This window comes from Georgenia satyanarayanai, assembly GCF_023715365.1.
GTDB lineage: Bacteria > Actinomycetota > Actinomycetes > Actinomycetales > Actinomycetaceae > Oceanitalea > Oceanitalea satyanarayanai_B.
On record NZ_JAMBNZ010000002.1, the window covers coordinates 56,035 to 168,278 of the forward strand.

Below are 112,244 nucleotides of genomic sequence, written 5' to 3' on the forward strand. Positions count from 1 at the left end.
GCGGAGATCTCCACGGGGCTCAAGGCGGGGTGGACGGTGCGCAGGATCGCCGAGTACCTCGACCGTTCCCCGTCGGTGGTCTCGCGTGAGATCCGGCGTAACTCGACGAAGACGCGCGGGTACAAGATGGTCACCGCGGACTGCCGGGCCCAGCGACGCCGGTCGCGTCCCCAGAAGGGGAAGGTCGAGGCCGATCCGGTGCTGCGCGCCCGGGTGCTGGCCGATCTGAAGCACTCACGTACTCCGCGTCAGGTCGCCGGACGCTTGCACCTGGAGGGCCGGGACGAGAGCGTGGGCCTGATGAAGGGTTCGGTGCCGGCCGGTGGCAGGACGGTCAGCCACGAGGCGATCTACCGGTTCATCTACGCCCTGCCCAAGGGTGAGCTCGCGGCGCACGGGGTGATGCTGCGCTCCAAGCGCACCCGGCGCCGCGCACCCAGGCCGCTGGGCCAGCGCGGGGCGCCGATCGTGGGGATGGTCAGCATCGATGACCGCGAGGACCTGGCCCAGCGGCGCGTGCCGGGCCACTGGGAGGGCGATCTGGTGATCGGCGCCCACGGCCGCTCTGCGGCCGCGACGCTGGTTGAGCGCACGACGAGGTTCACCACGATCTTGGCGCTGCCGGCGGGCAAGGACAGTGAGCACCTCGCCGACGCGTTGATCGACAACGCCGACGAGCTGCCCGCGATGATGCGCAAGTCGCTGACCTGGGACCAGGGCTCTGAGATGGCCAAGCACGCCGCCCTGACCCTGGCGACGCAGATGCCGGTCTACTTCGCTCACCCGCACTCCCCGTGGGAGCGCGGCACCAACGAGAACACCAACGGCCTCATCCGCGAGTACCTGCCCAAGGGCACCGCGATCCCGGCACACCAGCCCTACCTGACCTCGATCGCTGAAGAGCTCAACGAACGCCCCCGCGCCATCCTCGGCTACCTCACTCCACGCGAAGCCTTCGAACGCCTTCTCACCGACAGCGTTGCTACGACGCCTTGACACCGCCCTCCCCCGTCGCGGGGACCCGGCGCCGCCCGCGGACTGCACCGACCGTGAGCTGGCCGGCGAGCAGCGCGGCGAGTGCGAGGGCGAAGCCGGACAGCTGGACCGGCGTCAAGGTCTCCCCGAGGACGACGGCCCCGACGAGTGCCGCGACGAGTGGGGAGAGGAGGCCCAGGAGGGCGGTGGCCGTGACCGGGAGGTGGCGCAGCCCGCGGTACCAGAGGGTGTAGGCGATGAGCCCGCCCACCAGCCCCAGCCACAGGTAGCCGGTGACGCCGCGGGCGTCGACCGCTGCCGGTACTCCCTCGACCGCCAGCGCGAGCGGGAGCAGCGCGAGGCCCCCTGCGGTGAGCAGCCAGCCCGTGAGGGTGAGCGGTCCCACACCGGGCGGCAGGCCCCATCGCTTGGTGAGGACCAGCCCGAGGGCCATTGACAGGGTCCCGGCGAGCCCGGCGATGATGCCCGCCCCGTCGAGCGCCGCGCCCGGACCGAGAACGACCAGACCCACCCCTGCGACGCCCGCGACTCCCCAGCCGAGCCGCCACCAGGACGTCCTCTCGTGCAGGATCCCCACCGCGAGGACGGCGACCACGATGGGCTGCGCGGCACCCAGCGTGGCGGCCACACCGCCGGGCAGCCGCTCGGCCGCGAAGAAGAGCAGGGGGAAGAAGGCTCCGATGTTGAGGACGCCGAGGACGGCGGCCTTCCACCACCAGGTTCCCGTCGGCAGAATGCGCGTGAGGGCGAGAGCGACGAGCCCTGCCGGTAGCGCCCGCACGAGTGCGGCGAAGAGCGGATGCTCGGGCGGGAGCAGCTCCGTCGTCACGGCATAGGTCGTGCCCCAGGTCGCGGGCGCCACCGCGGTCAGAGCGATCCACGCGTTGCGGTGGTCCCACCACCGTCGGGCGATGTCGGGGTCAGGGCGGTGCGTGGTCGTCGTGGTCACGCTCTCGAGTCTCCTTACCGGCGATCGATGAGTCCAACACATGTTTGTCATCCCAGCGATCTATGAGCACGATGGGCGCATGGACCTCCAGCAGCTGCGGTACGTCGTCGCCGTGGCCGAGTCCCGCAGCTTCACGCGCGCGGCCGAACGCTGCTTCGTCGTGCAGTCCGCGCTGAGCCACCAGGTCGCCAAGCTCGAGCGCGAGCTCGGCTTCCGCCTCTTCGCGCGGACCAGCCGGCGCGTGGAGCTCACGCAGGCGGGCGAGGCGTTCCTGCCGGCCGCCCGGGAGTCCCTCGCGGCTGCCGCCCGCGCGGTCACCGAGGCGGCGGCGGCCGTCGGTGAGGTGCGTGGCCAGCTGTCGGTGGGCGTCATCCCGACGGTTGCGGCGGTCGACATCCCCGACCTCCTGGAGCGGTTCCGGCGGGCCCATCCCGGCGTGCGGGTGGCCATGACGGTCGGGAGCAGCTGGGAGATGACCGAGCGCGTCGCGGGCGGCGCGCTCGACGTCGCCTTCCTCGGGCTCCCCGAGGGGGACGAGCCGCAGGGGGTGGAGGCGCGCGAGCTCGCCCGTGACGACCTCGTCGCCGTCCTGCCGGCCGACCACCGCCTCGCGACCCGTGGTCGGATCACGCTGGCGGACATCGCCACGGAGGTCTTCGTGGACTTCCCGCACACCTCTCCGGGCCGCGCCCAGAGCGACCGCGCCTTCGCCGACGCCGGCCTCGCCCGCGACGTCGCCTTCGAGGTTCCCGTCCCCGAGCTCATGATCGGCCTGGTCCGACGGCGACTGGCCGTGGCCTTTCTCGCCCCGACCTTCGTGGGGACCGACCACCCCGGCGTGGTCACGGTGCCGGTCTCCGACGGGCCGCGCCGGGTCGAGTACCTCGTGTGGAGCGCCTTCAACCCGACGCCGGCGGTCCGCGCCTTCCTCGACGTGGTGGCGCAGGACCGATCATGACGGCGAGTCGTGCTCCGGTCCGTGGCCGTGGACCGCTCCGGTCAGATGGCGCCGGTCAGCGCCATGACGCCGAGCGCGCTCAGGGTGACGAGCACCCAGAGCATCCCGCCGAACAGCAACGGCCGCAGGCCGGCGGCCCTCAGCGCCGGCACGTCGGTCGACAGGCCGATCGCCGTCAGCGCCACGGTGATGAGGAAGGTGGCCGCCGTCGCGAGCGGGTCGTGCCACGTCTTGGGGACGAGTCCGATGCTGTTGAGCGTCGCCAGCAGCAGGAAGCCGACGAGGAACCACGGCACGAGACGCCACACCGCCGGCCGGTCTCCGGCGTCGTCCCCCGCCGTCCGCCGGTCGCGGCGGGCGACGAGGAGCGCGAGGCCGATGACGATCGGGATGATGAGCAGCGTCCGCACGAGCTTGACGACCACCGCATGGTCGGCCGCCACGGAGCCGAAGGTCGTCGCCGCAGCGACGACGGAGGAGGTGTCGTTGACCGCCGTGCCCGCGAAGAGCCCAAAGGCCTCCTCGCTCATCCCGAGCAGCTGCCCGAGCGGCGGGAAGAGAAGGACGGCGGCAATGTTGAAGGCGAACACGGTGGACAGGGCGTAGGCGACGCTGCTGCCGGAGGCCCGGACCACCGGGGTGACGGCCGCGATGGCCGAGGCGCCGCAGATCGCCGTGCCGGTCCCGATGAGCACACGCAGCTCGCTGTCGATGCCGAGCAGCCGGCCCAGGGCGGCGGCCCCGACGAGGCAGACGACCACCGTGCCGAGCATGACCGGCAGCGAGTCGACGCCCACCTGCGCGACCTGCGCCAGCGACAGCCGCGCCCCGAGCAGGACGACGGCGATCTGCAGGACGAGCTTGCTCGCCAGCTTGAGCCCGGGGGACAGGGCCGCCACGGACGAGGCGCGCGCCCGCCGTCGGACAAGGACCCCGACGAGGACCCCGAGGACGACGCCGCTCACCGGGCTGCCGATCACGGGCACCGCGGTGCCGATCGCCGTCGCCACGAGGGCGATCACGACGGACACCGCGAGCCCGGGTGCCTTGGCGCGCCACGTGGCGGTGGCGGGGACGGCGGGCGCGCTGCGGTCGGTCGACATGGCCTCCATCCTCGCCCCGGCCGCCCCGCCGCGCCGAATGGTGCCGTCGTCTAGGGTCGAGGCGACTCCTACAGGAAGGCGATCCGCGATGCAGTCCTCCGTCCCGCTGACAGGCCCCATCACCACCGTCGTGTTCGACCTCGGGCAGGTGCTCGTGAGGTGGGACCCGTACGAGGCCTTCGCCGAGCGCTGGACCCGCGAGGAGTTCGACGCCTTCCACGCGGAGATCGACTTCCCCAGCTTCAACCACGAGCAGGACGCCGGACGCACCTTCGCCGACGCGCGCGCCGCCCTCGAGCGCACCCACCCCCACCGCGCCGATGACTTCGACCACTACGTGACGAACTTCGCCCGGTCGCTCGGCGGCCCGGTGCCCGGCACGACTGAGATCGTCGAGGAGCTCATCGCCGCCGACATCCGGGTGCTGGGCCTGACGAACTGGTCGGCCGAGAACTTCCACGAGGCGGCCCGCTCCGTGCCGGTCATCGACCAGCTCGAGGCCGTCCTCGTCTCCGGCGAGGTGGGCGTGGCCAAGCCGGACCCGGCGATCTACGACCTCCTCATCCAGCGCTTCAAGCTCGACCCGCCGCTCACTGTCTTTACCGACGACTCCCTGCGCAACGTCGACGCCGCCTCTGGCGCGGGCCTCGTAGCGCGCCACTTCACCGGGGCCGAGCAGCTGCGCGCAGACCTGCGCGAGCTCGGCCTGCCGGTCTGACGCTCCCGCCGGGCGCCTAGACTGCTGGACCATGCGCCTCCTCTTCGCCGGCACCCCCGAGGTCGCCCTCCCGTCACTGCGTGCCCTCGCGGACTCCGCGCACGAGGTGGTCGCCGTCCTCACCCGGCCCGACGCCCGCCGTGGGCGCGGCCGCACCCTCCACCCGAGCCCCGTGGCGGCGTGGGCGCGCGAGCACGGCATGCCCGTCCTCACGCCGCGCACCCTGCGCGACCCCGAGGTCCAGGAGGAGATCGCGGCGCTCGGCGTCGACGCCGCTCCCGTCGTCGCCTACGGCGCGCTCATCCCGCCGGCCCTGCTCGACGTCCCGCGCCACGGCTGGGTCAACCTCCACTTCTCGCTGCTGCCCGCGTGGCGCGGCGCTGCACCGGTCCAGCACGCCGTCATCGCCGGTGACGACGTCACCGGCGCCACGACTTTCCGCATCGAGGAGGGCCTGGACACCGGTCCGGTGCTCGGCACCCTCACCGAGACGGTCCGCCCGGGCGACACCTCCGGTGACCTCCTCGCCCGCCTCGCCGAGTCCGGCGCCCCGCTCCTCCTCGCCACCCTCGACGCCCTCGCGTCCGGCAGCGCCGTACCCGTCCCGCAACCCGCCGACGGCGTGAGCCACGCCCCGCGGCTGGAGGTAGCCGACGCGCGGGTCGACTGGACCGCGCCCGCCGTCGCCGTGGACCGTCTCGTCCGCGGCACCACCCCCGCCCCTGGACCCTGGACGACGGCGCCCGACGGCTCCCGGCTCAAGCTCGGCACCGTCACGGTGCGTGCCGACGTCGACGACCTGGCCCCCGGCGCGCTGTGTGCCGGAAAGACGGAGGTGCTCGTCGGCACCGGGAGCGGTGCCGTCGAGCTCGGGCAGGTCGCCCCCGCAGGCCGTTCGTGGATGGCCGCGGCCGACTGGGCGCGCGGCGCCCGGCTGGCCGGGGACGCAGGTCTCGGCAGGGAGGCGGCATGAACGAGCAGCGCCCGGGCTCCCGTGGTCCCCGCCGCGGCGGGGGACGTCCGACCGGCCCGCGCCGGCGGGAGGCGGCTGACGAGGCCCGCACCGCGGCCGCCGACACCCTCGAGGCGGTCGCGACGAGCGACGCCTACGCCAACCTCGCACTGCCCAAGATGCTGCGTGAGCGTGGGCTGACCGGCCGCGACGCCGCCTTCGCCACCGAGCTCGTCTACGGCACGCTGCGCCTGCGCGGTCGCTATGACGCGATCCTCGCGCGCTGCACCAACGGCCGGCCCCTCGACCAGCTCGACCCGCCCGTCCTCGACCTCCTGCGGATGGGCGCCCACCAGATCCTCGGCATGCGCGTGCCCTCGCACGCCGCCGTCTCCCAGACGGTCAACCTCGTGCGGGCTCGCGTCGGCACCGGCGCGAGCGGCTTCGCCAACGCGGTGCTCCGCGCCGTCGGGCGCCAGGACCTCGACACCTGGCTCGCCCAGCTCCGCGAGGAGATCCCCGACGACGGCGCGTACCTCGCGGCCGTCGAGTCCCACCCCGCGTGGGTGGTGCGCGCTCTGCGCTCCTCGCTGCGCGCCGCCGACCGGCCTGCCGAGGAGCTCGCCGAGCTGCTCCGGGCCGACAACGCCCCGCCCGCGGTGACGCTCGTGGCGCGCCCCGGGCTCGTCTCCCCGGAGGAGCTCGCCGAGCAGGTGACGCGGACGCTGGGGGAGCGGGGCACGCCGGGCCGCTGGGCGCCCACCGCGTTGCGCCTCGCCGGGGGTGACCCCGCCTCGCTGCCCGCCGTGCGCGACGCGCTTGCCGGAGTTCAGGACGAGGGCAGCCAGCTCGTCGCCCTCGCCCTCGCCGCGGCGGAGGTGCTCCCCGGGCCGGACGGCGAGCAGGAGAGCCGCTGGCTCGACCTCTGCGCCGGACCGGGCGGCAAGTCGGCCCTCCTCGGCGCGATCGCCGCTGAGCGTGAGGTCCACCTGCTCGCCAACGAGGTCGCCCCCCACCGTGCCCGTCTGGTCCGCCAGTCCACGGCCGCGCTGCGTGAGAGCGTCGACGTCCGCACCGGCGACGGCCGGGAGATGGGCGAGGCCGAGCCGGGCGTGTACGACCGGGTGCTCGTCGACGCGCCGTGCACGGGCCTGGGTGCGCTGCGCCGCCGTCCCGAGTCGCGCTGGCGCCGGCAGCCGAGCGACCTGCCCGCCCTCACGTCGCTGCAGCGCGAGCTGCTCGGCTCGGCGCTCGAGGCGGTGCGGCCCGGGGGAGTGGTCGCCTACGTCACCTGCTCCCCGCACCTGGCAGAGACGAGTGCCGTGGTCGAGGACGTCCTGCGCGGCCGCGAGGACATCACCCGCCTCGACGCCCGCACGGCACTGACCACGGCGACAGGTACCGACGTCCCCGACCTCGGCGAGGGTCCCGACGTCCAGCTGTGGCCCCACCTGCACGGCACCGACGCGATGTTCCTCTCGCTGCTCCGCAAGAACGCCTGACCCGCCCGCACCGAGCCACCGGGCCGAGCGCACGCGAAACTGACGACCGCGGGCGGAACGACACCCACGGTCGTCACTCTCACCTGCGGTCGCGAACTGTGGCCTGGCGCGGCAGGAGCGGGAGCGACCGGTCCGGCCTCGCATGGGTAGGCTCGGACCGTGGCCGTACGCATCACTCCCAGCATCCTCAACGCCGACTTCGCCGACCTCACGGGGGAGCTCGGGCGCATCTCGGGCGCGGACCTCGTGCACGTGGACGTCATGGACAACCACTTCGTCCCCAACCTCACGGTGGGGCTGCCGGTGGTCGAGCGGATCGTCGCGGCGAGTCCCGTCCCGGTCGACGCGCACCTGATGATCGAGGACGCGGACCGCTGGGCCCGCGGCTACGCCGAGGCCGGTTGCGCGTCAGTCACCTTCCACGCCGAGGCCTCGGTGGCCCCGATCCGGCTCGCCCGCGAGATCCGCGCCGCCGGCGCCCGCGCGGCCATCGCCGTCCGACCGACCACCGACATCGCGCCGTACCTCGACTACCTCGAGGAGCTCGACATGCTCCTCGTCATGACCGTCGAGCCCGGTTTCGGTGGCCAGCGTTTCCTCGAGTCGACCCTCAGCAAGATCGCCGCCGCCCGGGAGGCGATCGACGCCTCCGGCCGGGACATCTGGCTCCAGGTCGACGGCGGCATCTCGCGCGACACCATCGCCACCGCCGCCCGCGCCGGCGCGGACACCTTCGTCGCAGGCTCCGCCGTCTACGGTGCCGAGGACCCGAACGCCGAGGTCACGGCCCTGCGCGAGCTCGCAGCAGCCGCCCGCTGAGTGGCGGGTAGCCGCTGCCGCGGCTGGTAGCCGCCGTTCGAGTCGGCGACGCTAGCGCACGGTTTGCCCCCGGCTGCGGTGAGTGGCCGCCCGGTCCGGCGACGCCCGCCGCGACCCGCCCGTCCACCCCCGGCCCTCCGGCGGCTGCCCGGCCCCGGCCACGGCGGCTGCCCGGCCCCGGCCACGGCCCCGGCCCGGCCCCGGCCCCGGCCCTGGCCCTGGCCCTGCAGCGTGTGCCACAACCGACTCCGCGACCGGCCTCCCACCGGCGTGTCGCCCGCGTGTCGCACCGCCGTGCGCCCCGCTTGTGGCACACGCCCCGACGCATGCCAGGGAACAAATTGGCCTGTGGCATGCTTGATGCTGCAAGAACGTGCTCCGGGGTCGGTGAGATTCCGAACCGGCGGTGACAGTCCGCGACCCACCTTCCGAGGTGGTTGACCTGGTGGAACTCCAGGACCGACGGTGAAAGTCCGGATGGGAGGATGCACGGCCGCCTTCGCCGACCCGTCGGCAGGGCGCCGCGGACGCTCGCGCGTTCGTCGACCCCGGATCACACCGTCAGTGAACCGGGAAGGACGACATGGAGCAGGCACCGCTCGCGCGCACGCTCGCCTCCCACCGTCGCGCCCGCCGCGTCGTGTGGCTCACGCCGCTCGTCCTCGGCGTCCTCGTCCTCCTCGTGTGGGAGGCGGTCACCCGCACCGGCGCGGCCTCCCCGTTCTTCCTCCCCGCGCCCAGCGCCGTCGCCGCGCGGCTGTGGACCGAGCTCACCGCTGGACACCTCCTCGCCTACACGTGGATCACCTTCGTGGAGGCGCTGCTCGGCAGCGTCCTCGGCGCCGCCGTCGCCTTCCCGCTCGGCTACCTCATCGCCCGCAACCGGTGGGCCGCCGCCGGCCTGCAGCCCTACGTCGCGGCCTCCCAGGCGCTGCCCGCGGTCGCGCTCGCCCCGCTCCTCGTCATCTGGGTCGGGTACGGGCTGCTGCCGATCGTCCTGCTGTGCGCCCTGCTCGTCTTCTTCCCGATCCTCCTCGCCACCATCCTCGGCCTGCGCACCCTCGACCCCGAGGTCGTCGACGCCGCACGCCTCGACGGCGCCCACGGCTGGTCGATGCTCCGTCACATGGAGGTGCCGATGTCCCTGCCCAGCCTCCTCACCGGCCTGCGCAACGGCTTCACCCTCTCGGTGACCGGCGCCGTCGTCGGGGAGTTCGTCATGGGCGGCCGCGGCCTGGGGATGGTCCTGTCGGTCCAGTCCAACTCCGCCGACACGACCGGCCTCTTCGCGACCCTCGCCGTCCTCGCCCTCCTCGCCGTCCTCATGTACGCCGCCCTGCGCGTCGTCGAGCGCCTCGCCGTCGACGACCGCCCCACCGTCCGCACCCGCTTCGGCGCCCGCCGCGCCGTCCGTCCCGCCCTCAGGAGCACCCCGTGACCCGCCGCCGCACTGCCCTCGCCCTCGCCGCCGCGACCCTGGCCCTCGCCGCCTGCGCCGAGCCGCAGACGCCCGAGGCCCCCACCACCGGCGCCGACGAGCTCGTCATCGGCCTCACTTACACGCCCGACGTCCAGTTCGCGCCCTTCTACGTCGCCGAGGAGCGCGGCTACTACGAGGACGCTGGCGTCGACGTCACCCTGCGCCACCACGGTGCTTCCGAGTCCCTTCTCGGCGCGCTCGAGGCGGGGGAGGAGGACCTCGTCGTCGCCGGCGGGGACGAGATGCTCCAGGCGCGCTCGGCCGGCGTCCCGGTGGTCACCGTCGCGACGCTCTACGAGGAGTACCCCGTCGTCCTCATCGTTCCCGCCGACTCCGACATCACCACCGCCGCGGACCTCGCCGGCCACTCCGTCGGCATCCCCGGCCCCTTCGGGGAGACGTACTTCGGGCTCCTCGCCCTCCTCGGCAACGCCGGGCTGAGCGAGGAGGACGTCACCGTCGAATCCATCGGCTACACCCAGCAGGCCGCGCTCAGCGCCGGCCACGTCGACGCCGTCATGGGCTTCGCCAACAACGACGCCGTCCGGTTCGCGCAGGCGGGCGTCGACGTGCGCACGATCCCGCTCGGTGACGTCCCGCTCGTCGGGATCGGCATCGGCGCCCACGAGGACATTGCCGACGACGGCGCAACCGCCGCCGTCGTCGAGGCCACCATGCGCGGGGTCCGGGACGTCGTCGAGGATCCCGCCGCCGCCGTCGAGATCGCCGCCGAGCACGTCCCCGGCCTGGCCGACCCCGCCGCGCGGGAGGCCGCGATGGCCACCGTCGAGGCGACGGTCCCGCTGTACGGCAGCGCCACCGGCACGAACGACCCCGCGCTCTGGGAGGCGATGGCCACCTTCATGGCCGAGCAGGGCCTGCTCGAGGGCGAGGTCGCCGCAGCCGACGCCGTCCGGGCGCTCGGCTGAGCGTGGACGCCGCCTCGGGCGCGCCGCGGCGGGGGCCTATCCTGAGGGGCGTGAAGACCTTCGACGACCTGTATGCCGAGCTCAAGCACAAGGCGGACACCCGGCCCGAGAACTCCGGGACCGTCGCCCAGCTGGACGCCGGCGTCCATGCGATCGGCAAGAAGATCGTCGAGGAGGCGGCCGAGGTGTGGATGGCCGCCGAGTACGAGGGCGAGGACGCCACGGCCCTGGAGATCTCCCAGCTGCTCTACCACGTCCAGGTCATGATGGTCGCTCGCGGCATCAGCCTCGAGGACGTCTACCGCAAGCTCTGACCGACCCGACCCGGAGACATATCCCCGTGCTGCGCATCGCCGTCCCGAACAAGGGCTCGCTGTCCGAGCCCGCCACCCAGATGCTCGCCGAGGCCGGCTACCGCCGCCGCCGCGACCGCGAGCTCGTCCTGCCCGACCCCGCCAACGGCGTCGAGTTCTTCTTCCTGCGTCCCCGTGACATCGCCGTCTACGTCGGCACCGGCACCGTGGACGTCGGCATCACCGGCCGTGACCTCCTCCTCGACTCCGGCACCTCCGCCGTCGAGCACCGGCCGCTCGGCTTCGCCCGGTCCACCTTCCGTTTCGCGGCGCCCGCCGGCACCATCCGCTCCGTCGCGGACCTCGCCGGCGCGCGGGTGGCGACGAGCTACGACGTCCTCGTGGGCAACTACCTCGCCGAGCGCGGCATCGAGGCGAGCGTCGTCCACCTCGACGGCGCCGTGGAGTCCTCGGTGCAGCTCGGCATCGCCGACGCCGTCGCGGACGTCGTCGAGACCGGTTCCACGCTGCGCGCGGCCGGGCTCGAGGTCTTCGGCGACCCGATCCTCCAGTCCGAGGCGGTGCTCATCCGCCCCGCGAGCCGTCCCGCCGACGCCGCGGTGGCCGTCCTCGACCGCCGCCTGCAGGGCGTGCTCGTCGCGCGCCGCTACGTCCTCATGGACTACGACGTGCCGGTCGAGCACGTGGAGAAGGCCGTCGCGCTCACCCCGGGCCTCGAGTCGCCCACCGTCTCCCCGCTGCACGACGGCAACTGGCGCGCGGTGCGGGCCATGGTCCTGCGCGAGGACGCCAACCACGTCATGGACGAGCTGTACGAGGTAGGGGCGCGGGCCATCATCGTCACCACCATCCACGCCTCGCGGCTGTGAACCTCTCGGCCGAGCTCCTGCGCCCGTTCCGCCCCCGTGCGGCGCGGTGGGTGGCCTCGGTCCTGCTCGTCCTCACCGTCCTCGGGCCGCCGGTCCTCTTCATGGTCATGGCCGCCAACGATCTGGACATGTCGGGCGCCGACGTCATCGGGATGCTCGCGACCGCCGTCGTGCTCGCGTGGCTGTGCTTCCGGCAGGCGGCCGTCCGCGCCGTGCCCGACGACGACGGCCTCACCGTCCGGAACTTCATCAAGGTCCGCCGCCTGGAGTGGGAGCAGGTCGTGGAGGTGCGCTTCGGGGCGAACAGCGCCTGGGCACAGCTCGACCTCTCCGACGGCACGACGCTGCCGGTCATGGCGATCCAGTCGGCCGACGGCGGGTACGCCCGCCGCGAGGTCGGCCGCCTCGCGGCCCTCGTCCAGCTCCACGAGTCCGACCAGCCCGGCTGACCCGACCCGCGGAGACCCGGCTGGGTGTCCCGGCCGCACCGGTCAGGCGGTGAGCGTCGCGGCGTGGGCACCGGCCGCCGCCGAGGCGATGAAGGCGGCCTCGTCCTCGTCGAGCCCGCGGCCCATCGTCGACAGCCGGACGGGAGAGTCCTCGAGCGCTCCTCGCAGCCCCGCCACCGGCACCTCGACGAGCCGGTGGAGACCGACCGGCTCGCACAGGGTGGCCGCCTGCTCGCGCACCCGCGACCAGAGCGGGCCGTCGGCGACGGGCACGACGACGTCGGCCGGGCGCAGCGCGACTCGCCCGTAGGCGGTGGTCGAGTGGTGGGACACGCCGCGGTGCCGGTCACGCGGGTCAGCCTCGGAGACGCGCAGCGCCGCCACCGGGTGCCCGCCCAGGACCGCCGCCGCGTTGACGGCCTCACCGGCCGCGACGCCGGAGAAGCCCCACCGCGTCCCGGTCCCGAGGTTGCCCGGCCCCTGCGTGACGACGACGACGTCGGCGCCCACGACGTGGCGCGCCGCGAGCAGGGCGGTGTGGACGTTGACGGCCTCGTGGTCCCCGCCAAAGGCCTGTCCCGCCGTGATCGTCGCCGCCAGCCAGCCCGCCTCGCGCAGCTGCGCGACGGAGCGGGAGAAGGCCAGCGGCAGCGCCCCGCCGTCGGTCATGACGTAGGCGACCCTGCGCCCGCCCCCGGCGGCCCGCACTCCCGCGAGGACGGCGGGCAGGGCGGAGTGGAGGTCGGCGACGACGACGGCGAGGGCGCCGAGGTCGTCGGCCTCGCGCATCTGCTCGTGCCAGGGCGACTCCTGCTCGTCCACGCCGAGGAGCATCGGCTGCAGCGGCGTGTAGCGGGCCTTGACGACGTGTCCGGGACCGGGCCGCGGGTCGGCGGGCAGGCGGTCGGGCAGGGCGACGACCATCGCGTAGCCGCCGGTGCCGAGCCCGCGGACGAGCGCGGAGACGGTGAGCGTCACGCGGTCCCCGACCTCCGGCTCACCGACCAGGCCGGTGTAGGCGAGGGCCCGCACGGAGGTGCGGTCCCCGGCCGGCCGGTCGAGGCCCACCTCGAGCTCGACGGCGCCGGCCCACGAGCCGCGCACCGCCCTCACCACACCGTCACGCCAGGAGATCACCCCGTGCACGCTACCGTCGCCGGCCCACGGACGCTGAGACCGCTGAGGAACAGCTCAGCGCCCGGCGACAAGGGGGAGGGGGCGCGCGGGGCGGCGTGGCGGGGGAAGCGGTGCGGCAGCAAGTACGGTGGGCACCGTGACTCGCGTGGACCCGGCCGAGCGGCTGCTCGACCTCCTCATCGCGCTCCGGCACGCCCCGGGCCGGCTGACCAAGGCCGACATCCGCGCGTCCGTCAACGGCTACCTCGACGCGACGAACGACGTCGCCTTCGAGCGGATGTTCGAGCGCGACAAGGACCTCCTGCGTCACCTCGGTGTCCCGATCGTCACGGACGTCGACCCCGTCCACGAGGACGCCGTCGGCTACCGCCTCGACACCGCCGGCTACTCGCTGCCGGAGGTCACCTTCACCGCCGCGGAGATCGGCGTGCTGTCCCTCGCCGCGACCGTCTGGCAGGACGCCCACCTCCACGGCTCCGCCCACCGCGGCCTCACCAAGCTGCGCGCCGTCGCCGCCGGCGCGGACCCGGACTCCCACATCGGCGTCGCGCTGCGCGTGCAGCCGGCCGAGACGGCCCTCGGCCCGCTCCTCGACGCGATCGGCGCTCGGCAGGCCGTCTCCTTCGCCTACCGCGCCGCCTCGACCGGCGAGGAGACCACCCGCCGCGTCCAGCCGTGGCGCCTGGTGAGCCGCGACCGCGGCTGGTACCTCATCGGCCACGACGTCGACCGCGGCGCCCCGCGCGTCTTCCGCCTCTCTCGCGTCGTCGGCGCCGTGAGGGCCACCGGACCGGCGGGCGCCTTCGAGGTCCCCGAGCACGACGCCCAGGCGATCCTCGCCGGCAGCGGCGGTGCGCGCGCCGTTCTCGCGGTCCTGCCCGAGCGCGGCGCGGCCCTGCGAGCCCGCGCCGTCGAGGAGCGTGGTGAGCGCGACGGACGTGACGTCGTCGTCGTGGAGACCGACGACGACTTCTCCCTCGCCGCCGAGATCGCCGCCTACGGGCCCGCCGTCCTCGTCCTCGAGCCACCCGCCCTGCGCGAGGCGGTCGTCGCGCGCCTGCGTGCTGTCGCCGCACTGGGGGAGGCCGTCCGTGGCTGAGACCACCGGGGAGCGCCTCACGCGGCTGCTCGCCCTCATCGCCTACCTCGGGGAGAACCCCGGGGTGCCGGTGGCGGAGGTCGCCGCGCACTTCGCGGTGAGCGAGCGCCAGGTCCTCGCCGACGTCAACCTCCTGTGGGTGACCGGCACGCCCGGCTACCTGCCCGACGACCTCATCGACTTCGCCGCCGACGAGTACGACCGCCAGGTTCTCACGCTCACCAACCCGCGCGGCATGGACCGCCCGCTGCGCCTCGGTGCCCACGAGGCGCTGGCCCTGCTCGTCGCGCTCAAGCCCCTGGAGGCGCTGAGCGCCGACGGCGGCGTCGACGACGACGTCCTGCGCAGCACCACCGCCAAGCTCACCGCCGCCGCGGGGGAGGCCGCCCGCGCGGCCCAGGCCGTCGACGTCCACGTGAGCGACGCGACCGCCGCCCTGGCCCCGGTCCGCCAGTCCCTCGCCGCCGGCCGCCGGCTCCACCTGCGCTACGTCTCGGCATCCGACGTCGTCACCGAGCGCGACGTCGACCCCCTCGAGCTCGTCTGGGACGGCAGCCGCTGGTACCTGCGCGCCTGGTGCCACCGCGTCGACGGGCTGCGGCACTTCCGCCTCGACCGTGTGCTCGCGGCGGAGGTCCTGGAGACCCCCGCCGTCCACGCCCCCGAGGCCACCGGCCGCAGCACCGAGCCCGAGCTCGACGACGACGACCTCCTCGCCGAGCTCGAGCTCGCGCCCCGCGCGCGCTGGCTGGCCGAGCGGGTGCCCGTCGTCGACCACGAGGACCTGCCCGACGGCGGGATGCGGGTGCGCCTGCGGGTGGCGGACCCGGCGTGGCTGGCGAACGTCGTCCTCGGGCTCGGTGCCGAGGTGCGCGCCGTCGCCCCTCCCGAGCTGGCCGCGGCGGTGGCGCGCCAGGCCGCGGACGCCCTGGCCGCCTACGACGACATATCCTCGGGCTCATGACCTGGTGGCTCTGGCTCGTCCTCGTGCTCGCTGCGCTGGCCCTGTACGCCGTCGTCGGCCTGGGCCTGTGGCGCCGTGCCAAGGTGCTCCTCGGTGAGCTGCGCGTGCTCTCCGAGCTCAGCGAGCGGCTCGCCGCGGTGACCGGCACCGAGCCACCGGCCGCCGTCGTCCCGGCCTACCTCGCGCCGCCCGCGGAGGTCGCCGAGGCCGGCCACCGCCGGCAGGCCAACCTGCGCGCCCGCCGCGAGCGGCGTGCCGACCGCGCAGCGCAGGCCATGACCCGGTGGCGCCGGGTCGGGCTGCGCTGAGGCCGCGGCGTAGACTCGACATCCCCGGACCCGACGCGAAGGCACGTCATGCGACCCCCCTCCCTGTGGCAGATCCTCATCATCGTCCTCATCATCGTCATCCTGTTCGGAGCGAAGCGGCTCCCGGACGTGGCGAGCAGCATCGGCAAGTCTTTGAAGATCTTCAAGAAGGAGGTCACCGAGCTGCGTGAGGACGACTCCACGCCGCCGCCCTCCGGCCCCGCGCCCGGTGGCCCCACCTCGCCGAGCACCACGCCCAACCCGACGACGGCGCCGCCCTCCGCGGACGACCCCGGCACCACACCACCGGGTGGGACGGGCCGCTAGCACCCGCCGCAGGACGAGGACTCCGTGGCGTTGAGGAAGGGACGCACGCGCGACCCCGAGGGCCGGATGCGGCTGGTCGAGCACCTGCGCGAGCTGCGTCGCCGCGTGCTGCTCGCCCTGGCCGGGATCGCTGTCATGACCGTCGTGGGCTGGTTCCTCTACGAACCCGTCTTCGACGCGATCCAGGCCCCCGTCCTCGCCGTCGACGACGCCGGGCTCAACGCGGCGCTCACCTTCACCACCCCGGCCGCCGCCTTCGACATGAAGGTCCGGGTCTCGCTGTGGGTGGCGACCTTCCTCTCCAGCCCCTGGTGGCTCTACCAGGTGTGGGCCTACATCGCCCCCGGCCTCACCCGCAGCGAGAAGCGCCGCAGCCTCCTGTTCGTCGTCGCCGGGGTGCCGCTCTTCCTCGGCGGCGCCGCCCTCGCGTGGCTCGTGCTGCCCAACGCGATCAAGGTCCTCACCCAGTTCACCCCCGAGGGCGCGCTCAACTACATGCCCGCGACGGACTACGTCCGCTTCGTCATGCGGGTGGTCCTCGCCTTCGCGATCGCCTTCCTCATCCCGCTCGTCATGGTGCTCCTCAACGCGATCGGGCTGGTCTCGGCGCGCGCGCTCCTCGGCGGGTGGCGCTGGGCGGTGCTCCTCGTCTTCGTCTTCGCCGGCATCGCCAGCCCCACCCCGGACCCGTGGACGATGATCGCGCTGGCCGTGCCCATGTGCGCCCTGTACTTCGGCGCCGTCGGCATCGCCGCGCTCCACGACCGCCGCGCCGCGCGCCGGCAGGCAGCGCACGAGGCCGAGCTCCTCGAGCCGGACTCGTGAGCCGGCGCGTCGGCGTCGTCACCAACCCCACGGCAGGGCGCGGCCGGGCCGCCCGGTCGCGGGAGGAGGTCCTCACCGGGCTGGCCGAGGCCGGCCACGAGACCCTCGACCTCACCGGCCGTGACTACGCCGACGCCCTCTCCCGTGCCCGCGCCGCCCTCGCCGACGGGCTGGACGCCGTCGTCGTCGTCGGCGGGGACGGCATGGTCAACCTCGGTGCGAACGTGCTCGCCGGGACGGGCGTACCGCTCGGGATCGTCGCCGTCGGCAGCGGCAACGACATCGCCGGGGCGCTCGACCTGCCGGTCCACGACGTGCCCGCCGCCCTCGCCGTCCTGCGCCACGCCCTCACCGCCGACGACGCCGTGAGGCAGGTCGACGCCGTCGCCGTCAGCACCCCCGGGCAGCCGACGAACCGCTGGTACGTGAGCTCGCTGTGCGCGGGCCTGGACGCCGCGGTGGGCCACCACGCCTCACGCCTGCGCTGGCCCGGCAACGGTGGACGCTACGTCCGGGCGGTCTTCGCCGAGCTCTCCGCCTTCCGCCCCTACGGCTTCCGGATCACCGCCGACGGCGACACCTGGGAGCAGGAGGCCACGCTCGTCACGGTCTCCAACACCCCGCTCTTCGGCGGCGGGATGAGGGTGGCGCCCGGAGCGGTGCCCGACGACGGCCTGCTCGACCTCGTCACCGCCCGCGGGCTCTCGCGTGCCGCCGTCGTGCGTCTGTTCCCGCTCCTGTTCTCGGGGCGGCACGTCGACCACCCCGCGGTGAGCGTGCGGCGGGCGCGCAGCGTGCGCATCGAGCCCTTCACCGCGCTGGGCGCCAACCCGCCGGTGGCGATCGTCGACGGCGAGCCGCTCACCGCGCTGCCCCTCCAGTGCGACGTCCACCCGCGTGCACTGTCGGTGCTGGCGCCTAGAGTCGAGGCGTGAGCCCACGACGCAAGCGCCGCCCCGAGACTGCGGTCGAGGGGACGGACACCTCCACCGACCCGAGCCCCGCCGAGCGCTACGCCGCCGCACGTCGCAGGGCCCGCGCGGAGCGCAGCGAGCTCGCCGCCTTCGCCGCCGGGATCGGCTTCCAGCTCGACGAGTTCCAGCGCGAGGCCTGCGAGCAGCTCGAGGAGGGGCGCAGCGTCCTCGTCGCCGCGCCGACGGGTGCGGGCAAGACCGTCGTGGGGGAGTTCGCCGTCCACCTCGGGCTGCGGACCGGGCGCAAGACCTTCTACACCACGCCCATCAAGGCGCTGAGCAACCAGAAGTACCTCGACCTCGTCGCCGCGCACGGCGAGAGCAGGGTCGGTCTCCTCACCGGTGACACGACGATCAACGGCGAGGCGGACGTCGTTGTCATGACCACCGAGGTGCTGCGCAACATGCTCTACGCGGGCTCACCGACCCTCGTGGACCTCGGCTACGTCGTCATGGACGAGGTCCACTACCTCGCCGACCGCTTCCGCGGGCCGGTGTGGGAGGAGGTCATCCTCCACCTCGCCGACGACGTCCTTCTCGTCTCCCTCTCGGCCACGGTCTCCAACGCCGAGGAGTTCGGCGACTGGCTCAGCATGGTCCGCGGGGACACCGCCGTCGTCGTCTCCGAGCACCGGCCGGTCCCGCTGTGGCAGCACGTCATGGTCCGCGACCGCGTGCTCGACCTCTACAGCGCCCGGGTGGACCCCACCGATCCCGGGCCCAACCCGCCCATCAACCCCGACCTCGCCGAGGCGGTGCGGCGTGCCGCGCGCACGGGCTCCGCGCCGCCCGGGCGCCGCCGGGACCCGCGGGGTGGCCGGTCCCGCCCGCCCGCGCGGATCGGACACGTGCGCCCCGCGCCCCGGCCGGTCGTCGTCGAGCGCCTCGACGAGGCGGGGCTGCTGCCCGCCATCGTCTTCGTCTTCTCCCGGGCGGGCTGCGAGGCCGCCGTCGAGCAGACGCTGCGCTCACGCGTGCGCCTGACGAACGCCGCCGAGGCGCGCGCCATCGCCCAGGTCATCGAGGAGCGCTGCGCGGCGCTGCCGCCGGAGGACCTCGCCGTCGTCGGCTACCACGCGTGGTCCCAGGCCCTGCAGCGCGGGGTCGCCGCCCACCACGCCGGCCTCCTGCCGGTGTTCAAGGAGACCGTCGAGGCGCTCTTCACCGCGGGGCTGGTCAAGGTCGTCTACGCGACCGAGACGCTGGCGCTCGGGATCAACATGCCGGCGCGCTCCGTCGTCCTCGAGCGGCTCGACAAGTGGAACGGCACCGCCCACGCCGCACTCACGCCGGGGGAGTACACCCAGCTGACCGGCCGCGCCGGGCGGCGCGGCATCGACGTCGAGGGGCACGCGATCGTGCTCTACGGCGAGGACGTCGATCCCGCCGCGCTGGCGGGCCTCGCCTCGCGCCGCACCTACCCGCTGCGCTCGAGCTTCCACCCGACGTACAACATGGCCGTCAACCTCCTTGGGACCCTCGCCTACCCGCAGGCCCGCGAGACCCTCGAGAGCTCCTTCGCCCAGTTCCAGGCCGACCGCGGCGTCGTCGGGCTGGCTCGCCAGGCGCGGCGCAACGAGGAGGCGCTGGCCGGGTACGCCACCGCGATGACGTGCCACCTCGGCGACTTCACCGAGTACGCCCGCCTGCGTCAGCGGGTCAGCGAGCTCGAGAAGGACCGGTCGCGGGAGCGCTCACGCGCCGCACAGCGCGCCGTCCACGCCTCCCTGGCGGCGGTCCGGCGCGGCGACGTCCTCGAGTACCGCCGCGGGCGCCGCACCCTGTGGGCGCTCGTCCTGGACGTCGACGCCGACCGCCTCGACTCCCCGGTGCTGCAGGTCCTCACCCCCGAGCCGCGCGTACGCACCCTCACGAGCACCGAGCTGCCCCACGGCGCCACGACCGTCGCCACCGTGCCCGTCCCCAAGCACGCGAACCTGCGGGACGCCGGCCAGCGCCGCGACCTCGCCGCGCGGCTGCGCAGCGCCGTCCAGTCGGCGCCGCCCGCCGAGGTCACCTCCCGCGCCGGCCAGGCAGGCGCCGACATCGGTGAGCAGATCGACGAGCTGCGCCGCCAGCTGCGCGCCCACCCGTGCCACGGGTGCAGCGACCGCGAGGAGCACGCCCGCTGGGCCAACCGGTGGGTGGCCCTCGACGCCGAGCACCAGCGCCTGCTCCAGCGCATCGAGACCCGCACGTCCTCCATCGCCCGCGACTTCGACAAGGTCTGCGCGCTCCTCACCGAGCTCGGCTACCTCGAGCCCGACGGCGACGGCGGCATGGTCGTCACCGACAACGGCCGCTGGCTCGCGCGTCTGTACGCGGAGAAGGACCTCGTCCTCGCCGAGTGCCTGCGCCGCGGCCTGTGGGCCGGCCTGGACGCCGCCCAGCTCGCCGCCGTCGTGTCCACCGTCGTCTACAGCGCCCGCAACGACGCCCTCAGTGCCCCCACGGGCGCCGGCAGCGGTGCGCTGGGGGAGGCCGTGCGCCAGACGGTGCGGGTCTCCGACGAGCTCGCCGAGCGCGAGTCCCAGCACGGCGTGCCGTCCTCCGAGCCGGTCGACGCCGGGATCGTCTCCATCGTCCACGCGTGGGCCAAGGGGGCGCCGCTCGACTCCGTCCTGGACGGGACGGAGATCGGGGCCGGGGACTTCGTGCGGTGGTGCAAGCAGATCCTCGACGTCCTCGACCAGCTCGCAACCGCCGCACCCGACGCCGAGGGCCGCCGGACCGCCCGGCGCGCCATCGAGCTCGTCCGCCGCGGGGTCGTCGCCTGGTCCAGCGTCTGAGACGGCGAGCATGTTGGCCGGCGCGGGCCCGTGAGACATCCCACGACACGCCGCGACACGCCGGTCACGGGGAGATCACGACGCCCGGAGAGCACCGGTGCTGACCTGCGTGCATGCCGTTGACCTGCAGGTACACGGGCTTGATGCGGTGCGCGCAGGACGCTAGTTTCGTCTCTCGTACCGCCCGCCCCTACCGGTGGCCTCCGCGCCGACCGGGAAGAGCGCCGCGGCGGACAGTGGCCAGGCCCGCGTGTTCACTAGATAACGACAGCTGCCCCCGCAGCGTCGGTCCGAAGGACACGCGGGTCGGTCACGTCCGTCCCGCCGTGGCCCGCCGGCGGGGTCAGGACGGGCCTCGCGGACACCTATCCTTGTCTGGTGCCCCTGCCTTCCCGTCGCGTCGCCGTGCTCCTCAGCGTCCTCGGGGCCCTGGTGACCGAGGCCGCCTTCCCCGGGCGTTCCTGGTGGCCTCTCGCCGCGGTCGGCATCGCCCTGCTCCTCCTCGCGCTGCGCGGCGCCACCGTGTCGCGCGCGCTCTGCTACGGCTGGGTCTGGGGAGCGGTGTTCTTTCTCATCCACCTGTGGTGGGCCGAGGAGGCCGCCGGTGCGGTGCCGTGGCTGCTGCTCGGCGTGGCCGAGGCGCTCTTCGTCGCCGTCTTTGCCGCCGGGTGGGTGCTGGCGGCCCGCTGGGGACCGGTCGCCCGCCACCCCGCCCTCGGCGTCGTCGTCGTCGCGTGCCTGTGGGTCGCGACCGAGGCCGCCCGTGGGCTCGTGCCCTTCGGTGGCATGCCGTGGGGCAAGCTCGCCTTCTCCCAGACGGACGGGCCGCTGCTGCGCCTGGCGTCCCTTGGCGGGGAACCTCTCGTCTCCGGCGCCGTCGTCGCCATCGGGGCACTGCTCGCCGTCGCCCTGAGCCACCTGCGCCGCGCGCGGGTCGGACGGGCCAGCGGGGCGCTCGTCGTGGGCGCCGCGATCGTCGCCGTCGGCCTCGTCGTGCCGGTCGACACGCGCGCCGAGGCCGGCACGCTGCGCGTCGGTGCGGTCCAGGGCAACGTGCCCGGCCCGGGCCTGGACGCGTTCGCGGTGCGCCGCGACGTCCTCGAGCGCCACGTCACCGGCACCGAGGCGCTCCTGGAGGACGTCGAGCCCGGCGAGCTGGACGTCGTCCTGTGGCCGGAGAACTCCACCGACATCGACCCGCGCCAGGACGCCGAGGCGGGCCGCCTCGTGGACCGCGCGGCCGACGCCGTCGACGCGCCGATCCTCGTGGGCGGGCAGCGCTACGGGGAGGACTACCGGTACAACGAGGCGATCCTCTGGGAGCCGGGCGGGGGCCAGGCGGACGTCTACGCCAAGCAGCACCCCGCCCCGTTCGCGGAGTACATCCCGCTGCGCGACCTCGCGCGGAAGGTGACCGACGCCGTCGACCTCGTGTCCATCGACATGCTCCCCGGCGAGGAGGTCGGGATCATCGAGCTGGACAGCCCGCGGCTCGAGCGGGTGGTCGACCTCGCCGTCGGGATCTGCTTCGAGGTCGCCTACGGCGGCCTCATGCGGGACGCGGTCCTGGCCGGCGGCGAGGTCATCGTCGTGCCCACCAACAACGCCTCCTTCGGCTACACCCAGGAGTCCACCCAGCAGCTGGCGATGTCGGTCTTCCGCGCCGTGGAGCACGGCCGCTCGACCGTACAGATCTCCACCGTGGGGGTCAGCGGCATCATCTCGCCCAACGGGGTCGTCACCCAGTCCTCGGGGCTGTTCACCGCCGACCGCTTCGTCGCCGACCTGCCGCTGCGCACCTCGCTGACGGTCGCCGATCGCCTGGGCGTGTGGCCCACGCTCGTGGCCGCCGCCGTCGCGGCCGTCGCCGCCGCCGCGGGACTGGTCACCACCGTTCGACAGCGGTCCCCACGGCCGAGGAGGACCGCGTGAGGACTCTCGTCATCATCCCGACCTACAACGAGCGCGAGTCGCTGCCCGCCGCGCTGGAGCGCACCCGGCAGGCTGTCCCGGAGGCCGACATCCTCGTCGCCGACGACAACAGCCCCGACGGCACCGGCGCGGTCGCCGACGCCGCAGCGGCCCGTGACGACCGCGTCCACGTCCTGCACCGCCCGGGCAAGCAGGGACTGGGACGCGCCTACGTGGCCGGCTTCCAGTGGGCGCTCGAGCGCGGCTACGAGCTCGTCGTCGAGATGGACGCCGACGGCTCGCACCGGCCCGAGCAGCTGCCAGATCTCCTCGCCCGCGCGCAGCGTCCTGACGTGCCCGAGCTCGTCATCGGCTCGCGGTGGGTGCCCGGGGGAGAGGTCGTCAACTGGCCCCGTCACCGCGAGCTCCTCTCGCGGGGCGCCAACACCTACGTCCGGCTCGCGCTGGGCCTGCCGGTGCGCGACGCGACCGCCGGCTTCCGGGTCTTCCGGGCGGACGCCCTCGCGGCGCTCCCGCTGGCGGAGATCGAGTCCCAGGGCTACTGCTTCCAGGTCGACATGACGTGGCGGGTGCACCGCGCGGGCGGGCGGGTGGCCGAGGTGCCGATCAGCTTCGTCGAGCGGGCGGAGGGCGTGTCGAAGATGAGCCGCTCGATCATCACCGAGGCGCTGGTCCGCACGACAGTGTGGGGGCTGTCGCACCGCAGCCGCCAGCTGCTCGCGCTCGTCCGGCGCCGCTGAGCCTCTCCGGACGTGCGAGAAGGCCCGCAGGCTGTGCCTGCGGGCCTTCGTCGTCGTGTGGTGCGCCGTGAGTCAGGCGCTGCGCCGACGCAGCTGACCGCTGCGCAGCAGCTCCAGGCGCTCGGTGAGCAGCTCCTCGAGCTCGGGGATGGTGCGACGCTCAAGCAGCATGTCCCAGTGGGTTCGCGGCTTCTTGACCGGCTTGGTGGGCTCGGGGCGGGTGGCGTCACGCAGGAGTGCCTCCTCGCCGCAGCGGCACTCCCACAGGGCCGGCATCTCGGCCTCCGCCGCGAAGGGCAGGACGATGGTGTGGCCGTTGGGGCACTCGTAGTGGGCCTCGATGCGCTCGGCGTACTGGACGCCGACCTCGGTCTCCAGGCTCTTCGCGCCGATCCCGACTCCGCGCAGTGATCGATCTGCCATGACGCGTCTCCTCTCGGGCGCGTGCCAGACGCGCCGGTGTGAAAGCTTCTACTGGGCCCAACGAACGATGGTGTCGAGTTGTTCCACGGCCGTAGTGAACGTCCTGTGAAGGTCCCGCAGACCTTCGCCAGGTAGGGTCCCGGTGTGACCGAGATGACGTATCGCCAGCTGGGTTCCAGCGGCCTCGTGGTGTCCGCTGTCGGCCTGGGGTGCAACAGTTTTGGAGCGACCCTACCGCCGGACGAGGTCCCGCGCGTGGTGAGCGCAGCCATTGAGGCCGGTATCACCCTGTTCGACACCGCCGACGTCTACGGCGGTGAGCCGGGCCAGGGCGAGGAGCTCCTCGGCGCTGCCCTGGAGGGCCGTCGCGACGACGTGGTCGTCGCGACGAAGTTCGGGATGGACACCCGGGGCCTCAACGGTGACGACTACGGCGTGCGCGGCTCGCGCCGCTACATCCGCCGGGCCGTCGAGGGCTCGCTGCGCCGCCTGCGCACCGACCACATCGACCTCTACCAGGTTCACCGTCTCGATCCCGTCACGCCGCTGGAGGAGACCCTCGGCGCGCTGGACGAACTCGTGCGCGAGGGCAAGGTCCTGTACACGGGCTGCTCGAACGTCACCGGGTGGGAGCTCGTCGACGCCGACTGGACGGCGCGCACGGGCGGTCTGGCCCCCTTCATCTCCGTGCAGAACGCGTACTCGCTGCTGTCCCGTGAGGTCGAGGCCGAGGTGGTCCCGGCGGCCGCGCACGTGGGCGCCGGCATCCTGCCGTACTGGCCGCTCGCCTCCGGCCTCCTCACCGGCAAGTACCGGCGCGGCGAGCCGGCCCCCGCGGGGAGCCGTCTCGAGCAACGGCCCGAGCGTCTCGCGAGCGCCGACTTCGACCGTATCGAGGCGCTGGCGGCCGTCGCGCAGCAGGCCGGCGTCCCGCTCCTCACCCTCGCCATGGGCGGCCTCTCGGCCCAGCCAGGTGTCGCGAGCGTCATTGCCGGTGCGCGCTCCCCCGAGCAGGTGGAGCAGAACGTCACCGCCGGCCTGTGGGAGCCCGACGCGGACACGCTCCTCGCGATCGACGAGGCGGCCCCCGGACCCGCGACGGCCTGAGCCGGCCGGTTCCCGGCCCGGGGCTCATCTCGGGACCGCCGAGTGCAGCAGCCGGGCCCGGTGCGCCCCGACGGCCACGACGGCACGCACGGGCAGCATGCCGGAGCGGGCGGCGTCGGCAACGGCGCCGCCCCAGCGGACCTCGCGCGTGCCCCGGTCCCCGCCGCCGGGGGAGGCGAGGGCGACGACGAGTGAACCGAGTGCGGTCACCTGCTCGATCGCGCGGCTCATCCGCGTGAGCACGGTGACCACCTCGCCCGGTGGGGGAGCGTCGGGGAGCTCGGCGAGCTCGACGACCAGGCCGGTGGACCGGCCGTCCTCGTCGAGGGCGATGAGCCACATCGACAGCCCGTCGCCGTTCGCTGCCGCGCGGACCGCGCCTGCCGCGCAGGCGACGGCGTCGTCGTCGCTGAGGACGAGCCCGCCGGCGTGCATCCATGGCTCGTCCTCCGTCCCGATGCTGTTCTGGGTGCAGTCCCACATGTCCGGTGCCAGTGTGTCGTCGGTGGTCATGGGGCAGACGTTCCAGGTGGCGGTGGCCTGCGGCCGGGTGCGCCGGCGGAGCTGGGGACCGGCCGGACATGTGGCCGCCCTGTGGAGCAAGCGCGAGCGCTCCACGGGTGCCGATACGCGGTGCTCGTCCACCGGTGACCGTGACGAGGGACGGGAGTGTCGCGCCGTCGTCCCATGCTGGGGGCGGAGAGGAGCACACGATGACCAGTGACCAGGTGGGGCACAACGCCGTCAGCCTCGTCGGCCGGGTGAGCGGGGAGGCCGTCGAGCGGGAGCTGCCCAGCGGTGACCACCTCACGACCTTTCGTCTCGTCGTCCCGCGCCAGGACGGCCCGGAGGGGCGGGCCCGCGTCGACACGATCGACGTCGCCTGCTGGAGCGGTCGCACCCGCCGGGTGGCCGGACGGGTGGGGGAGGGGACCGTTGTCGCCGTCGAGGGCGCGCTGCGTCGCCGCTTCTTCGCCACGGGCGCCGGACGAGGCTCGCGCTACGAGGTGGAGGCCCAGCGTCTGCGTCGCCTCCCCGCGTCCTGACGGCGCCCGCGGTGGGCGCTCGGAGGGGGCGGACCCTCGTGTCGGTCCACCCCCTCGGCCACCTCAGCTCCGGCGACCGACGAGGTGTCCCCGCCGGTGCGCGAGCACGAGCAACACCGCGGTGACCGCGGAGCACAGGAGGACGGCGACGACGCTTGCCTCAGGGCCGAAGTCCCCACCGGTGAGCCAGGTCGGGCCCGAGGTGCCGGCGGTGACCAGGGCACCCTGTGCCTCTGCGCCGGACGTGACGGTCCCGAAGACCGCGACGATGGTGACGTTCCAGCCCAGGTGGAGCCCGATCGGCAGCCAGAGCGAGCGCGTGGCGACGTAGGCGGCGCCGAGCATGAGCCCTGCTTCGACTGCGACCGCGGTCGCGCCCCAGAGGGAGGCGCTGGGGTTGACCAGGTGCACGAGACCGAAGAGGGCACCGGATCCGCCGAGGGCCAGCCACGTGCCCCACCGCTGCTCGAGCAGGCGGAGGACCGCACCGCGGAACACGACCTCCTCGGCGACCGCGACGGCGCACATCATCCCGACGACCGTCAGCGCGCCGCTCACCGAGCCCCAGCCGGTGACCTGGTACCGGCCGAGCAGCGCGAGCACGCCGATCGTCGCCGTCGCCAGGAACAACCCGCCTGCGAGGCCGGTGAGGAGGCGTCGGGCCGCGCCTCGCGGCGCGAGCTCCGGGACGGGCCGGCGCTCGACCCGGCCCACGAGGAACCGGTACAGCCACAGCATGAGCACCGCCAGCAGCGGGCCCGCCAGCAGCGCGGCGACCGGGCTGTCGAGCGCCGAGGTGATCGAGCTCGTCACGACCATCCCGGCCACGAGCACGACGACCAGCACCGTGGCCCGCACCCAGCCCGTGGACCAGGGCCCGGTTCGCCCAGGGTCGGCCGTTGGGCCACCGGTCGGGGGGCCCGGCGTCGCGGGTGGCGTGTCCTCGAGAGTCTTGCTCATCGTGCGTCCTCCTCGTTCGGTACGGGATCGAGAACGACGCTACGGACGACGCGCGCCGGGGTCGTCACGCCGGGGAGGACATGTCCGGTCGCTCTCCAGAGGGACACCCCGGGCCGCAGATCAGTGGCCTCCGGCGAGCCCCAGGCGGTGGACGAGGACGACGGCCTGCACCCGGTCCCGCAGGTCGAGCTTCATGAGGATGCGGGAGACGTAGGTCTTCACCGTCTCGTGGCTGATGACGAGCGCGCGTGCGATCTCCGCGTTGGACAGGCCCTCCGCGACGAGGGCCAGCACCTCCCGTTCCCGTGCGGTGAGGGCATCGAGCGTCCCGGTGTCCGGGTCGGCGGGCCGCACCCGCTCGGCGAAGCGCCCGATGAGACCGCGCGTGATCGCGGGCGACAGCAGCGACTCACCCGCTGCGACGACCCGGATCGCGTGGAGGAGCTCCGCCGGGCGGGCGTCCTTGAGCAGGAACCCGCTGGCCCCTGCCCGGAGCGCGTCGAAGACGAGCGCGTCCAGGTTGAAGGTCGTCACGATGAGCACCTTCGCGGGGTCGCTCACGTCTGGTCCGGCGATCCGGCGCGTGGCCTCGATACCGTCCAGCTGGGGCATCCGGATGTCCATGACGACGACGTCTGGACGTTCCCGTGCGACGACATGGACGGCGGACCGGCCGTCGGCCGCCTCCCCGACCACCTGCAGGTCGGGCTGCGCGCCGATGATCGTGGCGAACCCGGTGCGGACGAGCTCCTGGTCGTCGCACACCACGACCCGGATGGGCGGTGCCGCCGCCTCCGCGCTCATGCCGGGATCCGGGCGTGTACGACGAATTGGCCGTCGACCGGGCCCGCTTCCAGGACCCCGCCGAGCAGCGCGACGCGCTCCCGCAAGCCGATCAGCCCCTGCCCGCTGCCGCGGCCCAGCCCCGGCTCGAGCGCCGGCTGCGTCGTCACTGCCACCTCCACCCCACTCTCCTCGTACTGGACCCGCACCTGAGTCGCGGCACCGCGGGCGTGCTTCATCGCGTTCGTCAGGGCCTCCTGCACCAGTCGGGTCACCGCTAGTGAGGTCGCCGCCCCGAGGGGCGGCGGCTCACCCAGCTGGACGAGCTCGACAGCCTGGCCGGCCGCACGAGCCCTCGCGACCAGCTCCTCGACGTCGACGACGGCGGGCTCCCTGGTGGTCCCGTCGTCGGCTCCGTCCAACGCGCCGAGCAGTCCGCGCAGGTCGGTGAGCGCTGCCCGCCCGGTCTCGCTGATCGTGGTGAGCACGGCCGCCGTCGCGTCGCGGTCCGGGCTGTAGTGCGCGGCGTCGGCCTGGACGACCATGGCGGTGACGTGGTGGGTGACGACGTCGTGCAGCTCCCGGGCGATGCGGCTGCGTTCCCGCTCGACGGCGGCACGCTCCACCTTCCGACGGCGGTTCTCCTGAACCTCTGCTCGACCGCGCAGCCAGCTCCCCACCAGCCACAGCGACGCCAGCAGGAGCCCGAACACCACGAAGTCCCAGGCACCGGTGGGCGAACCGGCGGCCGCCAGCGCCACGGTCAGGAGGACGTAGCCGGCCGCCGCGCACCCGGCGGTGAGCACGCGACGGCGCTGGGTCAGTGCTCCCGCCGCCACGAGCGCGACCAGCAGCCCGAGGGCGGCGAACGTCGTCGGATAGCCGAGCAGCTGGTAGGCGCCGAACGCCGTGCCGATGACGGCGAGGCCGGCGGGGGGCCAGCGGCGCAGGAGGCCGACCGCGGCCCCCTGAGCGACGAGCAGGACCCATCCCACGGGGTCCATCGCCCGGTCAGGAAGCTCGGCGAGGTCCACGCCCTGGCGCTCCACGCCGGGGACGAGGGCCAGACCCACGAGCGCGACGGCGAGGAGGACCTCCCAGCGGCGGCCGAGTGGCGCGGGGCGAGCATCCATACGAGACGCGGACCTTTCGCGGGGGTCGGGAGCCGCATCGGTGACGTGGCGCCGCCCACGGTCTCACGGCACGCGCCGGTCACGACAGGCCGATCACCGGGCAAGACCGGGCTACGACCGCAACTCCCAGCGGTCACCCGCGCCCGGGACCGCGCCACGACGGCCACCTGGGTCCGGGCCTAGGCAGGCCGGGCCGGACGTGGCACGATCGGCGCCGTGGACACCGCCGCGGAGCAGCGCCTGCAGGACCTCGCGCTGCTGCGCCGTGTCCGCGACCGGATCGACCGCGAGTACGCGCAGCCCCTCGACGTCGCCGCCCTGGCCCGCGGCGTCCACATGTCCGCCGGGCACCTGAGCCGGGAGTTCCGCCGCGCCTACGGCGAGCCGCCCTACTCCTACCTCATGACCCGCCGCATCGAGCGCGCGATGACGCTGCTGCGCCGGGGCGAGCTCAGCGTCACCGAGGTCTGCTTCGCCGTCGGCTTCTCCTCGCTGGGGACGTTCAGCACGCGGTTCCGGGAGCTCGTCGGGGTGCCGCCCAGCGCCTACCGCGAGCGCGCCTCGGACCTGCCCGGGGGGATCCCCCCGTGCGTCTCCAAACGCGTCACCAGACCGGTCAGGAATCAAGAAGCCCGCGCTGCTGCCCTGCCCCTAGCGTGACCCTCATGGACATCAGCATTCACGCCAGCTTCCTCCCCATCACCGACCCGGAGGCCTCGCTCGCCTTCTACCGGGACGCCCTCGGCTTCGAGGTCCGCCAGGACGTCGGCCAGGGCGCCATGCGCTGGATCACCATCGGTGCGCCCAGCCAGCCCGGCACCTCGATCGTCCTCTACCCGCCGACGGCGGACCCGAACATCACCGAGGACGAGCAGCGGACCATCGCTGAGATGATGGCCAAGGGCACCTTCGCCAGCGTCCTCCTCGCCACCCCGGACCTCGACGCCGCCTTCGAGCGGGCCCAGGCCGCCGACGTCGAGGTCATGCAGGAGCCCACCGACCAGGACTGGGGCGTGCGGGACTGCGCGTTCCGCGACCCGGCCGGCAACACCGTCCGGCTCCAGCAGAGTTGACGCGACCCGAACGGAGACCCGGATGACGACGACCGACACCTCGACGGCCCCCGCGACGCAGGCCGACACCCACGACCTCATCCGGGTGCGCGGCGCCCGGGAGAACAACCTCCGTGACGTCGACGTCGACATCCCCAAGCGGCGGCTCACCGTGTTCACCGGGGTCTCCGGCTCGGGCAAGAGCTCCCTCGTCTTCGACACCGTGGCGGCGGAGTCCCGCCGGCTCATCAACGAGACCTACAGCACCTTCCTCCAGGGCTTCATGCCCACCCAGGCACGCCCCGACGTCGACGTCCTCGAGGGCCTGACGACGGCGATCATCGTCGACCAGGAGCGGCTCGGCGCGAACCCGCGCTCGACCGTCGGCACGGTGACCGACGCCAACGCGTTCCTGCGCATGCTCTTCAGCCGGCTGGGTGAGCCGCACGTCGGCTCTCCGAACGCCTACTCCTTCAACGTCCCGTCGGTCACCTCGCAGGGGGCCATCTCCGTCGGCGGGAAGAAGGCCGTCAAGGCGACCTTCAACCAGCTCGGCGGCATGTGCCCCCGCTGCGAGGGACGCGGCGCGGTCACCGAGATCGACCTCGCCCAGCTCTACGACGACTCGAAGTCGCTGGCCGAGGGCGCCATCACCGTCCCGGGGTACGTCGCCGACGGCTGGTACGTCAAGCTCTTCATGGAGTCCGGCTTCCTCAAGCCGGACAAGGCGATCCGCGACTACACCAAGCGCGAGCTCCACGACTTTCTCCACAAGGAGCCGGTCAAGGTCCCCGTCGGCGGGGCGAACATGACCTACGAGGGCCTGGTCCCGAAGATCAAGAAGTCGATGCTCGCCAAGGACCGCGACGCGATGCAGCCCCACATCCGGGCCTTCGTCGACCGCGCCGTCGTCTACCAGACCTGCCCCGACTGTGAGGGCACGCGGCTGGCCCCCCACGCCCGCGACTCGACGATCCGCGGCACCAGCATCGCCGACGCCTGCGCGATGCAGATCAGCGATCTCGCCGAGTGGGTGCGCGGGCTTGAGGAGCCCTCCGTCGGCCCGCTGCTGGACAACCTGCGCCACCTGCTCGACTCCTTCGTCGGGATCGGGCTGGGGTACCTGTCCCTCGAGCGCCCCTCGGGGACGCTGTCCGGCGGCGAGGCCCAGCGCGTCAAGATGATCCGTCACCTCGGCTCCTCGCTCACCGACGTCACCTACGTCTTCGACGAGCCCACGGTCGGCCTGCACCCCCACGACATCGAGCGGATGAACGCCCTGCTGACGCAGCTGCGCGACAAGGGCAACACCGTCCTCGTCGTCGAGCACAAGCCCGAGACGATCGCCATCGCCGACCACGTCGTCGACCTCGGCCCGGAAGCCGGCACCGGCGGCGGGGAGATCGTCTACGAGGGCAGCCTCGAGGGCCTGCGGGGGAGCGGCACGCTCACCGGCCGCCACCTCGACGACCGGGTGCGGCTCAAGGACACCGTCCGCGAGCGCACCGGCGTCCTCGAGATCCGCGGCGCACGGCAGAACAACCTCACCGGGGTCGACGTCGACGTCCCCACCGGCGTCCTCACCGTCGTCACCGGCGTGGCCGGCTCCGGCAAGAGCTCCCTCATCCACGGCAACCTCGGCGGGCGCGAGGGCGTCATCGTCGTGGACCAGGGCCAGATCAAGGGCTCGCGCCGCTCCAACCCGGCCACCTACACCGGCCTGCTCGAGCCGGTGCGCAAGGCCTTCGCCAAGGCCAACGGCGTCAAGCCGGCGCTGTTCAGCGCGAACTCCGAGGGTGCGTGCCCGGTGTGCAACGGCGCCGGGGTCATCTTTACCGAGCTCGGCTTCATGGACACCGTCAGCACCACCTGCGAGGAGTGCGAGGGCCGGCGCTTCCAGGCCGCCGTTCTCGAGTACACCCTCGGCGGACGGAACATCGCCGAGGTGCTCGAGATGCCGGTCGCCGAGGCGGAGGCCTTCTTCGCCGACGGCGAGGCCCGCACCCCCGCCGCGCACGCCATCCTCGAGCGCCTCGCCGACGTCGGCCTCGGCTACCTCACCCTCGGCCAGCCGCTCACCACGCTCTCCGGTGGGGAGCGCCAGCGGCTCAAGCTTGCGGTCCACATGGGGGAGAAGGGATCCACCCTCGTCCTCGACGAGCCGACCACCGGCCTGCACCTCGCCGACGTCCAGCAGCTCCTCGCGCTGCTCGACTGCCTCGTCGACTCCGGCCGCACGGTCGTCGTCATCGAGCACCACCAGGCCGTCATGGCGCACGCGGACTGGATCATCGACCTCGGCCCGGGCGCCGGGAACGACGGCGGACGCGTCGTCTTCGAGGGCACCCCCGCCGACCTCGTCGCGACACGCGCGACGCTGACCGGCGAGCACCTGGCCGCGTACGTCGGCGCCTGAGCAGCTTCCGCGAACGACTGAGGCCCGGCTCAGGTGTGTGAATCCCCGATGACGACGCACTGCGGCACCCTTGGTGTGCCACCGTCCCGACGGCCGCGGAGATGGCCGCGCTGCTCGGGGACGCGCACGACGCGCGCGCGACCCCTGATGAGCCTTGCGACCTCGCGACGACCGACCTCACCTGCCGGTCCTCGCTGGAGTCTGCTTCGCGGGCGCCGCTGGCGGCGCCGACACTGACGTGCACGGGGGCGGTCGACACCCCCGCGGGCTACGTCGACGGCACGTGGAGCTGGACTGCTGAGGCGTGCAAGGTCCACGACCGTCGTGACACAGACAGGTATGGAACGACGCCGTTCGCCCCTCAGCGCGTGGTCGGCAGCGCTGGCGCTGCTCGTCCCTGCCGCGTGCGGTGTCCCGGCCGCACAGGGCGCCTGCATCTCTTGGGTACCCGCCGCCGACGACGCCGCCCGAACGGAGCTGGCCGACGTCGTCGTGGAGGGCCGGCCGCTCGATAAGGTCGGGGAGCGGGCCATGTTCGGGGTGACCGCGACGGTGTGGCGCGTCGAGGTCGACCGCGTCCTCAAGGGGACGGCCGAGCCGGGAACCACCATCGACGTCGCCGCCACCCCACGCTCGTGCGAGGCAGGAGGCGCGTACCCCGACGGTGACCCCCTGGACGCGGCGGGCCGGCTCCGGCTCTACCTCAGCGACTCGGACTTCGGGATCGAGGGCACCGAGGCCGGCCTCGCGCTCATCACGCCGTTCGACGGCGTCGGCGCTGCGGAGCGCTGACGGCGCGAGCACGCGACCGGTAGCCTTGCCCCCGGGGGACCGGATGACGACGACGTTCATGGAAGGCCCGCTCGTGGCAACGCCCGCCCCCAGCCCTGCAGTCCCTACCGCCAGCAGCAGTGCGCTGACCTGGCTCATGCTCGTGTTCGCTGCCCCAGTCCCGATCGGGGTCGTGCTCGCGTTCCTCCCGCAGCTGCGGGACATCGGCGAGGTCTCGCACTGGCCGTGGGACGACTACGGGTTCCTCGGCTGGTGGCTCGTGCCCCTCAGCCTGGCCGTGGCCGCCGCTCTCGGCGCGGCGCGGCCGGTAGGTGCGCGGAGCCGCGCGGTCCGGGTGCTGAGCGTCCTCGCGGTGCTGACGACGGCGGCGCTGTTCCTCGACCCCTGACACGGGCACCGGGCTCACCAGCCGTCGTGGCCTTGTGCCCGGGCCGAAGGCCCCGATCGTTGGCCTGCTCCAGGAGCTGGCGCGGCGTAAGACCGGTCTTGGTCTCGACGGCGTCGAGGCAGGCCTGGATGGACATCGCGGCTCCTCTCCGCGGGAGCGCCGGGCGCGCCCCGGTGTGCGTCACCGTACAGAGCGGTCAACCCCGCCGTTCGAGGGCAGCGGCGCGTCACCTGCGTCAGCGGGAGAGAACCCGCTCGAGCGGGATGCTGCCGTCCTGCCAGGGGAGCAGGGCCCACAGCGCGACGTAGAGCACCCACCCGATGCCCGGCAGCAGGAACGCGAGCAGGAGGAGCAGGCGCACGATGATGACGTTGGCGCCGAGGCGGGCGGCGACCCCACCGCAGACGCCGCCGAGGATGCGTTGGGGGCCGCGCCGGAAGCCGGTGCGGCGGATGCTGTCGAAGAAGGTGCTCATGGCGTCCACGCTAGGGCCGCCGCCGGTGCCCGGGCATCGGGGAGCACCCTGATCTCACCCTGGTCGCCGTTGCCATGAGCGTGGTGCGCGGGGATCACCCGTCCGGAGGCCTCAGGGCGTCCCGAGAAGCTGCAGGCGGACGACGAGCTCGCCACGGCTACGCGTCTCCGTCCTGGCGGACACGGCCTTGAGGTGGACCTGCACCGTGGAGGGGAGATGGTGAGGTGGCGCGCGGTGTCCGTCGTCGGGCTGCCGCCGAGGAGCTCACGACACACCTCCCGCTCGCGGGCCGTGAGCGCGAACGCGGCGAGCAGCGGGCCGAGGAGCTGGGCGCCCGTCTCGATGACGACGGCGGTCTGACGGCCATCGACCAGCAGCCGGCAGCCGTGGAGGAGCACCCGGCCGCCCTCGCGGGTCTGGACGCGGTTGGGAGCCGTTCCCTGCCGCGCGTGCCACGCGCCGGCGGCGAGCGGCGTCATGAGGACGACGAAGCGGCCAGGTGCGCCGTCGCTACTCGCGCCGTCGCGGCAGCCAGCTGATGGGAGCGCTCAGCCAGGCGTCCCTCCGATCGTCGCGCGTGTGGCCGCCCTGCGGTCGCTCAAGCCGCGTCCCACCAGCGCAGCACGCGCAGGGCCCGCAGGGTCACCCACCGGCTCGGGAAGCCCTCGCTCTCGCCGAGGTCGAGCAGGGTGGGTCCCTCGTGGTGCAGCTCCAGGGTCCACAGCCCTCGTTCGTCCGCCTTGCCGCGGACGAGCTCGACCGCCTCCGCGAGTCGCGGGTCGCGGCGGTCGGCCAGCCGGAAGTGCTCGAGGCCGCGCAGGACGTCGTGGTACCAGCGCACGGGGTAGGAGAGCATCGTCATCCGGGGGTCGGCGACGGTGCCGTCGGAGCGGCGGCGGAACAGGCCACGGTCGAGGAGGTACTCCTCGCCCGAGTGCCGGGCGGCGCGCACGTCGGCGTCGTCGTGTCCGGCACGCTGCCACGCGAGCAGGCCCTCGACGACGCACACGGTCGAGTGGAAGGAGGAGACCGAGGCACCGTGCTCGGCCCAGCAGTTCCACCCGCCGTCGGGCAGGCGGCCGGCCAGCAGGGTGGAGACCATGGGGGAGGCGTCCTGCTCGAAGTACGCGGCCGTGCGCAGCGCGACGCCGTCGATGCAGGGCTCGACCTCGCCGTCGAAAAAAGGCTCGCCCTCGTGCTCCCAGCGCACGTGCTCGCGCACCAGGGCGAGGGCGTGTGCGGCCTGCGGGCTGTGCGGGTCCAGGCCGAGGTCGGCGAGCTGCTGGAGGGCGAAGTGGGTGGCCGTCCACGCGTCGAAGAAGGGACGAGACTCGTCCACCCACCCGGGCCGGTAGGTGCCGCCGTCCCAGCGTCCGTCGTCGGCCTGCTCGGCCAGGAGCTGCGCGCCCCAGCCGGTTGTCGCGACTCGGGCGCGCTCGGCGGCCACTTCGCCCTGCGGTGCGTCGGTGAGGTCGGCGAGCACCTGCCAGCGCAGTCCGGGATCCGAGTCGAGCAGCCAGGCCACGACGTCCATGCGCGGAACACTACGCCCGCCCGTGCCCGGAGTCGTCGACACGGCATTTCGTCGGGTCCCGGCACAGGTCGCAACGATCTTGGCGACGTCACGGCAGGGGGAATGAGAGCTCGGGCCGGACCCCTCAGTCGTCAGTCACGCGCCAACGCCCAGGTGCTGAGGCCTATCACGCCGCCGGCCGCCAGCCCGATCCGAGTGTGGGCGTACCTGACGCCGCGTGCCGTGAGCCGCTCGCCCCACCGGTAGATCGCCCGCTCGCCCGCCACCGTCCCCACGACGCTCAGCACAACCAGCGCCACACCGGCCGCTATCCTCACCGGCCGGACGCCGTTCGGTGGGTTGCCGCCCAGCGCGAGTGCCTGCGCGTCGATCGCCGGCTCGGTCGCCATCCGTGCCACCAGGGTGGTGGGGACCGACTCGGCTGCTGGCGCGTCTCCGCCGCCCTCAGCGGCGGCGTCCGCGGTGTCGCCGTCGGCCGCCTGTGCGGCTCGTACGGCTCGCGCGGCGGCCCACGCCGCACCGCCGACGATCACCGCCACCTTGAGCGACCCGCGTGCCCGACGCGACGCGACGACGTCGGGCAGCGCGTACCAGCCCCCGGTCAGCACACCGTTGACGACGGCGTCCGCCGCCGCTCCATGTCCGCCTTGCCTACCCACGTACGCTCCCTCGTTTGGTGTCGAGCCACTAACGCCCGGACGGCCGCTCGAGTTCCAAGCCGGACGCCATCATTGTCGTTGGTCGAGTTGGGCGCCGGTCCTCACACTGAGTGCACGACGAAGTACTGATCGCCTTCGCAGCCATTCGGAAGGTGCTCAGCGATCGACGGAGGCATTTCGCTGTAACCGCCCCCCAGCGACACGGGATCGCCGACGGAGAACGTGTGGCCGAACCCGGAAAGCTCGCCGGCTTCGTCGTCCCAGGTGAAGTCGGTCGGGAAGACGGGAACGACGATCCGTCCGGTGGCATCAACCACCGTGAGGCAGCTGTTCTCCAGTGCGACCGTGCCTTCGAGAAGCGCGGCGTCTCCCTCGCCCCAGTCGCTGGTTCTCGTGTAGGAGGCCGCAGGTGAATCGGCGTCTGCCTCTGGAGGCGTTGTCGACGAGGAGCATGCAGTGAGCGCGACCGCCGCAAAGGCAAGTGTCAACCACGGGGACTGGCCCCCCGAGCTGGTGGTCCGCATGTAGCCAGCCTGTCAGCCGCCGTGCCCGTCCGGTGCCGCGCCAGAGCGGTGACGCCAGATCGTTACCCCGCGCGCCATCGTGGATCGGCCGGGACCGGTACCTCTGCCAGTCGCTCCCACCGGTGCGAGCTGGTGTCGAATCTCGACGGCGACGAACTCTGAGAGGTCAGGTAACGGCTGGCAGCACGCACAGCTCGTTGCCGGAGGGGTCGGCGTAGACACGCCACGGCAGGTCGCCCCAGCCGGGGCCGAGCTCCCGGCCGCCTCGCGCGATGATGCCCGCGGCGACGGCGTCAACGTCGTCACCGGGCTCGAGTCGGACGTCGAGATGGATCCTGTTCTTCGCGTCGCCCTTGGGTGCCGGCTCCGGCCAGAGCTCGAGCAGCGGCCCGCGCCGAGAGGGGTACACGTTCGGGAACCATGTCAGTGGTCGCGGTGTCGTCGAAGTCGGTGGCGGGCTGGGCGAGCTCGGGCGCGACATGGTGGTCTCGAAGACGGAGAGCGCTCCGTCTGGCTCGCCGGCGATGATGGCGACGTCCACCCTGCTCGACTGCGTGGGCAGGGCGGCGGGGCTCACGGCGGACTGAGGCACTGAGAAGCGACCGGCGTGGTCGGTGTGCACGGTCGCGGCCCGATCCGCCTTGACGGCGGGGCCGGTGGTCTGGGCCTGAGACACTTCAGTCTCGGGCTGGAGGATGAAGAGCCGCACTGGCACGTTCGACGCGACATCGGGTCCCGATACAGATCCGCTCAGGATCACATCGGTCGGCGGGGTTGCAGCCTCTGTCGTTGCCGTTGCAGCGGGAAGGGTGGAAGCGGACATTACGGCCGCCGCCAGAATTGAAACGAACATGCTCTTTCGCATGGAGCCGTCCCTTTGATTCGGGTCACATGGGTTTGGCCGTCGTTTGTGAACGTAGCGAGTAGGAGAGGTGCGCACGATCATTCCAAAGGATGATCGGAACCCTTCTTCGCCCGGTCGCGGGCCCTCCAGAGGTCAACGCACGCTCGGTTAGTTGTGCCGTTCTGACGACTACCCTCCCCTGAGGGGCGCCTGACGGTCACGCGTGCGCTGATTGGTGGCTCTTCGGACTTCCGGTGGGGAGTGGGACTCGCGGCGGTAGCTGAGGGCGGGTAGGGGTCGAGGTCCTCGATGATCGGTAGCGACCAAGCAACCGTTCGTCCCGAGGACCTCGACGATGACCAACGTTACGGGGTGCAGTGATGCGCCCACCACTGATCCCTGCGTCCGCTGCGACACACTCCTGGGCATTCAACGACGGGCAGGTCATCGACACCCTCACCCCCAGGACCGGGCGACGCAGCGAGAACGACGCCTTGGTCCGCGTCGAGCCGTCCTGGGACCGCGCCGAGCACCCAGGCTCGTGGCGGGCGGTGTGGGCCTACTCGGCCAAGCGCGCCGCGCGCGACCACAAGACCCTCACCCTGCAGGAGAACCGCGCGAAGGCCGTCGTCGCCGGCGAGAAGGCCTCCCGCACGCCCTGGTTCGTGAAGAAGAACGGCGGGGCACCGTGCTCGACGCGGCGTCCCTGGCCCGAGCCCGGCGCCTGGTCGGACTGAAGGGCTACGTCACCAACATCCCCTCCACCGTGATGTCCGCCGGCGAGGTCATCTCCTCTTACCACGACCTGTGGCAGGTCGAGGCATCGTTCCGCATGTCCAAGACTGACCTCAGGGCCAGACCCCTGTTCGCCAGGAAACGCGACGCGATCGAGGCCCACCTGACCGTCGTCTTCACCGCCCTGGCCGTCTCCCGGGAGGTCCAGAACCGCACCGGCCTGGCCATCCGCAACGTCGTCCGCCAGCTTCGCCCGCTGCGCTCGGCCACCATCGCGATCAACGCCAGCAGCCAGACCTTCCCGCCCGAGATCCCCGCCGACAAGCAGGCCATCCTCGAGGCCATCCACCGCCCCCGACTCACGCACTAACGAAATGACCAAACTCAGGTCGAAGGGCTCGCCGGGCAGCTGGGGGTGGACTGGAAGACGCTGTGGCGCGCGATCAAGCCCCGACTGGTGGAGTTGGCCGCCGATGAGTCCCGCTTCGCCGGGGTGGTCAGCGGCGGTGTCATAGCGTCGTAGCAACGGTGCTGGTCGGGTGAGGGGTTGCATGTGGTGCGCAGGATGCTGACGGCGACGGATCGGGCGGAGATCTCCACGGGGCTCAAGGCGGGGTGGACGGTGCGCAGGATCGCCGAGCACCTCGACCGTTCCCCGTCGGTGATCTCGCGCGAGATCCGGCGTAACTCGACCAAGACGCGCGGGTACAAGATGGTCACCGCTGACTGCCGGGCCCAGCGGCGCCGGTCCCGGCCCCAGAGGGGGAAGGTCGAGGCCGACCCGGTGCTGCGTACCCGGGTGCTGGCCGATCTGAAGCACTCACGCACCCCGCGTCAAGTCGCCGGACGCTTGCACCTGGAGGCCCACGACGAGAGCGTGGGCCTGATGAAGGGATCCGTGCCGGCCGGCGGCAAGACGGTCAGCCACGAGGCGATCTACCGGTTCATCTACGCCCTGCCCAAGGGCGAGCTCGCCGCGCACGGAGTCATGCTGCGCTCCAAGCGCACCAGACGCCGCGCACCCAAGCCGCTGGGCCAGCGCGGTGCCCCGATCGTGGGGATGGTCAGCATCGATGACCGCGAGGACCTGGCCGAGCGGCGCGTGCCCGGCCACTGGGAAGGGGATCTGGTGATCGGCGCCCACGGCCGCTCCGCGGCCGCCACGCTGGTTGAGCGCACGACGAGGTTCACCACGATTTTGGCGCTGCCGGCGGGCAAGGACAGTGAGCACCTCGCCGACGCCCTGATCGACAACGCCGACGAGCTGCCCGCGATGATGCGCAAGTCGCTGACCTGGGACCAGGGCAGCGAGATGGCCAAGCACGCCGCCCTCACCCTGGCGACGCAGATGCCGGTCTACTTCGCCCACCCGCACTCCCCGTGGGAGCGCGGCACCAACGAGAACACCAACGGCCTCATCCGCGAGTACCTGCCCAAGGGAACCGCGATCCCGGCACACCAGCCCTACCTGACCTCGATCGCCGAAGAACTCAACGAACGCCCCCGTGCCATCCTCGGCTACCTCACCGCACGCGAAGCCTTCGAACGACTCCTGACCGACAGCGTTGCTCCGACGGCTTGACACCGCCAGCCTCGGGGTCGATGAGCATATCTGGCACCACGTCGACCCGCGGCGTCGCGGTGCCAAGGAGCTCACCGGGATGGTTGACCTGACCCGCGACGCCCAGGGCAAGATCCGGGCCCGGCTGTTGGACCTGGTGCCCGGACGGTCGAAGAAGGCCTACGCCGACTGGCTGAATGACCGCAGCGCCGACTTCCGTGCCGGAGTCCAGGTCGCCGCGCTGGATCCCTTCGCCGGCTACAAGAGCGCGATCGCCGACGAGCTCGCCGACGCCACCGCCGTGCTCGACGCCTCCCACGTCGTCAAGCTCGGCACCCAGGCCGTCGATGAGGTCCGTCGACGGGTCCAGCAAGAGACCCTGGGCCACCGAGGACGCAAGGGCGACCCGCTCTACGGCATCCAGCGCATCCAGCGCATCCTGCGCGCCGGCGCCGGGAACCTCACCGACCGCCAACTCACCCGCCTCGCGGCGGCCATCGAGACCGACGAGGCACACCAAGCCGTCTACCTCGCCTAGCGCTGCGCCCAGGGCCTACGCGCGACCTACCGCTGCGCCGACCTGGCGGCCGGCCGGGCGATGGCCGAACGCGTCCTGACGATCTTCCACACCTGCCCAATCCCCGAGGTCGCCCGCCTGGAACGCACACTGCGCGCTGGAGAGACGCGTTCTTGGCCATTTCACCACCGGACGATTTAACAACGGCGGCACCGAGGCCATCAACGGCATCATCGAGCTCCACCGACGCCTGGCCCGCGGCTACCGCAACCTCAACAACTACCGCCTCCGGATGCTCCTCGCCGCCGGAGGACTCAAGACCTGATCCCTACCGAATGTCCGAAGAGCCTGATTGGTGTGCCCGTTCCGGACTCCCGGACATGCTCTGCCCCAGCGGTTGTGAGTGCGCCGGATTTGGTAGCGGCGGTTGGGCTCCGTGAGCGGTGGCAGTGAGGTCAGCAGGTACTGGGGGCGGTCGTGGGGCCGTCGTACTGGGGTGTCGGTAACGGTGTGGGCACCGGTGAAGAGGTCGCCGGCCAGTCGGTGCTGTCCTCGTCGGTGTGCGCCTCGAAGAGGACGGCCAGGACGAGGGAGGTCCGCCACCACGCGTCACTGCTGATCGACGGCTTCCGCTGGGTCCAGCGCGTCGTCGAGGAGAGCTTCTGCATCGTGCACCTCCCAGTCTGGTTAGCCCCTGAACGGGGCTAGCTTCGGAACGGGGCACACAGATGAGCCAGAGGAGAGAAGCGTACAACCCACCGCCCACACGCGCACGTATCGTGAGGCGCGAGCGGCGAAGCGCGATCTGGGCGCGCCGAGACGTGCTACCCGAGGACATTTTGGACCACCATTGACAGCAACATCTGTCGTCGCTAACGTCTCGCTCGAGCGGTAGTGAGGCCGCGATCATACGATCTATGGGGGTTCGTTATGCGCGCTCGAAGGCTCGCCGCAACGCTGGTTGCCGGAGCAATGCTCGGATTCGGATTGACCACTGCAGCAAGCGCCGAGGACGTTTTCACGTCGAATTTCTCGAACATCCCGTACAACTTCGAGACGAGGCGCTGGACGGACAACAACAAGGACTCGGTCTCCACCGCCATCACCCTGTCCTACTGCATCAACTCCTCATCCGGTGGGACGACGGCGGACCCGCGGCTGGAACTCCGTCGCAATCGGACCGCCCTTCCGGACGTTTCTCACGGTGAGAAGCAACTGGGGAACTGTCGCAACGCCACCAAGACTGGCTCATGGGGGCGGATGACTACCAAGGGTGAGTACTTCTTCCGCTACCGCGGCGTCAACAACACGACCCAGCGTCTGTCTGCGAGCACCGTGAAGGTCGCGTGGTAGTTGCAGACACCCGTCAGTCCACGCTCGTCTGCGAGGGGATAACGCACCGCTACGGTCTCGGTCGACCGGTGCTGCGCGACTTCTCCTGGACGCTGCCCGAAGGACGAACCGCACTCCTCGGTCCTAACGGTGCGGGCAAGAGCACCCTCCTGGGGATCATCGCCGGCGCGATCGTGCCGACGGGGGGAACGCTCTCCATCCCGGGCGCCAACTCGACGCGGCGCGCCTACCGACGTGCTGTGGGCTGGATGCCCCAGGAAGGGGAGACCGCACCACACTTGACGGTTCACGAGAACGTCGCGTACTTCGGCTGGCTGAAGGGCATGTCGCGGGGCGCCGCTCGAGACTCGGCCAAGGCGGCAGTGTCGCTGGTCGGCTTGGCCGAGCAGATCGGCCGCAAGGCGAGGACCCTGTCCGGAGGGCAGCTCCGCCGGCTGTTCCTGGCGCAGGCGCTCGTCCACTCTCCGTCGCTTCTCGCGCTGGACGAGCCATCGGTCGGACTGGACCCGGCACAGCGGGAGCGGCTCCGGCGGGTGCTGCTCGGGCTCGAAGGTGTCGACATCCTGGTCTCGACCCACCAGGTCGATGACATCGACGACCTCTTCGACACCGTCGCGGTGATGTCACGTGGCGAGCTGGTGTTCACCGGCACGGTGGAGGATTTTCTCAAGCGGGCGCCCGACGGTCCCAGACGGGCGGAGCAGGCCTACCTGACGCTGGTACCGGACACAGACCTGTGAACCCGGGCGTCATCGGGCTCGGCAGGCTGACCGTGCTGGCCGCGGCGGTCGCCGTCGTCGTCGCACTCTGCGGCAGCGTCCTGGGCCTGACTCCGAGCGATCTGCGGGGAGTGTCGCTCACCACGACGGCGACGTTCACCCTTATCTTCATCGTGCCGATCGTCGCGACAGCCGGCGCGTTCGCCGGTGCCACTCAACGGCGCATCGCGGGTAGCCTCCGGTCCGGCGTGCGCCACCCCGCTCGCAGTGCCTTGAGCGTCGCGGCCGCTCAGGCGATGGTGGGCCTGTTCGGTGTCGTGCTCGCCGCGGTTATCGTCATGGCGACCGAGGACGCCTGGGTCCTGCCCCATCTGCCGCTGCTGGGTGTCGCTGCCCTCAGCCTGACCGCCGCGAGCCTCACCGGCCAGGCGCTCGGGCGGTTCGTCCCCGTCGTCATCGCGGCGCCGCTCCTCCTCGCCCTCGGTTACGTGGTCATGGCAGTACCGGCGGCAATGAGCAGTCCGCTGTGGCTCCGCCACCTGTTCCTCGTCGAGGACTGCTGCAGTCCCGAGCACGCTCTCGCACCCCAAGTCCTCATCGCCCAGACGATCCTGTGGGGGAGCCTGGCCGTCGGCGCCCTCATCATGACGCTCCGCAGACTTCCCAGGGTCGCGCTCGTTGCGGCCTCCGTCGTCGTTGTGGTCGTAGGTGCTCAGCTGGCTGCCGTGCAGGTCGACGACTTCGACTGGAGTCCCACCGTCCCGCGAACCTCCGAACTGTCATGCGCCCAATCCGACGGCGTCGAGGTGTGCGTCTGGCCCGAGCACGACGAGGCCTTGGACGGCCTTCTCACCGCAGCGCACGAAGTGGCGCGGGTAGGGGAGACGTACGACCTGACCGTCCCCTCCTCGTACTCCGAAGACACCACCAGTGGGGCGGCGCCCCTCGTCGTGCACCCGGACCACCTCGCACAGTCTGATCTCGCGGCGGCGATCTCCATGGCGATCCCCGGTGACCCGACTCGTTGCGAGGCTCCCGATGGTGGGATCCCCGGCGAGCTCGTCAACGCGTGGTACCTGTTGACGTCCTGGTGGGTGGACCAGACGACCGGCACACCGCGTCCGGACCTGGAAGCGATGTGGGCGAAGGACTACCTCACCGAGGCGACGGACACCGCCGCGCGAGTCCGTGACCTCACTGCCGCGATCGAGACCTGCGACCCGACGATGGCTCCGGCTCCATGACCTTGTGGCTCCGCGTCCACCGCTCGATCACGCCGGCCGTCATCGTTGTAATGTGCGCCATCCTGAGCGGCCTCATCGGCACCACGCGGCTTCCCGCACTCAACCTCACCGGACACTTCTACGAGGGATTCCCCGTCAGGGTGGTGCTACCGGCCATCGCCTCGAGTTCGGTACTGGCGTCGCTCGCGACGCCCACCTCACGCGCCCAACGAGCGGCGAGTCGTCCACCTGCCGCGCTAGAGATCCGGCACGTCCTTGGCTTCGTCGTCCTGGCCGGACTCTTAGCCGAAGCGCTCACACTCGTCAGTGGGTCCGGTGACCTGGGCGTGTTCACACGCAACGTGGCTGGTATGGCGGGCGCCGGTCTGCTGTTCAGGCGTCACTTCGGCGTCGTCGTCGCAGCCATCGTCCCGGTCGCCTGGGGGATAGCCATGCTCACGTTCGGCAACCCCAACGGTGACCAGCTCATGTCCTGGCCGGGGCTGCCGAGCCTGTCCGTGGACTCACTGGTGCAGCCGGCACTCTTGCTCGTGGCGGGACTCCTCGTGGGCACCGGCCGTGGCGTTACCACGCGCGCGAGCTAGCCCACGGCCGTCACTCCTCGAGCGAGGGGAAGGGGTCGCTACGCTCACCTCCATGCTTCCTGACCTGCTGCGCCCTGGCCTTCGCGTCGTCATCGTCGGCACGGCCGTCGCGACGGCGTCTGCAGCCCGGGGGCACTACTACGCGGGACGTGGCAACAAGTTCTGGCACTTTTGCACGACAGCGCCCTCACCTCGCGGATACTTCGCCCCGAGGCCGATCACACGCTCCTCGAGCACGGCGTCGGCGTGACGGACCTGAACAGGATGGCCGCCCAGTCCCACGACCGCGCCCCTTACCTGCGACGTCGACGGCTTCGAGCGCCGCATCTCGGCTGCGCAGCCGCGGTGGGTGGCGTTCAACGGCCTTACCGCTGCCCGAGCATGGGCGCGAGCGATGGGCACCGCCCGACCTGATCTCGGTGTCCTACCGTCCGCCACGGTCCACGGCGCCCCGGTGTTCGTCTTGCCAAATTCCTCGGGGGCCTTCGCCACGATGCCGTACGGCGAGAAGTTGAGGTGGTGGTCGAAGCTCGCCGACCTCGCTACGGCGCGCGGAGGGACGAGTCGTCTCACCTGTTTCAACTCGTCCTGGGTAACTGGCAGCAACGGGAAGCGATGAGGCGGGAGTAGCCCCTATCGGCGCACGTGCTGCCGTTCTCGTGGTCGGTGCTGATGTGGTCGCGCGGCAGAGTGATACGCGCCGGGTCACTGCCGGGTTTGGCGTTCACCCGTAGGTTTAGCTGGGCGGCTCAGGTGAAGGTACGTCCCATGGTGGTGGTCCGTCACTGAACGCTTGCAGCGCCGCGACACTCGTGTCCCCGCTGGGCGCGCACTCCTCCGGAAGCGTTGGCACTATCGGCTCGTCGCCGGATCCGGGGTTGATATAGCCGCCACCCGCCCAGACCTCGTCGCCAACGGTGACCGTGCCAAAATTCGGAACGTCAACGCTTACGCCATCCGCGCTGAGGGTTGACCCATGAGGCCACAGCACTGGTATGTCGGTTGGGTCGTCCGTGAGTGCGAGGCATCCGTGCTCGGTGCGGACGATGACGCCGGAGAGCGACGCGTCCATCACGCCGTTTACCTCTGCCGAAACCAGGATGACGCTGCCGTTCTCGTGCTGCACCGACGGTCCTGCCGTGCTGGTCGTGCTCGGGCTGCTGACCGGCGTGGCCGGGTTGTCGGGCGTTGAGCCGGCGCAACCTGCCGTGAGGGCGAAGGTGACAATCCCTCCTGCAGCGGCCAGAGCGCGGGTCTCCATACCTTGACTATGTCTTCCCAGCGCGTGTCCTTGCTGTGGAATGAGCAGGCGCGTGCGTGGCGAACGGGATTTCCGCAACACCCAGGGGCGTTTACGTCTCGGCAGCTTCAGCGGCGGGTGGCGATGTAGCGGCTGTAGGTGGCGGCTGCAGCTACGGCGTGTCGTTCAAGGGTGGCGGTGTTGTAGCCGAGGATCTCGGCGAGGACCGGGATCGGGCTCGTCTTGGTGAGCTCGCTCAGCGTGCTCAGGCGAGCCGCTCGGGTCGAGCACACGGTCTTGAGCCGTTGGCGTAGGTGTGCCGCGCTGATGTGCTGGCCGGGGGAGTGGCCTCTGAAGATCCAGGTCGTGTCGGGGTGTGCGGCTGTCTGACCGTGTCCAGGCTCGGCATGGAGTTGGCGCAGCGGCTCGTCGAGCGGTGGTGGCAGCATGATTGGCGCGGCGCCAATGGTGATGGTGGCCAGCTCCTCGGCGATGGTGGCGTCGTCCCAGGTGAGCCGGACGACGTGCGCGATCTGCTGGCCGAGTACGAGAACGAGGATGGCAGCGAGGCGGTCTCTGGGGGTGAGGTTGTCGTGGTGTGCGAGGGCCTGGACGGCTCGGCTCTGCTCGGCGGCGGGCAGCCTGTGGGCGGTGCCGCGGCGGTGGGGCTCCATCCGCAGGATCGGGTCCACGAGGGAGGTCTTGGTTGCCCAGGCGAGGAAGCGGCTGGCGAACTCCCGGGTCGAGGGCCCGCCGGCCTGCCAGGCGTCGATGTCGCTCTGGGTGAGTCGGCTGAGTGTGGTGCCGCGGTCGGTGAGCCAGTTCAGGAAGTCGATGGTGACCGTCGTGGTCTGCTTCGAGCGTAGGAAGGTGCCACGGGTGACCTCGCCAGGTGCGGTGTTCATCCGGCGAAGGAGGTGCCAGCGGACGAAGCGGCGGGCGATGTCGCGGTGCTCGCCCTCAGGCAGCCGGTCGAGCGCCTGGTCGCTCCAGGTCTTGAACCGGGCGAGGAGCTCGTCGCGGCGGGGCAGCGCGCCGTGCTCGACGAGCAGTCCGCGGACGTAGTCCCGGGTGCGCGAGGCGGGCAGGGCGTCAAGCGCGTCGTGGCTGGTTGTCGGGGCGGCGGCGAGCTCGGCGAGGAAGTCGGTGACGTGGGGCTGGTTGATCCAGGTCAGTCCGCTGTTGGGTCGGTCCATCGCCTTCAGGGCGGTTGCCACCGGCAGGAGCGCGGGGTGGATCTGTGCGGTGGTGGGGTTGGTCAGGAGCCGGTGGACGGTCGTTGAGAGCACGCAGCGCCAGCAGTGGCCACCGGAGTGCAGCTCGTCCTCGGCACCGCAGCTGGTGCAGTCGACGTTGAGCTTCACGCCGCTGCAGGCTCGGCATGCCGGCCGGGCGTCGATTCGGCCGGGCAGCACTCCGGTGTGGCCGCAGGCGCAGGTTCCTCTGGTGCGCTTGGCGGCCAAGTAGCAGTAGCCGCAGACCCGCCCGTCAGGCCAGGATGCGACGAGCTGGTGGTGCTCTTCGCAGCGCGTGCACGGCTCGGGCCAGGTCAGGGGGTCGCTGGGCTTGCGAGGCCTAGCCATCGTCGTCCGGGGGGGATCACGCGGATCCGGCGCGCGATGGGGTGGCCGGGCTTGACGCCGATGTCCTCTGGCCGGCGGGGTGCGTTGGCGGTGGCGGCAGCGCGCATCTCCACGACCGGCTCGAACAGTTCGCGGGGTGTGCAGTCGAGGATGTCGCACAGCGCGGCGAAGGTGCGGGCGGGGATGCGCTCAGGTGTTCCGGTGACCAGGCGGTAGGCCTGGCTCTCGGAGAGGTCGATGCCGCGCGATTGAAGCAGGGGCAGGAGCTCGGTGCTCTTCCACAGGTTGCGCTGGGCCATCATGGTCCGCAGGTGCCAGCGGTAGCCGATGCGGCGCTGCTCAGGCATCGCAGGTCTCCTTGGGGTTGGCGATCCGCCGGGCGATCATCTGCTAGATGGCCCGCTGCTTGAAGTCGGCCGAGACCGATGTGTACAGCCCGGTGGTCGAGGCGTGGGAGTGGCCGACCTGGGTCTGGATGAAGGCGGGGTCGTAGCCTGCCTCGACCAGGTGGGTGACGTAGGAGTGGCGCAGGCAGTGCAGGCCGAGCTCCCTGGGCAGCCCGAGCTCGTCGCGGAGCTGGGAGAACGCATCACCCAAGCTGCCCAGCCGCACCCGGTCGCCGCGTTCGCTGGGCCACAGCGCTGCGGAGCGCTCGGCGGTGGAGAAGCGGCCCCGGCCCTCGGGCGCGGTCCAGAACTGCAGCAGGGGCACGACCCAGTCGAACTCCGGCACCGTCAGCACGGCGCGTCGACGTGGGCCCGACCCCGCGGTGCCCGTGGCCCAGCGGATCTGGACCGCGCCGAACTGTCCGAAGTCGCTCACGTGCGGGTTGGGGCCGAAGTCGTGCAGGTCGAGCATCGTCAGCTCCCGGCGCCGCAGCCCGTAGGCGTAGCAGAGCTTGAAGGCGATCGAGTCGCGCAGCGCGGGCAGCCACCGTTTGCTGCCGGTCGCGTACTCGCGGTCGACCCGGTCATCGAGGTGGTCGAATAGCCGCTGCAGCTCCGCCCTGGTGAAGGCGCGGCGGCCCGGTGGGACGGCGTCCTCGGCGGTGTGCCGCGGGGTGTTCCACTCGAAGCTGATCCGCGACGGGACGTCACCGAACGTTCGTTCGCAGAACGGCGCCCAGCCGTACACCGGCTGCGTCAGGTAGCTGCAGAACGCCGCCACCGCGTTGGCGTCCGCACGCAGCGTGGTCAGGCTGATCGGCCGGTCGCCGGAGCGCCGCTTGGCGAGATAGTCCTCAAGGTCCACCGGGCGCCACTGCCACGGGAACGTGCCAGCGAACCGCTGGAACCGCTCCAAGACGCCACAGCGGCCCTTGATGGTGTGCGTCGTCAGCCCGCGAGCCAGCATCTGCGTGCGCCAGCCGTCGACCATGGCCGCGAACACGCGCTCGTCGGCGCGGAGCAAGCCCACACTGGCATCGCTCAGAACCGCTGGGACGATGCAGGAAACGTAGGCCCACTCCCGTTGGTTATCGCCGATAATGTACATTATGTCAATCTGCTCAAGCTCTGCGCTGGGCGCTCTCGTCCCCGGCCCCCTGCCGGGCCGCGCCGCTCTCCCCCCGGCTCGGCTGCTTGATCGACCGTGTCACGGTGAACTTGCCGTTGTCGCCCATCACCTTGGTGGACCCGACGATGCGGCGCAGTGCGCCGGCATGACCGAGCCGAGAGTTGAACACCGTCCACAGCTCACCACCGGGACGGAGCACCCGGGCGGCCCCCTTGAACAGCTCGATCGCGACGTCGGGCTGCACGCTGGCACCGACGTGGAAGGGCGGGTTGCACACGATGAGGTCAGCCGAGACAGGCGGCTGGCTCTCGAGTCCGTCCTCCCGCACCACCTGGACGCGCTCGCCGAGTGAGTTCGCCTCGATCGTGGCGCGGGTGGAGCGCACGGCGGCGCTGGACGTGTCGGTCGCGACGACGTCGAGGTCCGGGCGGGCCGCGGCGAGCTGTGCAGCGAGCACGCCGGTGCCGCAGCCGAGATCGATGGCGTCGCGCGCCTGGGGGCTCATCTCCCCCAGGAACGTCAGGAGGTAGCGCGTCCCCAGGTCGAGGGACGGGCCGGCGAAGGCGGCACCGTGGGCAGCGATCCACACGCCGTGCTGCTCGTCGAAATGCTTGCGCGGGAAGGACGGGAAGGTTCCGGGCGGCGTCGGCTGCCGAGCGACGAGGCAGCGTGACTTCTGTCTCGCGAGCGACGCCGTGACATCGGCGAAGTGCCGGCCCAGGACCTCGTTCATGCTGCGCGACATGTGCTTGAGGCGGCCGCCCGCGATGACCACGACGTCGGGTTCCGCGTGGGCGGCGACCAGCTCGGCGACCTCCTCGAGCGCCGCGAGCCCGCGCGGCAGCTGTAGCAGGACGACGCGGGCGCCGGTCACGAGCTCCGGGACGAGGCTCAGCGACCGGTAGGTCCCGACGAGACCGCCCCGCTCGGCGTTGGCCTCGAGCGCGCGCTCATGGACGAGGGTGTCCTGGTGCACGCGCACGTCGCGTGCCCCGTGCAGCGCGATCGCGCCGAGGGCGAGGGCGCCGTACCTGTCGCCGATCACGACCACCTCCCCCGGGCCCGCTGTGGCAAGCGCCGTCGCGGCCTCATCGAGGACAAGCCGGTCGGTGGCGTCGACGGCGCCGAGGTCGGGAGCCTCCACGTCGGGGTATCTGCGGAGCTGGTCGAGGTCGAACGCGGGCGCACTCATCCCGTCATCATCCCAGCACCGCTCCCCCGCGGGCGTCCCGCCATCGACGGCGTGAGCATCACGTCGGCTGCGTCGGAGCGGGCCGGCCGTACCGGTTCCAGCTCGTCATCTCCTCGAGCGGCTTGCGGCCTGACAGCTGTGGGGTCGCCTGGGGCTCGCTCGTGTCGGTGTACCCCAGGCCGATGGCCGACCACGGCTCGAGGTGGTCGGGCAGGCCGAGCAGCTCGCGCACCTGCTGACGCGCAGCCGGGTTGCTGAACCACGCCGTCCCGCTACCGATGCCCAGGCCGGCGGCAGCAAGCATGACGCGCTCGGCCAGCCGGCCGTCGTCGTAGGCGACGGAGCGCCCCTCCCCCTCGACCGCGACGACGATCGAGGCGGCCACGCCGTCGAGGAAGCCGGTGAAGGCCCCGAGGTTCGCGAGCCCGGAGTTGAGGGCGCTGTCGGTCACGACCACCAGGTGCCACGGCTGCGTATTCTTCGCACTCCCCGTCCACCGGGCGACCTCGAGGATGCGATCGAGGTCCTCGCGTGCGACCGGCGTCGGGAGGAACCGGCGCGACTGCCGCAGGGCGCGAAGCGTGGCGAGGACGTCGGGCTCGGGAGGGGTCGTCATCGGCCCATCATGCACCGCAGAGCACGACGCCCCCGGGAGCGTGTGCTCCCGGGGGCGCCACCGTGTGAGTGTCGAAGGACTACTCGACGGTGATCGACAGCTCCGCGGTGAGCGGCCCGCCGCCGTACCCGCCGTAGCTGATGATGTGCACGCCGGCGGGCAGCTCCAGCTCCACGTACGGGTCGAGGCCACCGCCAGCGCCCTCGGCACTGTCGTCCGCGCCGTCGACCTCGCCGGTGGACGTGAACACGCCGATCTCGGCGTCACCCTCGGAGGACACCGAGTCCATGACCACGGTGCCTCGCTCGGTCAGCTCGAGGGCGGCAACCCACACCTCGCCCTCGCCGAGATCCACGGCGACGGGCTCACCGGGGGTGGCCGTCTCCGGGACGACGGAGGTGCTCACGGTGAAGTCTGTCTCGGCGGTGTCGAGGTACGCGGAGACCGCCACCTCGTACTCCCCCGGCTCCAGGTAGGCACCGACGGCAGGGTCGAGGGAGCTCGCGTCGGGGTTCACCCGGAAGCGGCCGCGGTCGTCGTTCTCGAGGTCGATCGCGCCGCCGGTCAGCGACATCATGAGGTCACCGCTCGCGGAGACGACGTCGATGACGAGGGGGGTGGCCTCCTCGACGATGATCGTGCCCGTCCAGGTCTCCCCGGCCGCGATCGAGCCCGTGACCGACTCACCGATCGTGATCTCGCCTCCGCTCACGGTGCCACCGGTGGTGGCGTCGTCAGTGGCGTCCTCGGTGGCGTCGTCGTTCGTGGGGTCCTCGGTGACGCCGTCGTCGGTGGCTGTGCTGGCCGGCGTGGGACGAGGCGTGGGCTCGGGGTCGTCGTTGCCCCCGAGAAGGAGGACGACGGCGGTCACCGCGACCGCGACAAGGACGACCGCGGCGACGATGATGCCGATGACCAGGCCCTTGCCCGAGCCGCCCTCGCCGGCGCCCGGCTGCTGGCCGTAGGCGTTCTGGCCGCTCGCGTAGGGCGACTGACCGTAGGGCTGCTGCCCCGCGAGGTACTGTCCGTGGGGCTGCTGCTGGCCGTAGCCGGGCTGACCGTAGCCGGCCTGCGGCTGCTGCTGGCCGTAGGCTGCCTGCGGCTGCTGCTGGCCGTACGGCTGCTGGCCGTACGCCTGCTGCTCCGGCTGCTGGGCGAAGGGCTGCTGGCCGAAGGGCTGCTGGCCGTACTGACCGGCCGGGTAGACGGCGGTGTGCTGCGCCGGGAACTGCTCGCTGGTCTGGGCGGGGAACTGCTCCGTCGGCTGAGCCGGGAACTGCTCGGTCGGCTGGCCAGCCGGCTGCTCGGCTCCCTGAGCGGGAAGCTGCTCCGTGGGCTGCGCGCCGTACGACTCCGCAGCCGCCGTCTGCTGTCCCGTCGGCTGCCCGCCACTGCTCGTGCCGGCCTCCCCCGCCTGCTGCGCGGCGCCCTGCGCGGGCGCGAAGTGCTCGGTCCAGGACGTTCCGTCCCAGTAACGAAGCTTGCTCTGGTCTCCTGAGGGGTCCGGGTACCAACCGGCGATGGGATTGCTCATGATCCGATAGTAGGAGAGAGCGACCACTCCCCCGACCGCCGATCACACTGCGGCATGGGGACTTCTCCCCGCGGTTCCGGGCGTCGGACAGCACGACGAGGGGCCCGGGTGACCCCGGGCCCCTCGTCCTCAGCTCGTGTCAGCCGGCGTCGCGCGCGCGGCGGCGCTGGGACAGCTCGTCCTCGACCGGCGCGCCGGCGCGCTCGGCACGCTCGGTCGGGAGCTCGGCGAGCGACCCCTCGACCTCGCGCCACACGCGGCCGACGGCGATGCCGAAGACGCCCTGCCCGCCCTGCACGAGGTCGATGACCTCGTCGGCGCTCGTGCACTCGTAGACGCTCGCACCGTCGCTCATCAGCGTGATGCCGGCGAGGTCGTCCACGCCGCGCTCGTGCAGGTGGTGCACCGCGGAGCGGATCTGCTGGAGCGAGACGCCGGTGTCGAGCAGCCGCTTGACGACCTTGAGGACGAGGATGTCGCGGAAGCTGTAGAGGCGCTGGGACCCGGAGCCACTGGCGTTGCGGATGCTCGGCTCGACGAGACCCGTCCGTGCCCAGTAGTCGAGCTGACGGTAGGTGATCCCTGCCGCCCGGCAGGCCGTGGGCCCGCGGTAACCGGTCTCGGTGTCGAGGTCGGGAAGGGAGTCCCCGAAGAGCATCCCCTGCGCCCGCTGGGGCACCCCGCTCGCTGCGCCGGCCGTCGCGTCGCTGCCGCTCACGTGCACTCCCGTTCGTCCACGCCGCGCACGAGATGTGCTCCGGCCCTGATGACCCCCACGCTATGACCAGGGGGGACCCCAGTCAACGACATGCGCGGCAAGCCGCGATCGGCGTGTCGAACCAGCGTGTCTTAGTCTCAAGAGAAGGTTGAGGTCCACCTCGTGGTGCAGCCTCTTACGGCTCGAAGTCCTCCGGTTCGACGTTCTCGAGGAACGCCTGGAAGTCGGCCACGACCTCGGCCTCGTCCTCCGCGTCCATGATGACGCCGGCCGCTGTGAGGACTCCCTCGTCGCACAGCACCGGGCACCGGGCGCGCAGCGCGAGGGCGATGGCGTCGGAGGGGCGCGAGTCGACGTGCTGCCCCGAGGACAGGACGAGCTCGGCGTGGAAGGTGCCCTCCTTGAGGCGGGTGACGCGCACCTGCTCGAGCTGCACGCCCGTGGCGTCGAGGAGGGAGATGAACAGGTCGTGGGTTTGGGGACGCTCGGGGACGATGCCCGCCTGTGCCGTGGCGATGGACGCTCCCTCGCGCGGCCCGATGACGATGGGCAGCACCACCCGACCCTCGTCGCGGACGGCCAGGACGACGACGACCTCGTTCTCCGGGATGCTCACCCGGACGCCGAGCACGTCCATCTCTCGCATGTCAGCAACGGTACGGCCATCGCGGCGGCGGTGCGCGCGAAATGCCCCGCGTGCGCGCGAGGTGCGGCGCTCAGTCGAGGTCGTCGACGGCGGCGCGGAGCAGCTCCGCGTGCAGCCGCCCGTAGAGCTCGGCGAGCTCCTGAGCGCGCGCGGCGGCACGCTCCCGCCCGGCGCCCGAGCGCTGGGCGCGCACCGGGGCCACGACCTGCTCGATCGTGTCGGCCTGCCGCTCGGCGGCCGTGCGCACCGTGCGCAGGTGGCGCGGGCTGATCCCCTGGCGCGCGAGCGCGGCGGCGTGCTGGACGACGTCGACGGCGCGGCCCGGGTAGCGTCCACGCGCGTCGGGAGCGATGAGGCCGGCCCCGGCGATCTCGTCGATCTCGGCGAGGCTCACCCCGGTGAGGTCGGCGATTTCCTGCGCCCGCACCCGTGCCGAGGGCCGCGGGCGGACGAGCTCGCCGTCGCGGGCGACGACGCGAGTGCCGGGCACCGACTCCACTGGGCGCCCGGCGTCGAGGTCCTCGAGCTGGTCGCGGATGACGCGCAGCGGCAGGAAGGAGTCACGCTGCGCGGTGAGGGCGAAGCGCAGACGCTCGACGTCGGCCTGGCTGTACATGCGGTAGCCGGAGCCACTGCGGCTCGGGCTCACCAGGCCCTGCTCCTCGAGGAAGCGGAGCTTGGAGATGCGCACGGCGGGGAACTCCGGCTGCAGGGCCGCGAGCACGGCGCCGATGCTCATCGTGGGGTCGGTGGAGGCGCCCGGGGGCCATGGCCGCGGCTGCTCCTGCGGCTCCTCGGGGTGGGACTCGGTGGCGCGGCGGGCGGTCGAGCTCACGAGGCCGGCGCGTCCCCGCGGTGCGGGCTGGGGTGGTAGGTGAGCCGGTACTTGCCGATCTGCACCTCGTCACCCGCGTTGAGCACGGCGGAGTCGATGCGCTCCAGGTTGACGTAGGTGCCGTTGAGCGAGCCGACGTCACGCACGACGTAGCCGCCCTCGTGGGCGAGGAACTCCGCGTGCCGGCGCGAGACCGTGACGTCGTCGAGGAAGATGTCGGCGGTGGGGTGACGGCCCGCGAGGGTGCGGTCGGTGTCGAGGAGGAAGCGCGCACCCGCCGTCGGCCCGCGCTGGACGATGAGCAGGGCGTGCCCCGGGGGCAGCCCGTCGATCGCGGCGCGGTCGGGCGGGGGGACGTCGGAGCGCTCCGCGGTCTCGTCACTCGCACCGATCGCCCCGAAGCGGGCGGTCGTGCTCGACAAGTCCTGCGGCTCGGGCTCGATTCCCATGGCGTGTACTCCCCTCGGCGGCACCACCGGGCTCGTCACCCGGCGCTGGACCCCACCATAGTTCCCCACGGGGCTCCTGTGACAGGCACCGCGTCCCGGGTGGCCGCTCAGCGGTTCTCGACGGGCGCCGGGGTGGCCCACTCGGGCTCCGCCAGGGAGCGCACGGAGGCGATCGACAGCTGGTCGTGCTGGGTCACCTCGGCGGCCGCGCCGGCGCCCCGGATCGAGGAGAGCGCACCACCGGGGATGTCGAGGGCGACGGCGAGGGTCTGGGGATCACCGATGGCGCGCCACACGTAGGGGGCGCTGATGTCGGTGCCGCTCACGACCAGTCCCCCGGGCCGTGTGCCGAGCCAGCTCGAGGCGGTGATCCGCTGGTCGTTGAGTTCGATGGCCTCGGCGCCGGCGTTGCGCAGCTCCTCGAGCACGGTGACGAACACGGGCGCGCTGACGGCGCCGGAGGGGTCGTGGACCGCGAGCTCCACGCCCGGGCCGGTCACGGGCAGCGCCCCGGCAAGGATGCCCTGCACCCGTGCCTGCTGGGCGGCGGCCTCCTGGGCCGCCGCGCGCGAGCTGGAGCCGGACTCGAGCTCCCCGAGCTCGCGGCGCAGCTCCATGCCCTCCTCGGTGAGCTCTCGGTTGCGCACGCTGAGCTCGTCCAGGAGCCGGACGATGTCGTCCTGGCGCATGGTCGCGTAGGTGTCCTCCTGGGTCTGGCGGACCTGGACGGCGAGCGCGAAGCCCACGGCCGCGCAGAGCAGCACGATGAGGACGTGGACCCACGTGGGGTGGCGCCCCAGGAGCAGGTGCCGCAGGCGCCCCGCTCCCCCGCCGGTCGCCGTCCTTCCCGCGTCGTGTGTCATGCCTTGAAGATGTGCCGGCGGATCGAGGCCGCGTTGGAGAAGATACGGATCCCGAGGACGACGACGACCGCCGTCGTCATCTGGGCGCCCACGCCGAGCTGGTCACCGAGGAAGACGAGCAGCGCCGCGATGAGGACGTTGAAGAGGAAGGAGACGACGAAGACGCGGTCGTCGAAGACGCCGTCCAGGTAGGCGCGCAGGCCCCCGAAGAGAGCGTCGAGGGCGGCGACGACGGCGATCGGCAGGTAGGGCTGCAGCACCGCCGGGACGGTCGGCTCGACGGCGATACCGACGACGACGCCGATGACGAGCCCGATGACAGCGAACACTCAGCGATCCTCCCTCGACACGTGCACGTGGCACGGCCTCCCGTGACGCCCCATCATCGGTCCTCCCGGCCCGTCTGCGCCTCGAGCGGCTCGGCGTGGCGCAGCGTGCGCGCCGTCGTCCCGGGCAGGACGAGCTCGTCGGCCTCCTCGATGCTCACCGAGATGCCGAAGGAGTCGCGCAGCGTCCCCAGGTGCGTGCCCCCCGTGCTCCGCGTGAGGCGGGCACTCATGTCGCCGGGGTTGCCCACGGCCTCGACGACGTAGGGCCGGGCGAGCGGGGCGAGGTCGACGAGGATCGCCGGTCCGGCGGAGCGGATCGCGCTGAGCCCGGAGAGCCGGTGCCCGTTGATCGCCACCGCCTCGGCGCCCGCCGACCACAGGGCGTTCGCGAGCACCTGGAGGTCGAGGTCCTGGACGCGTCCCAGGTCCGCTCCCGGCTCCCCGGCCTGGGCGTCGCGGGAGTCGTCGAGGGTGATCCGCAGGCCCGGGCCGCGGACGCGGGCGCTGCCGGCGTTGAGGGTGAGCAGCTGGACCCGCTCGAGGAACTCGGGGTCGCTCCCGCGCAGCGACTCCTCCTGCAGGCGCTCGATCTCCTCCACGAGGGCGGCGTTGTCGGCGCGCAGCTGCTCCCCGCGTGCGGCGCCGTCCTCCACCTGGGCCAGGAGCAGCGCGCGTGCGTCACCGGCGCCGTCGGCCGGTGCGCGCAGCTCGCGGGCCGCCCACACCGCTCCGAGTCCCAGTGTCGCAGCCACGACGAGGACGAGGCCCTTGCGCCACCAGGGCAGCTGCGGTGCCGTGCCGGCCGCGCGTCGCTGGGCGGCGGCGGCGTAGCCCGGGTCGAGCGGCCGCTCGACGACCTCCCGCAGGAGGGTCATCGACTGGTCGGGGCGACCGGGCTGCTGCTTCACGCCGGGCTCGCCGCCCGGCGGTCACGGCGGACGATCCACGCCACCTGCTCGAGGTAGAGCAGGCAGGCGAACCAGTACAGGCCCACACCCCACAGTGCGATCGCCCAGCCGGCCGTCGAGGCCGCGGTGCCGAGGGCGCCGGGGACGGAGGCGAGGAGGAGCAGTGGGAAGGCGTACATGAGGCAGAAGGTGCCCGCCTTGCCGGCCATGTGGACCGGCAGCGTGCCGTAGCCGTGCCGCAGGAGCACCGGGATCGTCCCGGCGAGGACGAGCTCGCGGGCCACGATGACGGCGACCAGCCACCACGGGATGATGTCCCGGTAGGCCAGCCCGATGAGGGTGACGAGGATGTAGAGGCGGTCGGCGGCAGGGTCGAGCATCTGCCCGAGGCGGCTGGCCTGGTCGAAGCGCCGGGCGATGTAGCCGTCGGCCCAGTCGGTGAAGCCGGCGACGGCGACGACGATGACTGCCGCGGCGTCGTGCTCGGCCACGATGAGCCACGCGAACACGGGGATGAGCGCCAGCCTGAGAAAGCTGATGGCGTTGGGGATGGTCCACACGCGCTGCTCGGCAGCGCGCGCCGCCTTCTCCCTGGTGCTCACGGGGTCCAGCGTACGCACGAGGTCGGACAGGGCGGGCGGAGCGCGCCCGGCGTGACCGCGCTGTGACCTGACCGTACTCTTCTCGACCATGCGACTCGGAATGTTCCTTCCCCAAGGCTGGCGATTCGACCTCGTCGGCGTCGACGACGCCGAGCAGTGGCCGCTCATGCGTGACCTCGCCCGCCGTGCCGACGCCGGACCGTGGGAGTCGGTGTGGGTCTACGACCACTTCCACACCACCCCGGTGCCCAGTGAGGAGGCCACCCACGAGGCGTGGTCCCTCATGGCGGCCCTCGCCGCCAGCACCGAGCGGGTCCGCCTCGGCCAGATGTGCACGTGCATGGCCTACCGCCCGCCCATGTACCTCGCCAAGGTCGCCGCGACGGTCGACCACGTCAGCGGCGGACGCCTCGAGATGGGCATCGGCGCCGGCTGGTACGAGCACGAGTGGCGCGCGTACGGCTACGGCTTCCCGCGGGCCGGGGAGCGCCTGGCGATGCTCGACGAGGGCGTGCAGATCATGCGCCAGGCCTGGCGCGAGGGCCGGGCCACCTTCTCGGGCAAGCACTACGAGGTCGACGGCGCGATCTGCCGTCCCCTCCCCCTCCAGGAGGGCGGCGTCCCGCTGTGGATCGCCGGTGGTGGCGAGAAGGTCACCCTGAAGATCGCCGCCCGCTACGCCGACTACACGAACTTCGACGGCACGCCCGAGGGCTTCGCGCGCAAGTCCGAGATCCTCGCCGAGCACTGCCGCGAGGTCGGCACCGACGTCGGGCGCATCACCCGCTCGGCCAACTACAACGTCGCGATCGGCCGGGACGAGGCCGAGGTCCGTGACCGCGTCGAGCAGCTCGCCGACCGCCTCCGCAGGGCCGGCGTGGACGAGGAGCGCGTCCAGCGCGAGCTCGGGTCGGTGTGCGACATGCCGGCCTACGGGACGCCGGAGCAGATCGTCGAGAGGCTCCGTGCGCTGGAGGAGCAGGGTATGACGTACGGGATCTTCTACTTCCCCGAGGCCGCTTACGACACGAGTGGCATCGAGCTCTTCGAGCGCGAGGTGGCCCCCGCGCTGGGGTGAGCGACGGGCAATGCCCTGAGCCAGCGCAGGTCAATAGCCGGTCAAAGACGTCACGGTGCGATAACGATCGGGACCCCTCCTTTCGGTGCGTCCGGGTCCCGCGGGTCCCCCATGCCAGGGAGGGTCGCGGCGCGCCACCGCGCGGATCGTGCGGTGGTGCGCCCGGGAGGGAACTGCCGGTGGGGGGCGCGGTTCGGGTCCTTGAGGTCCCTCCTGCTCTTCCCTAGCGTGGCCGAGCACCATGACCACTCGGGGCGACTGGTCGTCTCCGTGCGCTGCTCCCTGCGGCCCGGAGGTGACTCCGTAGGACCCAGCCTCGTGCAAACCGAAGGGACCATGATGACCATGACTTCTGCCCGACGACGGGCGGCGATCCCGGCGGCCGCAGCAGTACTCGCGCTCGGACTCGCAGCGTGCGGCGGCGACGGCGACGGCGAGGACGGCGCGGTCGAGCCGAGCGAGGGCCAGAGCACGCTCGAGGCCCTCCAGGAGGCCGGCACCATCACCGTCGGCTTCGCCGGCGAGGCGCCCTACAGCTTCCAGGACGAGGGCGGCGAGCTCGTCGGCGCCTCCGTGGCGCTGCAGGAGCGCATCTGGGGCGAGCTCGGCGTCGACACCGTCGACGGCGTCCAGGCCGAGTTCGGCCAACTCATCCAGGGTCTCAACGCAGGCCACTTCGACGTCGTCGCGGCCGGCATGTCGATCCTGCCCGAGCGCTGCGAGCAGGCGATCTTCTCCGAGCCGGAGTTCCAGTACACGACGGCGCTCATGGTCGAGGAGGGCAACCCCTTCGACGTCCACGACATGCAGGACATCGTCGAGGCGCAGGACGACGGCCTGCGGATGGCGGCCATGACCGGCGCGATCGAGGCCACCTACGCCTCCGACCTGGGGATCGAGGCCACCGAGGTCGGCAACCCGCAGGACGGGATGGACCTCATCACCGGCGGCCGCGCCGACGTCTTCGCCCTCACCGGCATCTCCCTCAACTGGATGGTGGACAACGCCGCCAACGACCCGGGCGTCGAGGTCACCGACACCTTCATCGCCGTCATCGACGGCGTCGAGCAGGTGGGCGCCGGCGGGACCGTCTTCCGCCCCGAGGACACCGAGCTGCGGGACGCCTACAACGAGAAGCTCGCCGAGATCGTCGGCAGCGAGGAGGAGTACCTCTCCGTCGTCGGCGACTGGGGCTTCACCGAGGGTGAGCGTCCGACCGGGGACTTCACCACCGAGGACCTCTGCGCCGGCAACATCGGCTGACGCCCCTCGATGAGTGAGAACCTCGATGCCCTGGCGACGCTGTGGCCGCAGTTCGTCGACGGCATCATCGTCACCCTCCAGCTGACGATCGGCGGCTCGGCCCTCGCGCTCGTGCTCGCTGTTGCGCTCGGTCTCGCCGCGCGCCACCAGAACGTGGTGGTGCGCGGCGCGGCGCGGGTCGTCATCGAGTTCTTCCGCGGCACCTCACTGCTCGTCCAGCTCTTCTTCCTCTTCTACGTCATGCCGCTCGCGTTCCCGGACCTGTTCGCCAACCGTGAGGTGGCCGGTCTCGTCTCCGGCATCGTCGGGCTCGGCCTCAACTACGGGGCCTATGGCGCAGAGGTCGTGCGCGGTGCTATCAACGCCGTCCCGAAGGGGCAGTGGGAGGCGAGCGTCGCGCTCAGCCTGCCCCCGGGCCGGCGCCTGTTCCGGGTCGTCTGGCCCCAGGCCTGGGCGATCATGATTCCCTCGCTGAGCAACCTCGGGATCATGCTCCTCAAGGGCACGGCGGTCGCGTACCTCCTGTTCATGCACGACATCACCTTCGTCAGTGGCGTCCTGCGCCAACGGACCGGCGACACGTTCTTCTCCTACGGCACGGCCATGGTCATGTACTTCCTCATCGCCTACGTCCTCGTGCTCATCGCCAACTGGGGTGAGGCGCGTGCGAAGCGGCGGCTGGGTGTCGAGCAGCCGGCGAGGGGCCTGCTCCGGCCCCGTGCCGCCAAGTCCGGGGTGGTGAGCGCATGAACGACTTCTGGAGCTGGGAGCGCGCCGCCGAGGTCCTCCCCCAGCTGCTCTCGGCCTTCTTCGAGGTCACCCTGCTCGCCACGGTGCTCGGTTCGGTCATCGCCGCCGCGCTGGGGCTCGTCATCGCCTTCGTCCGCCGCTCCGCGCCCGTCGTCATCGCCAAGCCGGTGCACTGGGTCATGGAGTTCATCCGGATGACGCCCCTCGTCGTCCAGCTGCTGTTCGTCTACTACACCTTCACCTCGTGGGACCCGCTGTGGATCGGTATCGGCGTCCTCGGGATCCACTACGCCACGTACATGGCCGAGGTCTACCGCTCCGGGATCGACAACGTCCCTGCGGGTCAGTGGGAGGCGGCCACCGCGCTGTCCCTGCCGCGGAGCCGGACCTGGACCCGGATCGTCGTGCCGCAGGCCCTGCGCACCACCGTGCCGGCCCTGGGCACCTGGGTGATCTCGATGTTCAAGGACACCCCGTTCCTCTTCGTCATCACCGTGCCGGAGATGATCTCCGCAGCCGAGAACTACGGCTCCCGGACGTTCACCTACACCGAGGCGATCACCCTCGCCGGGCTGATCTTCCTCGCGGCGAGCTACCCCACCTCGATCCTCGTCCGGAAACTGGAGAACCGCCTTGCCCGCTACTGACACCACCCCGGTCATCCGCTTCGAGAACGTCGTCAAGCGATTTGGTGACAACACCGTCCTGGACGGTCTCAACTTCGAGGTCGCCAAGGGCGAGCGCGTGACGCTCATCGGCCCCAGCGGCTCGGGCAAGACGACAATCCTGCGCCTCGTCATGACGCTCGAGGAGCTCACCGACGGCTTCATCCACATCGACGGCGAGCCCTTCGTCTACGAGATGCGCGGCGGTAAGCGCGTGCGGCAGAAGCAGAAGAACATCAACAAGGTCTCGACGAAGATCGGGATGGTCTTCCAGCAGTTCAACCTGTTCCCGAACATGACGGTTGTCGAGAACATCGTCGAGGCACCGATCCACGTGCTGGGACGGAGCAAGGCAGAGGCCCACGCCCGGGCGCGCGAGCTGCTCGAGCTGGTGGGCCTGTCGGACAAGGCGGACCAGCACCCCACCCGCCTGTCAGGCGGTCAGCAGCAGCGCGTGGCCATCGCCCGGGCCCTGGCGATGGATCCGGAGATCCTCCTCCTGGACGAGGTGACCTCGGCGCTGGACCCGGAGCTCGTCGGTGAGGTGCTCACCGTGCTGCGCGGCATTGCGAGCAGCACCGACATCACCATGCTCATCGTCACGCACGAGATGCAGTTCGCGCAGGAGGTCTCCGACCGGGTGATGATGTTCGACAAGGGCCGGATCATCGAGGACGGCGAGCCCCGCGCGTTGTTCTCCGCCCCGCGCGAGCAGCGCACGAGGGACTTCCTCCAGGCCGTGCTCTGAGCCCCGGCGAGTCCCCGACGGGACCCCGCCGTCGTCTCACCCCGCCCGCCCTCTCCTGATCACCTGTCGATCACCCGTCGTCGGCCCGTTCCCCGCGTGCGGGAACGGGCAGCATCCGGAGACTGCCAGGCGGATGAGGGGATGACGCGGACATGGGCCGGACGACTCGGGTGGCGGCGGCCACCGCGGGAGCTGCACTCGTGCTCGGGGGGATCACGACGGCGGGACCAGCCGCCGCCGACGTCTCCGGCTTCACCCTCAACGGCTACAGCTTCGGACCGAACGCGACCGTCATGGTCGACATCGGCACCCTCACCCGTGACTGCGACACCTTCTGGACGGCGTCGGACATCTACGTCGTCCCGAGCGGCTCCGTGGGTCCGGGCTCCACGCTGAGCGACGTCTCCGGGTCGCCCAACACCCTCCAGGGCACCGGCCTGGGCAGCGGCGTCTTCGGGGAGATCCTCGCGATCACCGCCCCGAGCGGGAGCGTCGGCGCCGGCACCTACGACCTCGTCGAGGACACCTGCCAGAACGGCGTCCTCGACGGGAGCGACTCGCTCCTCTCCCCCGCCTTCGAGGTCGTCCTGCCCACCGGTGTCCCGCTCCTGCCGGACCCCGCCATCCAGGCGATGAAGGGTGCCGCCGAGGAGCAGGCCGACCACTGGGTGGACGCGGCGATGGCGTACACGGCCTTTTTCGCGGTCACGCAGGGCTACCTCCTCGCCTCCGACGCGCGCAACCTGCTCTCCTTCTACCTCACCTACGTGTGCCTGGCGCTGCCCGAGGGGATCTGGTGCCCGACCCCGAGCGTCACGGACGTGTGGCGCATGCAGGCGGCGGTGGTCAAGACGATCATCGACCGCGCCACCTACTACGAGGGCATCGCCGCCGACCCGCCGGACCCGGACTTCACAGAGCCGGCGGTGCCCGCGCCGATCACCGACTTCGCCGCCCCGCTCGGCCACCCCGGGTGGACCGCCTTCGCGAGCTGGGCCGACCACCTGAGCCAGACGACGGAGCTGTCCGCCGCCTTCCTCGCGGCCATGGAGAAGTACCAGGGTGCCGCGCTCGCCGACGACGCGCCCGCGGCTCTGCTGCACGCCCGCGCCGTCCGCGACTACGCCGCGCGGCTGAACGTCGCGCTCGCCAACGAGTCCTCCGCGCTCAACGCCTCGACGAGCGCCTTCGCCAGTGCCGGCACCAACCTGAACACCGGCATGTCCCGGCTTCGTGAGGTGACGGAGCGCATCGCGGCAGAGGGCCTCACCGAGGTCGAGGAGCGGGAGCTGCGCAACCTCGGCGCCACCGACGAGGACCTCGACCGCCTCGTCGACGTCGTCGTCGACGAGCTCGGTGGCGCCCCGGAGTCCTGGACGACCTTCCAGAACTCGGAGATCAGCGTCAACAACGGCATGTCGGGTGCCTACACCCAGCTCGCCAACGCCATGAGCCCGATCATCTCCGAGCTCGAGGCGCTCGTCGCCACCCGCGGGGAGACGCCCTACCCGACCGTCACGGCGCCGGGCGCCGCCTCGGTACCCGTCGGCACCCCGCGCAGCCTCACGGCCCGCTGCACCGGCTGCGAGACCATCGAGTGGGACCTCGACGGCGACGGCGCCTTCGACGACGCGACCGGCACCACCGTCACCCACACCTTCCCGGCCACCGGCCAGGTGCTGTCCGGGCAGCCCGGCCGTGTCCTCGTCGGCGTGCGCGCCATCGCGGCGGACGGACGCACCGCCGCCGATGTCGTCCAGCTCCAGCTCACCTCGTCCAACCGGCCGCCCACGCACACGAGCCCGCTGCCCGCCCCCGGCGTGGTCGAGGTGCCGCTCGACGGGAGCCAGGAGCTCGCCGTCACCGTCGCCGACCCCGACGGCGACGACGTCACCACCGAGTGGCCCGTCGGTGAGGACACCGTCGCCACCGGCACCAGCCACACCTTCTCCCCCGGCACGGAGGAGACCCCGCGGCGGGTGGCGGCGCACAGCACGGATCCCTCCGGCGCCGCCCGCACCACCCAGTGGACCCTCGTGCCCGTCCACCCGGACGTCGACGCCGACGGCTGGCACGCCAACGTCGACTGCGCCGACGACGACCCCGCCGTGCACCCCGGCGCGGCGGAGGTCCCCGGCAACGGCGTCGACGACGACTGCGACCCCGGCACCGAGGACACCGGCCCGCCCACTGCCACCTTCGACCACGCCCCGAGTCCCGCCGTCGTCGACGAGCCGGTCACCTTCACCGACCGCTCCACCGACCCCGACGGCCCCCTCTCCGCGTGGGCGTGGGACGTCGACGGCGACGGCGCCACGGACTCCACCGAGCGCCACCCCACCCACACCTACACCGCCGCCGGCCGCTACGACGTCACCCTCACGGTGACGGACGGCGATGGACAGAGCGACGAGGCGAGCGGCGTCGTCGTCGTCACCGACCGGCCGGTCGCCTCCTTCACCTGGGAGCCGGAGGTGCCCCTCGTGGGCAACCCGGTCCGGCTCACCGACACCTCGACCGACGCCGACGGCATCGCCGCCTGGGAGTGGGACCTCGACCACGACGGCGCCACCTTCACCGTCGACTCCACCGAGCAGCACCCCGTGCACGTCATGGACGCCTCGGGCACGGTCGCGCTGCGGGTCACCGACTCCCTCGGGGTGGTCTCGCAGGTCGCGAGCGCCGAGATCCTCCTCTCCGGCCCGCCCCGCGCCGCGTTCAGCCCGCTGCCGGGCACGGGCCTCGCGGACGTCGCGCTCGTCGACCACGGCGGCAGCGTCCTCGCCTTCTCCAGCGCCGCGGCGCAGAGCACCACGCCCGTGGAGATGATCGACGTCGACTACCCGGCCGCACCCACCGGCTGGCGCACCGCCCCCGCGCTCACCACCAACCAGTGGGCGGTCCTCGACCTCGGCCGCAGCTGGCAGATCGAGGCCCTCGCCCTTCGCCCCGGCACCGGCCAGAGCACCCGCCCGCAGGACGTGCGGCTGGCGCTCGGGGAGGTGCGCGGCACCTCCGCGGACCTCTTCACCACGGCGGTGGACACCCAGCTCGCCAACACCGCGGACCTCCAGCACCTAGAGCTCCACGCCCCGCGCACCGGCCGGTACCTGCGCTTCGACGCGCTCACCAACCGCGGCTCGACCGCGTACACCGAGACCCTCGAGCTCAAGGCCCTCACCGGTCAGGTCGGCAGCGCGCGGGTGCAGTTCACCGACCGCTCCGCCGACGCGGACGGCGACATCGTCGCCTGGGCGTGGACCTTCGGCGACGGCGCCACCTCCACCGAGCAGCACCCCGTCCACACCTACGCGGCCCCGGGCGACTACACGGTGACGCTCACCGTGACCGACGCCGAGGGCAGCACCTCGCGCACCGAGCTCCTCCAGCGGGTCGTCGCGCCCCTGCCCGACACGGACGTGGCCGTGCCCTCCACCGTGCTCGAGGGGCGCTCCGAGCGCTTCACCGACACCACCGCCGTCCCCGCGGGCCGGGCCGTCGTCGAGCGCACGTGGACGTGGGGCGACGGCAGCCGGACCGACGGTACCCTCGCCCCCACCCACGCCTACCCCGACGACGGCGAGTACGAGGTCACGCTCACCGTCACCGACTCCTACGGGCAGCAGGCGACGTCGACGCGCACGGTGACCGTCGAGAACGTCGCCCCGACCGTCTCCGCCGGCCGCGACCACACGGTGCCTGTGGCGACCGTCGAGGGCCGGGCGGTGTCGACGTGGACGCCGGACGCGACCGTCAACGACGTCGCCGCCGACCGCGCGGAGCTGCGGTGCACGTGGGACTTCGGGGACGGCAGCGACGCCGTCGTCGTCGAGGGCTGCACGAGCACGACGGCGCGGGTGCCCCACCGCTACGGCGTCGGCACCCACACCGCGACGCTCATGGTGACCGACGCGGACGGCGGCTCGTCCACCGACACCGCGACCGTCACCGTCCAGCCCTCCCCCACCTACCTCAGCGTCTACCCGGTGCCCGGCTCGCTCACCTCCACCGGCGAGCTGAGCGTCCGCGCCACCCTGTGGAACCGGACCGGGTTCACGCCCGTTCCGGGCGCCGAGCTCGCCGTCACCCTCGGCGACGAGACCCGCACCGTGAGGACCGACGCCGCCGGCGCCGTCCAGCTCCAACTGCCGCTCGGCGCCGAGCGTGAGCTGCACGCGGAGTTCGCCGGCACCGGGGACTACCTCACCTCTGCGGACACGGACACCGTGCCGGACACCCAGCGCCCGCCCGGCGACGTCGTCTTCACGATCGACGAGTCCGGCAGCATGGGCGGGGTCCAGCGCCAGGTCCAGGCGAACGTCGTCCACATCGCCGAGCAGCTCGCCCAGCAGATCGACTACCAGATCGGCGTCATGGGCTTCGGCGGCGGCTTCCTCGCCCACGAGGGACGGGCCGGGCACCTGCCCCGCGTCGTCGTCCCCGCCACCGACAACCTCGACGACGTCGCCGCCGCCACCGCGGCCCTCACCACGGGCGGCGGGGACGAGCCCGGCATCGACGCGATCGTCGACGCGCTGGGCGAGAACGTCGGTCTGCGGCCCGGCGCCGGACGCTGCGTCGTGCTCGTCGGCGACGAGCACACCCAGCGCTCCCAGTACACGGTCGAGGAGGCGCGCGCCGCGCTCGCCGAGCACGAGGCCGTCCTCTTCTCGATCATCACCCCGAACAGCTCGACGCAGGACTACCAGGACCTCGCCACGGGCAGCGGCGGCGCCGTCTTCGACATCCGCGAGTTCGCCACGGACCCGCAGCCCGTGCTCGACGCCCTTCTCGCGTCGTGCGCGACCGCGCTTGTCGAGCGGCCCGACATCACCGTCGCGATCGACGACGGCCGCACAGGGGCGAGCGGCGGTGAGCTGCTCACCTACGCCCTTGACGTCGCCAACGTCGGGCAGGTCGGCGCGACCGGAGTCGCGCTCACCGTCGAGCTGCCCGAGGGGCTCACGCTCGTCTCCGCCCGTGACGGCGGCACGGCCGACGGCGCCACGGTCACCTGGCCCGTCTTCGACGCCGACGCCGGCGCGACCGTCGCGCGCAGCCTCACCGTGCGCGTCGCCGAGGACGTCGCCGCCGGTGGCACGCTCGCCGTCACCGCGCGCGCCTTCGACGACGGCACCCACGGCAGCGACCTCACGCCGGCGAACAACGTCGCGACCGACGTCGACGACGTCCTCGAGCGGCCCCGGCTCACCGTCGTCACCGCGGTCGTCAACGACGACGGCGGCAGGGCGGCGCCCGGCGACTTCACCGTCACCCTGGCGGACGGTCCGGGAGCGCCGGTCTCCGCGCCGGGTTCGGTGGACGGCACGGTGCACGTGCTGACGGCCGGGACGTACGCCGTCGACGGCGGCTCGCTGCCCGGCTACACGACCACCCTCAGCGGGGACTGCGCCGACGGCACCATCACCCTCGCGGCCGGGGGGACGGGCACGTGCACGGTCACGCACGACGACGTCGCGCCGGAGCTCGCGACGCTCACCGTGACGACGCAGGTGGTCAACGACGACGGCGGCACGGCGACCGCCGCCGACTTCATGGTGACGCTGCGACGCGGGACCGAGGTCGTCGCGACCGGACCGGGTGCCGCCGCCGGGACCGTCCACACCCTCGGCGCCGGCGCCTACGTCGTCGACGGCGGGGCACTGGCCCGGTACACGACGACGGTCACCGGGGACTGCGCCGCCGACGGCACGATCAGCCTCACGGCCGGCGGGACCGGCGCCTGCACGATCGTCCACGACGACGTGCCGCCCGAGGTCGCCACGCTCACCGTCGTCACCGAGGTCGTCACCGACCACGGGGGCGCCGCGGACGCCGCGGACTTCGTCGTCGGTGTCGCGGGGGTCGGCAACGCCCCGGGCTCAACGAGCGGCACCGCCTACGCCCTGGACGCCGGCAGCTACGCCCTCGCCCTGGACGAGGGGCCGGCCGGGTACAGGACGACCTTCGGTGGCGCGTGTGCGGCCGACGGCAGCGTGAGTGTGGCCGCCGGCGACGACGTCACGTGCACCGTCACCCACGACGACGTCGCCGCCCAGGTGACCGTGGGTCTCCAGGTGGTGAGCGCGGCGCAGTCCGCAGCCGTCGCCGTGATGGCGGCGCCGGAGGGCTTCAGCCTCACCGTGGGCGGCGAGCCCGCGGAGTTCGGCGAGCCCGTGGAGCTCTCTGCCGGCACCCACGCGGTGGCCGTCGATGCGCCCGACAACTACGCGGTGGCCTACACCGGGGCCTGCGAGGAGGACGGCACGCTGACGGTCGGCCTCGCCGACTCGGTGGTGTGCACGGTCGTCGCCACCCTGGACGAGCCGAGCGAGCAGCCGACGGAGGAGCCGACCGAGCCCCCCACCGAGGAGCCCACCGAGGCCCCCACCGGGACGCCGACAGGGGACCCGACCAGGAATCCGACGGACGAGCCGCCCACGTCCGCCCCGACGCGCTCGCCCGCGGCCGGGCCGGACGCCACCGCCGAGCCGGGGGGCGACACCCCCCGCATGCCGTCCACCGGTGCCGGCGGCGTGTGGGCACTCGTCGTCGCCTCCGTCGTCGCGACCGCCCTGGGCGCACTCCTCGTCCGCCGTCGCCGCTCCCTCTGACCTCTCGACCCGCCCCCTCGACGCTCACCGCTAGCCCACCCCCTCCGCGAAGGGAGCTGGAACCCGCCCCTCTGCCCCGCGCCGGCGGGCGGGTCCGGCGCAGGTGCGGGGCCTAGGGTGGGTGCCCATGGCCACCGTCATCCTCGTCAGGCACGCCCGGAGCACCGCGAACACCGCCGGCATACTGGCCGGGCGGACCCCTGGCGTCGAGCTCGACGAGACCGGACGGGAGCAGGCGGCCCGGACCGGCGCCCGCCTCGGCGCGGTCCCGCTCGTCGCCGTCGTCTCCAGTCCGCTCGAGCGGTGTCGGCAGACCGCTCAGGCCGTCCTCGACCACCAGGGCACCGGCCTCACTGTCCGGTTGGAGGAGGGCCTCACCGAGTGCGACTACGGCGCGTGGCAGGGTGGCGCGCTCGCCGACCTCGCAAAAGAAAACCTGTGGTCGGTGGTCCAGCGGCAGCCCTCGGCCGCGGTCTTCCCGGGCGGGGAGTCGCTCGTGGCGATGCACGCCCGCGCGGTGAGCGCGGTTCGGCGGATCGACGCGGCGGTCGAGGCGGAGCACGGCGCGGCCGCGGTGTGGGCGGCCGTCACCCACGGCGACCTCGTCAAGGCGATCCTCGCCGATGCCCTCGGGCTGCACCTGGACCTGTTCCAGCGGCTTCACGCGGACCCCGCCTCGGTCTCGGTCGTGCGCTACACCCCCGCCCAGCCGCACGTCCTCGCGGTCAACACCCACGCCGGGGACCTCTCGTGGCTGAGCGCCGCGCCGGACGCGCCGCAGGTCGGTGGCGGCGCCGGACCGGCGGACCCCGCGCCCGCCTCGTAGCATGGGTCCCGTGCCCCAGACCGCCCACACCTTCGACTGGCCCGACCGGCTCGTGATCGGCACGGTGGGGCGCCCCGGCTCGCGCACCTTCTACCTGCAGGCCCGCGCCGGCGCGCGGCTGCTGAGCGTCGCCCTCGAGAAGGAGCAGTCCGCCGCCCTCGCCGAGAAGATCGACGAGCTTCTCGACGAGCTCATGGCCACCGACGGTAACCGCTTCAGCGTCCCCGACGAGGCCCCCGTGGAGCTGGTCGACGACGACGCCCTCGACCAGCCGGTCGAGGAGCAGTTCCGCGTCGGCATCATGGGGCTGGGCTGGGACCCGTCGACGGCGCAGCTCGTCATCGAGGCCGTGCCCGCCCAGCCGGTCGACCCGCAGACTCTCGAGCCGCTCGGCCCGGAGCCGGAGGAGGTCCTCGTCGTGCGGATCCCCGTGGGCGCGGCCCGGGCCTTTGCCCAGCGCACGCGCGGGATCGTCGAGGCGGGCCGGCCGCTGTGCCCGCGGTGCGGCGAGCCGATGGATCCGGAGGGGCACGTCTGCGGGCTTCCCGACGGCCTGCAGTGACACCCGAGCTCGCCGACGGGGACATCGTCCTGGACGGGCGGATCACGACGGCGTCCAACGCCACCTTCCTCGGCCACATCGGGGAGCTGAGCGTCGTCTACAAGCCGGTCGCCGGTGAGCGGCCGCTGTGGGACTTCCCCGACGGCACGTTGGCGCAGCGCGAGCTCGCGTCCTACCTCCTCTCCGAGGCGCTCGGGTGGGACGTCGTGCCCCGGACCTGGCTGCACGAGGGACCGCTCGGCCCCGGGATGGCCCAGCTGTGGTGCGAGCCGGACCCCGCGCAGGACGCCGTCACGCTCGTCCCTGCCGACGAGGTGCCCGGCGAGGGCTGGTGCCACGTGCTGAGCGGCGTCGACGAGGAGGACCGCGAGGTCGCCCTCCTCCACGAGGACTCCCTCGCGCTGCGCCGGATGGCGGTCTTCGACGTCCTCGCCAACAACGCCGACCGCAAGGCCGGGCACGTGCTCGCGATGGCCGGCGGCCACCGGTACGGCGTGGACCACGGCCTCACCTTCCACGCGGAGCACAAGCTCCGCACCGTGCTGTGGGGCTGGGCCGGGGGCGAGCTCGAGGCCGAGGAGGCCGACGGCGTCGGCCGGGTGCGCGCGGCCCTGGGCGGGGACCTCGGTGCCGCGCTCGCCGGGCTGCTCACCGAGGTGGAGCTCACCGCCCTCGCCGCGCGCTGCGAGCGGCTCCTCGCCACGGGCCGGCTGCCCGCCCCGCGCGAGGGGTACCCGCCGATCCCCTGGCCGCCCTTCTAGACGTGCCCGCCCTGGGCGACGGCCGGTCGGGCCGCGGTGCTCCGGGCCCGCAGCGCGCGCTCGAGGTCGTCGAGCTGCTCGAGGAGGCAGCGGCGCAGACCGGCGGGGGCGTCCTCGTGCTCGGCCAGCCACCGACGGGTGCGCGTGACCACCGGGTGCTCCTCGACCGGCCCTTCCGGCCCGTCCACCCAGGCGGGGTAGAGACCCTCGACCAGGCGCTCGGCGATCTCGATGGAGCGCTCCGCCCACAGCTGGGGCAGCAGCGCGAAGTACGGCTCGACGTAGCCCTCGAGCAGCTCCGCGTGCAGCGGCTGGGTCAGGCCGGCGATGACGGCGTCGACCTCGTCGTTGGACAGCGAGCTCTCCCCCAGCACGGCGTCCTGCCCGGGCGCGGGCAGCCCGAGCGAGGCCCACGCCTCCGCCTTTACCGTGGCGTCCGGTCGACCGGCCAGCGCCGCGCGGTGCTCCAGCCGCGTCGTGGCGGTGTCCTCGCGGGCGAGCTCGCCGTCCAGCTGGTCCGGGCCGGCCGTGCCGACGGCGGTGAGCGCCTGCCACAGCGACCACCGCAGCTCCGGGTCCAGCTGCAGCCCGGGCACCTCACCGGCCAGGACCGTGCGCACCCGGCCGGCGGCCTCCGGCGCGCGTGCCGCGGCGTCGGCGAAGGCGCGGGCCCAGACCAGCTGCAGCCCGGAGCCGGCCTCGTGCCGCGCGAGCCGGGCGTATGTCTCCTCCGCGAGCAGCGCCCGCGCCCCGTCACGCTGCGAGACGGGCAGGTAGTGCTCGACGGCACTCGCCGCGGGGGCAAGCAGGTCGCGGGCGATGCCGACCTCCCGCTCCGCCGGCAGCTGGGACACGACGGCGTCGAGGAAGGCCGCGGCCGGCAGCAGGCCGTCGCGGGTCGCGTTCCACAGCGCCGACCACAGCACCGCCCGGGACAGCGACTCCTCGACCGTCCCGGCGGCCCGCAGCGCGGTCGTGGTGCTCCGCTCGTCGAGGCGGACCTTGGCGTAGGTGAGGTCGTCGTCGTTGACGAGGACGAGGTCCGGCACCGGGATACCGACCGCCTCGGGCAGCTCCGTGACGGGACCGGAGACGTCGGTGAGGAACCGGTGGGTCCGCACGAGCGCGCCGTCGTCGTCGCTCGAGTAGCAGCCGACGACGAGCCGGTGGTCGCGCAGCACCCCGCCGTCGTCGTCCTGGCGCACGCGCAGGGCGGTGACGGTGCCGGCGGCCGTCTCGAGCTCGGCGGTGAGCGTGGAGGGGCCGGTCGTCTGGAGCCACTGCCCGCTCCACGCGGACAGGTCGCGCCCCGACGCCTCCTCCAGGGCAGCAAGCAGGTCCGGCAGCGTCGTGCTGCCGTACTCGTGCCGCCGGAAGTAGGTCCGCGCCCCGGCGAGGAACGCCTCGGGACCAACGAAGGCGACGAGCTGCTTGAGCACCGAGGCGCCCTTGGCGTAAGTGATGCCGTCGAAGTTTTGCTTCGCTGCCTCGAGGTCGGGGATGTCGGCGACGACCGGGTGCGTCGTGGGCAGCTGGTCCTGCCGGTAGGCCCAGGCCTTGCGGCGCAGCGCGAAGCTCGTCCACGCGCCGGTGAAGCGGGTGGCGGTGGCCGTGGCGTAGGTGCCCATGTAGTCGGCGAAGGACTCCTTGAGCCACAGGTCGTCCCACCAGCGCATGGTCGCGAGGTCCCCGAACCACATGTGCGCCATCTCGTGGAGGATCGTCGTCGCGCGGCCCTCGCGCTGGGCCTCGGTGGCCTGGGAACGGAAGAGGTACTTCTCGGTGAAGGTCACCAGGCCGGGGTTCTCCATCGCGCCGAGGTTGTACTCGGGCACGAGGACCTGGTCGTACTTGCCCCACGGGTAGGGGTAGTCGAAGGCGTCGTGGAAGAGGTCCAGGCCCTGGCGGGTGACCTCGAGGAACTCCTCGGCATCGAGGTAGGGCGCCAGCGACGCGCGGCACCACAGGCCGAGCGGGACGTCGAGGGTGCTCCCGTCGGCCAGCTCGCGGGACCAGTGCCCCTCCGCGCGGTGGTAGGGCCCGGCGACGACGGCGGTGATGTACGTCGACAGCGGCGGGGTGGGGGCGAAGGTCCACGTGCGCGAGCCGTCCTCGCCGTCGACGACCGACTCCGCCACCGAGTTGGACAGCACCTGCCACTCTGCCGGCGCGGTGACGACGAAGGTGGAGGGTGCCTTGAGGTCGGGCTGCTCGGTGCAGGCGAAGACCCGGCGAGCGTCGGCCGGCTCGTACTGCGTGTAGAGGTAGGTCTCGCCGTCGACGGGGTCGACGAAGCGGTGCATCCCCTCCCCCGTGCGCGAGTACGCGGCCTCGCCGCGCACGACGACGGTCGACTCCCCGTCCGTCCGCAGCCCCTCGACGGCGACGCGCCCGTCGGCCACCCGCACCACCTGCTCCTGCCCGTCGACGACGACGGCGTGCACGCGCGGGCCCAGGAAGTCCAGCCACGTCGTGGTCGAGGTGCTCGACAGCCGCAGGGTCGTCGTCGTCGGGAAGCTCGCGACGTCCCGGTGGCGGGCGGCACGCAGGTCCAGCTCGACGGTGAGGGCGTGGAGGGTCAGCTGCTCGGCGCGCCGACGGGTCTCGGTCCGGGTCAGGTTGCTCACGGGGAGGAGCAAAGCACGCCGGGGCGGGCCGGGGCCACGCGGCGACCTCCCTCCCCGCCCCCCTTGCGCAGGTGGATGGGTGGGGGTGAGAGGCTGGGGACATGGCCGGTGACCTGCTCGTGACGTCCTCCGTCACGCTGCGTGAGGAGGAGCTGCAGTGGCGCTTCTCCAGGTCCTCGGGCCCCGGTGGGCAGAGCGTCAACACGACCGACTCCCGGGCCGAGCTGAGCGTCGACCTCGCCGCGACGTCCGCGCTGAGCGAGCACCAGCGCGCCCGCGTGCTCGCGGCGCTCGCCGGGCGGCTGGTGGACGGACGGCTCACCGTGTCCGCGAGCGAGCACCGCTCCCAGCTGCGCAACCGCGAGGCCGCCGCGGAGCGCCTCGCGCAGGTCCTGCGCGAGGCGCTGGCTCCCCCGCCGCCGAAGCGCCGGCCGACGAAGCCCTCCCGCGGCGCCCAGCGTCGCCGCGTCGAGGCCAAGACCCGGCGCAGCCAGACCAAGGCGCTGCGCCGACGCCCGTCGGACTGACCCGCCCCCGCCCGGAGAGCCCGGGCCTCCAGGGGCTCCCGGCCCCCGCGAATACGCACATCCGGTCACCAGCGGCGCCGGGGAAGCGCTTGCTCATCACCGGATGTGCGTACGCGACGTGAAAGGGGTGGGACGGTGGGCGGGGGCCGGGGTGGTCAGGATGGGGTTGAGGCGGTTCCCAGCCACGTGTGCGGGTTGCGGTCCCAGCACCAGCCGAGCTTGGGCCGGCGCTCGGAGATCCACACGGCCGGCACACGCTGGTTCGTGCCGGTGCGGGAGCCGGCGAGGGAGAAGCAGCGGCCCGGACGCAGCATGTCCGGGCGCAGGACGACGAGCGCGAGCCCCTCGGCGACGGTGAGCGGGCGACGGCCCTCGGCGCGGATGGCGGCCACCGCGTCCTCCGGCGTCACGCTGAGGAAGCGGGAGCCGGTGTCGACGTCGCGCAGGAGGTAGGCCGGCCGCTCGGGGACGTCGACCACCGGGCGGTAGGTGGCGAGCTCGTCGTCGTCGATGACGCTGACGCCGCTGCGACGGCCGAGGCGCATGGCCGGGACCGCGTCGCCGGGCCGCTCGAGGGTGAGCACGAGGACGAGGGGAACCTGGTCCTCGGGCGCCACGGACGTCGGCGCACCGGCGGGTGGCAGCTCCGTGCGCAGCGGCTCGACGAGGGCGCGCAGGCCGGCCTCGTCGGTGCCGAGGAGCGCAGGGAAGCCGAGCTCGACGTAGGCACGGACCTGGCGCTCGAGCTCCTCCTCGGGCGTCGCGGCGGGGTCGAAGGCGGTGGCGGCGGCCGACGGGCCGGCGACGACGGTGGGCAGGTCGGCGGGGTGGGTGACGGTCTGCTGAGGCATGGCGGTGTCCTCCTGGGGTGGCGGGCAGCAGGCTCAACGCCGGGAAGTCCCCGCCTCTTCCCAGGACGTGATCCGCGACATATCGTCGAGGCGGGCGGCTCAACGTGGAGCCGCCTCCGGCTACCTCCGGCAGATCGAGACACGAGGGAGTACTCGTTCATGACCATCGAGACCGACACCCCCCAGGACACCGCGGCCCCGCAGTCCGCCGTCTACGCCGCACCCGGCACCGACGGCGCGGTGATGACCTACGAGAAGCGCTACGACAACTACATCGGTGGCCAGTGGGTGCCACCGGTCAAGGGCCAGTACTTCGCCAACCCCAGCCCCGTGGACGGCAGGACCTTCACGGAGGTGGCCCGCAGCACCGCCGAGGACATCGAGCTCGCGCTGGATGCCGCGCACGCCGCCGCCCCGGGCTGGGGCCGCACCTCGGTCGCCGAGCGCGCCCTCGTGCTGCACCGCATCGCCGACCGCTTGGAGGCGAACCTCGAGAAGCTCGCCGTCGCCGAGACGTGGGAGAACGGCAAGCCGGTCCGCGAGACGCTCAACGCGGACATCCCGCTCGCGATCGACCACTTCCGCTACTTCGCCGGCGCTCTTCGGGCCCAGCAGGGCGGGATCTCCCAGCTGAACGAGGACACCGTCGCCTACCACTTCCACGAGCCGCTCGGCGTCGTCGGGCAGATCATCCCGTGGAACTTCCCCATCCTCATGGCCACGTGGAAGCTCGCGCCGGCGCTCGCGGCCGGCAACGCCGTCGTCCTCAAGCCGGCCGAGCAGACGCCCGCCTCGATCCTCTACCTCATGACCCTCATCGGGGACCTGCTGCCCGACGGCGTCCTCAACATCGTCAACGGCTTCGGCCTCGAGGCCGGCAAGCCGCTCGCGTCCAACCCGCGCATCGCGAAGATCGCCTTCACCGGCGAGACGACCACCGGGCGCCTCATCATGCAGTACGCCACCCAGAACATCATCCCGGTCACCCTCGAGCTGGGCGGCAAGTCCCCCAACGTCTTCTTCCCCGACGTCATGGCCGCCGACGACGAGTACCTCGACAAGGCGCTCGAGGGCTTCACGATGTTCGCCCTCAACCAGGGGGAGGTGTGCACCTGCCCCTCCCGCGCCCTCATCCACGAGTCGATCTACGACGAGTTCATGGCCCGGGCGCTTCCCCGCGTCCAGGCGGTCAAGCGCGGCCACCCGCTGGACCCGACGACGATGGTCGGCGCGCAGGCCTCCTCCGACCAGTACGAGAAGATCCGCAGCTACCTCGACATCGGCCGTCAGGAGGGCGCCGAGGTGCTCATCGGTGGCGACGTCGACACCGTCGAGGGCCTTGACGGCGGCTTCTACATCCAGCCGACCGTCTTCAAGGGCCACAACAAGATGCGCGTCTTCCAGGAGGAGATCTTCGGGCCCGTCCTGTCGGTGACGACGTTCACGGACTTCGACGACGCGATCGAGATCGCCAACGACACCCTCTACGGCCTGGGCGCCGGCGTGTGGAGCCGCAACGCGGACACGATGTACCGGGCGGGCCGCGCGATCCAGGCGGGCCGGGTGTGGACGAACACCTACCACCAGTACCCGGCGCACGCGGCCTTCGGCGGCTACAAGCAGTCGGGCATCGGGCGGGAGAACCACCTCATGATGCTCGAGCACTACCAGCAGACGAAGAACCTGCTCGTGTCCTACGCGGCCGGTGCGCAGGGCTTTTTCTAGACCGCCGGCCGGGGCCGCCGCGCGGCGGCCCCGGCCACCCACCGGGAAGGAGCACCGATGGACGTGACCGTGCCGCGGGTGGTGGCGCTGCCCGCCGCCGCTGAGCTGCTCGACCGCCTGCGCCAGGAGCACGGCCCGCTGATGATGCACCAGTCGGGCGGCTGCTGCGACGGCTCCTCCCCCATGTGCTACCCGCAGGGGGAGTTCCTCGTCGGGGACCGTGAGGTGCTCCTCGGCGTGCTCGACCTGCGCCTGTTCACCGGGCAGGTGCTGCCGGACGCGCCCTCGGACGCCGACGGCGTGCCCGTGTGGATCTCCCCGCAGCAGTTCGTCGCGTGGCAGCACACCCAGCTCGTCCTGGACGTCGTGCCTGGCCGCGGCGCCGGCTTCAGCGTCGAGGGGCCCCACGGCGTCCGCTTCCTCACCCGCTCGCGCGTGTTCAACGCGCCCGAGCTCCGCGCCCTGGTGGACCAGCCGGTCCTGACCGGCGCGGACTGGGAGGCCGGCTCCCGGCCGCCCGCCGCCACCCACCCGCAGGTCGTCTCCGAGGTCGCCGACGCCTGCGCCATCCCGGGGGCCTGAGCGCCCCTCAGGCCCGCGCCCGGTCGAGCCGGCCGGCGAGCAGCGCGGCGCCGAGCGCGCCCGCCTCCCCCGGGCGGTCGAGGAGCACGACGCGGGCGGGCAGGCCGAGCGACGCGAGGAAGGGTGAGGTCGTGGCCAGGGCCGTCAGTGCGGCCCGGACCCCCGTGAGCAGCGGGCCGCCGACGTTGCTCACGCCTCCGCCCAGGGTGACGACCTGGACGTCGAGCGACAGTGCGATGAGCCGGACAGCGGCGGCGACGCCGCGGACCACCCCGTCCCGCACGGCCATCGCCGCGGGATCCCCGGCCGCCGCGGCGGCAAAGAGCGAGGCGGGCGGGGGCTGGTCCGGTGCGGGCCACAGCCGGGCGATCGCCCCGCCCGAGCAGAGCGTCTCGAGGCAGCCGCGCTGGCCGCAGGTGCACCACGGGCCGGCGGGGTCGACCGGCACGTGGCCGATCTCCCCGGCGGCGCCCGTGGCCCCGCGCCACAGCTGCCCGTCGAGCACGACGCCGCAGGCCAACCCGGTGCCGAGGTTGAGGTACGCCATCGAGTCGGGTCTCGTCCCGGCCCTCGCCAGTGCGTGGTGGGCGCCGACCGCAGCGGCGTTGACGTCGTTCTCCAGGCGCACGGGCACCCCGAGACGCTGGCTCAGCCGAGGTGCCAGGTCGAGCTCGGCAACGCCGAGGTTGACGGCGTTGTGCAGGCGTCCGAGCTCGACGTCCACCGTGCCCGGCACGCCGACACCGACGGCCGTGACTGCCTGGAGCCCGACGACCGCGCACAGCTCGGCGACGGCCGCGACGGCCACGTCGAGCACCGCGGTCGGCCCGTGGCCCGAGGGGAGGCTCACGCGGGCCGCTGCGGAGTCGTCGTCCCGGAGGAGGACGGCCGCGGTGGTGGTGCCGCCGATGTCGATCCCGACCCTCATGCCGGTCCACCGGCCTTGAGCAGCTCGAGCAGCGCCCGACCGACGGCCGGTGAGGCACCGTAGGTCGCGACGTCCGCGAGACCGGCGTCCGCCCGCGCCCAGCCCATGTCGACGACGAGGGTGGCCGCGTGCGCCGACCGCAGCGTGTCGATCATTTCCCGGGAGCTCGGATGCAGGTGGTTGTCGCGTCCGACGACGACGAGCACGTCCTCGGGCGCCAGTGACGTCCGGGCGGCTTCCAGCGCGCCTTCCGCCGTCAGCACCTGCGATGCGGGGACCAGCTCGAAGGGCCCCCAGCGCCCCGGGCCGACGGCGATGTTCGGGACGCTGTCGAGACGGACGAGCAGGACGCGTCCCGAGCGGGCGAGCAGGTCGCGGGCGCGTGAGGACAACTCGAAGGTCGCGGCGATCCGCGCCGTGGGGACGACCGCGCCCGAGCGGGCCGGCTCGGTCAGGTCGGCAGGAGCCGGGTACCGGCCCGCGAGGCCGCGGTTGCGCCGGCAGGCCGCCGACAGCCGCTCCTCGGACAGCCTGCCCTCCCGCACCGCCGCGGTGACGGCGTCGACGATCTCCTCGACCTCCGCCGCGGTGTTCTCCGCACCCAGGCACAGGAGGTCCGCACCGGCAGCGAGGGCGGCGACGGCCGCACCGGCCATGCCGAGCCGTCCGCTGGCTCCGGCCATGTCCAGCGCGTCGGTGACGACGACGCCCTCGAAGCCGAGGTCCGTACGCAGCAGCCCGTCGATGACGGGGGCGGACATCGTGGCAGGTGCGTGCGGGTCGATGCGCGGCAGCAGGATGTGGGAGGTCATCACGGCCTCGACGCCGGCACGGACGGCGGCGGCGAAAGGGAGGAGCTCGCGGGTGGTCAGCTCTGCGGCCGACCGGTCGACGACCGGCAGCGTGAGGTGGGAGTCGGTGGCGGTGTCGCCGTGTCCCGGGAAGTGCTTGGTGCAGGCAGCGACCCCGCCTTCCTGCAGCGCTCGGACCCAGGTGGCCACGTGACGGGCCACGAGATCCGGCTCGGTACCGAAGCTACGAGTGCCGATGACCGGGTTGTCGGGGTTGGAGTTGACGTCCGCGACGGGCCCGAAGGTCACCGTGACGCCGACGGCCCGCAGCTCGGTCGCGAGAGTGCGGGCGGCGCAGGCCGTGACCTCCTCGTCGTCGAGGCGTCCGAGCACGGCGTTGCCGGGCTGCGCCGAGCCGCCGGCGTGGTGCCACAGCCGGGTGACGTCCCCGCCCTCCTCGTCGACGGCGATGACGACGTCGGGGCCGGCGTCGCGAAGCTGTGCCGTGAGCGCGCGGACGCCGCCCGAGGAGGTGATGTTCGAGGCGAACAGGCACACCCCGCCGAGACCTTCGCCGAGGAGGCCGACGAGCCAGTCGGGGACCGAGTCCCCCGCGAAGCCGGGCATGACCGTCCCGAGCGCCGCCCTGCGCAGCGCCGTACTGCTCGTCGTCATCCCTTGACCGCCCCGCTGACGAGACCCGAGGTCATCCGGCCCTGGACGAGGAGGAAGAAGATGATCACCGGGACCGCGACGAGCGAGGACGCCGCCATCACCTGACCCCAGTCGATCTCCCGGGTGGCGCTGGCCTGCACGAAGCTGCGCAACCACAGGGGCAGCGTCTTGTTCTCCTCCCGCTGGAGGATCACCAGGGCGATGGTGAACTCGTTCCAGCACTGGAGAAAGGCGTACACCCCCGAGGCGACGAGCCCCGGCGCCAGCAGCGGGAAGGTGATCCGGAAGAACGCCCCGGTGCGGCTGAGACCGTCCACCATGCCGGCCTCCTCCAGGTCCACCGGGACGCCGGCGACGAACCCGCGCAGCATCCACACGGTGAAGGGCACGACGAGGGCCGCGTACAGCAGGCTGACGCCCCAGATGCTCTCCAGGCCCCCGATGCCCTGCATGAGCTTGTACTGCGCGATGAACAGACCTTCCGCCGGGAGCATCTGGACGAGCAGCACCGCGACGACGAAGCTCGTGCGCCCGCGGAACCGGTAGCGAGAGATCGCCAGCGCGGCCAGGAAGGCGAACAAGAGACACACCGTGACGGCGAGCAGGGTGACGGACAGGCTCATCCACAGCGCCGGCAGGAAGCTGCCCTTGCCGAGCACGGCGCGGAAGTTGTCGAGGCTGCCACCCGTGGGCAGGAAGTTGGGAGTAAAGCTCTGCAGCCGCCGGTTGGGCAGCAGCGCCGAGTTCCACATCCAGTAGACCGGGAAGAACCACAGGGCCGCGACGAGGAGGCCGACGAGGCTCGGGACGAGCCGACCCGGGCGACGACGGGGGCGCGCGCGCGGCAGGACGGCCCCGGGAACGACCTTCACGTTCGGTCCGGTCTCGGTGAGGGTCACGACGCGTCCTCCTTGAGCAGCATGCGCACGTAGTGGGCGCTGAGCGCCACGGTGATGAGCAGGACGAACACCGACAGCGCGGCGGCCATCCCGAAGTCTCCGGAGCCGGTGCCGAGCTTGTGGATCGCGGTGCCGACGAGGTCGAAACGGCCGGCTGCCGAACCGGCGTCCTGCAGCAGCCGGATCTGGGTGAACACCCGCAGGTCCCAGACGAGCTGGAGGAGCAGCACGATCGCCACGACCGGGCGGATCATCGGGAGCAGGATGTAGCGGAAACGCTGTGCCCCGCTCGCCCCGTCGAGCTGGCTCGCCTCGATGACCTCGGTGGAGACCTGCGTGAGTCCCGCGTAGACGGACAGCGCGACGAACGGCACGGACATCCAGATGACGACGATGCTCGCGACCATGAAGAACGTCATGGGTTCGGCCAGCCAGTCGAAGCGGTGGAACTGCGTGAGGCCGACACCTTCGAGCACCCAGTTCACCACGCCCCTGCGCCGGTCGAAGAGCCAGATCCACACCGTCATCGCCGCGACGACGGGCATGGCCCAGGCGAGGAGCAGGCTCACCTGCAGCGTGATGCGGACCCAGGACCACGTTGCCCGCATGAGCAGTGCGACGAGGGCTCCCACGACAAGAGTGAGGAAGGCGGTGATGACGGCGAAGGCGACGGAGCGTAGGACCACGCCCCAGAGTGCCGAGTCCTGGAAGATCGCGACATAGTTCGCCAGGCCGACGAACGGAGCCGGCTGGCCGAACTGCTGGGCCATGCCGAACTCGCGGAAGGACGTGATCAGCTGCCAGACGATCGGGTAGCCCGTCCCCACGAGCAGGAGCACGACGGCAGGCACGAGCAGGACCTGGGGCAGGGAACGGCGACGCCCCCTGCGGGGGCGCGCAGGTGCGGAGGGGACCGCTGACATCATGACTCCTTCGTCGGTGCGCCGGTGGGGGCACGAGGCCCCCACCGGCGCGACCTGTCAGTTGTTGAGCAGGGAGTTGAGCTGCTCGTCGTACTCGGCGGCGAGCTGGGCGATGTCTCCGCCCGCCGCGACCTTGCCGAAGAACTCCTCCAGGACGGTGGCCCCCTCGACCGCGGCCCAGCCCGGTGCGGCCGGGGTGAGCTTGGACCCCAGGGCAGCCTCGGCCGCGGGCTCGTTCACCGTCGGGTTGAGCTCGACGAAGGCGTCGAGCTGCTCGGCGTTGGCCGGACCGAGACCGTTGGTGGCGAGCATGGTCTGGTACTCCTCGGAGAAGATGATGCGCAGGAGGTCACGCGCGAGGTCCTGCTTCTCACTGGCCGCAGAGATCGCGATGTTGGACCCGCCGGCGAAGACGGGCGCGACGGTGCCCTCCTCGACGCCGGGCAGGGCGAAGACACCGAAGGTCTCGTCGTCCCACACGAGCGTGTCCGGGTCCTCCTCGCTGGGGAGCCCGATCGACCAGTACGCCCATCCGGGCGCGATGATGGTCGCCGCCTCGGGCGCGCCGGTGTCGTTGTCGATGATGTTGACCCACGGGGTCGAGTCGGCCTCGGTGACGGGTGCGTTCGACGCCTGGGTGAAGAGCTCCTGGAACTGGGCGAGGCCCTCCTGGGTGGCGGGGCTGGAGAGCGCGGAGACCCACTCGTCGCCCTCCTGGACGGCGATCTCCCCGCCGTTGGCGAAGATCCACGAGATCCCGTTGCGCCAGTCCTCACCGCCGATGTAGAAGCCCGACTGGTCGTCGGTCCGCAGCTCCGCCACCGCGCTGTTGAACTCCGCGAGGGTCGTGGGGACCTCGAGGCCGGCCTCCTGCCAGACGTCCTTGCGGTACCAGATGAGGCGCGAGCCGAAGTAGTACGGCAGCGCGTAGTGCGCGCCGTCGAGGTCGCCGGCAGCGACAAAGGACGGGAGCAGGTCGTCGCCGCCGAGCTCCTCGTAGACGTCACTCAGGTCGCTGAAGGCGCCTACCCCGGTGAAGGTCGATGCCCAGGTGTTACCGATCTCGGTGACGTCGGGGGTGGTGCTGGCGTCGGGCAGCGCGGTGGTGAGCTTGGTGACGGCGTCCGCCCAGTCCTGCTCCTCGATGACGAGCTCGGCGCCGGTCTCCTCGGCGAAAGTGTCTTTGAGGTACTCGCGCAGCTCGTCCGGCGTGTCACCGCCCATGAGCCACAGGGTCAGGGTCTGGTCCTCACCGCCGGTCGCGCCGTCAGTACCGGTGTCGGTAGCGGTACCGGTACCGGTGTCGGTGCCCCCGCCGCAGGCAGCGAGGACGAGCGCGGTGGTGAGCACCGCGGTCGTCTTGATGATCCTTCGTCGCATCGTGTGACCTTTCATGGATGGGAGGGTGGAGCGGTCAAGAGATCCCGAGCTCGGCCGCGAGCACGATCGCGGCCGATCCGCGCAGGACGATGTCCTCCGACAGTGAGGCGAGCCGTACTCGCAGGGCGTCGTGGGAGGCGGCGAGCATCCGCTCCCGCAGGGTGCGGACCGCCGCGTCGATGAGCGGACCGTCGAGGAGGTCCGCCGGGCCGCTGATGGCGATCTCGGAGACGTCCAAGGTGCCGACGACCGGTGCCATCGCGATCCCGAGCCGGCGTCCGGCCTCCTCGAGCACGCGCTCGCGGTCGGCGGTGCCGGCGAGGACGCGGCGCAGGCTGGGCACCGAGAGCCACGCCTCGAGGCACCCGGCCTTCCCGCAGGCGCACGGCGGGCCGCCGTCGGTGCCCACGACGACGTGCCCGATCTCGCCGGCGGCGGAGTGGGCACCGAGTCGTGGCACGCCGTCGACGAGGATGCCGGCGCCGACACCACCACCGACCCGGATGAGGAGGAGGTCGCCCGACCCCTCCCCGAACCTTCGCTCGGCCATGACGGCGGCGTTCGCGTCGTTGGCGACGTGGACGGGGACGAGGAGCTCGTCGGCGAGGAGCCGCTGCAGCGGCAGGTCGCTCCAGCCGAGGTTCGGGGCCGTGAGCACGGTGCCCCGCGAGTCCACGATGCCGGGGGTACCGACGCCGACCCCGAGCAGCGGGGCGGTGGCAGCACGCACCGCCAGGGTGGTGACCTCGGCGGCCAGCCGCACCGCCTCGGGGCCGGTGGCGCCGTCGGTCGCGAGCTCGTGCGTCGTCAGCACCGTGCCCTCGAGGTCGACGACGCACGAGCGGAACGTCGTGAGGTCGGACAGGTCGACCCCGACGATGTGCTGGGCGTCCTTGTCGATCTCCAGCAGGGTGGCGGGCTTCCCCGGCCTGGAGCCCGTCCGCTGACCACGCTCGATGACGAGGGCGCCCTCGATGAGCTCCGCGACGAGGTCCGAGACGGTGACGCGCGTCAGTCCGGTCTCCCGGGCGATGTCCGCGCGGCTCAGGGTGCCGTGGACGGCGAGGGTCTGCAGGACCAGGGAACGGTTGTGCTCACGCGCCTGGCTCGGCAGTGCCTTGGTGCCGCGGTCGATGGTGCGTCCCCAGGTCGGGACCGCCGGCGGCATGGTGCGTGTCGTCCGTGACATGTTTGTTAGTTAACCGTACGTACTATCGCCTGTCAACGGCTTGGTCCGCGCACTTCCCGGTGCCGGGGCAGGCCGCACGGCCGGCCACTAGGCTCGGGTGATGAGCGCCTTCGCCGTCGAGTACACCTACGACACCAACCGCACCGACGATCTGGCGGCCGTGCGGCCCACCCACCGGGAGTTCCTCCAGGGACTGCTGGACGAAGGATCCCTCCTCGCGTCCGGGCCCTGGCTGGACAACGCCGCCCCCGGCGCGCTGCTCCTCGTCGTCGCGCCGGACGTCGAGGGCGCCCAGCGCCTCCTGGACGACGACCCCTTCCTCAAGGCGCACCTCATCACCCAGCGCACCGTGCGGCCGTGGAACCCGATCATGGGTCCCTTCGCCGAGCACGCCTCGCAGTAGGGGCACCGCATCTGTTAGGCCTAGACCATGGATGAGTTCTGGCCGTTCCTCAGGTGGGTCGTCGCCGTCGCCGCGGCAGCCGCCGTCGTCATCGTCGTCATGCTCGTCGTCGACCGGGTGATCAACCGGTACCGGGCGCGGGTACCCGGCCTGCGCCAGGGATGGCGGCGGGTGCGCCGGCCGCTTGCGGCGCTGCTCCTGGCGATCTCCCTGCGGATCTCCTTCGCGGCGACCGCCGAGCGCGGCTCGGTGCGGGACGTCGGCCTGCACGTCCTCCTCGTGCTCACCATCGCCTCGGCGGTGTGGTTCGCCGCGACCATCGTCGTCGCCTGGCTCGAGCACACCCAGCGGCGCGTCGTCGCGCGCAAGGAGGACGACCGCGACCGCAGGCGCACGCGTACCCAGATGCTGCTCATCCAGCGCCTCGTCAACGCCGCCTTCGTCGTCCTCGGCGTCGCGATGGTCCTCATGACGTTCCCCGGCGTCGAGCAGGTGGGAGCGACCATCCTCGCCTCCGCCGGCCTCCTCAGCGTCGTCGTCGGCATCGCGGCGCAGAGCAGCCTCGGCAACCTCTTCGCCGGGCTGCAAATCGCCTTCACCGACGCCGTGCGGATCGGGGACATCGTCGAGGTCGACGGCACGTACAGCACGGTCGAGGACATCACGCTGTCCTACGTCGTCGTGAGCATCTGGGACGAGCGGCACAAGGTGCTGCCCTCGACCTACTTCACCTCTCAGCCCTTCATCAACTGGAGCCGGACCGGTGACACGGTCACCGGCGTCGTGAACTTCGAGCTCGACTGGCGGGTGGACGTCGCGGCGATGCGCGCGGAGCTCGAGCGGTACGTCGCCCAGCACCCCGCCTGGGACGGGCGGGCGAGGTCGCTCGTCGTCACGGACTCCACCGGCGGCCACGTCACCGTCCGCGCGCTCGTCACGACCGCGAACACCGCCGACGACTTCACCCTGCGCTGCGACGTCCGGGAGCACCTTGTCGGGTGGCTGCGGGAGAACGACCCCGACGCCCTGCCCCTCCAGCGGGTGTCCCTGTCCCCCTCCCCCGTCCGGGGCCCGGCGGAGCCCAGCGACGGCTAGGCAGTCCGGCCGTCGGCGGAGCACAGCGGTGGCTAGGTGCGCCGGCCCTTCGTCGTGCGGGTGGTCGGGGGCGCTGCGGCCGGGTCCTCGGGCCACGGGTGGCGAGGGTAGCGGCCCCGCAGCTCCGCACGCACCTGCGGGTAGCCGGTGCGCCAGAACCCGGCGAGATCGGCCGTGACGGCCGCGGGCCGGCGCGCCGGGGAGAGCAGCTCGAGCACGAGCGGCACCCGCCCGCCGGCGAGCGCCGGTGCGCCGCGCCAGCCGAAGACCTCCTGGATGCGGGCCGCGAGCGTGGGGCGTGAGGGATCGGAGTAGTCGACCCGGAGCGCCGCACCCGTCGGGACGGTGACCCGCTCGGGCGCGAGCTCGTCCAGCCGGCCCGCCTCCGGCCACGGGAGCAGCCGCCGCAGCGCCGTCGTCGTGTCGACGCGGGCCAGGTCCCGGTTGCTGCGCACCCCGGCGAGGTCCGGCCCGAGCCACTGCTCCACCCGCTCGAGAAGCGCGGCGTCGGACACATCGGGCCACGGCGCGCCGAGGGCGGCGTGGAGGAAGGCGAGGCGCCGCCGCAGGGACACCGCGCCGGGTGGCCACGGCACGAGGCCCAGTCCTTCGCGGCGCAGCCCGTCCTGCACGGCGGCGGCCACGAGCGACGGCGAGGGCCGGTGGAGCGGCTCGCTCGCCAGCTCGATCGCGCCCAGCCGCTCCAGCCGGCGCGCGACCAGCCGGCCGTCGCGCCACGCGACGTCCTCCACGGTTCGCAGCAGCCCGGCGGCGGCCTCCCGGGCGGTAGCCTCGTCGATCGGGGCCGCCGAGCGGATGAGGGCGTCGGTCTGGCCGGGTGCGCGCGTGGCGTCGGCGACGGCGAGCCACTCGCAGCCGGCCAGCGGCCCGCCCGCCAGGCGCGCGCCGGCTCCCCCGGCCAGGAGGTAGTGGTCGCTGCCCGCGCGGCGGCGGGCGACGCGGTCGGGGTGGGCGAGCGCGGTGACGAGGCCGACGGCGAGGTCGAGCTGGGTGACGCGGTCGCCGGGGCGCGGGTCCTGGCCGGTGCGCCGGGAGGCGAGCCGCTCCCAGCGGTCGGCCTCCCGCCGCCAGGCGCTGCGGCCACCGGCGCGCAGGCGCCGTAGGGCGGCGGTGAGGTCGACGTCGCCCGCGCCCGCGTCCTCGGCGAGCATCGCGACGACCTCTGCCGCGGTCCGGGCACCGACGACGCCCGCTCCGTCGAGCAGGGCGCGCGCCAACCGCGGGTCCGCGCCGACGTCTGCGATCGCCCGCCCGCGTGCGGTGACCGCACCGTCGGTGTCCAGCGCGCCGAGCTCGGTGAGCAGCCCGGTCGCCGCAGCGGCCGCCTGGGGCGGCGGCGGGTCGAGCAGCGCCAGGCCCGCCCCGCCCGGGGCGCCCCACAGGGCCAGCTCGAGCATCGGTCCGGCGAGGTCCGCGGTGGCGATCTCCGGCTCGGGGTGGCGCGCGAGCATGGCGTGCTCGGCGGCGGACCAGCACCGGTAGACGGTGCCCGGCCCCTGCCGCCCCGCTCGACCGGCGCGCTGCTCCGCCCCCGCCTGGCTCACGCTGCGAGTGACGAGACCGGCGAGCCCGCGGTGGTGGTCGGTCCGTGGCTCGCGCGCCAGCCCGGCGTCCACGACCACCCGGACCCCCGGCACGGTGAGCGAGGACTCGGCCACCGCCGTCGAGACGACGACCCTGCGCCGGGTGGCGGGCTGCAACGCCCGGTCCTGCTCGGCGGCCGGCAGTCGTCCGTGGAGAGCGAGGGCGTCGACGTCGCGGCCGCGCAGGCGCCGGACGACGTCGTCGACCTCACGCGCGCCGGGGAGGAAGACGAGGACGTCACCGTCCTGCTCGGCCAGGGCCCGGCGGGTGACGCCGGCGACGTGCCCGAGGAACTCCGGGCTGGTGCCGCGCGGCGTGAGCCGTGGCGCGGTGCGCGGCGGGGGGCACCACTCCGTCCCGACGGCGTGCAGCGCACCGGGGACCGTGACGACGGCGGTGCCCTCGCCGAGGAGCGCCGCCACCCGGTCCGCCTCGACGGTGGCCGACATCGCGACGAGCGCGAGGTCCTCGCGCAGCGTCGCGCGGGCCTCGACGAGCATGGCGAGGAGGAGGTCGGAGTCGATCTGGCGCTCGTGCACCTCGTCGAGGACGACGGCGCTCACGCCCGGCAGCTCCGGGTCACGCTGGAGACGGCGCAGCAGCGTCCCGGCGGTGACGATCTCGACGAGGGTCTCCTCACCCACGTGCCGCTCGCCACGCACGGAGAAGCCGGCCACCTGGCCGACCGGCTGGCCGAGGAGGCCGGCGAGGCGGCGTGCCGCGGCCCGCGCAGCGATGCGCCGCGGCTGGGTGACGACGACCCTGCCGCCCAGGGCGACGGCGAGCGCGGGCGGCACGAGCGTGGTCTTCCCACTGCCCGGCGGGGACTGCAGGACGGCGGTCCCCCCGGACCTCACCGCCCGCACGAGCTCCTCCAGGCCCTCGGCGACAGGCAGTGGCGGCGGTGCGGCGAGGAGCGCGGAGAGATCGGTGAGGGCCACGCCCCCAGTGTGCCGCCCGCCGTGCCGACCGGGCGCCCCCACGACACACTGGCCGGATGAGGACAGTGGGTGTGGAGGAGGAGCTGCTGCTCGTACGCAGCGGCACGGGTCAGGCGGTGTCCCTGGCCCAGCAGGTGCTGCGGCGGGCGGACGTCATCGGGGACGCCGACCCGGACGGCCCCGGACCGACCGGTGCGCCCGGTGCGGCCGGCTCCTCCCTCGACGGTGAGCTGCAGCGTCAGCAGGTCGAGACGGGCACCGCGCCCCACCGCCACCTCCTCGCCCTCCACGAGGAGCTCGGGTCCTGGCGCGCCCACGCCGAGTCGGCCGCCCGCCGCGTGGGCGCCCGGGCCGTCGCCCTCGGCACCTCCCCCCTCCCGGTGGAGACGCTGGCCGCACCGGACGAGCGCTACCGCCGGATCGTCGACCACTTCGGCCGCCTCGGCAGCGAGCAGCTCGTCTGCGGCTGCCACGTCCACGTCGCCGTCGAGTCCCCCGGGGAGGCCGTCGCCGTTCTCGACCGCGTCCGCGTGTGGCTCCCCACGCTCCTGGCGGTGAGCGCCAACTCCCCGTACTGGCAGGGCGAGGACTCCGGCTACGCCAGCTACCGCGCGCAGGTCATGGGCCGCTGGCCCGCGGCCGGTCCCCCGGACCTCTTCGGCTCGCACCGCGCCTACCGCGAGCGCGTCGAGGCGATGCTCGCGACGGGCGTCGTCCTGGACGAGGGCATGGTCTACCTCGATGCCCGGCCCTCCCGCACCTACCCCACCCTGGAGTTCCGCGCCGCGGACGTGTGCCAGGACCCGCGCGACGCCGTCGTCGTCGCCGCCCTGTGCCGCGCCCTGGTCCAGACCGCCGCCGAGGAGTGGGACGCCGGGAAGGCGGCCCCACCGGTGCCGACCCAGATGCTGCGCCTGGCCACCTGGCAGGCGAGCCGCTTCGGCATGTCCGGTGAGCTGCTCGACCCTGGCACGAGCCGCCCGCTGCCCGCGGCGGACGTGGTCGGCGCACTCGTCGACCACGTCCGCCCGGCGCTGCGGGAGGCGGACGACGACCTCGCCCTCGTCGAGGAGGGCGTAGCCCGTCTGCGAGAGGTCGGCACAGGTGCCGACCGGCAGCGGCGGGAGCTGGAGCGCACCGGGAGCCTGGGCGACGTCGTCGCCGCGGCGGTGCGCACGACGCACGGACTGGACGGAGAGGGACATGACTTCACTGTGGCTGGCATCGGCGTCGCGCACGGTTCCGGGAGGTGAGCGACTCGCGACCGAGCCGGTCGGCGGACGCTACGACGTCGCCGTCGTCGGCGCCGGGCTGACGGGACTGGCGACGGCGGTGCTGCTCGCCCGCGCGGGACTGTCGGTCGTCGTCCTCGAGGCCCGGTACGTCGGTGCGGGCACGACCGGCCACTCCACCGCCAAGGTGTCCCTCCTCCAGGGGACGCGGATGTCGGCGATCGAACGCCAGCACGGCCCCGAGGTGCTCGGCAAGTACGTCGCGGGGAACCGGCTGGGCCAGGGGTGGCTGCTCGCCGAGTGCGCGCGTCACGACGTCCCGGTCCAGCGGCGTGCCGCCGTCACCTACGCCGCCGGGCCCCAGCAGCTGCCGGCCGCGCGGGCCGAGCACGAGGCGGCCCTGTCCGCGGGGCTGCCCGTCGAGTGGCGGGAGTCCTTCGACACGCCGTTCCCGGCGCTCGAGGGCACGTGGCTGCCCGAGCAGGCCCAGGTCGACCCGGTGGACGTGCTCACGGCCCTCGTCCTCGAGGCGGAGGCGGCCGGGGTGGTCGTGCGCACCGCGGCCCGTGTCACCGACGCGTACGGCAGGGACGGCGCGGTGGTCACCACGCGAGGCACCGTCCACGCCGAGCGCGTCGTCCTCGCCACCGGCATCCCCTTCGCCGACCGCGGCGGCTACTTCGCCCGCCTCGAGCCGCAGCGCTCCTACTCCCTCGCCCTGGCCGTGCCCGAGCCCACCGGTCTGCAGATGTCCATCACCGCCGGTGCCCTCACCCGCTCGGTCCGCACCGCCCCCGCCGAGGAGGGCGAGATCGTCATCGTCGGCGGGGCCTCCCACGTCGTGGGGCGGGCCGACTCCCCGCGTGCCCGCGTGGAGAACCTCCTCACCTGGGCGCGGCGCTGGTTCCCCGACTCCCGGGTCGTCGCCCGGTGGTCCGCCCAGGACTACCACCCGGTCGACGAGCTGCCCTACGTCGGCCCGCTCCTGCCGCGCGACTCCCGCGTCCTCGTGGCCACCGGCTTCGCCAAGTGGGGCATGACCAACGCGGTCGCCGCCGCGCACATGCTGACGGGCTATCTCACCGATGGCCTGCCCGAGTGGGGCGACGCCTACCGCAGCTGGCGCCGGCGCGACATGGTTGGCCTGACGGAGGCCGTGCGGCTCAACGCCGGTGCTGCCGCACAGTTGGCGGGCGGCTACGCCCGCGCCCTCACCAACCCCGAACCGGGCGGCAGCCCGGCGGCAGAGACCGATCCGGACCCGACACAGGCGACCGCTGACGACACACCCGCGGAGGGCATGGGCTGCGTGGTCCGTCGCGGTCTGCACCCGGTAGCGGTCTCTACCGTCGACGGCGTCACGCGGTCGGTCTCCGCTGTCTGTCCCCACCTGGGCGGGGTCGTGCGGTGGAACGACGAGGAGTGCAGCTGGGACTGCCCGCTCCACGGCTCGCGCTTCGCCGCGGACGGTGAGCTGCTCGAGGGGCCGGCCACCCGGGGGCTGCAGGCCCGATGAGTGTCCCGAACCGCGGCGTGTCCCTCCAGTGGCGCCAGCGGATCCAGCTGCCCCGCGACGTCACCCGGGCCTTGTGGTGGCGTGAGCGGTGGCGCCGCAACCCGCGCTGGGCGGTCGCCATCCGCGCCGCCGTGGCGGCCTCGCTCGCCTGGGCGGTCGCCGGGGTGCTCCCCGGGCCGGCGGCCGACTTCCCGTACTACGCGCCCTTCGGCGCCGTCATCGCCACGACCTTCACGCTCGCGGGCTCGCTGCGCGAGTCTCTCCAGTCCGTCGCTGCCATCGCCGTCGGCGGCGCCGTGGGCTGGGTGGTCGACTTTCTCCCGGTGCGAGGTCCGCTCGCCGTCGCGCTGGTCATCGTGCCCGCCGTCGTCATCGCGGGCTGGGGCCGCCTGGGCGCGATGGGCAGCTGGGTGCCCACGGCGGCACTCTTCACCCTCATCGTGGGCCACGGCGAGGCCACCTACGTGGGGGCCTACGCCGGCCTCACCCTCCTCGGCGCGATGATCGGGATCGCGGTCCTCGCCGTGCTGCCCCCGCTGCCGCTCGCGCCGGCGCAGGACGCTGTCACCCGCTTCCGGCGCACCCTGGCCACCGACCTCGGAGAGCTCGCCGACCTCATCGAGGCGGAGGAGCGGCCCACGCTGGCCGACTGGGAACGCGAGCACGCGTCCTCGCCGCGCGAGCGCGCGCAGATGCACGCGGCGGTGGCCGAGGTCGGCGAGGCGGCGCACCGCAACCGCCGCGCCCGCCGGTACAGCGGCTCGATCGGCGCACTCCAGGAGGAGGCGCAGGTGCTCGACCGGCTCGGGCTCGTCGTCAGCGACCTCGCCGACCTCCTCCTCAGCGACGTCGGGGCCGGCCGCGCGGACCGGTCGCAGGTTCTCGCCGGTGACGACGGCGCACGCGTGTGCACGGCGCTGCGGACCATCTCCGCGGCACTGGAGAACACGACACCCGCCGGGACGGCGAACCCGCACGTCGCCTCGGACGAGACGCCGCTGTCCAGTGCCCACGCCTCCGACGCCGTCCACGAGGCGCGGAGCGTCGCGCCCCGGGAGGACGACCAGGTGCTCTACGACGGGGTGGTGCTCTCCCTCGAACGCGCCCTCGACTCCCTCGCCCGGGTCGAGCGCGCGGACTGAGCCGGGCGGCCGTCGCGCCGAGCGCCGGCACGGGTCATGATGAGGACAGCCATTCCCGAGTCCCCTGGAGCAGCAGCTGTGTCCCAGCCCCACGACATCTCGACCACGCCGCAGTGGGCCGCCCTCGAGGAGCACGCCGACGCGACCGCCGGCACCACCCTGCGCGGACTCTTCGCCGCCGACCCGCAGCGCGGTGAGCGCCTCGCCCTGGAGGCCGGTGACCTCTACGTCGACTACTCCAAGAACGGGGTGACCGACGAGACCCTGCGTCTGCTCGTCGACCTCGCCCGCGCGGCCGGTGTTCCCGAGCGGACCGAGGCGATGTTCCGCGGGGAGCACATCAACACGACCGAGGACCGGGCCGTGCTCCACACGGCGCTGCGCGCGCCGCTGGACACCGAGCTCGTCGTCGACGGGCAGGACGTCATCGCCGACGTCCACGAGGTCCTGGACCGGATGGCGGCCTTCAGCGAGCAGGTGCGCAGCGGGCAGTGGCGCGGCCACACCGGCAAGCGCATCACCCGGGTCGTCAACATCGGCATCGGCGGCTCTGACCTCGGCCCGAAGATGGCGACGATCGCCCTCGCTCCCTACGCCGACCCCGCCATCACCTGCGAGTTCGTCTCCAACGTCGACGGCGACGACATCGCCCCCGTCCTCGCCGGCGCGGACCCGGAGGAGACCCTCTTCGTCGTCGCCTCGAAGACCTTCACGACGATCGAGACGATCACCAACGCGACGACCGCCCGAGAATGGCTCGTCGCCGCCCTCGGTGACCGCTCCGCCGTCGCCAAGCACTTCGTCGCGGTGTCGACGAACGGCGAGGAGGTCGCGGAGTTCGGTATCGACACCGCGAACATGTTCGGCTTCTGGGACTGGGTGGGCGGGCGGTACTCGATGACCTCCGCCGTCGGACTCTCGCTCATGATCTCCATCGGCCCGGACCACTACCGCGACATGCTCTCCGGGTTCCACGCGATGGACACCCACTTCCGCACCGCCCCGCTCGAGCGCAACCTGCCGGTCCTGCTCGCTCTCATCGGCGTGTGGCACCGCAACTTCCGCGGCTGCGCCACCCACGCGGTGCTCCCCTACAGCGAGTACCTCTCGCGTTTCCCGGCCTACCTCCAGCAGCTCGACATGGAGTCCAACGGCAAGTCCGTCACCCTCGACGGCGCACCCGTCTCCGTGCAGACGGGGCCGGTCGTGTGGGGCGAGCCGGGCACCAACGGCCAGCACGCCTTCTACCAGCTCATCCACCAGGGCACCCAGACGGTGCCGGCCGACCTCATCGGTTTCGTCCACCCCGCCGACGACGTCCCCGGCCACCACGACCAGCTCACCGCCAACCTCCTCGCCCAGGCCGAGGCGCTGGCCTTTGGCAAGACGGCAGAGGAGGTGCGCGAGGAGGGGGCAGCCGAGGAGCTCGTCGCGCACAAGACCTTCGCCGGGAACTCCCCCACGACGCTCGTCCTGGCGCCGCGGCTCACGCCCGCGGTCCTCGGTCAGCTCGTCGCGCTCTACGAGCACAAGGTCTTCGTCCAGGGCGTCGTGTGGGGCATCAACTCCTTCGACCAGTGGGGCGTGGAGCTGGGCAAGGTGCTCGCCAGGGCCATCGGGCCCGAGCTCAGCGCCGACGAGGAGCCCGAGCTCACGCACGACTCCTCGACCAATGCCCTCATCCGCCGCTACCGGCAGGCCCGCCGCGCCTGACGCCGGCGACACCCGGCTCTCCGCGAGAGCGGTCCCTCCTGCCGCGAGCCGGACCCGTCCGCGTCAGCCGAGCTGCTCGCGCACCCAGGCGATGTCGGTGCGGTGCTCCTCGGCGCCGCCGGGCGTCTCGACGACCACCGGTGCGCCGGCCTCGCGCAGCAGCGCGGCGAGGTCCTCGAGCGGGAGGCTGCCCTGGCCGAGGTTGGCGTGCCGGTCGGCGCCGGAGTCGAAGGCGTCACGGCTGTCGTTGGCGTGGACGAGGTCGATGCGGCCGGTCACGGCCCGCACCCGCTCGACGAGCCCGGCCAGCTCCTCGCCCCCGGCGTAGGCGTGGCAGGTGTCGAGGCAGAAGCCGACGTCCGCCCCGCCGTCGGCCTCCATCACCGCGCCCCACAGCTGCTCCAGGCGCTCCACGCCGCGCGCCATCGCGCGGGTGCCACCGGCCGTGTTCTCGATGAGGACCGGCACCTTGGCGTCGAGCTGGTCGATGCACTTGCGCCAGTTGTCGAAGCCGACGGCGGGGTCGTCGGTGGCCAGGACGTGCCCGCCGTGGACGATGATGCCGGCGGCGCCGATCTCGGCCGCGGCATCGACCTGCTTCTGCAGGAGCTTGCGGCTGGGGATGCGGATCCGGTTGTTCGTCGTCGCGACGTTGAGGACGTAGGGCGCGTGGACGTACAGGGCGATCCCGGCGTCGGTTGCCGCCGCCCGCAGGGCCTGGGCGCCGCCGGCGTAGCGGACCTCCGGTCCCTTCCACCCCTGGGGGTCCCCGAGGAAGAACTGCACCGCGTCCGCGCCGCGGGCCTGGGCCTCGGCGATCGGGTCGGTCTGGTCGACATGTGCTCCGACGACTGCCATGGGAACGACCCTAACCGGTGGCACCGACACCTCAGAGCCCGAGGACGGCGTGCGCGATCGTGAAGTAGATGACCAGACCGGTGGCGTCGCAGAAGGTCGTGATGAACGGGGTCGACACGACCGCGGGGTCCACGCCCGCAGCCCGGGCGACGAGCGGGGTCGTGCCGCCCACGGTCGCGGCCATCGTGCACACGGCCACGAGCGTGAGCCCGACGACGGTGCCGATGCCGGGCCCGTAGACGAGCGAGGCGACCGCCCACCCGAGCGAGCCCAGGACCGCCCCGAGCAGCAGTCCGGTCCGCAGCTCCTTGAACGCGACCCTGCCGATGTCCCGGGGGGCGGCCTCTCCCGTCGCCAGTGCCCGGGTGACCGTCGTCGCCGCCTGGGAGCCGGTGTTGCCACCGATCCCGGTGAGGAGTGGGATGAACAGCGCGAGGACGACGTGCTCGGCGAGCGTCCCCTCGAAGAGCTCCAGGACGTTGACGGTGAGGACCGCGGACAGTCCCAGGACGAGCAGCCACACGACCCTGGCCCGGGTGATGGCGCCCACGGAGGACAGCAGGTAGGGCCGGGCGAGCGGCTCGGCACCACCCGCGCGGGCGGCGTCCTCGTCGCCCGCTGCGGCGACGATCCGGGTGGCGTCGTCGACGGTGAGCAGGCCGACGAGGCGGCCCTCGCCGTCGACGACGGGCAGGGCGAGCACGCCCCGCGCGAGGCACCGCCTGGCGGCCTGCTCCGCGTCCTCCTCGGCGTGGGCGGCCATCGGCCGGGCGAGGTGGTCGGCGACGGTGTCGGAGGGGTCGTGGAGGAAGAGGTCGCGGAGGCTGACGACGCCGACGAGGCACCGCGAGTCGTCGACCACCGGCACCGTGTAGATCGTCTCCGAGCGGCGTCCCCGCTCCCGCACCCGCTCCAGTGCGTGCTGGAGCGTGTCCTCGGGGTGGACCTGGACGAACTGGGGGCTCATCCGGCGGCCCACCGAGCCGCGGGGGTACCCGAGGACGACGGCGGTGGCGGCGCGCGCGTCGTCGTCCACGTGGCGCAGCAGGCGGGTCGCGACGCCGGCTGGGAGCTCGTCGAGGAGCTCGACCCGGTCGTCGGGGTCCAGGGCGGCGAAGACACCGACGACCTCCTCCTCACCGAGGAGATGGATCAGCTCGTGCTGGGCGGGGGGCGTGAGGCCCTCGAAGACGGCGAGCGCCCGGCCCTTGGGGAGCAGGCGGAACGCGACGGCCGAGCTCTCCGGCTCCAACGTCGCGAGGGCGGCCGCCACCTCCTGGGGCGCTGCGCCGGCGAGGTGGGCGGCAGCCGCCGTGAGATCGTCTGCCTCCAGTGCGGCGACCAGGTCCGGCTTGAGCTCGTGCATGTACGCGCCTCCCACATCCCTCCGTGTCAGCGGAGACCAGCGGTCCACCCTACCGGTGCGCGTGGGCGCTCATCCGTACAGTGGGGCCACCGAGCCGACACCGACAAGGACACCGATGACCGCGACCGACGCCGCCCTGCTCACCGGGTTCCGCCTGCGCACCACCGAGCGGAACCTCGGGGTCTACGGGATCCACCTGTACCGCGAGGGCCACGAGCCGCTGGAGCACCGGTTCCGGAACGACGACCCCGTCCACCTCTGGTCCGGGTCCAAGACCTTCACCGCCGTCGCCGTCGGGATGGCGCAGGCCGAGGGTCTGCTGGATCTCGAGGACCCCGTCACCCGCTTCTTCCCAGGGCAGGCGCACGCGGACGGCGTCGAGGCGATGACGGTGCGCCACCTGCTCCAGATGACGAGCGGGAACACCTTCACCTGGTGGGGCCCGGGCCAGGCGGAGGAGACCGACCTCTTGGCCGGCTTCCTGCGCGCGGAGCTGGTCGCCGAGCCAGGCACGAGGTTCGAGTACTCCAACGGCTGCAGCTACGTGCTGAGCAGGATCATCCACGCCGTCAGCGGTGAGGACCTGCGCGACTTCCTCCTGCCCCGGCTCTTCGTGCCGCTCGGCATCGGCAACCCGCAGTGGATGCGCTGCCCCCGGGGGCTTCAGCCAGGGCGGGGTGGGGCTGCACCTGCGCACGAGCGAGTACGCACGGCTGGGCCGCCTGCTTCTGCAGGAGGGTCGGTGGGAAGGTGCACAGCTGGTCCCGGCCGCCTACGTGGAGCGCATGCACACCGACCTCGTGGACAGCTCGAGCTTCTCCCAGGACCCCGACTCCCGCGCCGGCTACGGCTACCAGGTGTGGGCCTGCACGCCCGACGGCGCGTGGCGGGCTGACGGCAAGTACGGCCAGTTCTCGGTCGTCCTACCCCGTCACCGGGCCGCCGTCACCATCACCGCGCACCACGAGGGTGCGGCCAACGACATCCTCCGCGCCGTCTGGGACGAGCTCCTCCCGCTGCTGCCCGTCCGCTGAGGCGCACCGGCGCGCCGCCTCAGGGCGCGGGTGCGCCGGCCGATACTGGGATCGACACCTGCCGACCTGACGCCTCGTCGGTCGAGCGCCCTGCGTGAGAGCGAGCCCGTGGACGACGCACGACCCCCTGCCCACCCTGCCGGCACGCCACGGGGCCTCACGGCCTGGATCGTCGGTCTCGGTCTCACCCTCCTCGCGGGGTGCGGCGCGGTCGGCTCGGCCGAGCCCCTCGCTGCGCCACCGGCGCCGGCCGCCGCCGAGCCGGCGCCCGAGGCCGCGGCCCCCGGCGCCGAGCCGGGTGAGTCGCCCTCCCCCACGCCCGGCGCCGCCGCGGAGGCGACACGCGCGCCGGGTGAGCCGGCGCCCGGCACCGCCCTCGCCGCCGCGCACGAGCTCGAGGTCAAGGGCCGCGCCCCTCGCGCCGGCTACGAGCGCGAGCTCTTCGGCAGCGGGTGGGTCGACACCGACCGCAACGGCTGCGACACCCGCAACGACATCCTCGCCCGCGACCTCACCGGGCTCACCTACCGGCCGGGCACCCGGGACTGCGTCGTGACGTCCGGGACGCTGGCCGACCCGTTCAGCGGGGAGACGATCGTCTTCGTCCGCGGCAACGAGACGAGCACCGCCGTCCAGATCGACCACGTCGTCGCCCTGTCCGACGCCTGGCAGAAGGGCGCTCAACGGTGGGACGGCGAGACCCGCGTGCGCTTCGCCAACGACCCCCTCAACCTCCTCGCCGTGGACGGCCCCCTCAACGGGCAGAAGGGCGACGGCGACACCGCCACCTGGCTGCCCCCGAACCGTGCGTTCCGCTGCGAGTACGTCGCGCGGCAGGTGGGGGTCAAGCACTCCTACGGCCTGTGGGTGACCCTGGCCGAGCAGGACGCCATGGTGCGGGTGCTCACCAGCTGTCCGGACGAGCCGCTCCCCACCGGCGCCGCCCCGGAGGTGACGGCCCCCGCGCCCGGCATGCCTGCCGCACCCGGCGACGACATTCCCTACGCCTCCTGCCGCGAGGCGCGCGCGGCCGGGGCCGCGCCCGTCCGCGTGGGCGATCCGGGCTACGGCCACCACCTCGACGGCGACGGCGACGGCGTGGGCTGCGAGTGACCTGACCGCGGCACTGCCCGCACCCTTCCGGAGCGCGACGCTCGCGGGTAACATCCCGCATCCCTGGAAAGAAACACGTGCTGCCTACCGTCGCGTCTCAAGCGCAGCGCGTCTGCGCCGCTGACGTCGACCCGGAAGGCAGGACCCATGCCACCCAGACCTCGCCGAGCTGCGATCGCCGCACCCCTGTGCGCCGGCCTGCTCGTCCTCAGTGCCGCCCCCGCGCTCGCCGCGCCCGAGACCACCGGAGTCAGCCTCACCGTGCCCGCCACCGCGGCCGTCGGGGACACCATCGGCCTCGGGCTCGAGCTCGGCGAGACGGCCGACGTCTACGCCTACGCCCTCACCGTCGAGGTGGACCCCGACGTCCTCGCCGTCGTCCCCGACAGTGCCACCGGCCCGAGCGGCGGCTTCGACAGCACCGAGGTCACCGGACCGGACGCGACCGTCGTCCACAGCCGCCTCGGCAGCTCCCCCGCCCTCGCCGGTGACCTCGCTGCAGGCGTGGAGCTCACCGCCGTGGGCCCCGGCACGACGACCGTCGAGGTGTCCGTCGAGCTCGTTGCCGCCGACGGCACGACGACCACCGTGCCAGCCGTCGCGAGCACGGAGGTCGTCGTCGCCGCGCCCGTCCCCACGCCCACCGAGCCGGAGCCCACCGAGCCCGAGCCCTCACCCACCGAGTCCGCACCCACGCCGTCGCCCACGGACGAGGACGACGGCGCCCCCGCGCACACCGCCGCACCGCCCGCCCACGGCGGTGGCTCGCTCCCGTCGACCGGCCTCGACGCCCTCGGGCTCGGCGCGGCCGCGGCCGTGCTTGCCGCGATCGGTGGCGCCGCCCTGCTGGTCCGTCGCCGGACAGGGGGCGCACTGTGAGCACCCGCCGCCGCACCCTCGCCGCCGTCCCCGCCGTGGGGGCGCTCGTCCTCACCGGCGCCGCGCTTGCCCAGGCCCAGCCCCTCGAGGCCGAAATGCTGGTCCTGCCGCCCTTCCACTCCGAGCTTGACCTCACCGGCGACGGCCAGGTCACCCCGGAGGACCTTGACCTGGTGGCCGGGCACCTCGGCTCCCCGGCCGAGGTCGCCCCCTGGGGCGAGGTCGCCGACACCGACGGCGACGGCACGCTCACCCTCACCGACCTCGCCGCCGTCTCCCAGCGGATCGTCTACGACGACGGTCCCTTCGAGATCGTCGAGGCCTCGGTCCTCGACATGCAGGCCGCGATGAACGCGGGTGTCACGACCTCGGTCGCCCTCACCGCGGAGTATCTCGAGCGCATCGCGGCGTACGACCGCACGCTCGTCGACCCCGAGACCGGCGGCCGGCCGCTCAACTCGGTCATCACGACGAACGACGCCGCCCTGGACGCCGCGGCCGCCGCGGACGCGCAGCGTGCCTCGGACGGGATGACGAGCTTGCTCCTCGGGGTGCCCGTGGCAGTCAAGGACAACGTCAACACCCGCGACATGCCCACCACGGGCGGCTGCGGCTGCTGGGAGGACAACTTCACCGGCACCGACGCCTTCATGGTCGAGGGGCTGCGCGAGGAGGGCGCGGTCATTCTCGCCAAGGCGAGCCTCGACGAGTTCGCGTACGGCTTCGCCTCGGAGTTCTCCACGGGCGTCGAGCCCGGCGCCACGCTCCTCGTCGCCAGCCCCTACCGCACGAGCCGGACCGCCGGCGGTTCCAGCGGCGGGACGGGCGCTGCCCTGGCCGCCAACCTCGCCGGGATCGGCTTCGGCACGGACACCGGGGGCTCGATTCGCGTCCCGGCGTCCTACAACCAGCTCGTCGGCGTCCGCCCGACCGTCGGGCTCGTGAGCCGCGACGGGATCATCCCGCTCGCCCTCAGCCAGGACACCGCCGGCCCGATCACCCGCAGCGTCACCGACGCCGCCGTGGCCCTGGACGCCGTCGTCGGCATCGACCCGGTCGACCCGGTGACCGCCGGGCAGGCCGGCAAGGTCCCGGCCTCCTACGCCGCCTCCCTCGACGACGACGCCCTCGACGGCGCGCGGATCGGCTACCTCCCGTCGATGGTCGGCACCAACCCCACGACCGTCCGCCTCTTCGCCGAGGCTCGGGCCACGCTCGAGGAGCAGGGCGCGACGGTCGTGGAGCTGGAGCCGCCGGCCGGTCTCGCCGCCGTCCTGGGTGAGCCCAGCGGGAGCACCAACGAGTTCCGCCACGACCTCGAGAGCTACGTGGAGAACCACCTCCCGCCGCAGGTGACGGCGCGCAGCATCGAGGACATCCTCGCGACGGGCCACTACGTCACCTCCCGCCAGCGGACGTACGAGCAGCGGGCGGCGGTGTCCGAGGAGACCTACGAGGCGTGGGCCGGCCCCGAGGGCAGCCACACCCTGGCCCTGGCACAGGGCAAGGAGCTGGTCACCGGGCTGCTCGAGGAGCACGGGCTCGACGCCCTCGTCTACCCCACCGGCACGCCGTACGGCACGCAGGGCACGAACCTGCGGCTGAGCCCGAACACCGGGATGCCCGCGCTGAGCGTGCCGATGGGGCAGGCCACCGCGGAGGACGGCACGGTGCCCGGCGCGGGCGTCAACCTCGAGCTTCTCGGCCGTGACTACGCCGAGGGCACACTGCTGGGCCTGGCCTACGCCTTCGAGCAGGTGACCCAGGCGCGCACCTCCCCGGCGCTCTACGGCCGGCTCGGGTAACGGGCCTCGCGTCGTCGCCTGGTCCCGCAGCACCGTGAGGTCGGCGTACCGCGAGGAGAAGTGGCTGAGGAGGAGCGTGCGCGCTCCCCCGGCGGCGGCCAGCGCACCGGCCTGCCCGGCGGTGAGGTGGCGGTACTCGCGGGCGAGCCCGGCGTCCTCGTCGGAGAAGGTCGACTCGGCGACGAGGAGGTCGGCGCCCTCGGCGAGCTCCTCGGCCCCGGCGCACGGCGCGGTGTCCATGACGAAGGCGAAGCGCTGTCCGCGGCGGGGCACGCTCACGTCCTCGAGCGCCACCCCGCCCACGCGGCCCTCCCGCTGGAGCCGCCCGACGTCCGGGCCGCTGAGCCCCGCGGCGGCGAGCCGCTCCGGCAGCAGTGTGCGCCCGTCGGGCTCGACGAGGCGGTAGCCGTAGGTCTCGACCCGGTGGTGCAGCGGCCGCACCTCGAGGCCCGGCGCCACCTCCCCGGCCGCTCCGTGCGGGTGGAGGTGCAGGTCCAGCCCGGGCGTCGCGACGGAGACGAGCGCCCGGACCACCTCCTCCCCGCTCGTCGGGTAGTGGAGGTGGACGGGGTGCGTGACGCCGTCGAGCACCATCCGCGACAGCACGCCGGGCAGGCCGTAGCAGTGGTCGCCGTGGACGTGCGTGAGGCAGATGTGGTGGACGTGCGTGGCCGACACCCCGGCGTGGATCATCTGCCGCTGCGTACCCTCGCCCGGGTCGAGGAGGTAGCCGCGCCCGTCCCACAGGAGCAGGTAGCCGTTGTGGTTGCGGGTGCGGGTGGGCACCTGGGAGGCCGTGCCGAGGACGACGAGCTCACGCACGGCCGGCCGCCGGGGGGCGGGAGGTCATGCCTTTGGATCGTCGTGGTGGAGTGCTCCGCATCGCTCGGCCTACCTCGGGCGGCGCGCCACGGCGAGGAACACCGAGTAGGTGACGCCCTCGCGGTCGATCGTGCCGCAGTCGCGCACGGCGACGTCGACGAGCCCCGCCGCCTCGAGCCGTGCGGTCAGCTCGTCCCGGTCGAAGCCGTCGTGGCCGTCGAAGTCGTGCTGGTGGAACTGGCCGTGCTGCGCACGGTCCAGGTCCGCGATGCACAGGTGGGCACCCGGCGCGAGCATCTCGGCCAGTCCGGCCAGGACCCGGTCCAGCGCCCGCACGTGGTGCAGGACGAGGGAGGCGACGGCGAGGTCGAAGCGCTCGCCCGGCACGTCGTCGGTCTCGAGGTCGAGGTCCCAGACCCGTCCGTCCGGGAGGCGCCCCGAGGCCACCTTCTCCGCGAGCACCGTCCGCATGCCGGCGGAGCTGTCCGCGAGTGTGGCCGGACCGACGCGCGCGCCGAGTGCCTCGGAGACGAGGCCGGTCCCGGCACCGTACTCGAGCAGCCGTGTGCTCGGGTGCAGCGGGACCGCGGCCGCGACGGCCTCGGCCACCTCCCGGGCGCGCTCCACCTTGGCAGGGTCGCGGTCCCAGTCGACCGCCTTGTCGTCGAAGTTTCCCATGGCTCCAGCGTGGCACACGCAAGGCCCGAGATACCCGACCACCGACCGCGCGCGACCGATAGCCTCAGGGGCACGCCGGCCGAGCGTGCCGGGCACCGCCGACCAAGGAGCACACGCGTGACCACGAGCGACCTGCAGGACTTCGTCGTCGGCCTGCCGAAGGCGGAGCTGCACCTGCACATCGAGGGCACCCTGGAGCCCGAGCTGAAGTTCGCCCTCGCCCAGCGCAACGGGATCGAGCTCGAGCACGACTCCGCGGAGGAGGTCCGCGCCTCCTACCACTTCGACTCGCTCTCCTCCTTCCTCACGGTCTACTACGAGTCGATGCGGGTGCTCGTCACTCCTGACGACTTCTACGACCTCGCGACGGCGTACCTCACCAAGGCGGCGAGTCAGAACGTCCGTTACGCCGAGATCTTCTTCGACCCCCAGGCCCACACCTCCCGCGGCGTGCCCTTCGGCACGGTCATCGGTGGCCTGCGCCGGGCGCTGGTCGACGCGCGCCGAGACCTCGGCATCCACGCCGAGCTCATCATGTGCTTCCTACGTGACTTCACCGCCGAGCACGCGATGAGCACCCTCATGGAGTCCCTGCCCTACCGCGACTGGATCCTCGGCGTCGGCCTCGACTCCGACGAGCGCGGCAACCCGCCCGCGAAGTTCGCCGCCGTCTTCGCGCGCGCCCGCCAGGAGGGTTTCCTCCTCACGATGCACTGCGACATCGACCAGGAGGGCACCCACGAGCACATCCGCCAGGTGATCGAGGACATCCGGGTGGACCGGATCGACCACGGGTCCAACGCCTTCGAGCGCCCCGAGCTCGTCGCGGCGATCAAGGAGCGCGGCCTCGGCCTCACGTGCTGCCCGATCTCCAACGGCTGGGTCGTCGACGGCATCAAGGAGACCGAGATCGTCGGCCTGCTCGAGCAGGGAGTCAAGGTCACCCTCAACTCCGACGACCCGGCCTACTTCGGCGGGTACGTCGCGGAGAACTACGTGCGCCTCGCCGAGGTCGCCGGCCTGGGCCGTGAGCAGCTCGTCCGGCTCGCCCGCAACTCCTTCGACATCGCCTGGCTCAGCAGCCGGGAGCGCGAGCAGTACCTCGCCGAGCTCGAGGCCTACGCCGCCGGCGCCTGACCGGCGAAGGCGCCCCGGCCGCCGGGGTCCGGTGCGGCTGAAGCGCTCGGTGATCCGGCGGTGGGTGACGGAGAGGGCGAGCTTCCCGGCAGCGACCTCGGTCGGGTCGCCGGTGACGCGGTGCGGCCCGCGGCCAGGGCCCGCGTCCACCGGCCGCAACATGTGTTTGAGTCGTACTTTTCGCTCATCCCGAGGCGTGGGAAAGGGCGACGAATGAGCGGGAAGTGCGACGCAAGCGGTGAGGGCGTCGCGCCCCGGGGGGCGCGGGGCGTCGCGCCCCGGGGGGCGGGGGGCGCGGGGGCGGGTCAGTGTTTGCGGGCTTGTAGGAGCTTGCGCGCGCCCGCGAGCGCGGCGGCTCCCGCCAGCACCCAGGGCCCGGCGACGAGGACCGGGTCGATCCACTGGTGCTTGGCGTCCACCCGCTTGCTCTCCCGACGGGCGGCGAGGCCGTCGTGGGTGAGCTCGGTCCGGAGTCCGGTCTCGGTGACCGGGTTGTCGGGCCGGCCGCTCGCGAGGGACCTCACGTGGCTCTCGATCGCGTCGACCCGGTCCGCGGCGATGAGGAGCAGCCAGTGCGCGGCGCGCGCCTCGCTGTACCGCTCGTAGGAGTGGCCGCGGATGGCGCCCGACAGGCCGTGCAGCGGCGCGACCGTGCCGAAGACCGGGGTGAGCCTCATGTGCTCGATGGACCGCTCGCGGGGGTAGGTCTCCTCCTGCTGCTCGGGCAGGTCCCAGTGTGCGCCGGTCGGCTCGTCGCGCTCCTTGGGGAAGGAGGGCCGGTCGGCGGGGTCGAGGTCGACGCCCCACCCGGGGATCCGGGCGCGCAGCTCCTCGGCCGAGGGCACGGGCGGTGCGGCGGAGGTGTAGACGGGGATGCGCTCGCTCATGGTGTGTCTCCTCTCAGCTCGCGCTGGGCACGATCAGGGGCTTGATGCAGCCGTCGAGCTTGGCCGAGAAGAGGTGGTAGCCCTCGGCGATGTGCTCGAGCGGGATGCGGTGGGTGACGATCTCGCTGGGCTTGAGGTGCCCGTTCCTGATGTGCTCGAACAGCCGCGGCCACTGCCGCTTGACCGGCGCCTGGTTCATCCGCAGGGTGAGGCCCTTGTTGAGGGCGTCGCCGAACTTCACGGCGTTGAAGATGGGGCCGTAGGCGCCCATGACGGAGACCGTGCCGCCCTTGCGCACGCCGTCGATGGCCCAGTTGAGTGCCACCGGTGAGCCGCCCTGGAGCTTGAGCTTGGCCGAGGTGACGTGCTGGAGGAAGCTGCCGTCCGCCTCGGCGCCCACGGCGTCGATGGCGACGTCGGCGCCCAGCCCGTCGGTGGTGCGCTTGAGGTGGACGACGACGTCGTCGAGCTCGGCGAAGTTCACCGTCTCCGCGTAGGCGAAGGTGCGGGCCTTCTCGAGCCGGTACTCGAGGTGGTCGATGACGATGACCCGCGCGGCGCCCATGAACCACGCCGTCCTGGCGGCGATGAGACCGATGGGGCCGGCGCCGAAGACCGCGACGGTGTCGCCCTCGCGGATCTCTCCCAGCTGGGCACCGAAGTAGCCGGTGGCGACGGCGTCGGTGAGGAGCACGGCGTCCTCGTCGTCCATCCAGTCCGGGATGATCGTCGGGCCGACGTCGGCGAAGGGCACCCGCACGTACTCGGCCTGGCCGCCGTCATAGCCGCCGGTGGTGTGGGAGTAGCCGTAGATCCCGCCGACGGCGGTCGCGTTGGGGTTGACGTTGTGGCAGTTCGACAGCAGCCCACGGGAGCAGAAGTAGCACGAGCCGCACGAGATGTTGAAGGGCACCATGACGCGATCCCCCGGCTTGAGGTTCTGCACCGAGGAGCCGACCTCGTGGACGACGCCGATGAACTCGTGACCGAAGGTGGTCCCGACCCGCGTGTCCGGCATCATGCCGTGGTAGAGGTGCAGGTCGGAGCCGCAGATGGCGGCCAGCTGGACCTTGATGATCGCGTCGTTCGGGTGCTCGACCCGGGGGATGTCCTTCTCCTCCACGCGGATCTTGTACGGGCCGCGGTAGACCATCGCGCGCACGGTCGTCTCCTCCATGTCGTCGGGGCAGTCAGGGTGACACGCGGCACGCGCGCCCGCGCGTCGGGAAACCGGACGCCTGGCCGGCTCGGGACGCGCTCCGTTGCCGCGGCCGGGCACGGTGGTACCACTCGCCGAGGAGCATGACGGCAAGCAGCACCTCGGCGCCGTCACCGCCGTAGTACAGGAGCTGCGCGCCGGCCTCGGGGTGCGCCGCACCGCCGTGGTGGTGCGCCTCCACGGCGCGGGCGTAGAGCACCCTGGCCGATGAGCCCAGTGACCCAGCCGAGCGCCGGCGGTCACGTCCGTCCATCCCCCGCTCCCTCCCCGTGGTCGGGCCAGGGAGCCTGCCACGGCGGACGGTGCGCAGCAGCAGGAACGGCTCAGCGGCGCTCGAGCCGGACGAGGACCTCCGCGTGCGAAGTCTGGGGGAACATGTCGAGAACCTGGCCCTGCACGGGCACGAGCGAGGGCATGGCGGCGAGGTCGCGGGCCAGGGAGGTCGCGTTGCAGCTGGAGTAGAGGACGTGGCGGACCCCGGACTCCTCCAGCCAGCCGGCGAGGGTGGCGCCGATGCCGCGCCGCGGCGGGTTGACGATGACGAGCTCGGGGGCTTCCGGGGCGGACAGCGCGAAGGCCGTCGCGTCCCCGGCGAGGAAGCATACGGACTCGAGCCGGGCGTCGAGGCGGCTGCGCTCGGCCGCGGCGACGGCCGCCTCGCTCGTCTCGATGCCCACGACCTCGCGTCCCGGCGCTGCGCAGTGGAGGGCGAAGCCGCCCACGCCGCAGTACAGGTCCCACACCGACGAGGGCGCGAGCTCCTCCACCCACCGGCTCGCCTGGGCGTAGAGGGCGGCGGCGACAGCCGTGTTCGTCTGGAAGAAGCCCTGCGGGCGCAGGTGGAGGTCGACCTCTCCCAGGCGCATCGTGAGGGTCTGCTGCTCGGTGAGGACGATCTCCTCCGCCCCTTCGACCATGGCCTTGTGCTCGGGCAGGAGGTTGACGGAGACGACGGCGAGGCGCGGCAGCGCTGCGCGCAGGCCTGGGAGGTGCTTGCGGACCCTCGGCAGCGCCTCCGAGGAGCGCAGGACGAAGCGCACCATGAGCTCGCCGTGCGGGGACTCGGTGACGACGAGGTTCTTCAGCTCCCCGCGCCGGGTCGGGACGTCGTAGGGGGTGAGGCCCGCCGTCGTGATGAACCCGGTGAGCGCCTCGAAGGCGCCCCGGATGCCGGGGGCGATGATGCCGCAGGCGCGCAGGTCGTTGCCGCGGCCCTCGGCGTCGAGGATGCCGAGCGTGGGTGCGGCGAGGCTGCCGCCGACGACCATCTTCGCCTTGTTCCGGTAGCCGGCCTCCGCGCTGGCCAGCGGCTGGAGCCAGCCGAGCCCGCGGTGCGCGGCGAGCAGCGTGCGCACGTGCTCCTGCTTGCCGGCGAGCTGCTCGGCGTAGGGGCGGCCCATGAGGGTGCACGAGCCGCAGCGGGCGGCGTCGAAGTAGGAGCACTGCATGGCCGCTCCAGCGTACGGCGGGGGGTGGCGCAGCCGCAGTAGAGATCCGTCACCTCGTGACCCCGGCCGCCCGGCCCGGGTTCCCCAGCAGCTGGCGGCGCACTTCCCGATCAGCCGTCGCACTTTCTGACGCCCTGGTGGGAGTCGAAGGGGCGACGGATCGCGCCGGGCCGCATCGCCCCGGGCCGCATCGCGCCGGGCTGGATCAGCGGCCGAGCCGGGGGATGCCGCGGGCGGCGTCGAGCTCCTCGCGGGTGGGGCCGAGGCCGTCGGAGCGGGCGGCGACGGAGGCCGCCACGACAGCGTGCTCGACGAGCTCGTGGAGCGAGCCCCAGACGAGAGTGCGCAGGTCCGCACGGTTAGCGACGCCGAGGAGCCCGCCCTTCCACAGCCCGTCGATGACGCCGGCGACGAAGGCCTCGCCGGCGTCCTGTGCACCGCGGCCGTGCACGGTGGCCGTCACGCCCACGGCGTTGGCGGCCCACGCGCCCTCACCGGCGGCGGAGACGATGACGGTGCCGGGACCTGCCCCGACCCACCGGCGCAGGACGCTCTCGCGTGCCTCGCCGGGGTAGAGCATCTCGAGGTCGGCGGTGGTCGCGATGACCACGTCGGCGCGCGTGACCAGCGCCTCGACGCGCGCCCGCACCTCCTCGCGGCGGCCGGGCAGCTCGCCCCGCAGGCCCGGCTCGTAGACGATCGTCGCGCCGGGACGGTAGGCGCTGACCGTGCGGGCGACGCTGTCAGCGGACGGCTCACGCACCGCGCCGGCCGAGCCGACGTGGACGACGAGCGGATGGTGGAAGGGCCCGGACTGGCGGCGGTTGCGTGGGCCGGTGCCGTCGGCCGGGATGCGTACGACGGGGCGGCCCAGCCGCTCGAGGCCCTCGGCCACGAGCGCGCCCGCGGCGTCGCGGCTCGCCACGTCGTCGACGACGACGAAGGCGGGTGAGTCGAGGACTCGGCGGTCGGTGAGGGTGGGGGTGGGCGCCCAGCCGAGGGTTGTCGGCGGCTTCCGGCCGTCACCCAGCGTGGGGTCGGTGCTCGTGCGGCGCAGGGGTGTGGCCTGGCTCGGAGCCTTGTGCGAGGGAACCGATGTCGGCGCCGAGCGCTCCTGCTGGTCGGTGTCGATGGTCATCTCGGCGTCGCCCATGCGGCGTCCTACCCCCCATGTTGATGGTGCTTCCTCACACAACCTACGGCTGTGCCGCGTCGGCGCAAGGCGACGTGGCGTCCCGGAAGCGTAGCCGGTCCCCGGGCCTGGCCTGAGCCAGAACGTCGAGGTCGGTGTCCCGGACGACGGCGAGGACGGGGTAGCCGCCGGTCACCGGGTGGTCGGCGAGGAAGACGACGGGACGGCCGTCCGAGGGGAGCTGGACCGCTCCGGCGACGGTGCCCTCACTCTCCAGCTCGGCGTCGTCCACGCGCTCGAGCGGCGCGCCGTCGAGGCGCAGACCGACCCGGTTGGACCGGTCGGTGACCGTCCACGCCTGGCCGAGCAGCCGTTGGAGGGACTCTGCGGTCACCCGGTCCGCCCGCGGCCCGAGGACGACGCCGACGGTCAGCTCCTCGCCGGACCGCACGCGGGCGGGCTCGGGCTGCCCGACGGCGCTGCCGGGCGGGGGGCCCACCGGCAGGACGTTGCCGGCGGTGAGGGGCGGCGGCCCGGTGCCGGAGAGCAGGTCGGTGGAGCGGCTGCCGAGCACGAGCGGCACGGCGACGCCGCCGCGGACGGCGACGTACGCACGCAGGCCGACCGCCGGCGGGCCCAGCCGCAGGACGTGCCCGTCGGGGACGAGGAAGGGGGTGTCGGTCGGCGGGTGGGCGAGCTCCTCGCCGTCGTGCCAGAGCGTGAGGGGTACTGGGGCACCGGAGACGGCGAGGACGTGGTGGCCGGTGGCGCGCAGCTCGAGGCCACCGAGAACGGTCTCGACGACGGCGGCGGCGCGGTCGTTGCCGACGAGGCGGTTGGCCTGGCGTGCGGAGCCGCGGTCCGCGGCGCCGGAGGGGCTGACGCCGAGGTCGAGCAGGCCGGGACGCCCGAGGTCCTGCACGAGGCTCTGCACACCGGCGGTCACCACGGTGAGGGCGGAGGTAGGTCTGGAGCCTGCGCCGCTCGCGGTGGGGTCAGAGAATCTTGCGCCCGCAGCCCGGCCCGCGGCGGTGTCAGTGCCCCGGTCGGAGCGGGCGGGCGTGCCGGTCCTGTCGGCGGGACCGGCGGGTGCGCTGCTCTCCGGTGCCGGAGCGGTGGCCGCCCCCGGGTCGGCACCGCGTCCGGCGACGCGCTCGCGCACCGGGCGAAACCGCACCCGGTCACCGGGCCGCAGCAGCGCCGGCGGCTGCCGGTCGAGGTCCCACATGGGCGCGTCGGTGCGGCCGACGAGCTGCCAGCCACCAGGCGAGGAACGCGGGTAGACGGCGGAGAAGTGGCCGGCGAGGGCGACCGCCCCGGCCGGGACCGCAGTGCGCGGACTGGCTCGCCGCGGCACGGTGAGCGTCGTCGGCCCCACGAGGTAGGTGAAGCCGGGTGCGAAGCCACCGAAGGCGGCCGTCCACTCCTCCCCCGAGTGGGCCGCGACCACGGCCTCGACGCTGAGGCCGGTGTGCGCGGCCACGGTGGCGAGGTCCGCGCCGTCGTACACGGTGTCGATGACGACGACGTCCCCGGCCGCCGGGGGCGCGGACGTCACCTCGAGCTTGCGCAGCACGGGCGCGAGCCGGTCGCGGGCGGGCCGGTCGCTGACGCTGACGAGGACGGTGCGGGCGGCGGCGAGCACCTCGACCTGGCCGGGCAGTGGTGAGGCGGTGAGGTGGGCGTGCAGGCCGAGCACCTCGGCGAGGTCGGCGCAGCCGACGAGCAGCGCCCGCTCCCCCACCGGGCGGACCGCGCGGCCGGTCACCGGAATCCGGTCACCGGGACGCCGGCGGCGTCGAGGGCCTCGCGCACCGCCGTCGCGATGGCCACGGCGCCCGGGGTGTCGCCGTGGACGCACACGCTCTGTGCCCGGACGGGCACGGCCGTGCCGTCGACGGCCGCGACGGTGCCCTCGGTCACCATCCGGACCACCCGGTCGGCCACCTCCTGCGGGACGGTGACGACGGCGCCCGGCCGGGAGCGCGGGACGAGGGTGCCGTCGGGCAGGTAGGCGCGGTCGGCGAACGCCTCGACGACCGGGCGCAGGCCGGCGGCGCGCGCCTCCTCCTCGATGACGGTGCCCGGCAGCACGAGGATCGGCAGCCCGGGGTCGACGGTACGGACGGCCGCCGCCACGGCGCGGGCCTGCGCGCGGTGGTGGACGATCGCGTTGTAGAGCGCGCCGTGCGGCTTGACGTAGCGGACCGCGCTGCCGGCCGCGGCGGCCAGCGCCTGCAGCGCCCCGATCTGGTAGACGACCTCGTCGGTCAGCTCGCCGGGGTCGACGTCCAGGAAGCGCCGCCCGAAGCCGGCGAGGTCGCGGTAGGACACGTGCGCCCCCACGGCCACGCCCGCCTCGGCGGCGAGGGCGCAGGTGCGGCGGGCGGTCCGCGGGTCCCCGGCGTGGAAGCCGCAGGCGACGTTGGCGCTCGTGACGACGCGCAGGATCGCGGCGTCGTCGCCCATCGTCCACGCGCCGAAGGACTCCCCGACGTCGGCGTTGAGGTCGATCGGCACTGGGGGCTCCCTTCGGGCGGGCGGTCTCCGCTGGGCGGCAGCGTATCCGCCGCACCCTTCCGATTGTGCGAGCGGCCGGGGCGGCGGCACGCTGTGCTCATGTCGAACCCCACTGCCGCCATCCTCGTCATCGGCGACGAGATCCTCTCCGGACGCACCCGCGAGGCCAACGCCTACCACCTGGCCGGTGAGCTCACGCGGGTGGGCATCGACCTCGCCGAGATCCGGGTGGTCCCGGACGACCACGACGTCATCGTGGAGGCGCTGAACGCGCTGCGGGCGCGGTACACCCACGTCTTCACCTCCGGCGGGATCGGTCCCACGCACGACGACATCACCGCGGACGCCGTCGCCGCCGCGTTCGGGGTGAGCATCGACGTCCGTGCCGATGCCCGGGCGCTCCTCGAGGAGGCGTTCGCCGCCCGGGGCGCCACCCCCACGGCCGACCAGCTGCGCATGGCCCGCATCCCCGACGGCGCGCGCCTCATCGTCAACCGTGTCTCGGGCGCGCCGGGCTTCACCATCGGCAACGTCCACGTCATGGCCGGCGTGCCGAGCATCTTCGTCGCCATGCTCGGGGCCCTGCTGCCCACCCTCGCCGCCGGGGTGCCGATCCGCTCGCGCGAGGTGCGCTTCGAGGTCGGTGAGGGGCGCATCGCCACGGGCCTGCGGCAGCTCGTCGAGGAGATGCCGGGAGTAAGCTTCGGCTCCTACCCCTTCTCCGAGGGGCAGCTGCGCGGGACGAACGTCGTCGTCAGGGGCACCGACGAGACGCTGCTCGACGACGCCGTCGCGCGGCTCGAGGAGCTGCGCGCCTCGCTCCACTAGGACCCGTCCCGCAGGTCGCGGCGCATGAGCACGCGCGGGAAGCCGCTCAGCACGGAGCTCGTGTCGGCGACCTTGACGAAGCCGGCGCGCTCGAAGACGGCCCGGGTGCCGACGTAGGCCATCGTGAGGTCCACCCGCGCGCCGTCGTTGTCCACGGGGTAGGCCTCGACGGCGGGCGCGCCGTAGGACCGCGCGAGCTCGACGGCGCCCGCGACGAGGTGGTGGACGATGCCGTGACCGCGGTGGCCGGGGCGCACCCGCACGCACCACAGCGACCACACGGGCAGGTCGTCGACGTGCGGGATCCGCCGGTTGCGGGCGAAGCTCGTGTCCGCGCGCGGGTGGACGGCGGCCCAGCCGACGACGTCGTCGCCGTCGTAGGCGAGCACCCCGGGCGGCGGGTCCTCGGCGACGACCTGACGCACCCGCTCCCCGCGGTCCGGGCCGCGCAGGGACAGGTGCTCCTTGGACGGCAGCCGGTAGCTCAGGCACCAGCACACGTTCGCGTCCGGCCGCTTCGGGCCGACCATCGTCGCGACGTCCTCGAAGACGACGGCGGGGCGTACCTCGATCGCCATGGCGCCATGATGCGCCGTGCGCGGCCCGGGCGGAAGGGGCCCGCCGCGCCGCCCGGGACGGTAGCGTCGAGCCAGCCCTCCCCCGACCCGGAAGACGCCGATGATGCCCTCCGCCCCCTCCCCCGTCGACCCCTCCCTGGCCCACCGCGTGGCGCACGCGACCCTCACCGTGCGAGACGCGGACGGAGTGCCGCTGACGGACACCGAGGTGACCGTCGAGCAGGTCCGCCACCGCTTCGCCTTCGGCAACATCGGCTTCGACCTCATCCCCCTCGCCAACGGGGAGACGTCCGGGCAGGTGGACAACGTCTTCGGCGGGGCGGCGCCCGACCAGGGCGAGCACCTCGCGGCGCTGTGGCTCGACGTCTTCACCACCGCGACGCTGCCCTTCTACTGGGCGGGCTTCGAGCCGGAGCGCGGGCGCCCGGACACCGAGCGCCTGCTGCGCACTGCGCGCTGGTTCCAGGACCGGGGCGTCACGGTCAAGGGCCACCCGCTCGCCTGGCACACCCTCGCGCCGGACTGGCTGCGCGCGCTGCCGACGGCGGAGGTCGCTGAGACGCTGCGCGGCCGGATCCGGCGGGAGGTCGGTGACTTCGCCGGCGTCATCGACACGTGGGACGCCATCAACGAGGTCGTCATCATGCCTGTCTTCGCCAACGAGGAGCACGAGAACGCGATCACCCGCCTGTGCCGGGAGCAGGGGCGGGTCCCGACGGTCCGGCTCGCCTTCGAGGAGGCGCGGGCGACCAACCCCTCCGCGACCCTCCTGCTCAACGACTTCGACCTCTCCGCCGACTACGAGCGCCTCATCGAGGAGGTGCTCGAGGCCGGTATCCAGGTCGACGCCCTCGGGCTGCAGACCCACATGCACCAGGGCTACTGGGGCGAGGAGAAGATGCTCGCCATGGTCGAGC

General features: G+C 73.0%; 108 protein-coding genes, 3 pseudogenes and 1 riboswitch (2 of these 112 only partly in view). Of the genes and pseudogenes, 61 read left to right on the plus strand and 50 right to left on the minus strand.

The genetic code is table 11. The features are described from left to right. Positions 1–996, plus strand: partial view of an IS30 family transposase gene (locus M3148_RS02460; RefSeq protein WP_285883055.1) — the 3' portion only. It extends 21 nt beyond the left edge of the window; only the last 996 of its 1,017 coding nucleotides appear in the window; the start codon falls outside the window, past its left edge; its stop codon occupies positions 994–996. Here M3148_RS02460 and M3148_RS02465 read toward each other — a convergent pair. Continuing rightward, positions 983–1,945, minus strand: a complete 963-nt coding sequence (locus M3148_RS02465; RefSeq protein WP_251303068.1) for an EamA family transporter — start codon at positions 1,943–1,945, stop codon at positions 983–985. The two genes, M3148_RS02460 and M3148_RS02465, sit on opposite strands and share 14 nt — an antisense overlap. Before the next feature lie 79 nt (positions 1,946–2,024). Between M3148_RS02465 and M3148_RS02470 the strand changes: the two genes are divergently transcribed. After that, positions 2,025–2,903, plus strand: coding sequence for a LysR family transcriptional regulator (locus M3148_RS02470; protein ID WP_251303069.1), 879 nt, complete (start codon positions 2,025–2,027; stop codon positions 2,901–2,903). A 41-nt stretch (positions 2,904–2,944) separates the two neighbouring features. Here M3148_RS02470 and M3148_RS02475 read toward each other — a convergent pair whose 3' ends face one another. Continuing rightward, positions 2,945–4,006 (minus strand): YeiH family protein, encoded by a 1,062-nt coding sequence (locus M3148_RS02475; RefSeq protein WP_251303070.1) that lies wholly within the window; start codon positions 4,004–4,006, stop codon positions 2,945–2,947. Between the two features lie 88 nt (positions 4,007–4,094). Here M3148_RS02475 and M3148_RS02480 point away from each other — a divergent pair, with 88 nt between their 5' ends. The 9 genes from M3148_RS02480 to M3148_RS02520 all read left to right on the plus strand — a co-directional run bounded on the left by M3148_RS02480 (position 4,095) and on the right by M3148_RS02520 (position 12,038). Continuing rightward, positions 4,095–4,724, plus strand: coding sequence for an HAD family hydrolase (locus tag M3148_RS02480; RefSeq protein WP_251303071.1), 630 nt, complete (start codon positions 4,095–4,097; stop codon positions 4,722–4,724). A 31-nt stretch (positions 4,725–4,755) separates the two neighbouring features. Next, on the plus strand, positions 4,756–5,697 hold the full coding sequence (gene fmt, locus M3148_RS02485) for a methionyl-tRNA formyltransferase (RefSeq protein ID WP_251303072.1): 942 nt from the start codon (positions 4,756–4,758) through the stop codon (positions 5,695–5,697). After that, a complete protein-coding gene (locus M3148_RS02490) occupies positions 5,694–7,178 on the plus strand; it encodes an RsmB/NOP family class I SAM-dependent RNA methyltransferase (RefSeq protein ID WP_251303073.1) in 1,485 nt (494 codons plus the stop codon). The genes fmt and M3148_RS02490 overlap by 4 nt, the downstream gene beginning before the upstream one ends. A 159-nt stretch (positions 7,179–7,337) precedes the next feature. Further along, on the plus strand, positions 7,338–7,997 hold the full coding sequence (gene rpe, locus M3148_RS02495; RefSeq protein WP_251303074.1) for a ribulose-phosphate 3-epimerase: 660 nt from the start codon (positions 7,338–7,340) through the stop codon (positions 7,995–7,997). 370 nt (positions 7,998–8,367) lie between these two features. Beyond that, a riboswitch (FMN riboswitch) is annotated at positions 8,368–8,491 on the plus strand. 89 nt (positions 8,492–8,580) lie between these two features. After that, the gene (locus tag M3148_RS02500) at positions 8,581–9,435 is read left to right on the plus strand and encodes an ABC transporter permease (protein ID WP_285882922.1); all 855 of its coding nucleotides are present in this window, start codon (positions 8,581–8,583) and stop codon (positions 9,433–9,435) included. Continuing rightward, the gene (locus tag M3148_RS02505; RefSeq protein WP_251303075.1) at positions 9,432–10,406 is read left to right on the plus strand and encodes an ABC transporter substrate-binding protein; all 975 of its coding nucleotides are present in this window, start codon (positions 9,432–9,434) and stop codon (positions 10,404–10,406) included. Before M3148_RS02500 ends, M3148_RS02505 begins: the two co-directional genes overlap by 4 nt. A 50-nt stretch (positions 10,407–10,456) precedes the next feature. After that, positions 10,457–10,720 carry a phosphoribosyl-ATP diphosphatase gene (locus M3148_RS02510; protein WP_251303076.1) on the plus strand — a complete coding sequence of 88 codons (264 nt, stop codon included), beginning with the start codon at positions 10,457–10,459 and terminating at the stop codon, positions 10,718–10,720. A 26-nt stretch (positions 10,721–10,746) separates the two neighbouring features. Next, positions 10,747–11,589 carry an ATP phosphoribosyltransferase gene (gene hisG / locus M3148_RS02515; protein WP_251303077.1) on the plus strand — a complete coding sequence of 281 codons (843 nt, stop codon included), beginning with the start codon at positions 10,747–10,749 and terminating at the stop codon, positions 11,587–11,589. Then, a complete protein-coding gene (locus M3148_RS02520; RefSeq protein WP_251303078.1) occupies positions 11,586–12,038 on the plus strand; it encodes a PH domain-containing protein in 453 nt (150 codons plus the stop codon). Before hisG ends, M3148_RS02520 begins: the two co-directional genes overlap by 4 nt. A gap of 42 nt (positions 12,039–12,080) precedes the next feature. Here the strand turns inward: M3148_RS02520 and M3148_RS02525 are convergent, their stop codons facing one another. Further along, a complete protein-coding gene (locus M3148_RS02525) occupies positions 12,081–13,175 on the minus strand; it encodes a DUF3866 family protein (RefSeq protein WP_251303079.1) in 1,095 nt (364 codons plus the stop codon). Positions 13,176–13,311: 136 nt separating this feature from the next. On the opposite strand from M3148_RS02525, the gene M3148_RS02530 reads away from it, so the two are divergent. The 9 genes from M3148_RS02530 to M3148_RS02570 all read left to right on the plus strand — a co-directional run bounded on the left by M3148_RS02530 (position 13,312) and on the right by M3148_RS02570 (position 23,133). Further along, positions 13,312–14,274 carry a helix-turn-helix transcriptional regulator gene (locus M3148_RS02530; protein WP_251303080.1) on the plus strand — a complete coding sequence of 321 codons (963 nt, stop codon included), beginning with the start codon at positions 13,312–13,314 and terminating at the stop codon, positions 14,272–14,274. After that, positions 14,267–15,238, plus strand: coding sequence for a helix-turn-helix transcriptional regulator (locus M3148_RS02535; RefSeq protein ID WP_251303081.1), 972 nt, complete (start codon positions 14,267–14,269; stop codon positions 15,236–15,238). The genes M3148_RS02530 and M3148_RS02535 overlap by 8 nt, the downstream gene beginning before the upstream one ends. Next, positions 15,235–15,546 (plus strand): hypothetical protein, encoded by a 312-nt coding sequence (locus tag M3148_RS02540; protein ID WP_251303082.1) that lies wholly within the window; start codon positions 15,235–15,237, stop codon positions 15,544–15,546. The genes M3148_RS02535 and M3148_RS02540 overlap by 4 nt, the downstream gene beginning before the upstream one ends. A gap of 48 nt (positions 15,547–15,594) precedes the next feature. Next, positions 15,595–15,873, plus strand: a complete 279-nt coding sequence (gene tatA / locus M3148_RS02545; protein WP_251303083.1) for a twin-arginine translocase TatA/TatE family subunit — start codon at positions 15,595–15,597, stop codon at positions 15,871–15,873. Positions 15,874–15,897: 24 nt separating this feature from the next. Next, positions 15,898–16,698: a twin-arginine translocase subunit TatC gene (gene tatC / locus M3148_RS02550; protein WP_308203202.1), complete on the plus strand. Its 801-nt coding sequence runs from the start codon at positions 15,898–15,900 to the stop codon at positions 16,696–16,698. Continuing rightward, complete coding sequence (locus M3148_RS18245) at positions 16,695–17,633, plus strand: diacylglycerol/lipid kinase family protein (protein ID WP_251303084.1); 939 nt, start codon at positions 16,695–16,697, stop codon at positions 17,631–17,633. The genes tatC and M3148_RS18245 overlap by 4 nt, the downstream gene beginning before the upstream one ends. Beyond that, positions 17,630–20,461 (plus strand): DEAD/DEAH box helicase, encoded by a 2,832-nt coding sequence (locus tag M3148_RS02560; protein WP_251303085.1) that lies wholly within the window; start codon positions 17,630–17,632, stop codon positions 20,459–20,461. The genes M3148_RS18245 and M3148_RS02560 overlap by 4 nt, the downstream gene beginning before the upstream one ends. 378 nt (positions 20,462–20,839) lie before the next feature. Continuing rightward, complete coding sequence (gene lnt, locus M3148_RS02565) at positions 20,840–22,393, plus strand: apolipoprotein N-acyltransferase (RefSeq protein ID WP_251303086.1); 1,554 nt, start codon at positions 20,840–20,842, stop codon at positions 22,391–22,393. Next, positions 22,390–23,133 (plus strand): polyprenol monophosphomannose synthase, encoded by a 744-nt coding sequence (locus M3148_RS02570; RefSeq protein ID WP_251303087.1) that lies wholly within the window; start codon positions 22,390–22,392, stop codon positions 23,131–23,133. Before lnt ends, M3148_RS02570 begins: the two co-directional genes overlap by 4 nt. Positions 23,134–23,205: 72 nt before the next feature. On the opposite strand, the gene M3148_RS02575 is transcribed toward M3148_RS02570, so the two are convergent. Continuing rightward, complete coding sequence (locus M3148_RS02575) at positions 23,206–23,556, minus strand: RNA polymerase-binding protein RbpA (RefSeq protein ID WP_251303088.1); 351 nt, start codon at positions 23,554–23,556, stop codon at positions 23,206–23,208. 153 nt (positions 23,557–23,709) lie between these two features. Between M3148_RS02575 and M3148_RS02580 the strand changes: the two genes are divergently transcribed. Continuing rightward, the gene (locus M3148_RS02580) at positions 23,710–24,663 is read left to right on the plus strand and encodes an aldo/keto reductase (RefSeq protein ID WP_251303371.1); all 954 of its coding nucleotides are present in this window, start codon (positions 23,710–23,712) and stop codon (positions 24,661–24,663) included. A 24-nt stretch (positions 24,664–24,687) separates the two neighbouring features. Here the strand turns inward: M3148_RS02580 and M3148_RS02585 are convergent, their stop codons facing one another. Next, a complete protein-coding gene (locus M3148_RS02585; protein ID WP_251303089.1) occupies positions 24,688–25,176 on the minus strand; it encodes a hypothetical protein in 489 nt (162 codons plus the stop codon). Between the two features lie 200 nt (positions 25,177–25,376). Here M3148_RS02585 and M3148_RS02590 point away from each other — a divergent pair, with 200 nt between their 5' ends. Then, positions 25,377–25,709, plus strand: a complete 333-nt coding sequence (locus tag M3148_RS02590) for a single-stranded DNA-binding protein (RefSeq protein WP_251303090.1) — start codon at positions 25,377–25,379, stop codon at positions 25,707–25,709. A gap of 63 nt (positions 25,710–25,772) precedes the next feature. On the opposite strand, the gene M3148_RS02595 is transcribed toward M3148_RS02590, so the two are convergent. The 3 genes from M3148_RS02595 to M3148_RS02605 form a co-directional block, all read right to left on the minus strand. Next, on the minus strand, positions 25,773–26,669 hold the full coding sequence (locus M3148_RS02595; RefSeq protein ID WP_251303091.1) for a CPBP family intramembrane glutamic endopeptidase: 897 nt from the start codon (positions 26,667–26,669) through the stop codon (positions 25,773–25,775). A 120-nt stretch (positions 26,670–26,789) separates the two neighbouring features. After that, positions 26,790–27,473, minus strand: a complete 684-nt coding sequence (locus tag M3148_RS02600; RefSeq protein WP_251303092.1) for a response regulator — start codon at positions 27,471–27,473, stop codon at positions 26,790–26,792. Then, on the minus strand, positions 27,470–28,585 hold the full coding sequence (locus M3148_RS02605) for a sensor histidine kinase (protein WP_251303093.1): 1,116 nt from the start codon (positions 28,583–28,585) through the stop codon (positions 27,470–27,472). The genes M3148_RS02600 and M3148_RS02605 overlap by 4 nt, the downstream gene beginning before the upstream one ends. Positions 28,586–28,801: 216 nt before the next feature. Here M3148_RS02605 and M3148_RS02610 point away from each other — a divergent pair, with 216 nt between their 5' ends. The 5 genes from M3148_RS02610 to M3148_RS02630 all read left to right on the plus strand — a co-directional run bounded on the left by M3148_RS02610 (position 28,802) and on the right by M3148_RS02630 (position 33,233). Beyond that, on the plus strand, positions 28,802–29,245 hold the full coding sequence (locus tag M3148_RS02610) for a helix-turn-helix transcriptional regulator (RefSeq protein ID WP_251303094.1): 444 nt from the start codon (positions 28,802–28,804) through the stop codon (positions 29,243–29,245). Between the two features lie 5 nt (positions 29,246–29,250). After that, positions 29,251–29,658 carry a VOC family protein gene (locus tag M3148_RS02615; RefSeq protein WP_251303095.1) on the plus strand — a complete coding sequence of 136 codons (408 nt, stop codon included), beginning with the start codon at positions 29,251–29,253 and terminating at the stop codon, positions 29,656–29,658. A gap of 22 nt (positions 29,659–29,680) precedes the next feature. Continuing rightward, positions 29,681–32,053, plus strand: coding sequence for an ATP-binding cassette domain-containing protein (locus M3148_RS02620; protein ID WP_251303096.1), 2,373 nt, complete (start codon positions 29,681–29,683; stop codon positions 32,051–32,053). 339 nt (positions 32,054–32,392) lie between these two features. After that, complete coding sequence (locus M3148_RS02625; protein ID WP_251303097.1) at positions 32,393–32,845, plus strand: hypothetical protein; 453 nt, start codon at positions 32,393–32,395, stop codon at positions 32,843–32,845. Positions 32,846–32,888: 43 nt separating this feature from the next. Beyond that, positions 32,889–33,233, plus strand: coding sequence for a hypothetical protein (locus M3148_RS02630; protein ID WP_251303394.1), 345 nt, complete (start codon positions 32,889–32,891; stop codon positions 33,231–33,233). A 235-nt stretch (positions 33,234–33,468) separates the two neighbouring features. Here the strand turns inward: M3148_RS02630 and M3148_RS02640 are convergent, their stop codons facing one another. Continuing rightward, positions 33,469–33,708 carry a PspC domain-containing protein gene (locus M3148_RS02640; protein ID WP_251303098.1) on the minus strand — a complete coding sequence of 80 codons (240 nt, stop codon included), beginning with the start codon at positions 33,706–33,708 and terminating at the stop codon, positions 33,469–33,471. Positions 33,709–33,932: 224 nt separating this feature from the next. On the opposite strand from M3148_RS02640, the gene M3148_RS02645 reads away from it, so the two are divergent. Further along, on the plus strand, positions 33,933–34,247 hold the full coding sequence (locus M3148_RS02645; RefSeq protein WP_251303099.1) for a hypothetical protein: 315 nt from the start codon (positions 33,933–33,935) through the stop codon (positions 34,245–34,247). A gap of 59 nt (positions 34,248–34,306) precedes the next feature. Here the strand turns inward: M3148_RS02645 and M3148_RS02650 are convergent, their stop codons facing one another. From M3148_RS02650 to M3148_RS02665, 4 genes are all read right to left on the minus strand, one after another. Further along, a complete protein-coding gene (locus tag M3148_RS02650; protein WP_251303100.1) occupies positions 34,307–35,242 on the minus strand; it encodes a hypothetical protein in 936 nt (311 codons plus the stop codon). Positions 35,243–35,373: 131 nt separating this feature from the next. Then, positions 35,374–35,901 (minus strand): hypothetical protein, encoded by a 528-nt coding sequence (locus tag M3148_RS02655; RefSeq protein WP_251303395.1) that lies wholly within the window; start codon positions 35,899–35,901, stop codon positions 35,374–35,376. Positions 35,902–36,002: 101 nt separating this feature from the next. Beyond that, positions 36,003–36,425: a hypothetical protein gene (locus tag M3148_RS02660; RefSeq protein WP_251303397.1), complete on the minus strand. Its 423-nt coding sequence runs from the start codon at positions 36,423–36,425 to the stop codon at positions 36,003–36,005. 166 nt (positions 36,426–36,591) lie between these two features. Next, entirely contained in the window at positions 36,592–37,290 is a 699-nt protein-coding gene (locus M3148_RS02665) for a VOC family protein (protein ID WP_251303101.1), read from the minus strand. 407 nt (positions 37,291–37,697) lie between these two features. Between M3148_RS02665 and M3148_RS02670 the strand changes: the two are divergent. The 3 genes and pseudogenes from M3148_RS02670 to M3148_RS18885 all read left to right on the plus strand — a co-directional run. Beyond that, positions 37,698–38,374: pseudogene (locus M3148_RS02670) on the plus strand (IS1634 family transposase); the annotation flags it as partial. 195 nt (positions 38,375–38,569) lie between these two features. Next, positions 38,570–39,586 carry an IS30 family transposase gene (locus M3148_RS02675; protein WP_251303102.1) on the plus strand — a complete coding sequence of 339 codons (1,017 nt, stop codon included), beginning with the start codon at positions 38,570–38,572 and terminating at the stop codon, positions 39,584–39,586. 7 nt (positions 39,587–39,593) lie between these two features. Then, positions 39,594–40,407, plus strand: a pseudogene (locus M3148_RS18885) (ISL3 family transposase); the annotation flags it as partial. A 130-nt stretch (positions 40,408–40,537) separates the two neighbouring features. Here the strand turns inward: M3148_RS18885 and M3148_RS02685 are convergent. Then, positions 40,538–40,750: a hypothetical protein gene (locus tag M3148_RS02685; protein ID WP_251303103.1), complete on the minus strand. Its 213-nt coding sequence runs from the start codon at positions 40,748–40,750 to the stop codon at positions 40,538–40,540. Positions 40,751–41,012: 262 nt separating this feature from the next. On the opposite strand from M3148_RS02685, the gene M3148_RS02690 reads away from it, so the two are divergent. From M3148_RS02690 to M3148_RS02705, 4 genes are all read left to right on the plus strand, one after another. After that, entirely contained in the window at positions 41,013–41,435 is a 423-nt protein-coding gene (locus M3148_RS02690) for a hypothetical protein (protein ID WP_251303104.1), read from the plus strand. 68 nt (positions 41,436–41,503) lie between these two features. After that, positions 41,504–42,175, plus strand: a complete 672-nt coding sequence (locus M3148_RS02695) for an ABC transporter ATP-binding protein (RefSeq protein ID WP_251303105.1) — start codon at positions 41,504–41,506, stop codon at positions 42,173–42,175. Continuing rightward, positions 42,172–43,398, plus strand: coding sequence for a DUF7224 domain-containing protein (locus tag M3148_RS02700; RefSeq protein ID WP_251303106.1), 1,227 nt, complete (start codon positions 42,172–42,174; stop codon positions 43,396–43,398). Before M3148_RS02695 ends, M3148_RS02700 begins: the two co-directional genes overlap by 4 nt. After that, positions 43,395–43,982, plus strand: a complete 588-nt coding sequence (locus M3148_RS02705) for a hypothetical protein (RefSeq protein WP_251303107.1) — start codon at positions 43,395–43,397, stop codon at positions 43,980–43,982. Before M3148_RS02700 ends, M3148_RS02705 begins: the two co-directional genes overlap by 4 nt. A 736-nt stretch (positions 43,983–44,718) precedes the next feature. Here M3148_RS02705 and M3148_RS02710 read toward each other — a convergent pair. The 15 genes from M3148_RS02710 to M3148_RS02780 form a co-directional block, all read right to left on the minus strand. Next, complete coding sequence (locus M3148_RS02710; protein WP_251303108.1) at positions 44,719–45,243, minus strand: hypothetical protein; 525 nt, start codon at positions 45,241–45,243, stop codon at positions 44,719–44,721. Between the two features lie 107 nt (positions 45,244–45,350). Beyond that, the gene (locus M3148_RS02715; protein ID WP_251303109.1) at positions 45,351–46,586 is read right to left on the minus strand and encodes a Fis family transcriptional regulator; all 1,236 of its coding nucleotides are present in this window, start codon (positions 46,584–46,586) and stop codon (positions 45,351–45,353) included. 185 nt (positions 46,587–46,771) lie between these two features. Next, entirely contained in the window at positions 46,772–47,152 is a 381-nt protein-coding gene (locus tag M3148_RS02720) for a helix-turn-helix domain-containing protein (RefSeq protein WP_251303110.1), read from the minus strand. Between the two features lie 43 nt (positions 47,153–47,195). Then, entirely contained in the window at positions 47,196–48,221 is a 1,026-nt protein-coding gene (locus M3148_RS02725) for a tyrosine-type recombinase/integrase (RefSeq protein ID WP_251303111.1), read from the minus strand. A gap of 91 nt (positions 48,222–48,312) precedes the next feature. Then, positions 48,313–49,512 carry a class I SAM-dependent methyltransferase gene (locus M3148_RS02730; RefSeq protein WP_251303112.1) on the minus strand — a complete coding sequence of 400 codons (1,200 nt, stop codon included), beginning with the start codon at positions 49,510–49,512 and terminating at the stop codon, positions 48,313–48,315. 58 nt (positions 49,513–49,570) lie between these two features. After that, on the minus strand, positions 49,571–50,128 hold the full coding sequence (locus M3148_RS02735) for a nitroreductase family protein (protein WP_251303113.1): 558 nt from the start codon (positions 50,126–50,128) through the stop codon (positions 49,571–49,573). Between the two features lie 79 nt (positions 50,129–50,207). Further along, positions 50,208–51,662 (minus strand): DUF2510 domain-containing protein, encoded by a 1,455-nt coding sequence (locus tag M3148_RS02740; RefSeq protein WP_251303114.1) that lies wholly within the window; start codon positions 51,660–51,662, stop codon positions 50,208–50,210. A 139-nt stretch (positions 51,663–51,801) separates the two neighbouring features. Beyond that, on the minus strand, positions 51,802–52,320 hold the full coding sequence (locus M3148_RS02745) for a MerR family transcriptional regulator (protein ID WP_251303372.1): 519 nt from the start codon (positions 52,318–52,320) through the stop codon (positions 51,802–51,804). 235 nt (positions 52,321–52,555) lie between these two features. Then, positions 52,556–53,026, minus strand: coding sequence for a bifunctional nuclease family protein (locus M3148_RS02750; RefSeq protein WP_251303115.1), 471 nt, complete (start codon positions 53,024–53,026; stop codon positions 52,556–52,558). A 70-nt stretch (positions 53,027–53,096) separates the two neighbouring features. Further along, complete coding sequence (gene ftsR, locus M3148_RS02755; RefSeq protein WP_251303116.1) at positions 53,097–53,861, minus strand: transcriptional regulator FtsR; 765 nt, start codon at positions 53,859–53,861, stop codon at positions 53,097–53,099. Then, positions 53,858–54,310: an FHA domain-containing protein gene (locus M3148_RS02760; protein ID WP_251303117.1), complete on the minus strand. Its 453-nt coding sequence runs from the start codon at positions 54,308–54,310 to the stop codon at positions 53,858–53,860. The genes ftsR and M3148_RS02760 overlap by 4 nt, the downstream gene beginning before the upstream one ends. 107 nt (positions 54,311–54,417) lie before the next feature. Continuing rightward, complete coding sequence (locus tag M3148_RS02765; RefSeq protein WP_251303118.1) at positions 54,418–55,173, minus strand: DUF881 domain-containing protein; 756 nt, start codon at positions 55,171–55,173, stop codon at positions 54,418–54,420. After that, positions 55,170–55,502, minus strand: coding sequence for a small basic family protein (locus M3148_RS02770; protein WP_251303119.1), 333 nt, complete (start codon positions 55,500–55,502; stop codon positions 55,170–55,172). Before M3148_RS02770 ends, M3148_RS02765 begins: the two co-directional genes overlap by 4 nt. A gap of 53 nt (positions 55,503–55,555) precedes the next feature. Next, on the minus strand, positions 55,556–56,410 hold the full coding sequence (locus tag M3148_RS02775; RefSeq protein ID WP_251303120.1) for a DUF881 domain-containing protein: 855 nt from the start codon (positions 56,408–56,410) through the stop codon (positions 55,556–55,558). After that, positions 56,407–57,012 (minus strand): CDP-alcohol phosphatidyltransferase family protein, encoded by a 606-nt coding sequence (locus M3148_RS02780; RefSeq protein ID WP_251303121.1) that lies wholly within the window; start codon positions 57,010–57,012, stop codon positions 56,407–56,409. Before M3148_RS02780 ends, M3148_RS02775 begins: the two co-directional genes overlap by 4 nt. Before the next feature lie 88 nt (positions 57,013–57,100). Here M3148_RS02780 and M3148_RS02785 point away from each other — a divergent pair, with 88 nt between their 5' ends. The 9 genes from M3148_RS02785 to M3148_RS02825 all read left to right on the plus strand — a co-directional run bounded on the left by M3148_RS02785 (position 57,101) and on the right by M3148_RS02825 (position 70,279). Then, positions 57,101–58,090: an LLM class F420-dependent oxidoreductase gene (locus tag M3148_RS02785; protein ID WP_251303122.1), complete on the plus strand. Its 990-nt coding sequence runs from the start codon at positions 57,101–57,103 to the stop codon at positions 58,088–58,090. A 345-nt stretch (positions 58,091–58,435) separates the two neighbouring features. Then, positions 58,436–59,353 (plus strand): transporter substrate-binding domain-containing protein, encoded by a 918-nt coding sequence (locus M3148_RS02790; protein WP_306469886.1) that lies wholly within the window; start codon positions 58,436–58,438, stop codon positions 59,351–59,353. 9 nt (positions 59,354–59,362) lie between these two features. Then, the gene (locus tag M3148_RS02795; protein WP_251303124.1) at positions 59,363–60,103 is read left to right on the plus strand and encodes an amino acid ABC transporter permease; all 741 of its coding nucleotides are present in this window, start codon (positions 59,363–59,365) and stop codon (positions 60,101–60,103) included. After that, positions 60,100–60,750 carry an ectoine/hydroxyectoine ABC transporter permease subunit EhuD gene (gene ehuD, locus M3148_RS02800; RefSeq protein ID WP_251303125.1) on the plus strand — a complete coding sequence of 217 codons (651 nt, stop codon included), beginning with the start codon at positions 60,100–60,102 and terminating at the stop codon, positions 60,748–60,750. The genes M3148_RS02795 and ehuD overlap by 4 nt, the downstream gene beginning before the upstream one ends. Continuing rightward, positions 60,737–61,516, plus strand: a complete 780-nt coding sequence (ehuA, locus tag M3148_RS02805) for an ectoine/hydroxyectoine ABC transporter ATP-binding protein EhuA (protein WP_251303126.1) — start codon at positions 60,737–60,739, stop codon at positions 61,514–61,516. The genes ehuD and ehuA overlap by 14 nt, the downstream gene beginning before the upstream one ends. A 152-nt stretch (positions 61,517–61,668) precedes the next feature. Continuing rightward, positions 61,669–68,130: a PKD domain-containing protein gene (locus M3148_RS02810; protein ID WP_251303127.1), complete on the plus strand. Its 6,462-nt coding sequence runs from the start codon at positions 61,669–61,671 to the stop codon at positions 68,128–68,130. Positions 68,131–68,257: 127 nt separating this feature from the next. Then, positions 68,258–68,956 carry a histidine phosphatase family protein gene (locus M3148_RS02815; RefSeq protein WP_251303128.1) on the plus strand — a complete coding sequence of 233 codons (699 nt, stop codon included), beginning with the start codon at positions 68,258–68,260 and terminating at the stop codon, positions 68,954–68,956. A gap of 1 nt (position 68,957) precedes the next feature. Next, positions 68,958–69,518 (plus strand): DUF3090 domain-containing protein, encoded by a 561-nt coding sequence (locus M3148_RS02820; protein WP_440136886.1) that lies wholly within the window; start codon positions 68,958–68,960, stop codon positions 69,516–69,518. Beyond that, complete coding sequence (locus M3148_RS02825) at positions 69,515–70,279, plus strand: SCO1664 family protein (RefSeq protein ID WP_251303130.1); 765 nt, start codon at positions 69,515–69,517, stop codon at positions 70,277–70,279. The genes M3148_RS02820 and M3148_RS02825 overlap by 4 nt, the downstream gene beginning before the upstream one ends. Here M3148_RS02825 and pepN read toward each other — a convergent pair. Further along, positions 70,276–72,906, minus strand: a complete 2,631-nt coding sequence (pepN, locus tag M3148_RS02830) for an aminopeptidase N (RefSeq protein WP_251303131.1) — start codon at positions 72,904–72,906, stop codon at positions 70,276–70,278. The genes M3148_RS02825 and pepN overlap by 4 nt on opposite strands. 101 nt (positions 72,907–73,007) lie before the next feature. Here pepN and arfB point away from each other — a divergent pair, with 101 nt between their 5' ends. After that, positions 73,008–73,433, plus strand: coding sequence for an alternative ribosome rescue aminoacyl-tRNA hydrolase ArfB (gene arfB / locus M3148_RS02835; protein WP_251303132.1), 426 nt, complete (start codon positions 73,008–73,010; stop codon positions 73,431–73,433). 155 nt (positions 73,434–73,588) lie between these two features. Here arfB and M3148_RS02840 read toward each other — a convergent pair whose 3' ends face one another. Continuing rightward, entirely contained in the window at positions 73,589–74,284 is a 696-nt protein-coding gene (locus tag M3148_RS02840) for a DUF5701 family protein (protein WP_251303133.1), read from the minus strand. A gap of 159 nt (positions 74,285–74,443) precedes the next feature. Between M3148_RS02840 and exaC the strand changes: the two genes are divergently transcribed. Together exaC and M3148_RS02850 are read left to right on the plus strand one after the other, a co-directional pair. After that, positions 74,444–76,009 (plus strand): acetaldehyde dehydrogenase ExaC, encoded by a 1,566-nt coding sequence (gene exaC, locus M3148_RS02845; RefSeq protein ID WP_285882946.1) that lies wholly within the window; start codon positions 74,444–74,446, stop codon positions 76,007–76,009. A gap of 57 nt (positions 76,010–76,066) precedes the next feature. Next, positions 76,067–76,591, plus strand: a complete 525-nt coding sequence (locus M3148_RS02850) for a DUF779 domain-containing protein (protein WP_251303134.1) — start codon at positions 76,067–76,069, stop codon at positions 76,589–76,591. Between the two features lie 7 nt (positions 76,592–76,598). Here the strand turns inward: M3148_RS02850 and M3148_RS02855 are convergent, their stop codons facing one another. The 6 genes from M3148_RS02855 to M3148_RS02880 are packed head-to-tail and all read right to left on the minus strand — an operon-like array spanning position 76,599 to position 83,376. After that, positions 76,599–77,519: an ROK family protein gene (locus tag M3148_RS02855; RefSeq protein WP_251303135.1), complete on the minus strand. Its 921-nt coding sequence runs from the start codon at positions 77,517–77,519 to the stop codon at positions 76,599–76,601. Further along, positions 77,516–78,985 carry a beta-N-acetylhexosaminidase gene (nagZ, locus tag M3148_RS02860; RefSeq protein WP_251303136.1) on the minus strand — a complete coding sequence of 490 codons (1,470 nt, stop codon included), beginning with the start codon at positions 78,983–78,985 and terminating at the stop codon, positions 77,516–77,518. The genes M3148_RS02855 and nagZ overlap by 4 nt, the downstream gene beginning before the upstream one ends. Beyond that, entirely contained in the window at positions 78,982–79,884 is a 903-nt protein-coding gene (locus tag M3148_RS02865) for a carbohydrate ABC transporter permease (RefSeq protein WP_440136887.1), read from the minus strand. Before M3148_RS02865 ends, nagZ begins: the two co-directional genes overlap by 4 nt. Further along, positions 79,881–80,807 (minus strand): carbohydrate ABC transporter permease, encoded by a 927-nt coding sequence (locus M3148_RS02870; protein WP_251303137.1) that lies wholly within the window; start codon positions 80,805–80,807, stop codon positions 79,881–79,883. Before M3148_RS02870 ends, M3148_RS02865 begins: the two co-directional genes overlap by 4 nt. A gap of 57 nt (positions 80,808–80,864) precedes the next feature. Further along, positions 80,865–82,187: an extracellular solute-binding protein gene (locus tag M3148_RS02875; RefSeq protein ID WP_251303138.1), complete on the minus strand. Its 1,323-nt coding sequence runs from the start codon at positions 82,185–82,187 to the stop codon at positions 80,865–80,867. Between the two features lie 34 nt (positions 82,188–82,221). After that, a complete protein-coding gene (locus M3148_RS02880; RefSeq protein WP_251303139.1) occupies positions 82,222–83,376 on the minus strand; it encodes an ROK family transcriptional regulator in 1,155 nt (384 codons plus the stop codon). Between the two features lie 100 nt (positions 83,377–83,476). On the opposite strand from M3148_RS02880, the gene M3148_RS02885 reads away from it, so the two are divergent. Together M3148_RS02885 and M3148_RS02890 are read left to right on the plus strand one after the other, a co-directional pair. Beyond that, positions 83,477–83,779: a YciI family protein gene (locus M3148_RS02885; protein ID WP_251303140.1), complete on the plus strand. Its 303-nt coding sequence runs from the start codon at positions 83,477–83,479 to the stop codon at positions 83,777–83,779. A gap of 27 nt (positions 83,780–83,806) precedes the next feature. Then, a complete protein-coding gene (locus tag M3148_RS02890; protein ID WP_251303141.1) occupies positions 83,807–84,874 on the plus strand; it encodes a mechanosensitive ion channel family protein in 1,068 nt (355 codons plus the stop codon). Positions 84,875–84,906: 32 nt separating this feature from the next. On the opposite strand, the gene hrpB is transcribed toward M3148_RS02890, so the two are convergent. Next, on the minus strand, positions 84,907–87,420 hold the full coding sequence (hrpB, locus tag M3148_RS02895) for an ATP-dependent helicase HrpB (protein WP_251303142.1): 2,514 nt from the start codon (positions 87,418–87,420) through the stop codon (positions 84,907–84,909). A gap of 56 nt (positions 87,421–87,476) precedes the next feature. Between hrpB and M3148_RS02900 the strand changes: the two genes are divergently transcribed. From M3148_RS02900 to pgi, 4 genes are read left to right on the plus strand one after another with little or no spacing between them, the layout of a single operon-like run. Next, a complete protein-coding gene (locus M3148_RS02900; protein ID WP_251303143.1) occupies positions 87,477–88,673 on the plus strand; it encodes a carboxylate-amine ligase in 1,197 nt (398 codons plus the stop codon). Next, a complete protein-coding gene (locus M3148_RS02905) occupies positions 88,624–90,168 on the plus strand; it encodes an FAD-dependent oxidoreductase (RefSeq protein WP_251303144.1) in 1,545 nt (514 codons plus the stop codon). Before M3148_RS02900 ends, M3148_RS02905 begins: the two co-directional genes overlap by 50 nt. Further along, complete coding sequence (locus M3148_RS02910; protein WP_251303145.1) at positions 90,165–91,310, plus strand: FUSC family protein; 1,146 nt, start codon at positions 90,165–90,167, stop codon at positions 91,308–91,310. The genes M3148_RS02905 and M3148_RS02910 overlap by 4 nt, the downstream gene beginning before the upstream one ends. Positions 91,311–91,349: 39 nt before the next feature. Continuing rightward, entirely contained in the window at positions 91,350–93,023 is a 1,674-nt protein-coding gene (gene pgi, locus M3148_RS02915) for a glucose-6-phosphate isomerase (protein WP_440136888.1), read from the plus strand. 63 nt (positions 93,024–93,086) lie between these two features. Here pgi and M3148_RS02920 read toward each other — a convergent pair whose 3' ends face one another. Both M3148_RS02920 and mgtE read right to left on the minus strand, forming a co-directional pair. After that, positions 93,087–93,881: a deoxyribonuclease IV gene (locus tag M3148_RS02920; RefSeq protein ID WP_251303147.1), complete on the minus strand. Its 795-nt coding sequence runs from the start codon at positions 93,879–93,881 to the stop codon at positions 93,087–93,089. A 31-nt stretch (positions 93,882–93,912) separates the two neighbouring features. Continuing rightward, on the minus strand, positions 93,913–95,247 hold the full coding sequence (gene mgtE / locus M3148_RS02925) for a magnesium transporter (protein WP_251303148.1): 1,335 nt from the start codon (positions 95,245–95,247) through the stop codon (positions 93,913–93,915). Between the two features lie 115 nt (positions 95,248–95,362). Between mgtE and M3148_RS02930 the strand changes: the two genes are divergently transcribed. The 5 genes from M3148_RS02930 (at position 95,363) to M3148_RS02950 (ending at position 100,078) form a co-directional block, all read left to right on the plus strand. After that, positions 95,363–96,142: a serine hydrolase domain-containing protein gene (locus M3148_RS02930; protein WP_251303149.1), complete on the plus strand. Its 780-nt coding sequence runs from the start codon at positions 95,363–95,365 to the stop codon at positions 96,140–96,142. After that, entirely contained in the window at positions 96,105–96,281 is a 177-nt protein-coding gene (locus M3148_RS02935; protein ID WP_251303150.1) for a hypothetical protein, read from the plus strand. Before M3148_RS02930 ends, M3148_RS02935 begins: the two co-directional genes overlap by 38 nt. 108 nt (positions 96,282–96,389) lie before the next feature. Further along, positions 96,390–97,394 (plus strand): GmrSD restriction endonuclease domain-containing protein, encoded by a 1,005-nt coding sequence (locus M3148_RS02940; RefSeq protein WP_251303151.1) that lies wholly within the window; start codon positions 96,390–96,392, stop codon positions 97,392–97,394. 147 nt (positions 97,395–97,541) lie between these two features. Further along, on the plus strand, positions 97,542–98,273 hold the full coding sequence (locus tag M3148_RS02945) for a hypothetical protein (protein WP_251303152.1): 732 nt from the start codon (positions 97,542–97,544) through the stop codon (positions 98,271–98,273). Then, on the plus strand, positions 98,270–100,078 hold the full coding sequence (locus tag M3148_RS02950) for an amidase family protein (RefSeq protein WP_251303153.1): 1,809 nt from the start codon (positions 98,270–98,272) through the stop codon (positions 100,076–100,078). The genes M3148_RS02945 and M3148_RS02950 overlap by 4 nt, the downstream gene beginning before the upstream one ends. A gap of 6 nt (positions 100,079–100,084) precedes the next feature. Here M3148_RS02950 and M3148_RS02955 read toward each other — a convergent pair. Together M3148_RS02955 and M3148_RS02960 are read right to left on the minus strand one after the other, a co-directional pair. Further along, a pseudogene (locus tag M3148_RS02955) lies at positions 100,085–100,900 on the minus strand (ribonuclease Z); the annotation flags it as partial. Positions 100,901–100,969: 69 nt separating this feature from the next. Next, positions 100,970–101,578, minus strand: a complete 609-nt coding sequence (locus M3148_RS02960) for a class I SAM-dependent DNA methyltransferase (RefSeq protein WP_251303154.1) — start codon at positions 101,576–101,578, stop codon at positions 100,970–100,972. A 117-nt stretch (positions 101,579–101,695) separates the two neighbouring features. On the opposite strand from M3148_RS02960, the gene M3148_RS02965 reads away from it, so the two are divergent. After that, positions 101,696–102,715: an adenosine deaminase gene (locus M3148_RS02965; protein WP_251303155.1), complete on the plus strand. Its 1,020-nt coding sequence runs from the start codon at positions 101,696–101,698 to the stop codon at positions 102,713–102,715. A gap of 305 nt (positions 102,716–103,020) precedes the next feature. Here M3148_RS02965 and M3148_RS02970 read toward each other — a convergent pair whose 3' ends face one another. The 7 genes from M3148_RS02970 to M3148_RS03000 form a co-directional block, all read right to left on the minus strand. Then, complete coding sequence (locus M3148_RS02970) at positions 103,021–103,602, minus strand: hypothetical protein (protein WP_251303156.1); 582 nt, start codon at positions 103,600–103,602, stop codon at positions 103,021–103,023. A gap of 13 nt (positions 103,603–103,615) precedes the next feature. Beyond that, positions 103,616–104,764, minus strand: coding sequence for a zinc-dependent alcohol dehydrogenase (locus tag M3148_RS02975; protein ID WP_251303375.1), 1,149 nt, complete (start codon positions 104,762–104,764; stop codon positions 103,616–103,618). 28 nt (positions 104,765–104,792) lie between these two features. Further along, the gene (locus M3148_RS02980) at positions 104,793–105,074 is read right to left on the minus strand and encodes a hypothetical protein (RefSeq protein ID WP_251303157.1); all 282 of its coding nucleotides are present in this window, start codon (positions 105,072–105,074) and stop codon (positions 104,793–104,795) included. 70 nt (positions 105,075–105,144) lie between these two features. Next, entirely contained in the window at positions 105,145–106,269 is a 1,125-nt protein-coding gene (gene rlmC / locus M3148_RS02985; protein WP_251303158.1) for a 23S rRNA (uracil(747)-C(5))-methyltransferase RlmC, read from the minus strand. Between the two features lie 205 nt (positions 106,270–106,474). Continuing rightward, a complete protein-coding gene (locus M3148_RS02990; RefSeq protein ID WP_251303159.1) occupies positions 106,475–107,422 on the minus strand; it encodes a carbohydrate kinase family protein in 948 nt (315 codons plus the stop codon). A 43-nt stretch (positions 107,423–107,465) separates the two neighbouring features. Continuing rightward, positions 107,466–109,169, minus strand: a complete 1,704-nt coding sequence (locus M3148_RS02995; protein ID WP_251303160.1) for a 5-oxoprolinase/urea amidolyase family protein — start codon at positions 109,167–109,169, stop codon at positions 107,466–107,468. After that, positions 109,166–109,870 carry a 5-oxoprolinase subunit PxpA gene (locus M3148_RS03000; protein ID WP_251303376.1) on the minus strand — a complete coding sequence of 235 codons (705 nt, stop codon included), beginning with the start codon at positions 109,868–109,870 and terminating at the stop codon, positions 109,166–109,168. Before M3148_RS03000 ends, M3148_RS02995 begins: the two co-directional genes overlap by 4 nt. 150 nt (positions 109,871–110,020) lie before the next feature. On the opposite strand from M3148_RS03000, the gene M3148_RS03005 reads away from it, so the two are divergent. Next, complete coding sequence (locus tag M3148_RS03005) at positions 110,021–110,749, plus strand: competence/damage-inducible protein A (protein ID WP_251303161.1); 729 nt, start codon at positions 110,021–110,023, stop codon at positions 110,747–110,749. Here M3148_RS03005 and M3148_RS03010 read toward each other — a convergent pair. Further along, positions 110,746–111,327, minus strand: coding sequence for a GNAT family N-acetyltransferase (locus M3148_RS03010; RefSeq protein ID WP_251303162.1), 582 nt, complete (start codon positions 111,325–111,327; stop codon positions 110,746–110,748). The two genes, M3148_RS03005 and M3148_RS03010, sit on opposite strands and share 4 nt — an antisense overlap. Positions 111,328–111,430: 103 nt before the next feature. On the opposite strand from M3148_RS03010, the gene M3148_RS03015 reads away from it, so the two are divergent. After that, positions 111,431–112,244: the 5' portion of an endo-1,4-beta-xylanase gene (locus tag M3148_RS03015; protein ID WP_251303163.1), read on the plus strand. It continues 476 nt past the right edge of the window; only the first 814 of its 1,290 coding nucleotides appear in the window; it begins with the start codon at positions 111,431–111,433; its stop codon lies beyond the right edge, outside the window.

Bases quoted from the DNA above. Each gene is read 5' to 3' on its own strand.
- M3148_RS02740 (WP_251303114.1), bottom strand. From the start codon at position 51,662: ATGAGCAATCCCATCGCCGGTTGGTACCCGGACCCCTCAGGAGACCAG.
- M3148_RS02970 (WP_251303156.1), bottom strand. From the start codon at position 103,602: ATGAGCGAGCGCATCCCCGTCTACACCTCCGCCGCACCGCCCGTGCCC.
- exaC (WP_285882946.1), top strand. From the start codon at position 74,444: ATGACCATCGAGACCGACACCCCCCAGGACACCGCGGCCCCGCAGTCC.
- M3148_RS02470 (WP_251303069.1), top strand. From the start codon at position 2,025: ATGGACCTCCAGCAGCTGCGGTACGTCGTCGCCGTGGCCGAGTCCCGC.
- M3148_RS02880 (WP_251303139.1), bottom strand. From the start codon at position 83,376: ATGTCACGGACGACACGCACCATGCCGCCGGCGGTCCCGACCTGGGGA.
- fmt (WP_251303072.1), top strand. From the start codon at position 4,756: ATGCGCCTCCTCTTCGCCGGCACCCCCGAGGTCGCCCTCCCGTCACTG.
- M3148_RS02760 (WP_251303117.1), bottom strand. From the start codon at position 54,310: ATGGGAATCGAGCCCGAGCCGCAGGACTTGTCGAGCACGACCGCCCGC.
- M3148_RS02690 (WP_251303104.1), top strand. From the start codon at position 41,013: ATGCGCGCTCGAAGGCTCGCCGCAACGCTGGTTGCCGGAGCAATGCTC.
- M3148_RS02905 (WP_251303144.1), top strand. From the start codon at position 88,624: ATGACTTCACTGTGGCTGGCATCGGCGTCGCGCACGGTTCCGGGAGGT.
- M3148_RS02930 (WP_251303149.1), top strand. From the start codon at position 95,363: ATGACCGCGACCGACGCCGCCCTGCTCACCGGGTTCCGCCTGCGCACC.
- M3148_RS02705 (WP_251303107.1), top strand. From the start codon at position 43,395: ATGACCTTGTGGCTCCGCGTCCACCGCTCGATCACGCCGGCCGTCATC.
- M3148_RS02490 (WP_251303073.1), top strand. From the start codon at position 5,694: ATGAACGAGCAGCGCCCGGGCTCCCGTGGTCCCCGCCGCGGCGGGGGA.
- M3148_RS02500 (WP_285882922.1), top strand. From the start codon at position 8,581: ATGGAGCAGGCACCGCTCGCGCGCACGCTCGCCTCCCACCGTCGCGCC.
- M3148_RS02730 (WP_251303112.1), bottom strand. From the start codon at position 49,512: ATGAGTGCGCCCGCGTTCGACCTCGACCAGCTCCGCAGATACCCCGAC.
- M3148_RS02820 (WP_440136886.1), top strand. From the start codon at position 68,958: ATGGGTCCCGTGCCCCAGACCGCCCACACCTTCGACTGGCCCGACCGG.
- M3148_RS02475 (WP_251303070.1), bottom strand. From the start codon at position 4,006: ATGTCGACCGACCGCAGCGCGCCCGCCGTCCCCGCCACCGCCACGTGG.
- M3148_RS02650 (WP_251303100.1), bottom strand. From the start codon at position 35,242: ATGGACGTCGTGGCCTGGCTGCTCGACTCGGATCCCGGACTGCGCTGG.
- M3148_RS02605 (WP_251303093.1), bottom strand. From the start codon at position 28,585: ATGGATGCTCGCCCCGCGCCACTCGGCCGCCGCTGGGAGGTCCTCCTC.
- M3148_RS02795 (WP_251303124.1), top strand. From the start codon at position 59,363: ATGAGTGAGAACCTCGATGCCCTGGCGACGCTGTGGCCGCAGTTCGTC.
- M3148_RS02590 (WP_251303090.1), top strand. From the start codon at position 25,377: ATGACCAGTGACCAGGTGGGGCACAACGCCGTCAGCCTCGTCGGCCGG.
- M3148_RS02640 (WP_251303098.1), bottom strand. From the start codon at position 33,708: ATGAGCACCTTCTTCGACAGCATCCGCCGCACCGGCTTCCGGCGCGGC.
- M3148_RS02585 (WP_251303089.1), bottom strand. From the start codon at position 25,176: ATGACCACCGACGACACACTGGCACCGGACATGTGGGACTGCACCCAG.
- M3148_RS02855 (WP_251303135.1), bottom strand. From the start codon at position 77,519: ATGAGGGTCGGGATCGACATCGGCGGCACCACCACCGCGGCCGTCCTC.
- M3148_RS02685 (WP_251303103.1), bottom strand. From the start codon at position 40,750: ATGCAGAAGCTCTCCTCGACGACGCGCTGGACCCAGCGGAAGCCGTCG.
- arfB (WP_251303132.1), top strand. From the start codon at position 73,008: ATGGCCGGTGACCTGCTCGTGACGTCCTCCGTCACGCTGCGTGAGGAG.
- M3148_RS02870 (WP_251303137.1), bottom strand. From the start codon at position 80,807: ATGTCAGCGGTCCCCTCCGCACCTGCGCGCCCCCGCAGGGGGCGTCGC.
- M3148_RS02875 (WP_251303138.1), bottom strand. From the start codon at position 82,187: ATGCGACGAAGGATCATCAAGACGACCGCGGTGCTCACCACCGCGCTC.
- M3148_RS02735 (WP_251303113.1), bottom strand. From the start codon at position 50,128: ATGACGACCCCTCCCGAGCCCGACGTCCTCGCCACGCTTCGCGCCCTG.
- M3148_RS02840 (WP_251303133.1), bottom strand. From the start codon at position 74,284: ATGCCTCAGCAGACCGTCACCCACCCCGCCGACCTGCCCACCGTCGTC.
- pgi (WP_440136888.1), top strand. From the start codon at position 91,350: ATGAGGACAGCCATTCCCGAGTCCCCTGGAGCAGCAGCTGTGTCCCAG.
- M3148_RS02660 (WP_251303397.1), bottom strand. From the start codon at position 36,425: ATGCGGACCACCAGCTCGGGGGGCCAGTCCCCGTGGTTGACACTTGCC.
- M3148_RS02540 (WP_251303082.1), top strand. From the start codon at position 15,235: ATGACCTGGTGGCTCTGGCTCGTCCTCGTGCTCGCTGCGCTGGCCCTG.
- M3148_RS02600 (WP_251303092.1), bottom strand. From the start codon at position 27,473: ATGAGCGCGGAGGCGGCGGCACCGCCCATCCGGGTCGTGGTGTGCGAC.
- M3148_RS02575 (WP_251303088.1), bottom strand. From the start codon at position 23,556: ATGGCAGATCGATCACTGCGCGGAGTCGGGATCGGCGCGAAGAGCCTG.
- M3148_RS02810 (WP_251303127.1), top strand. From the start codon at position 61,669: ATGGGCCGGACGACTCGGGTGGCGGCGGCCACCGCGGGAGCTGCACTC.
- ehuD (WP_251303125.1), top strand. From the start codon at position 60,100: ATGAACGACTTCTGGAGCTGGGAGCGCGCCGCCGAGGTCCTCCCCCAG.
- nagZ (WP_251303136.1), bottom strand. From the start codon at position 78,985: ATGACGACGAGCAGTACGGCGCTGCGCAGGGCGGCGCTCGGGACGGTC.
- M3148_RS02920 (WP_251303147.1), bottom strand. From the start codon at position 93,881: ATGGCAGTCGTCGGAGCACATGTCGACCAGACCGACCCGATCGCCGAG.
- M3148_RS03000 (WP_251303376.1), bottom strand. From the start codon at position 109,870: ATGGGCGACGACGCCGCGATCCTGCGCGTCGTCACGAGCGCCAACGTC.
- M3148_RS02745 (WP_251303372.1), bottom strand. From the start codon at position 52,320: ATGCTCTTCGGGGACTCCCTTCCCGACCTCGACACCGAGACCGGTTAC.
- M3148_RS02480 (WP_251303071.1), top strand. From the start codon at position 4,095: ATGCAGTCCTCCGTCCCGCTGACAGGCCCCATCACCACCGTCGTGTTC.
- M3148_RS02900 (WP_251303143.1), top strand. From the start codon at position 87,477: ATGAGGACAGTGGGTGTGGAGGAGGAGCTGCTGCTCGTACGCAGCGGC.
- M3148_RS02675 (WP_251303102.1), top strand. From the start codon at position 38,570: ATGCTGACGGCGACGGATCGGGCGGAGATCTCCACGGGGCTCAAGGCG.
- M3148_RS02630 (WP_251303394.1), top strand. From the start codon at position 32,889: ATGACGACGACGTTCATGGAAGGCCCGCTCGTGGCAACGCCCGCCCCC.
- M3148_RS02720 (WP_251303110.1), bottom strand. From the start codon at position 47,152: ATGCCTGAGCAGCGCCGCATCGGCTACCGCTGGCACCTGCGGACCATG.
- M3148_RS02765 (WP_251303118.1), bottom strand. From the start codon at position 55,173: ATGACACACGACGCGGGAAGGACGGCGACCGGCGGGGGAGCGGGGCGC.
- M3148_RS02815 (WP_251303128.1), top strand. From the start codon at position 68,258: ATGGCCACCGTCATCCTCGTCAGGCACGCCCGGAGCACCGCGAACACC.
- M3148_RS02665 (WP_251303101.1), bottom strand. From the start codon at position 37,290: ATGCGAAAGAGCATGTTCGTTTCAATTCTGGCGGCGGCCGTAATGTCC.
- mgtE (WP_251303148.1), bottom strand. From the start codon at position 95,247: ATGCACGAGCTCAAGCCGGACCTGGTCGCCGCACTGGAGGCAGACGAT.
- M3148_RS02790 (WP_306469886.1), top strand. From the start codon at position 58,436: ATGACTTCTGCCCGACGACGGGCGGCGATCCCGGCGGCCGCAGCAGTA.
- M3148_RS02990 (WP_251303159.1), bottom strand. From the start codon at position 107,422: ATGGGCGACGCCGAGATGACCATCGACACCGACCAGCAGGAGCGCTCG.
- M3148_RS02595 (WP_251303091.1), bottom strand. From the start codon at position 26,669: ATGAGCAAGACTCTCGAGGACACGCCACCCGCGACGCCGGGCCCCCCG.
- M3148_RS02710 (WP_251303108.1), bottom strand. From the start codon at position 45,243: ATGGAGACCCGCGCTCTGGCCGCTGCAGGAGGGATTGTCACCTTCGCC.
- M3148_RS02580 (WP_251303371.1), top strand. From the start codon at position 23,710: ATGACGTATCGCCAGCTGGGTTCCAGCGGCCTCGTGGTGTCCGCTGTC.
- M3148_RS02785 (WP_251303122.1), top strand. From the start codon at position 57,101: ATGCGACTCGGAATGTTCCTTCCCCAAGGCTGGCGATTCGACCTCGTC.
- M3148_RS03010 (WP_251303162.1), bottom strand. From the start codon at position 111,327: ATGGCGATCGAGGTACGCCCCGCCGTCGTCTTCGAGGACGTCGCGACG.
- M3148_RS02750 (WP_251303115.1), bottom strand. From the start codon at position 53,026: ATGCGAGAGATGGACGTGCTCGGCGTCCGGGTGAGCATCCCGGAGAAC.
- M3148_RS02615 (WP_251303095.1), top strand. From the start codon at position 29,251: ATGGACATCAGCATTCACGCCAGCTTCCTCCCCATCACCGACCCGGAG.
- M3148_RS03005 (WP_251303161.1), top strand. From the start codon at position 110,021: ATGTCGAACCCCACTGCCGCCATCCTCGTCATCGGCGACGAGATCCTC.
- M3148_RS02910 (WP_251303145.1), top strand. From the start codon at position 90,165: ATGAGTGTCCCGAACCGCGGCGTGTCCCTCCAGTGGCGCCAGCGGATC.
- tatA (WP_251303083.1), top strand. From the start codon at position 15,595: ATGCGACCCCCCTCCCTGTGGCAGATCCTCATCATCGTCCTCATCATC.
- M3148_RS02980 (WP_251303157.1), bottom strand. From the start codon at position 105,074: ATGGACGGACGTGACCGCCGGCGCTCGGCTGGGTCACTGGGCTCATCG.
- M3148_RS02850 (WP_251303134.1), top strand. From the start codon at position 76,067: ATGGACGTGACCGTGCCGCGGGTGGTGGCGCTGCCCGCCGCCGCTGAG.
- M3148_RS02885 (WP_251303140.1), top strand. From the start codon at position 83,477: ATGAGCGCCTTCGCCGTCGAGTACACCTACGACACCAACCGCACCGAC.
- M3148_RS02960 (WP_251303154.1), bottom strand. From the start codon at position 101,578: ATGGGAAACTTCGACGACAAGGCGGTCGACTGGGACCGCGACCCTGCC.
- M3148_RS02890 (WP_251303141.1), top strand. From the start codon at position 83,807: ATGGATGAGTTCTGGCCGTTCCTCAGGTGGGTCGTCGCCGTCGCCGCG.
- M3148_RS02945 (WP_251303152.1), top strand. From the start codon at position 97,542: ATGCCACCCAGACCTCGCCGAGCTGCGATCGCCGCACCCCTGTGCGCC.
- rlmC (WP_251303158.1), bottom strand. From the start codon at position 106,269: ATGCAGTGCTCCTACTTCGACGCCGCCCGCTGCGGCTCGTGCACCCTC.
- M3148_RS02625 (WP_251303097.1), top strand. From the start codon at position 32,393: ATGGAACGACGCCGTTCGCCCCTCAGCGCGTGGTCGGCAGCGCTGGCG.
- M3148_RS02620 (WP_251303096.1), top strand. From the start codon at position 29,681: ATGACGACGACCGACACCTCGACGGCCCCCGCGACGCAGGCCGACACC.